Raw genomic sequence first — 115,343 nt, forward strand, 5'->3', positions numbered from 1 at the left:
CGCACCTATGGTGGTGGCTCAGTGGATCAACTGCCAGTATTACTTCTCCACCGTGGCGCCACAGATGTTCGGAGCGGGAACCAAGACCATCCACAACGTCGTCGGCGGCGTGGGCGTGCTCGCGGGACATGGCGGCGACCTTCAGCTAGGCCTGCCTCGGCAGTCACTCACCGATGGCGAATCGTTCGGCCATCAGGCCATGCGCCTGCTTACCGTCGTCCAGGCGCCGCTGGAGCGCATCGACATGCTGGTGGACCGTAACCCGATCCTGCAGCATCTTTTTGGAAACGACTGGGTCTGCCTCGCCGCCCGTGAACGCCCCGGCCAAGACTGGCAGCGGTGGACCCGAAGCGGATGGCGTAGCTGGGATGAAACCGCACCTGTAACCACCACTCAACTGACCAGGAGGTAATGCGATGCCACAAAACGGATTGACCAAGATGACCAAGATCGAAGTCGTCGTTGCCGGGGAGGACGCGCACGCGGTTCGATCGCAGTTCCAAGGCTGCGGCGCCACCGGTTTTACCAGCGTGTCCGGCGTCTCGGGGCTCGGTCATCACGGCTACCACCAAGGCCGGCTGCTGTTCAATCAACAGGCAACACTGGAGATGTTGATCACCGTCGTCCCGGACGCGAAATCCGAGGCGCTGATCGCCGGCCTCCGCCGCCTGCTGGACGACACACCTGGGGTCATGTTTGTGACAGACACCTACGTCAGCCGACCCGAGTACTTCAGCTAGAACCGCTACCAGGCAAGGAAGTCCACATGTCCAACCCGTCAGTCGCCTGGCGCCGTCTGCAGGCCGGCAATCACCAATTTCACTCCACGCCACGGTTGGCGCAGAACGTCGCGACGAGCGGCCACACGCCTGCCGCGGTGGTGTTCAGGTGCGCGGATGCCGACGCTGCGAGCGAGGTTGTCTTCGGTCAACGCGAGGGTTCGCTCGTTGAGATCAGCAACTGGGGGCATGTCATCGACACCGGCGTGTTGGCCACCGCCGAATACGCGGTTGAGAAACTCAAGACGCCGCTGATCGTCGTCCTTGGCCATCACCAGTGCGCCGCCATGCAGACCACCTTGGATGCCTGGGCCAACGTCAGGATCCCGCACGGAGCGGTTCGCGCGGTCGTCGAACAGGCGATATCGTCACTGGCTCGGCCGGATAGCGACATCGGCAGCCCCGAGGAGCTGGCGGCCGCGCACGTGGTGCAATCTGGCGTCTCGCTGTTGCAGAAGTCCCCGGCGCTGACCAAGGCAGTCGACCACGGAGATTCTGCGATCGTGTGCCTGGTCAGCGATGCCGACGGCCGGATTCGCGTCTGCGCCACCTTCGGCAATGTTGCGGACAGCACGCCACGACCCTTGGAATACGTCTAGCCGTCCGACTTTCTTCGAGCCGCCAAGCTTCGCGTCGGCGGCCGCCCATCGATCGAGCGCAACAGCTACACCGCCCAATGCTGCGGCGGCGCGCCCGCGCGCAACCATGGCATCAATGTCACGAATATTATTTCATGAGTCTTGACATAGGTCTTTTGTCTCGCGTAGTTTGTATCGCATGTATACGGCCCAACCATCGAGCACCATCAGAGAGGAAGCCACCATGTCCAACCCGTCAATCGCCTGGCAGCGTCTGCAAGCGGGCAACCAACATTTCCACGCCACATCGCGGTCGAGGCAGAAGGCGGCCACGAGGGACCAATCACCCCTCGCGGTGGTGTTCCGCTGCGCAGATGACCGCACAGCGAGCGAGGCGGTGTTCGGTCAAAGCTGGGGTTCGCTCATGGACATCAGCAACTGGGGACACGTCATCGACACGGGCGTACTGGCCACCGTCGAATATGCGGTCGACAAACTCAAGACTCCGCTGATCGTCATCCTCGGCCACGAGAACTCTTCGGCGATGGAGGCCTCGTTGGAGGCCTGGAACAACGTCAATATTCCGGAGGGAGCGACTCGCGCAGTCATCGAGCACGCCATGTTCTCGCTGGCGCGGCAGGACGCAAGCATCAGCAATGCCGACGAGCTGGCCGCCGCCCACACGGTGCACACCGGCGTCTCGCTCTTGCAAAAGTCGGCGGCGCTCGCCAAGGCCGTCGACAGCGGACAGTCGGCGATTGTGTGCCTGGTCCGGGATGCCGATGGCGGGCTTCGCGTTTGCGCGACCTTCGGCGACGTTGCGGAAAACGAGGCACCACTATTGGAGTGCGTGTAGTAGCCAAGCGCGCCAATGCACGAAACACCGGTGCCGGCCCGGCGGGAATCCCCGTCGGGCCGGCACCCGTTTCGCGTGCGGGCGACCAGCGATAGGAGAGCCGGCCCAATGAGTAGTTGCGACAACGATCTGGTTGACGATGTGGTTAACGACGATGTGGTTAACAGGGCCGGGCAACGCCCGAGGAACGGTAGCTATGCCGGGGCGGAAATCGCCATGGGGACCATGCACGGCAAAGAGCTCCAAGTGGCGCCAGCTTTCGCGGCGGAGCTCGGGGCTCGCGTCGTCGCGCCGGCCGGAATCAACACTGATCAATTCGGCACCTTCACCGGTGAAACGCCCAGGAAGCTGGCGCCGCGGGAAGCGGCAGCGGCGAAAGCCCGCCTCGCCATGCGAGTCGCCGCGGTGCCCTACGGCGTGGCCAGCGAAGCCAGCTACAACACGTGGTTTGGCATGTTGGCGATGCACGAAGAAATCTTGGTGTTCATCGACGACATCCGGGGGATCCAGGTCGTCGAGGGCGAGAACACCCCGGGCGCTCCCGGCGCGCCCATACTCGTCGGCGGTGGCGATGCGGCCGTCTGCGCGGCGCAAGGCTTCGGTTTTCCGCGCCAGGGGGCCGCAGTAAAGGCCAGCGTCAAGGAGCGGGTGCAAGTCTTCGGCAAAGGGATCACCGATGCCGCCACCCTGATCGAGGTCGTCAGTGCGGCGGCGGCCGCCGCCGACGACCACCAGGCCTGGGTCGAACCGGACCTACGAGCACATCACAACCCCAGCCGCCGCGATGTCCTGGCCGGTTTGGCGGGCCGACTGGCTCGCCGCCTGGCCACACCCTGCCCCGAATGCGGATGTCCCGGATACGGCAAGGTGGCGACCCGAGACGGGCTCCCGTGCCAGGGTTGCGGTGGGCCCACGAGTCTTATCGCCGCCGACGTTCATGGGTGTCCCGCCTGCCCCTATCACCACACCATTGCGCGTGTCGTGGCCCGCGCAGAGCCTCGCTACTGCCCACAGTGCAATCCCTAGAGGCAATACCTAGAGACAATCCGCAGCGCGTTGGGTAGCCCCTACGGTTGTCAAGCTAGTGACGCGTCGATGAACAATGTGGCGCGATCAAGACAACGCCGCGATAAGCTCTCCCACCGTGTGGCTGGCCTCGAGCGGATGACGAAGCCTGCCCTGCGGATTGAGCTCATATACATTGCGCCGACCGACCTTCGATTTGATGAGGTAGCCTTCGTCGGTCAGGTCGGTCAAGATCGCTTGTACCGAACGCTCCGTGATGCCGATTCGCAGTGACAACTCGCGCGTTGTCAGGGACTCACCGGTCGCCACGCACAACAACACCCGCGCGTGATTCGTCAAGAACGTCCACGTGCGCTCAGCAGCCTCGACGGGGGGCGGTGCGGCCGCCCTCCGGGTCTTGGCAACGGTCACCCCACCATCATATGCCATCAGGATTCACGTAAAAGGATTCTCTGGTCGATTAACCGGCCCAAAAATCCGCGCCGCGCGCTAGCCATCAGCCCATTGCCCAGCCGGGTCGGCCGGTCGCGCGGCCAGAAGCGGCCCCACAAGTGTCGGCTACTCAGCCCCGCCCAGTTAACCCAACCAGAAACGACTCCACCGCCCCGCGGTAGCGGCGTGGTGCTTCGTCATGAACCAGATGCCCGGCTTTCGGAACGTGCAAATAGCTTGCACGCCCTACAGTTTCACGCATCAGCTCCATCTGGCCGGCCGGTGTAACCGACTCGCCGGCCTCGATGAGTAGTGCCGGCGCCCGGACCGACCGCCACTGCGCCCAGTAGTCGCGAGTACCCCATTCAGCGGCGATCTCAATCCACCGCGCAGTATGGCCGTGCAACCGCCAACCGGTGGCGGTGCGATCGAAGGCCTCCAGAAAGTACTGGCCGGCGACCGGCCCAAACTCGGCGAATATTTCTTCAGCCGAGGCGAATTCGACAGGAAGAGCGTGCAGCCACGGCTCCCATGGGCCGGTCGTGCGTCCCCGAAAATCCGGCGCCATGTCCTCAACAACCAACGCCGAAACCAGCTCGGGACACTCGGCGGCCAGACACCACGAATGCAGGGCGCCCATCGAATGTCCGACCAGCCGCACCGGCGCCCGCAGCGTGGACACCGCCTCACGCAGATCCGCCACGAAGCGCTCGGTGCTAATCGGATACGGATCGTCAACGCCACGGCCGCGATGCCAGGGAGCGTCGTAGGTGTAGACGGTGCCCAGCTGGGTCAGCCACGGCAGTTGGCGCGACCACGTAGTGCCTCGGCCCATGAGGCCGTGCACCAGCACCAGCGGACCGCCCTGGCCGCCGCGGGGAGTCAACAATTCAGTGGGCATACGCCCAATTCTGCGGGCACGGTAGCCTAGCGACATGCCAGTGGTGAAGATCAACGCTATCGAAGTGCCCCCCGACGCTGGCCCAGAGCTGGAAAAGCGCTTCGCCCACCGCGCTCACGCGGTGGAGAACTCTCCAGGATTCCTCGGCTTTCAGCTGCTGCGCCCCATCAAGGGCGAAGACCGCTACTTCGTGGTGACGCACTGGGAGTCCGACGAAGCGTTCCAGGCCTGGGCGAACGGGCCCGCCATCGAAGCCCACGCCGGCCACCGCGCCAACCCGGTCGCGACCGGCGCGTCGTTGCTGGAGTTCGAAGTCGTGCTCGATGTTGCCGGGACGGGCCAAACTGGGTAGCGCACGCGTGCCCCAGCGCCGTCTGCTGGCCCTCAGCGCAACCGCTGCGCTCATCGCGGTAGCGGCATCGGGTTGCGGGTCCCCTCCTTCCCCGCAGGCGAACGCGGCGAACCCGGTCAGCCGGATCGACACCGCAACGCCTCCCGGTCTACGCGCCCAGCAGGCGATGGACATGCTCAACTCCGACTGGCCGATCGGCCCGGTCGGAGTTCGCACCCTGGCCGCACCCGACGAGGTCGATTCTGTCGAGACCACCATGGAAGAGCTCTGGTGGGATCGACCCTTTGAGCTCGACGCTGTAGACATCGGCGCTAGTGTGGCCACTCTGCACCTCGTCTCCTCGTTGGGCGCCCGCCACGACATCCGCATTCACACTGATGACGAGGGCCGAGTTGACCGGTTCAACGTCGAAACGCGGACTCCGTCGATTTCTTCGTGGCACGACGTGGACACCGTGTTGCGCAATACCGGTGCGCGCTACTCGTACCAAGTCGCCAAGGTCGACGACGGCCGTTGCGATCCGGTAGCGGGCACGAATACCGGTGAATCCCTGCCCCTAGCATCGATTTTCAAGTTGTATGTGCTGCACGCGCTCGCAACTGCGGTCAAGGAAGGAACGGCGTCCTGGGATGACCTGCTCACGGTCACCGAGAAGAGCAAAGTTGTCGGCTCCTCGGGCCTGGAACTTCCTCCCGGGGCACTGGTTTCGGTTCGTACGGCCGCCGAGAAGATGATCGCCACCAGCGACAACATGGCCACCGACCTGTTGATCGGGCGGCTGGGTAGGCACGCTATTGAAGAAGCTCTGGCTACGGCCGGGCATCATGATCCGAATAGCATGACACCCTTCCCCACGATGTACGAGCTGTTCTCCATCGGCTGGGGTAAGCCAGATGTGCGTGAGCAATGGAAGCATGCGACGCAGCAGGGCCGTGCCGAGATGCTGGAGCAAGCGAACAACACTGTTTACCAACCGGATCCGGAGCACGCCCACGCTCCGGCCTCGACCTACGGCGCGGAATGGTATGGCAGTGCTGAAGATATCTGCCGCGTTCACGCGGCCCTGCAGGCCGACGCGGTCGGCCCGGCCGCACCCGTCAGACAGATCCTCTCCGCTGTCGCCGGAATCCGCCTGGATCACCGCGTTTGGCCCTATATCGGCGCGAAAGCCGGCGGCCTCCCAGGTGACCTGACGTTTAGCTGGTATGCCGTCGACAATACGGAGCAGCCGTGGGTGGTCAGCTTTCAACTGAACTGGCCCCGCGACCATGGACCCACCGTCACCGGCTGGATGCTGCAAGTGGCAAAACAGGTGTTTGCGCTGATAGCACCGCGATAGATCACCTAGAGCCGCAGGGTCCAGCGGTGGCCCCGGAAGTGCATCACAGTGCGGCTCAAAGGTGTGATGTCGATGCGCCAGAACGACTTCGGTCCAACGTCAAGCGCCAGCAGGACCGCCGCGCGGATCACCGCCGGATGCGTCACCGCCACGGTCCGTGATGCGCTTTCCGACAGCGGGTCCAGCGACTCCAGCGACTCCAGCCATCCGGCTATCCGGTCGATCAGGTTCACGATCGACTCGCCGCCATGGGGTGCCTGGGCCGGGTCGCAAAGCCACACTCGCAGCTCCTCCGGAGGAACACCCTGGAGCGCTTGGCCCTGCCATCGGCCGCAGTCGAGGTCCGCCAACCGAGGCTCCGTCGTAGCCGCCAGTCCCAGCAGCTGCGCGGTCTGGCGTGCCCGCTGCTCTGGCCCGACCAGCTGCCGCGCCTGGCCACCTAAGTCTCGGAGCCCAAGGGCAGCGACGGCTTGCGCCTGCCGGTGGCCGGTGGCATTCAACGGTTCGTCCGCAGGAAAGCGCGGAGCTGCCATCGCGTCGGTCTGCGCGTGCGACACGAGGATCAGCCGGACGACGTCGGTCACGCCGCGATGCTCGCCGCCCGCCCCGCGTCGGCGCGCTCCCCCAGCAACCGACCGGTGAGCATCCCAAAAACCAGCCCAATAGTTGCCCACAGCACCGCCTGGGTCCCCAGTGAAACCAACCGGAAATCGTAGAGGACGTCGGCAGGGAAGCCTCGGTAGATGATTACCCCCGAAGCGTCGCGCAACGGTCCAGGTGTCTCGCTGACGGTCGGCAGCACAACCATAACCACCGCAATTACCGCGACATAGGCGCCGACGGCGGTCAGGCCGGCATTCCATGCACCGAGTCTCGCAGCGAGCCGGCCAGCCAACCACAGCGCGCCCAAGGCCAGCACCACCGACGCCAGCACCATCACCAGGTACCACACGGTGCGCGAACCAATCGAGTCCGCTCGACCGACCGCCGGCGGATTGGGCGGGTACTTCACGAAGGGCACCAGGTACACAACCGCAAATGCGCCGGCAGCGAGGCGGATCGACAAGGCCCGCGCTGTCACACCTTTGGTAGGCCCATAAACGCCATAGATGAGGCAGAAGGACACCGCGAACAACGCCCCAAGAGCAACGCCGAAAACCAGCACGCCAAAACCCAAACCGGCGTTTGCCTGGACGCCGCGAGAAAACAATTCGATGCCATGGTCGTGTACGCCTTGTGCGTGCGCGACTTCGGTACGACCGTCCTCAAACTCGATCGCGCGGCCAATCACGGGCTCGGCCACCAGGCGGGCGAAGACAAACGCCAGCATGGCACCCATCGCCCCGGCCAGCACCCCGCGCGCGATGAGACGCTTCTCCATGGCTGCGGCTTAGTGGCAGGGGAATCCGAGCAGATGCCGCGCGTCGTGGAAGAACTCGTGTACGTGCGTGTCGTTGCCGAACAGCGATACTGCGCCCTGATCGATCCCGACAATGTACAGCGCCAGCAGTGCCATGAAGGCGGTGGCCGCCAGCCACAGCGCGGCGCTTGCCGCCGACAGATCTACCGTTGCGACTTGTGCTATCTGGGAATTCGCCACAGTCCACTCCTTCTGGGGATCTCGCGTCCCGCTCGGATGCTGACGCCGGGCACCGGGTCTGACTTTCGACAGTGGCGCGACCGTTCTGGAGTTTCACCAGATTCCGTTACCCGTCACAACACCCGTCAGTGTAAACCGCCTGGTCTCGGCGGTCGACGGATAGACCGGTCGATGAAGAGACCCGTCGATGAAGAGACGTCGTCCGGCTGGCTAGGTCCCGGCCGGTCCGGGACCACCCGCACTGTGCGCCCCCGCCTGGGCCAGATCCGGCTCCGACGGCGGCTTCCGGGTTCCGGTGAAGGTGAAGACCGCGTCTTCGCCGGCACTCTCGCCATCCCAGTTGTCCACGTCGACGGTGACGACCTGTCCCGGCCCGACCTCCTCGAAGAGGATCTTCTCCGAAAGCTGATCCTCGATCTCGCGCTGGATAGTGCGCCGCAGCGGGCGAGCACCCAGCACCGGGTCGAAGCCGCGCTTGGCCAGCAATGACTTGGCACTGTCGGTCAGCTCCAACGCCATGTCCTTGCTCTTCAGCTGGGCGGCGACCCGGCCGATCATCAGATCCACCATCCGGATGATCTCGTCGCGAGTCAGCTGGTGGAAGACGATGATGTCGTCGATGCGGTTGAGGAACTCCGGGCGGAAGTGCTTCTTCAGCTCGTCATTGACCTTCTGCTTCATCCGCTCGTAGTCGTTCTCACCGCCACTTTGGGAGAAGCCCAGACCTACGGGCTTGGAAATGTCGGAGGTGCCGAGGTTGGACGTAAAGATCAACACGGTGTTCTTGAAGTCGACCGTGCGACCCTGTCCATCGGTGAGCCGGCCATCTTCGAGAACCTGCAACAGGCTGTTGTAGATCTCCTGATGCGCCTTCTCGATCTCGTCGAACAGCACCACCGAGAACGGCTTGCGCCGCACCTTCTCGGTCAGCTGGCCGCCCTCCTCATAGCCGACATACCCGGGCGGCGCGCCGAACAACCGGGACGCGGTGAACCGATCGTGGAACTCGCCCATGTCGATCTGAATCAGCGCGTCATCGTCGCCGAACAAGAAGTTCGCCAACGCTTTGGACAGTTCGGTCTTACCGACGCCGGAAGGGCCGGCGAAGATGAACGAACCCGACGGGCGTTTGGGGTCCTTCAGCCCGGCACGGGTACGACGGATGGCCTTCGAGACAGCCTTGACGGCGTCCTCCTGGCCGATAATCCGCTTGTGCAGCTCATCTTCCATACGCAACAGCCGCGTGGTCTCGGCCTCAGTGAGCTTGAACACCGGGATACCGGTCCAGTTACCCAGCACCTCGGCGATCTGCTCGTCGTCGACCTCCGCGACCACATCCAGATCGCCTGAGCGCCATTGCTTTTCGCGTTCTGCCCGCTGAGCGACCAGTTGCTTCTCACGATCGCGCAGGCTGGCTGCCTTCTCGAAGTCCTGGGCGTCGATCGCCGATTCCTTCTCCCGTCGGGCATCGGCGATCTTCTCGTCGAACTCGCGCAGGTCGGGCGGCGCCGTCATGCGGCGGATTCGCATCCGGGCACCGGCCTCGTCAATCAGGTCGATGGCCTTGTCGGGCAGGAACCTGTCGTTGATGTAGCGGTCGGCCAGGGTGGCGGCGGCCACCATCGCCGAATCGGTGATCGACACCCGGTGGTGGGCCTCATACCGGTCCCGCAGGCCCTTGAGGATCTCGATAGTGTGCTCGACCGTCGGCTCGCCCACCTGGACCGGCTGGAAGCGGCGCTCTAGCGCGGCGTCCTTCTCGATGTACTTCCGGTATTCGTCGAGCGTGGTCGCACCGATGGTCTGCAGTTCACCACGAGCCAGCTTGGGCTTGAGGATCGAGGCGGCGTCAATTGCTCCCTCGGCGGCACCTGCTCCGACCAGCGTGTGCAGCTCGTCAATAAACAGAATGATGTCACCGCGGGTGTTGATCTCCTTGAGCACCTTCTTCAGGCGTTCTTCGAAGTCGCCGCGGTATCTCGAACCGGCCACCAGCGAGCCCAGATCCAACGTGTAAAGCTGCTTGTCCTTGAGTGTCTCGGGAACCTCGCCATGCACGATGTCCTGCGCGAGCCCTTCGACCACGGCCGTCTTGCCCACGCCCGGCTCGCCGATCAACACCGGGTTGTTCTTGGTCCGCCGGGAGAGCACCTGCATCACCCGCTCGATTTCCTTCTCGCGGCCGATGACTGGGTCCAGCTTGCCTTCCATCGCGGCAGCCGTCAGATTGCGGCCGAACTGATCGAGCACCAGTGAGGTCGAGGGCGAGCCGGACTCTCCTCCCCTACCTCCAGTACCGGCTTCGGCCGTCTCTTTACCTTGATAGCCGGAGAGCAGCTGGATTACTTGCTGGCGCACCCGGGTCAGCTCGGCGCCCAGCTTGACCAGCACCTGGGCCGCTACGCCCTCGCCTTCGCGGATGAGGCCAAGCAGGATGTGCTCGGTGCCGATGTAGTTGTGGCCAAGCTGCAGCGCCTCGCGCAGGCTCAACTCGAGCACCTTCTTGGCGCGCGGCGTGAACGGGATGTGTCCCGACGGCGCCTGCTGGCCCTGTCCGATGATCTCTTCGACCTGGCTGCGGACACCCTCGAGCGAGATCCCCAGCGACTCCAGGGACTTGGCCGCCACACCTTCACCTTCGTGAATCAGACCCAGAAGAATGTGCTCGGTGCCGATGTAGTTGTGGTTGAGCATCCTGGCCTCTTCCTGCGCCAGGACGACGACCCTGCGGGCACGATCGGTAAATCGCTCGAACATCGGTGGCTACCTGCTCTCCCTTGCCTTCGGCACTGTGGTCGGCCCGGAACCCTTCCAGCTCGGACCATGCGTACCTGGTCTCCACTGTAATGGTCGCCCTGCCAGGGTTCCTAACCTCGCGGTGCCTCGCGGCTCCAGCCGTTAAGCCACACCCCAGTGTTGCGCACCGTGGTGAAACCCTGCTCAAGACGCTGTTCAAACAGCGGCAAATAGATAACGAGGAAAACCACCAAAACGTTTCCTGCACCAACTGGCGATCAGTTCGCCACCAGCGAAAACGAAAAGTACCGGCGCCCAGGCTTGCCTGGGCGCCGGTAGACGATTCCCTAGCTGGCCCCTAGGTGGCCGCGTGGAAAGCGTCGATGATGTCAGCCGGGATACGGCCACGCGTCGACACGTTGTGCCCATTGCGACGAGCCCATTCCCGGATCGCGGCGCTCTGCTCGCGATCAATCGCGCCGCGGCCACGGCCAGAGGCCGAACGCCCGCGCCGACGACCGCCGACCCGACGACCCGCTTCCACCCATTGCTTCAGGTCGCCGCGAAGTTTCGCGGCATTCTTGGTCGAAAGATCAATCTCATAGGTCACCCCGTCAAGCCCGAATTCGACCGTTTCGTCGGCGGCTCCCGCACCGTCGAAATCATCGACCAAGGTGACGGTCACTTTCTTCGCCATTGGCTTACCCTCGCGTTTCTTCCTGTGCAGTTCCTGTGCAGTACGGATATACTCCCCGCGCACCAATCTGCCACAGGAACGCACAATATTCAATCCAGACACAACACGCGCAGTTCAGTTGGAGTGAGGACGAACAATCGGGAACAAAACTGTCTCCCTAATCGACAGGCCAGTCAAAACCATCAACAAGCGATCGATGCCCATTCCGGTTCCGGTGCACGGTGGCATCCCGTACTCAAGAGCTACCAGAAAATCCTCGTCAAGGACCATCGCTTCGTCATCACCAGCAGCCGCAGCTCGGGCCTGATCAGCGAACCTATCTCGTTGCACGACAGGATCGGTCAATTCCGAGTATCCCGTGGCCAGTTCGACACCGTGCAGGTAGAGGTCCCACTTCTCGGTCACACCGCCGATGCTCCGGTGCTGACGGGTCAATGGCGTTGTCTCCACGGGAAAATCCTTCACAAAAGTGGGCGCGCTCAGACTCTGGCCCACCGTGTGCTCCCACAGTTCCTCGACAAGTTTGCCGTGACCTAGGACACGGTTTCCAGTAATCACTGTGTCTTTCTTCAGGCCTACATCTTTCTCGAGGCCGACATCTTTCTCCAGGCCGACGTCTTTCTCCAGGCCGAATCGATCGGCGATCTCCCGTAAGCGGCCGACCGACGTCTGCGGTGTGATCTCTTCGCCGAGCGCCGCCGACAGCGACGGGTACATTTGTATCGTGTCCCATTCTCCGTCGATGTCGTAGACACTGCCATCGGGCATCGGCAGTTGTCTGGTTCCGATCGCCTCGTCGGCTACCTCTTGAATAAGTTCCCGGGTGACACGTGCTGAATCGTCATACGTTCCGTAGGTCTGGTATGTCTCCAACATCGAGAATTCGGGGGAATGGGTGGAATCAGCACCTTCGTTTCGGAAGACGCGATTAACCTCGAAGACCTTGTCGAAACCACCGACGATGCAGCGCTTGAGGAACAGCTCCGGGGCAATCCGCAGGTAAAGATCGATGTCGAGGGCGTTCGAATGGGTGACGAACGGCCGAGCCGCCGCGCCACCGGCCAGTGTCTGCAGCATAGGGGTCTCGACCTCAAGAAACCCACGGCGCTCCAGCCCCGCCCGGATCGCGCGGATAACGGCAACCCGCCGGCGGGCAACCGATCGCGCTTGGGGGCGCACGATCAGGTCAACATAGCGTTGCCGCACCCGCGACTCTTCACTCATTTCCCTGTGGGCAACCGGCAGCGGTCGCAGCGCCTTGGCGGCGAGCCGCCAGGTGTCGGCCAGGACGGACAGCTCGCCTCGGCGTGAGCTGATGACCGTGCCGTGCACGTAGACGATGTCGCCCAGATCCACGTCGGCTTTCCACGCGTCAAGAGCACCCTGACCGACCTTGTCCAGGCTGATCATCACCTGCAGCTGGGCGCCATCACCGTCCTGAAGCGTCGCAAAGCACAATTTCCCCGAGTTGCGCGCGAACATCACCCGACCCGCGACGCCGACGACGTCATCGGTCGCCGAGTCGACGGGCAGGTCGGTGTGCGCGGCGCGCACTTCGGCCAGGGTGTGGGTGCGTTCGATCGCGACGGGGTATGGGTCGTCACCTGCTGCCAGCAAGCGAGCTCGCTTGTCGCGGCGGATCCGCAACTGCTCAGGAAGGTCAACTCCTGCTTCCTTGTCCGCGGCACTCACGACGTGCCAGCTTAAATGACCGTGCCCGCGCCCACACTGCGGCCACTGGTGCCGCGCCGGTCATCGCGCCACCTCTCGGCGGCCGCTGACGAACCGCGGGCAATCTCGCCGAGTAGCGCCTCAGCGTGCGGGCTTGAGCCGACCGCGCAGCGCGTCGCGGTTGCGTTCGAAGACGAGCCGCAGGCCGTTCAGGGTCAAGTGCTGGTCGTAGTGGTCGACAGTATGCAATTCGGGTAGCAGCAGCGGCGCGGTATGGCCGGTGGCCACGATCGCGACTTGATCACCGCGGTCGGCCGAGAAACCGTTCACGTCCTCGCGGATTCGGCCGACCAAGCCGTCGACTAGTCCAGCAAAGCCGAACACCGCACCCGCCTGCATACATTCGACCGTGTTCTTGCCGACCACTGACCGCGGCGTAGTCAGCTCGACACGGCGCAGTGCCGCGGAACGTGCCGCCGCCGCGTCCGAAGACACCTGAACCCCGGGCGCGATGGCGCCCCCGAGGAATTCACCCTTCGCCGACACCACATCGACGCAGATCGACGATCCGAAATCGACGACGATCGCCGCCTTTTTGAACCTGTGGTAGGCCGCCAAACAGTTCACGATCCGGTCCGCGCCCACTTCTTTCGGGTTGTCGACCAGCAGCGGGATCCCGGTGCGTACCCCTGGCTCGATCAGCACATGCGGTATCGACGGCCAGTACTGGCCGAGCATAATCCGCACCTCGTGCAGCACCGAGGGCACGGTGGACAGGGCCGCGGCCCCGGCGAGCCGGTCGGAATCGTCGCCGATCAGGCCGTCGATGATGAGCGCCAGTTCGTCAGCGGTCACTTCCGGTTCGGTGCGTATCCGCCACTGCTGCACGACCTTTGCATGATCTTTTGCTCCAGACAACAGGCCGACGACGGTGTGGGTGTTGCGAACGTCGATCGCCAGCAGCACGGCTACCCCACACCGATCCGCGGGTCAAGTAGTTCGCCCACCTCAGGTATATCGATAGCGGGCACAAAGGCAGGATCACTGCCCAGATCTACCTGTCTGTTCTGGCCGTCGACGAAAACGATCCGAGGCTGGTAGGCGCGTGCTTCGGCGTCCTCCATGGTGCCGTAGGCGATAAGAATCACCAGATCCCCCGGATGTACAAGATGCGCGGCAGCGCCATTGATTCCAATCACGCCGCTGCCAGGGTCACCGGCGATCGCATAGGTGACCAACCGCGCACCATTATCGATGTCGACGATGGTTACCTGTTCGCCTTCAAGGAGATCGGCGGCCTCCATCAGGTCTGCATCGATGGTCACCGAGCCGACATAGTGCAGATCTGCCTGCGTGACGGTGGCACGGTGGATTTTTGACTTCAACATCGTCCGTAACATCATTTCCTCCAAGGTGATTCGACGTATTCCGTCGAGTGATATCCGTCCACCCCGACGTGCCCGCTCATGAACCCGTCGGTGGCGGCGATAGTTCCTACCTGCAAAGCAACGTTGTCTAGCAGCCGGGTGGCGCCGAGCCGGGCGGCAACCAGCAGCCGGGCGGGTCCACTGGCTGGCGCCGGACCCAGCTCCGGGTCGCGGATCTCGAGATAATCGACCTCCAGCGCTGGCGCAGCGTCGAGAACTGTCCGCGCAGCACCCAGCGCGGCCATCACACCCGTCGGCGCCGCATGCGCCGCGGCCGCCAGCGCGGCCGAAAGCGCCGCCGCTGCATCCCGTTGGGCCGAGTCAAGGTAGCGGTTGCGCGAGGACATCGCCAGCCCGTCGGCTTCGCGAACGGTCGGCACTCCGATGACTTCGACATCGACGTTCAGGTCAGCGACCAGCTGCCGTATCAGCACCAACTGCTGGTAATCCTTCTCACCGAAGAACACCTGGTCTGGACGCACGATCTGCAACAGCTTCAGCACGACGGTCAGCACGCCCGCGAAATGGGTTGGCCGTGGGCCGCCCTCAAGTTCGGCTGCCAGCGCACCGGGTTGCACGGTGGTGCGCAAACCATTGGGATACATCGCCGCGGCCGTGGGCGCGAACACCATCTCGACACCTTCGTCGCGAGCCTGGGCCAGGTCGTCGTCGAGGTTGCGAGGATAGGCGTCGAGATCTTCCCCGGCGCCGAATTGCAGGGGGTTGACGAAGATCGATAACACCACAACCGAGCCGGGCACCCGTCTGGCCGCGCGTACCAGCCCAAGATGACCGTCGTGTAGCGCGCCCATGGTGGGCACCAACATCACTCGCCGACCGGTATGGCGCAGCGCCCGGCTGACGTCGGCGACATCCTTTGGCGCTAAGTACACGTTAAGTTCGCCGCGCCGAAATTCGGGCGGCCGGTACGCCGTCGTCGCGTTCATCTGGCCAGCACCTCGACGACATCCTCGGGGGCGTGTGCGCGCTGCGCGGTCCGCAGCGCGTTCACTCGATATGCCTGGGCCAGTTGCGGGTCAGCGTCCCCCAGAGCGGCCAAATGACCAGCGACCGCAGCAGCGTCACCACGGGCAACCGGGCCGGTCAGCGCACCCTGGCCACGCTGCAGGGTGTTCTCGAGCGCCGCCCGCGCCAACGGCCCCACGATGCGTTCGGCAATCCCGCCTGGCTGGCTATCCACGGCCTGCTGGCCGAGCAAAGGTTCCCCGTGCAAAGCTGACCGCAACGCCTCGAGAGCGTCGGCCAGAACCGTCACGACGTGGTTGCTCGCATGAGCTAACGCAGCGTGGTAGAGGATGCGGGCGTCCTCCCGTACGCGGAACGGCTCTCCGCCCATCTCCAGCACCAGCGACTGCGCGATCGCATACCCCACTTCATCAGCGGCGGTGATCCCGAAGCAGGTGTCCGGCAGACGGCTGATGTCCTCGTCAGAACCGGTAAATGTCATCGCCGGGTGGATTGCCAGCGGCGTGCAGCCCTGCCGCGCCAGCGGCGCGAGGATGCCGATCCCATTAGCGCCGGAGGTGTGCGCCACGATCGTTTCGGGACGCACTGCCGAGGTGGCCGCCAGCCCGGACACCAAGCTCGCCAGTTCGCTGTCGGTGACCGCCAACAACAGCAGCTCCGCCCCCGCGGCCACCTCGTGCGGTGGGAGCACCTGGGTATCGGGCAACCGGCGCTGCGCGCGCTGCAGCGACGCATGGGAGATCGCGCTGCACGCCACGACAACGTGGTCGGCGCGCTCCAGCGCAACCCCTAACGCGGTGCCTACCCGGCCAGCGGAGATGATTCCCACCTTGAGCCTGGCCGGGCGCAAACCGTCGAACTGCACCATCGCAGACGACCTCACATGTTTGTTCGTTCGTTCCAGTCCCTGGATGAGCTGCCCTCGGGTACCGGACGGTCACTAAGACTGTAGTCGATAGATGCGACGAGACCCAGTTCAGTCTTCACGCCGACGGCGCCGACCACCCCCGGATGGCTCGGCCTGTAGCCGCGCCATCAGGTCGGCAACCGACTGACCACCGGTTTGCGGCTCTTGCCCATGCGAGCCACTCGAGCTGTCCCCGTCATCGGGGGCCGGTTCGAGAGTGCGGTGCCTGGGTGCGGGCCCGGGAGGCGGCGCTGGGGCCAGTCGAGGCGGCAACGATTCCGGCGCGCCAGCCGGCGGTGGGACGCCCGGTGGTAGCGGTGACTCGTCGAAGCGGGCGCCCTCGACAACGCCTGGCCTCTGGGTATCGCCTGGGACACGGTCACTGCTGGGTCCATAGTCGCGTGCCTCCACCGAGTGGCGGGACCGCGACCGGCGACCCGGCTCGTCGGAGTGCTGCGCGACCTGCACATAAGCGAGCGAGGCCGCACCCTGGTCCTCGGGGCTGGAATGCCGCGCGCGCCGACGCCGACCCGATGGCGGCGCAGCCGGCGCGGCGTCAGCCGACGCCCAATGGCTGCCTGGGGTTCCCGGTGGCAGCCATTGCCCTTCTGCAGAGACCGGCTGCCATGGCGATCCTTCTGGCCGGGGCGGCGGCCGCTGGTGGCGAGGCGCGGCCAGCGAATCAGGTTCCGGGGGCGGCGGGGCCTCAGGTTGCGGCCGGCCCGGCTCGACAAGGCGCTCCCTCACGTGTGCGGGCTGGTTGGGCGGGGCGAGCGGTTCCTCGCTGCTGACGGGCGGCGCGACGTGGGACGGTGGTGCCCCTATCTGCTCCTCGCGGGATACCATCCCCAACGGCCCCACCGGCTCGGCTTGAGGGAACGGCGCCACTTCCGGCGCTACTTCCGGCCCTACATCTGGCCCCACTTCCGGAACATCGATAATGGCGACGTCGTCAGAGTGGTCGGGGACAGCGCCAGCGGGTTCCCGGCGCACCGACGCAACTCGATCGCTAGACACCCAATCGGCTGGTGGGCTCTCGCCGTTGCGTGCGCGATCAGTCAACGCGCGCGCGGTCGCCGCCTCGTTCTCCAGGGTTCCCAGCGCGGGACGATGCGTCAGGTCGGTATCGAACAGGATCTCCAGGCTGGTCCGCAGCGCGGTCAGTTCTGCCCGCAATGCCGCGACCTCGTCGGCGGCCTGGCCACGCAATTCGGAAGCCAGCTCGCGGCGCAGCTGCGATTCCACGCTCAGCTCGTACTCGCGCCGCGCCGAGATTTCGCGGTCCAGCTGAAGGTCGTAGACCAGCTTGAGATCATGCACGCGGGATCGGTCAGCGTCGGCCTGCCGGCGGTAGACCATCGACACGAATGCACCGGCGACCGCGGCCCAGAGCGCCAAAACCACGGCAAGCTTGAGAAGCTCCACCCGATTGGTGAAAACCAGTCCGGAACTGGCTCCAATCGCGAGAACCAGCAACGTCGTCAAGAGAACCCAACCCGGTCTCCGGCCGCCGCGCCGGACCCGGGCGCCGCGGGACAGGACGGTCATGGCCTGACTGTACCTGGGCGAAGTCGATCCGCGTGTCGCGCCGGTCCGGCGATTCTCCGCCAAGTCGTATGCGCGTAAGCAACGCGCTCGGAAGCCCCCTACCCGGGTCTTATACAGCATGTTTCTGGCGCAACGTTGCGGCCAGCAACGTCGCCGAAATGCAAGAGCTGCCCGGCTACGTCTTCCCCAGGGAGCGGTCGCATCGTCACCCGGCGTCCCAGCTTTCTGCGGCCTCGCCGTGCTCGGTGGGATCCTGGGGAGACTTACAGCAATGTTGCAACCACAGCGCGGCCACCACCAGAGCCAACGCGCAGACGGCCGCCACCACGGTGCCCGGGGTGTCCTCCGCGGCCACCCGCAGCCAGGACCTCCGTGGCAGGAAGTACACCAGCACGCCGATCCACCAACCCAATACCACAGAACCCACCCAGGCCGACGCCTTGGCAATCATCAGACTGCGGGCTACCGCGAGCGGGTGCAGCCAACCAGGCCCATCTCCGATCTCGCCATCGTTGATCTTGGCACGCACATGACGCCCCCACAGTGCCTCGGCGATCGCGACCCCGAGCAGCGACAAGCCGGTCCAGGCCGTGATCGGCGGAAACCACCGGTATAGCGCAACCACCAGCAGATAACCCGCAATCGCAGCCCCGACCACCCCGGCGGCCAGGTCACGCTTCCGAGTCGGTCCCATCATTCCTCGGGTCTGGGGTTGGACGTCGGTCTTCCATTCAGGCGCAACCGCAGCTCGGATGCCCGCACGCTTTCCCGATCGGACGGATCGACCTCGGCCAACAGCTGTGCGACGGATTGCGGGCACCCGCCGACCGTCAGCTCAGCAGCGGGGTCCACGGCCAGCCACGGGATCATCACGAACGCTCTGAGATGAGCTAGGGGGTGGGGCAGCGTCAAGTTGGGTTCGCGCACGATCATCTCAACGGGACCAGCCGCGGGCTCGCCGAGCCTGGGACCTCGTTTGCATGTAATCAGGTCGACGTCGAGACTGCGCGGGCCCCAGCGCGCGCCGCGCACGCGCCCCGCCGCACGCTCGAACGCTTGAGCCCGCCGTAGCCAGGCTCGCCCGTCACGGGCCGGGTCGTCGGCGATGAGCACCGCGTTGAGAAACGGTCCCTGCTCCACTCCCCCCCATGGGGCCGTCTCATAGATCGGAGATACCGCCACCAGGACATCCCGCAGACCGTCAACGACGGACTGCAGCCGCGCTAGCCGGTCACCCACGTTGGAGCCGATGGACAGAACCACCTGGGTCATACGGCGCCGCCTGCGGGAACTATTGAACCGCGACCGCCTCGCCGCGACCGGCGGACCACCACGGCGACGTCGGTGAACGTCTGGGGAATCGGAGCCTGCGGTTTGTGCACCACTACCTCCACGGCATGCACCCGCTGATCGTCCATGACATCGTCGGCGATCTCGGCGCCGACGGTCTCGATCAGATTCCGCGCGGGGCCTGAGACGATCTCGGCTGCCCGCGAGGCCAGCTGGGCGTAGTCATAGGTGTCGGCCAGATCGTCGCTCTTGGCCGCATCGGCCAGGTCAATCCACAGCGTCACATCGACGACAAACTCCTGCCCAGCGACTCTCTCGCCTTCGTAGACCCCGTGCCGGCCATGCACGGTTAGCCCACGCAACTCGATTCGGTCAGCCATCGCGTCAGTCCTTACCTCGACACCACGCTTCGACAACCTTGAGGGCATCGACCGATGCCCGCACATCATGCACACGCACGCCCCAGACGCCCTGCAGAGCAGCCAGGGCGGAGATCACTGCTGTAGCCGTCTCGCGGCCGTCAGGCGGTCGCGAGACGCCATCAGGTCCCGCCAGGAGTGCTCCGACAAAGCGTTTACGGGAGGCACCCAGCAATACTGGGATCCCGGTGGCGACCAGGTCCGGCAGGGCATGCAGCAGCTGCCAATTGTGGTTCGCCGATTTGGCGAATCCAAGCCCAGGATCGATCACCAGTTTGGCAGGGTCCACACCGGCGGCAACCGCGTCGTCGGCGCAGGCAAGCAGGTCGGCGCGCACTTCGGCCACGATGTCGTCGTAGTCCGGAACCCGATGGGGGTCGTCCGAGGAGGCCGACCGCCAGTGCATCAATACCCAACTCACCCCGGCTTCGGCCACCACGGCGGCCATCGCCGGATCGGCCCGTCCACCCGACACGTCGTTGACGACTGTGGCGCCACATTCCACCGCCGCCACCGCGACAGCAGCGTGCATGGTGTCTATGCTGACGGCGATACCCTGCGCGACCAGTTCTTTGACCACGGGTACGACCCGCGCGATCTCGACCCGAGGGTCAACCGGAGTGGCCCCGGGGCGCGTCGACTCACCCCCGACGTCGATGATTCCGGCGCCCTCGGCCGCTAATGCCAGTCCGTGCCGAACAGCATCGTCGGCATCCAGATAGCGCCCGCCATCGGAGAACGAATCTTCGGTGACGTTCAGAACCCCCATTACCCGCACAGGAGCTTGACTCACTTATGAAGCATCAGGTCGAGCGCTTCAGCTCGAGACGCGGCATTGGTCTTGAACTGACCACGGACCGCGGAGGTCGTGGTGGTAGCTCCAGGTTTGCGAACCCCACGCATCGCCATGCACAGGTGCTCGGCCTCGACCACGACGATGACCCCGCGCGGATCCAGCTTGGTCACCAAGGCGTCCGCGATCTGGCTGGTGAGCCGCTCCTGAACCTGGGGCCGCTTGGCATACAGGTCGACCAGCCGTGCGATCTTCGACAACCCGGTCACCCGACCGTCATCGCCGGGGATGTAGCCGACGTGAGCGACACCATGAAACGACACCAAGTGGTGCTCGCAGGTGGAGTACAACGGGATTTCCTTGACGACGACCAGCTCATCGTGTTCTTCGTCGAACATCGTGTTGAGAACCGAGTCGGGGTCCCGGTAGAGACCTGCGAACATCTCGCGGTATGCGCGTGCCACGCGGGCCGGTGTCTCACGCAGACCATCCCTATCCGGGTTTTCGCCGAGCGCATACAGCAGCTCACGGACGGCGGACTCGGCGCGTTGCTGGTCGAAAACCCGCGCAGGCGCGGGTGCAGTGCCCGAATCCATCCGCGTCATCGAATCCTCCGTTCGTCAGCTATGGGCCGGCGGATTGGATCGACTCACATCCCTGTCCTGTTGTTCGGAGCACTCGTCAGCGTCCCGTGTGAGTCGATCGGGCGCCGTGTAGGACGGGGAGGCCTGGCCCGGTTGTACCGGATAGCCTGGGGCCGGTTCCGGCCCATTCGGCGGCCGATTCGATGATTGCGGCGGCCAGCCGGGCGCGTGCCAGCCTGCCGGAGCACCGTAATCGGGCCGCGTGGCACCGTGCTGACGTTCAGCGGACCCATCCACGCCCGATCCACCATACGAACCGTTGGCGCCGTGCCCGGTGCGGTCGGTTTCCGCTTGCGCGGCCTCGGCGGCCTCCGTCGCGCGGGCGATAGCGGCCTTGAACGCCGGCTCGGGAACCGGCTGCGGCCAGGGCTCCCCGCGCTCGATCGCCAGCTCCCCGGGGGTCTTGATCGGCGGCTTGTCCGACGGGATACGGCCCCCGAAATCGTCGAACATGGTGAGCCGAGGCCGCTTTTCGACGTCGCCGAAGATCCCCTCCAACTCAGGCCGGTGCAGAGTTTCTTTTTCCAACAGCTCGCCGGCCAACGTGTCGAGCACGTCGCGGTATTCGGTGAGGATTTCCCACGCTTCGGTGTGTGCCGCCTCGATGAGCTTGCGGACCTCTTCGTCGATTTCGCGAGCGACCTCGTGAGAGTAATCCGCCTGCGTTCCCATGGTGCGGCCGAGGAACGGGTCACCGTGTTCGGAACCGTACTTAACCGCGCCGAGCTTGGAACTCATCCCAAATTCGGTGACCATCGCGCGCGCAATCTTGGTTGCCTGCTCGATGTCGGACACCGCGCCCGTTGTGGGCTCGCGAAACACCAGCTCTTCGGCGGCCCGTCCTCCCATCGCGAATACCAGCTGGGCAATCATCTCCGAGCGAGTCTTTAGTCCCTTGTCTTCTTCAGGCACTGCGACCGCATGCCCGCCGGTACGTCCACGAGCCAGGATCGTCACCTTGTAGATGGGCTCGATATCGGGCATGGCCCAAGCCGCCAGCGTGTGCCCGCCCTCGTGATAGGCGGTGATCTTCTTCTCGTGCTCGCTAATGACCCGGCCCTTGCGCCGTGGACCGCCAATTACCCGGTCCACCGCCTCCTCCAACGCGAGACCGGTGATCACGGTGCCGTTCTCCCGGGCGGTGAGTAGGGCGGCCTCGTTGATGACGTTGGCCAGGTCGGCGCCGGTCATGCCGACCGTCCGCTTGGCCAGGCCGTCGAGGTCGGCGTCGGGGCCTATCGGCTTGCCCTTGGAATGGACCCGCAGCACCGCGCGGCGACCCGCCAGGTCAGGGTTGGACACCGGGATCTGTCGATCGAAGCGGCCGGGCCGCAACAACGCCGGATCCAGGATGTCGGGCCTGTTGGTGGCAGCGATGAGGATGACGCCAGCGCGATCGCCGAAACCGTCCATCTCGACCAGCAGCTGATTGAGGGTCTGCTCTCGTTCGTCGTGACCACCGCCCAGCCCGGCACCGCGCTGGCGGCCGACAGCGTCGATCTCGTCGACGAAGATGATGCACGGGCTGTTCTGCTTGGCCTGCTCGAACAGGTCACGCACGCGCGAGGCACCGACCCCGACGAACATCTCAACGAAGTCGGATCCGGAGATCGTGAAGAAAGGAACTCCCGCCTCACCTGCGACGGCGCGGGCCAGGAGTGTCTTGCCCGTTCCCGGGGGGCCGTAGAGCAACACGCCTTTGGGGATCTTGGCGCCCAACGCTTGATATCGCGACGGGTTCTGCAGAAAGTCCTTGATCTCGTAGAGCTCCTCGACCGCCTCGTCGACGCCCGCCACGTCGGCGAAGGTGGTCTTGGGCATGTCCTTGGACAGCTGCTTGGCCCGGGACTTGCCGAAGCCGAAGCCCATCCGGGCACCGCCCTGCATACGCGAGAACATGACAAACAGACCCACGAGCAACAGCAGGGGCAGCAGGTAGACCAGCAACTCCCCCAGGACGCTGCCTTGATTGACGACGGTGCTGACCGCCGCGTTTTTAGCGGTCAAGGCGTTGAACAAATCGACGGCGTACCCGGTTGGGTACTTGGTGATGATCTTGTCGGAATCCCCGGTGTCGTTATTGCCCTTCTTGAGGGTCAGCCGCAGTTGTTGCTCGCGATCGTCGATCTGGGCGCTCTTGACGTTGTCGCTGTTGATCTGCGCCATCGCCACCGAGGTGTCCACGGGCTTGAAACCGCGGGTGTCGTCGCTGAAATGGAAAAACGACCAGCCCAGCACCACAACTACGGCTATCGCCGTGACGAGGCGAATCACGTTTCTTCGGTTCATCGATCATCGGCCGCGCCCGGCCACGTCCTTCCCGATACACGCATGTAGAAAAGTCCAGGTTACCGCCCGTGGCGATCGCCAGCTCCGGCCCGGGCAATTCGGGCCGGAGCGCAGCGGGTCGCCACCATCTCATCCCGTGGCGATCGCCAGCTCCGGCCCGGGCAATTCGGGCCGGAGCGCAGCGGGTCGCCACCATCTCATCCCGTGGCGATCGCCAGCTCCGGCCCGGGCAATTCGGGCCGGAGCGCAGCGGGTCGCCACCATCTCATCCCGTGGCGATCGCCAGCTCCGGCCCGGGCAATTCGGGCCGGAGCGCAGCGGGTCGCCACCATCTCATCCCGTGGCGATCGCCAGCTCCGGCCCGGGCAATTCGGGCCGGAGCGCAGCGGGTCGCCACCGTCTGCCCAAACAACGACCGGAGTTCCCGTTGTGATCCCAGCGGGAAAAATCCGCCCTGGACACCGAGCGTGACGCTATCGCAACGGCGGACACCGACGGTGACACTGGCGTCACACTCGAGAAACCGAGCAGCCCGGTTGTAAACAGCAACGAACCCTTCTCAGCCCGATGCCGTTGTGATTTGGTGAGACGATGCCTTCACATCTTTATGGGACTGAACGACTAGTTCACACCAACGGCGTGCAGCTACGAGTGATGGAGGCGGGCGAGCGCGGCGCACCTGTGCTGATTCTGGCTCACGGCTTTCCCGAACTGGCGTACTCGTGGCGCCACCAGATTCGGGTCCTCGCCGACGCGGGCTACCACGTGCTGGCTCCCGATCAACGCGGCTATGGCGGCTCATCTCGTCCCGACCAGATCGAGGCCTACGACATTCACGAGTTGACCGCCGACCTGGTGGGTCTGCTCGATGACGTCGGTGCCGAGCGGGCCGCCTGGGTTGGGCACGACTGGGGGGCCATCGTCGTATGGAATGCGCCACTGCTGCACCCCGATCGGGTCGCCGCGGTCGCGGCGCTGAGTGTCCCGCCTCTGCCTCGCGCCAAGATGCCACCGACACGGGCGCTACGGGCAACGTTCGGTGAGAATTTCTTCTACATGCTCTATTTTCAGCAGCCGGGTGTCGCCGACGCCGAGCTAGGCGGAGATCCCGCGCGCACGATGCGCCGGATGATCGGCGGTTTGCAGACACCCGACCAGGATGCCGCGATGCGGATGCTCGCCCCGGGCCCGGAGGGCTTCATTGATCGGCTGCCCGAACCGGAAGCTCTGCCGGCGTGGATCAGCCAAGAGGAACTCGACCACTACATCAGCGAATTCACCCGTACCGGCTTTACCGGCGGCCTGAATTGGTATCGCAACTTCGACCGCAATTGGGAAACAACCGCCGAAGTCGCCGATGCCACCATCTCGGTGCCGTCGCTGTTCGTTGCGGGCACCGCCGACCCGGTGCTGTCGTTCACGCGCACCGACCGCGCTTCGCAGGTGGTCAGCGGTCCGTACAGTCAGGTGATGATCGAGGGCGCTGGGCACTGGCTGCAACAGGAGCGGCCTGAGGAAGTGAACGCAACACTTCTCGAGTTCCTCAACGGAGTGCAGTGGTGATAGCTGCACCCCTGCGTTTCGGTATGTTCATCACACCGTTTCACCCCGTCGGCCAATCCCCAACGGTGGCTTTGGAATACGATATGGATCGCGTCGTTGCGCTCGATCGGCTGGGCTTCGACGAAGCCTGGTTCGGCGAGCACCACTCCGGCGGCTACGAACTGATCGCCTGCCCGGAGGTTTTTATCGCGGCGGCGGCGGAACGCACCAAACACATCCGGCTGGGGACTGGCGTGGTTTCCCTGCCCTATCACCATCCGCTGATGGTGGCCGACCGTTGGGTGCTACTCGACCATCTGACGCGCGGTCGGGTGATGTTCGGCACCGGACCCGGGGCGCTGCCGTCGGACGCCTACATGATGGGTATCGACCCGGTCGAGCAACGACGGATGATGCAGGAGTCCCTGGAAGCGATTCTGGCGCTTTTCCGCGCCGCGCCAGACGAGCGGATCGATCGCCACTCCGACTGGTTCACCCTGCGCGACGCGCAGTTGCATATCCGGCCCTACACCTGGCCGTATCCGGAAATCGCCACCGCGGCAATGATTTCGCCATCCGGTCCGCGGCTGGCCGGTTCTATGGGCACCTCGCTGCTGTCACTGTCAATGTCAGTGCCCGGCGGGTACGCGGCCTTGGAGAACACTTGGGAAGTCGTGCGTGAACAGGCCGACAAAGCGGGCCGCACAGAGCCGGACCGCACCGACTGGCGCGTGCTGAGCATCATGCACTTGTCGGACACCCGCGATGCGGCTGTTGACGATTGCATCTACGGGTTGCGGGATTTCGCCAACTACTTCGGTGCCGCAGGGTTCGTCCCGCTGTCCGAGAACATCGAAGGCGAACGGTCACCTCGCGAGTTCGTCGAAGAGTATGCAGCCAAGGGAAACTGCTGCATCGGTACACCTGACGATGCGATCGCTCACATCGAAGACCTGCTGGAGCGCTCCGGCGGGTTCGGGACGCTGTTGCTACTCGGCCACGACTGGGCGTCGCCGAAAGCGACATTCCACTCCTATGATCTGTTCGCCCGCAAAGTGATTCCCCACTTCAAGGGACAGCTGGACGCAGCGCGTTCTTCTCACGAATGGGCTAGCCGTAAACGTGATCAGTTGATCGGCCGGGCCGGTGAGGCCGTGGTGAAGGCCATTACCGAGCATGTGGCCGAGCACGACGCAGAGAGCAGCTGATGCGCGCCGCGGTGCTGCGCGACGGCCACATGGCCTACCGCGACGACGTTCCCGAACCCGTACCCGGACCGGGGCAGGTGCTGGTCGCTGTGCGAGCGTGCGGAATCTGCGGATCTGATCTGCATTTCGCGTCTCACGGCGCCGAGATGCTGGCGCTGACCGATCGAATGGCAGGTGACGGCGCGTTCGGCGGCCTAGCAGTTGATCTGAACCGCGACGTGTTTATGGGTCACGAGTTCGCCGCCGAAGTCGTCGAGGCGGGACCCGATACCGACACCTATGGCCCAGGAACGCCAGTGACGTCGATTCCGGTGTTGCTGTCCGCCAAAGGCGCCGAGCCGATTCTGTCCAGCAACCGCACCGTCGGCGGCTACGCCGAGCGGATGTTACTTTCTGCGCCGCTGCTGCTGCCGATCCCCAACGGCCTCGACGTCAAACATGCGGCGCTCACGGAGCCGATGGCGGTCGGGCTACATGCCGTGAACAAATCGAACATAGCCGCTGGGGAAGCTGCGCTGGTTCTTGGCTGCGGACCTATCGGCATTGCCATCGTGGCAGCCCTTCGGGCGCGTGGCATTGAAACTATTGTCGCAGTTGATTTTTCGCCAGCACGGCGCGAACTTGCCAGAATCATGGGAGCCCACGAGACGCTGGATCCACAGCAAGGCTCGCCATTCGATACCACCAAACAGGCCGTAGTATTCGAGGCGGTCGGGGTACCCGGGATCATTGACGACGTCTTGCTGCGGGCGCGGCCCGGTACCCGGTTGATCGTTGCCGGGGTGTGTATGCAAGCCGACACCGTGCACCCGTTCTTCGCGATCGCCAAAGAAATCAATGTGCAGTTCGTGCTGGCTTACACCCCCGACGAGTTCGCGGCCTCGCTCCACGCGATCGCCGAGGGTGACATCGACGTGACTCCGGTGATCACCGGGGAGGTTGACCTGGACGGGGTCGGCGCGGCCTTTGACGACCTCACCGACCCCGACCGGCATTGCAAGATTCTCGTTACGCCATAGGCGCCGGACTAAGCCCAGCTGGAGCCGACGGCGCTGTCGGTGCTCGCCATGTTGTTGCCGGCGGCTTGCACCTTCTGCCCGTGGGCGTTGGCCTGCTGGTAGATCACCGCGAAGTTACGACCCAACTGGGCGATGAACTCCTGGCACGCCACCGAACCGGCGCCGCCCCAAAAGTCACCAGCAGCCAGCACATCGCGAACGATGGCCTGGTGCTCGGCCTCCAACGATGCGGCCTGCGCGCGAATCAACGCGCCATGGGCGTCGACATCGCCGAACTGGTAATTGATGGTCATTGGTGTTGTCCTCCTGACTCGACGCTGGTGGGCTAGCTGCTAAGGACTTGTTGCGACGACTGCTCTTGCTGCTCGTAGTGATTCGCGTCGCGCACCAGACCGTCGCGCACCCCGTGAAGCATGTTCACGATGTTGCGGAAGGCCGTGTTCATCTGCGTCATGGTGTCCATCGACGTCGCCTCGGCCAGACCGCGCCATCCCGCACCCGAGATGTTCTGCGCGGATGCCCACATCCGGCGGGCCTCGTCCTCCACTGTCTGGGCGTGCACCTCAAAGCGGCCCGCCATGTCCCGCATCGCATGCGGGTCGGTCATAAAACGCGTTGTCACCGAAATCTCTCCCTAGAATCGTTAAAGTCGTTGTATCTGAGGGTTATTCACTGCTAGGTCGAGAGCATCTCCCCTTTCGGTCATGCGGCCCAGCCCTCACATGGATCGCCGCGCACATCCGGCGTCGGCGAACACATACGTCGTCCTATCCCGCCTGTCTGATGGACATCCGGGCGCGTTATCCCCCGGCCGGCGGCTGCGTGAGCACGCTGAACTTGAAGCCGTACCGAGGCGCCGCGAAGTTGTTGAACCCACGCGAGGCGCCACTGCCCATGATCGGCAACCCACCAAACGCGTGCGACGATTCACCAACAGCCGCAGCGGCCCCCAGGCCGTTGGTGGCCGACGTCAACACCGCCGGAGTCGCCGCCGCCGGGGCCGTACCCGCCCACGACGCCGGAACCGACAACCCGCCGACCGACGCCGCGTTACCCACGGCACCGGCAACCCCGCCCAGCCCCGTACTCGAAAGAGCAGCCGGAATCGCGGCCGGAGCCGCCACGGCGGCTTCTGCGGCGGCCTTGGCACCCTCCCCGGCCCACTTGGGCAGATTGTGGGCGAGCCCGAAATAGTCTTTCATCTGGGTAACCATGAGCCGCGCCGGACCAACCCATTGCCTGAACGCGTCGGCCATCGAGCTGCCGTCGAGTTCGGGTGAGCCGGTCAGACCGTGCACCACATCGCCAAGCAGGCCGTTGACAATGATCCCGTCACCGTTGGCGTTCCAGGTGTGTCCGCTCAGACCGAGCGCACCGGCGAGATCAGTAAGCCACGGCGGCTCATTGGTGAACCCGGCCAACCCCGACAGCGCCTTGGGGATGTCGGTGATGGCCTGCGCAGTCGCGGACGTGTTGACCGCCTGGGCCACTGACGCGGCCTGATTACCCAACGCGGACAGGTTAACCGTTGGCGCTGCCGGGTTGAACGGTGACAACTGCGCCGCGGCCGCAGACGCGCCGGCATACCCATACATCGCGGCGGCATCCTGAGCCCACATTTCGGCATATTCCGCCTCGGTGGCCGCGATCGCCGCGGTGTTCTGCCCAAGGAAATTCGTCGCCAGCAGCGCCATCAACAACGCTCGATTAGCCGCGATCTCCGGCGGCGGCACCGTCGCCGCGAACGCCGCCTCATAGGCACCCGCGGCCACCATCGCCTGCTCGGCGGCCTGCTCAGCCTGCCCGGCAGCATTGCCCAGCCACGCCACCTGCGGCGTCGCCGCAGCCGCCATCGCCGCCGCCGACGGACCCAACCACGATATGTCGGTCAAGCCCTCCACCAGCGCCCCGAACGACGACGCCGAGGTGCGCAGTTCAGCGGCCAGCCCGTCCCAGGCCGACGCCGCAGCCAGCATCGGACCCGAGCCCGGCCCCGAATACATCAACCCGGAGTTGACCTCCGGGGGCAACATCGCGAAATCCAACACGACTGGCCCCCTACGCGATCGTGGCCGCGTTGGCAGCCTCGGTGGCCGCATACGAACCAGCGCTGACACCCAACACCGTGGCCAACTGCTCCTGGACCGCTGCAGCTTGTGCACCAACGGCCTGATACAGCTCCCCATGCTGGGCGAACTGTGTGGCCGTCAACAACGACACCAAATCAGCGGCAGCAGGAAGCAGCCCGGTTGTCGGGCCTGCCGCAGCCGAATTTCCAGCACGCACCCCCGCGGTGATGGAGTGCAGTTCCCCAGCGGTCGCATCCAGCATCTCCGGCTGGGCGAATACGATCGACATTTGCTTTCCTCCCTGTCAAGACCTCGATAGCACTGAGCAACAAAGGCTTTCAGTGGCCCGATTGGCCACCCAACGAGCTCCCATCCACGTCAAGCGGACAATGTGTGATGACCGAATCTGTCTCTTATCCCCCGGCCGGCGGCTGCGTGAGCACGCTGAACTTGAAGCCGTACCGAGGCGCCGCGAAGTTGTTGAACCCACGCCCGGCGCCACTACCCATCATGGGCACCCCGCCAAACGCGTGTGACGATTCACCAACAGCCGCAGCGGCCCCCATACCATTGGTGGCCGACGCCAACACCGCCGGAGTCGCCGCCGCCGGGGCCGTACCGGCCCACGACACCGGAACCGACAACCCGCCGACAGACGCCGCGTTACCCACAGCACCGGCAACCCCGCCCAGCCCCGTACTCGAAAGAGCCGCAGCCGGAATCGCGGCCGGAGCCGCCACGGCGGCTTCTGCGGCGGCCTTGGCACCCTCCCCGGCCCACTTGGGCAGGTCGTGGGCGAGCCCGAAATAGTCCTTCATCTGGGTAACCATGAGCCGCGCAGGGGAAACCCATCTAGCGAAGGTGTCCGCCATCGAGCTGCCGTCGAGTTCGGGTGAGCCGGTCAGGCCGTGTACCACATCGCCAAGCAGGCCGTTGACGATAAACCCGTCCCCGGTCGCGTTCCAGGTGTGCCCGCTCAGACCGAGCGCACCGGCGAGATCAGTAAGCCACGGCGGCTCATTGGTGAAGCCAGCCAACCCCGACAGCGCCTTGGGGATGTCGGTGATGGCCTGTGCGGTCGCGGACGTGTTGACCGCCTGGGCCACCGACGCGGCCTGATTACCCAACGCGGCCAGGTCAACCGTCGGCGCTGCGGGGTTAAACGGTGACAACTGCGCCGCCGCCGCAGACTCACCCGCATATCCATACATCGCGGCGGCATCCTGAGCCCACATTTCGCCATATTCCGCCTCGGTGGCCGCGATCGCCGCGGTGTTCTGCCCAAGGAAGTTCGTCGATAGCAGCCCGGTCAACAACGCCCGATTAGCCGCGATCTCCGGCGGCGGCACCGTCGCCGCGAACGCCGCCTCATAGGCACCCGCGGCAGCGATCGCCTGCGCTGCGGCCTGCTCAGCCTGCCCGGCAGTATTGCCCAGCCACGCCACCTGCGGCATCGCCGCGGCAACCATCGCCGCCGCCGACGGACCCAACCAGGACGCGTCGGTCAAGCCCTCGACCAGCACCCCGTACAACGACGCCGAGGTGCGCAGTTCAGCGGCCAGCCCCTCCCAGGCCGACGCCGCTGCCAGCATCGGACCCGAGCCCGCGCCCGAATACATCAACCCGGAGTTGACCTCCGGGGGCAACATCGCGAAATCCAACACGACTGGCCCCCTACGCGATCGTGGCCGCGTTGGCAGCCTCGGTGGCCGCATACGAACCAGCGCTGACACCCAACACCGTGGCCAACTGCTCCTGGACCGCTGCAGCTTGTGCACCAACGGCCTGATAGAGCTCTCCATGCTGGGCGAACTGTGTGGCAGTCAGCAACGACACCAAGTCAGCGGCAGCAGGAAGCACCCCGGTTGTCGGGCCTGCCGCAGCCGAATTCCCAGCACGCACCCCCGCGGTGATGGAGTGCAGTTCCCCAGCGGTCGCATCCAGCATCTCCGGCTGGGCGAACACGATCGACATTTGCTTACCTCCCTGATAGCACCTCGATAGCACCTAGCAACACCCGGCTGTGGGTAGCGCGTCGGCCACCCACAAGCTCGCAGTCACACTAGGCCCCTATCAAGGAAACACACAGGAACCCTTACAACTGTTCACAGGAGAGTCGACAGTTGTACTCATTGTTATTTTTTTGGAAATCAAATGTCCTTGCCAAATACACTGGACTATGAGCTCGATTGGCGGTATAAGCCCCCTTTCGTGGATCTTCTCTACCGATTCAGCGTGATCTGAGATGGCAAAACGGCCGGTGCGGCGGTGGCACTGCGGGCAACAGGGCGCGTTGCGGCGCAAGACGAGCACGGCGCTCGTCGGCTAGCTATCGGGGCGCCTGGCCCAGGGCAATGCCCACCGAGAACCGCCGGCGGCACCGCCGCCTCGCACTGATCGCTCAAGGGCAACCAACTGTTTCTCTCTCAGGCCGCTCGGTTCACCGTCGCGGCAAAGGACGCCAAGGCGCCGCCGCGCTCCAGTCTGCGTAGGGGAAGGTAACGGGAGCTATCGAGGAGCGAACGACTTAGCAAACTCCGGTGAACCAGAGGTTGCACCCGATCGGATGGACGCCGTCAATGGCCGTCAATGGCCATCAATGGCCTTTGATGGCCACACCCGGCCTCCCCACGGCGTGCGCCTTCGCCGCACCGGCGCAGCCGACGTCCCCACCATCGGCGCCCGTTAGGGTTGAAACTCATGCCGACCAGAGCAAGAACCCGCGCGTATGGGCGCCGAATCATGGCAACGATGGCCGCAGGATTGGCCATGACGGCGTTGTCGGGGTGCGATTCGCACAGCTCCGAACCGCCGGCGGCCAAGCCGCGTCACGTCACCGTGCGTGGGTCAGGACAGGTTCAGGGCGTCCCCGACACCCTGACCGCCGACGTCGGCATCGAATTCATCGCGCCAGACGCCACCACCGCGATGAATCAGGCCAACGACCGCCAGCGCGCGGTGATCGATGCACTGGTCGGCGCTGGAATGGACCGCAAGGACATCCGCACTACCCGGGTGAGCCTGCAGCCGCAGTACGGCGATTCCGAGCCATCCGGAACCGCCACCATCACCAGCTACCGCGCCGACAACGCCCTGGAGATCAAGATTCACCCGCCCGATGCAGCATCGCGGCTGCTGGAGCTCATCGTTAGCACCGGAGGCGACGCTGCGCGGATCAGCTCCGTTAGCTACTCGATCGCTGACGACTCGAAACTGGTCACAGAGGCGAGGGCACGCGCTTTCGAGGACGCCAAGAGCCGCGCTGAGCAATACGCTCAGCTGTCTGGTCTGAGACTGGGCGACGTGCTTTCCATCTCGGAGGCGACCGGCGCCGCGCCCGCCGAGGGCGCTCCGGCGCCCCGGGCAATGACCGAAGTCCCGCTAGAACCCGGTCAGCAAGCGGTGGCTTTCTCTGTGAACGTGGTGTGGGAGTTGAACTAACGCCGCCTGGCGCTCACTCGTAGATCTTGGGGTCAAGAGTCCCGATGTACGACAGGTCGCGGTAGCGCTCGTCGTAGTCCAGGCCATAGCCCACGACGAAGTCGTTGGGGATGTCGAACCCCACGTAGGCAATTTCAGCATTGGCGCGTACCGCGTCGGGCTTGCGCAGCAGCGCGCACACGCGCAAAGAACGCGGATTCCGGCTCGTCAGATTCCGCGACAGCCACGAAAGCGTCAGGCCCGAGTCGACCACGTCCTCCACGATCAAGACGTCGCGACCGTGGATGTCGCGATCGAGATCTTTGAGGATGCGCACCACACCGGACGAGGATGTCGAGGATCCGTAGGAGCTCACCGCCATGAACTCGAACTGGGTCGGCAGCGGAATCGCCCGGGCCAAGTCCGTAACGAAGAGGACCGCGCCCTTTAAGACCGTGATCAACAGCAGATCTTGGCCGGTGTCGGCCGACAGCATCCGGTAATCGTTACCGATTTGCGCGCCGAGCTCGACGATGCGCGCTTGAATCTGCTCCGACGTGAGCAGGACCGACTTGATATCCCCCGGGTACAGCTCCGCTGCCGGTGCCGGGGTAATGGCCGAGGAGCTCTGGGTCACGTCCACAGCGTGCCACGCCACCGAGTGAACAACCAACGCCAGCCCCCCGATTCGCGCGCGCAGCTAGGCATCATCGGGTCACCGGCTGCGGTCGCAACGTCAGCGTGTCGTTGTGCCGGCCCGCGACCAACCGCTGGCGGCGCAATGTGGATCCGACCGCCACTCCGCCCTGACCATGCCAGGCGGTCACCAAAGTCTCCACACCTCGGATGTGCTTGTCAGTCAACCCGGTCGCGCCGCCGTCGAGCAGCCAGCCACGAATCACCCGACGCCGCACCGCGCCCGGCAGCACAATTAGCGCGGGCACGCTCAACCCGATCTCGGTCACCGCGCCGGGCAACGCTTGCGCGGCGATCGTGTCGAGCAGCTCGTTGTCTTCGTGCAACGCCGTCGCCGTACGCGCCAGCGCCTCCGCTACGCCCCCGCCCAACACGTTCTCCAACAACGGCAGTACCTCGTGGCGCAACCGAGTTCTGGTGAACCGCCGGTCGGTGTTGTGCGGATCCTGCCAGGCCGTCAAACCTAACTCCCGACAGGCGTCGTGCGTGACAGCGCGGCGCACACTAAGCAGCGGCCGGCACCACGGGTCATCGAACGGGCGCATGCCCGCGATCGATCGTGGCCCCGAACCACGGCCCAGCCCCAACAACACCGTCTCGGCTTGATCGTCGAGCGTGTGGGCCAACAACACCGGACCGTCCCGGTTCGCCTCCAGCGCGGCGTAGCGAACGGTGCGCGCCGCCGCCTCCAGGCCGCCTGGCGCACCCGATGAGCCGGCCGATGGGCAGCCAACCTCAACGCGAAGTACCTGTGTGCCAACACATCCCAATGAGATTGCTTGCGCCCGGGCAGTTTCGGCGACCGCGGCCGAGTCCGCCTGCAGACCATGGTCCACGATCAGGGCGGTGGTGGGTAGCAACCGGGCCGCTACGGCGGTGAGTGCCAGCGAATCCGGACCACCGGAGAGTGCCACACACCATCTCTCGCCGGTGTCGAGATACGCCCTGGCGAACCTCTCGGCAGCCGCTCGCAGCTGCGCTACAGCACTCTGTCGATCCATCGTTGCGGGTGTTCGATCTCGGTAGGCAGCGGCAGGGTCTGCGGACCCGACCAGATGGTGTTGAACCGCTGCATGCCAACACGGTCCACTACATGGTCGACGAATGCCTTGCCCCGGGTGTACTGGCTGAGTTTGGCGTCGAAACCCAGCAAAGCACGCAGCAGCCGTTGCAACGGCGGCTGCTTGCGATGCCGGCGCTCGTCAAAGCGTCGACGGATGGTGGCCACCGAGGGAACCACCATCGGCCCGACCGCGTCCATCACATGTTCAGCGTGACCCTCGAGCAACGTCCCAAGCACTAAGAGCTGGTCCAGGGCTTTGCGTTGGGGCTCGGATTGCAGCGCGCGCATCAGGCCCAAAATCCCCGACGGATGGACGTCGGAATCGTCCGTCGCGGCCGAATTATCCCTGCGGGTGCGGACGAACTCAGCCAGCCGGCCGACGACCTGCCCGAGGTCGTCGGCGGGCTCGCGAGTCAAAAGCCCGAGCGCTTCCGACATATAGGCAGACAACCAGGGGTTGGCGGTGAACTGGACCCGGTGAGTGACCTCATGCAGGCACACCCACATCCGGAAATCAGACGGTTCGACCCGCAGTTGGCGCTCGACGGCAATCACGTTCGGATACACCAGCAATAAACAGCCTTCGTCGGCGGCGCCGAACGGGTCGTACTGGCCGAGAATTCCCGACGCGACGAATGCCAGGACCGCGCCAGTTTGCGCGCCGGTCACCCGGCCGGTCAAAAACCCGCGCGGCGTCTCGCTCCCGTTCGTCATCGCCCGCATCGACTCAGCGGCGGCCTGGATCCACGCGGGCCGGTCGACGACACGGGCTGGCGGTACGACGCCGTCAGTGGTCAGACCAGTGACGTCACGTACCGGCGGTTCGGCCTTCTCGGCGGCCGTCATGAGTTCGTCGACTACGTGGCGGCGGGTGTACTCGGTGACGGGCGGGGCGGGGCGGGCCAACCACGCGCCCACGGAGGCTGCGAATCGCCAATCGACGGCATTTCCCAGAGTCAGCCCGGACGATCCGGTCACGACTCACACCCACAGAACCACAGCTTTGTGGCCAGGGCATCCATCGCGTTGCGACCATTTGGCCCAGCGTCGTTGGAGATGAACGCGAAGGTCAGCACCCGTCCGCTGCTGTCGGTCACCACCCCGGCGAGCGCGTTGACCGCGGTCAGCGAGCCGGTTTTGGCCCGCAACCATCCAGCCGGTCCCAGGTAGCTGGCCCGGTCGAGGAAGCGGTCGCCCAGGGTGCCACTGCCACCGGCGATCGGAAGCAGATCCAGCAATGGTCGCAGCGAAGGTTGGTCGGGTCCCGCCGCGGCCTGCAACGCACCGTCGAGGGTTCGCGCCGTCAACCGGTCGTCCACTGACAACCCGCTGGAGTCCATGAGTGCGGCACCCGTGGTGTCGACGTGCACGGTGTTCAACCGGCTGGTCACCGCGTCGACCGCGCCACTGAAGCTCCGGGGCCGGTTGATGGCCGCCGCCACCTCCCGGCCAATGCATTCGGCCAACACATTGTCGGAGGCATTCATCATCTGGGACAGCCGCTGAATCATTGGCGCTGACTGCACCACAGCGAGCTGCCGCGCGCCGGCCGGGGCGGTAGCGATCTTCACCGCCCGGGGATCTAAACCGAGAGCCTTGGCCAGCTCGCGCCCAGCGTCCAGCGCCGGGGTGCGCGACCGACTTGAGTTGACCGTCGTCGGCTGGATACGACCCGCATCGATCATCGCGGCCTCGATCGGGGCGATGTCACCGTTGTCGACGTCGTACGGATCCCAGCCTCGCGCCATCGTTGGGCCACTGAAGGCCGAGATGTCTACCTGCACCGCCGTGGGTGTCACGCCGCTGCGCTGGATTTGTTCGACGAGATCAGCGATGCGTGCCGCACCTCGGTACCACGTTTCCTGACCAGCCGGCGCGGCGGACAGCGTGGGATCCCCAGCACCGACGAGCACAACAGGCATTCGATCGTTGCGGCCGCCGGCAACCACACGCGTGCTGATCCTGGCCTGGCGGTCGAGTGTCAGCAACGCTGCGGCGGCGGTCAGGACCTTGTTGGTCGACGCGGGGACCATGGGCACGTCATCGAAGTGCCGCCAGAGCTCTTGCCCGGTCTTCGCATCGCTGATCCGCCCGCCCAGCATGCCCAGATTGGGATCGGCCGCCAGCGCGGCCAGCGCTGCTCCCACACCCGCGGCGCTAGGTGTCGGGGCCGTGTCAGCAACCGGGGTCACTCCCGGGCTGACCGTCGGTGGCCGCGGCGGCGGCACGGGTGCGTGCGCGCCAGCTCCATGACGACCGGTGGTGAAGAACGCGGCGGCTGCCACCACCGCGGCAACAAACGCCAGCACCGCCACCCCGACGATCAAGTGCGTGGTTCTCCGCCAGCGCGTCGGACCCATTGACTCTCCTGTCTTTCCTGCCCATTGTGCCCAACCAGCCAAGGGGGATCATCACGGCACCGCTCGACTAGGTTGAATTGTCGGGCTCCTTACCCGGGCCGTAGCCGGCCCGGTCACACGGTTCGGGTCGCCCGACTAGGTTCAATTGTCGGGCTCCCTACCCGGGCCGTAGCCGGCCCGGTCACACGGTTCGGGTCGCCCGACTAGGTTCAATTGTCGGGCTCCTTACCCGGGCCGTAGCCGGCCCGGTCACACGGTTCGGGTCGCCCGACTAGGTTCAATTGTCGGGCTCCTTGCCCGGGCCGTCCCGGCCCGGGCCGTCGCCCGACTAGGTTGAATTGTCGGGCTCCTTGCCCGGGCCGTCCCGGCCCGGGCCGTCGCCCGACTAGGGTGTAGCCCCGACACACCCACCCACCCCGCTACCTCTCCAGGCAACAAGGAGCTAACGCCGTGCAATTCGACGTGACCATCGAAATTCCGAAGGGCCAGCGCAACAAGTACGAGGTCGATCACGAAACCGGGCGGGTGAAACTGGATCGCTACCTCTACACCCCGATGGCTTACCCGACCGACTATGGCTTCATCGACGACACCCTCGGCGAGGACGGCGATCCGCTGGACGCGCTGGTCCTGTTGCCGCAGCCGTTGTTCCCGGGGGTGCTGGTGGAAGTGCGGCCGGTGGGAATGTTCCGGATGGTCGACGAGGCCGGCGGCGACGACAAGGTGCTGTGTGTCCCCGCGGGTGATCATCGATGGGATCACATCCAGGACATCGAGGATGTTCCGGACTTCGAACTAGACGCGATCAAGCACTTCTTCGTGCATTACAAGGACTTGGAGCCCGGAAAGTTCGTCAAGGCGGCCGACTGGGTCGGCCGCGCCGAAGCCGAGGCCGAGGTGAATCGCTCGATCGAGCGGTTCAAGACGAGCGCGCACTGATCGAATCCTGCGTCGGTTCTTCACCGGCCGGAACCGCCCTGGCGGCCCGCCGATTGCGCAGCATGCTCCAGCCCAGCGCCGCGCCGATGACCAGCATCCCCACCGAGGCGGTCACCACCTCCGGAACCTCGAGTCGGGGATCGATGGATAGCAGCATGATCAGAGCCAGCGCACCGATCGCCCAGTGCGCCCCATGTTCCAGGAACACGTAGCGGTCCAAAGTTTCCTGGCGGACCAGATAGATGGTGAGAGAGCGGACGAACACAGCGCCCACCACACCCAGGCCCAAAGCGATGATGATCGGATCCGACGTGATCGCAAAGGCTCCGGTGACCCCGTCGAAAGAGAAAGAGGCGTCGAGCACCTCCAGGTAGAGGAACAGCGTCAGTCCGGCCCTGCCGCTGGCCGGCACGAACCCTGGCTGCCCGCCCGCGATATCGGCGGGCCGGAATGTCCTGCTCAACCCATCGACGAACAGAAACGTCACCAGACCCACCAACCCGGCCGTCAGGACCGCTGCGCGTTCCTCGACCGAATGCGTCAACTGCGTGCCCACGACGACCAGTACGACGACGGCGACCACCACCGGCACCTGACCCAGGCGCCCGATGCGCGCGAACGGGGCCTCGACCCACTTGAGCCACTTGATTTCTCGGTCACGGAAGACGAACTCCAGAAACAGCATCAATAGGAACAACCCACCGAATGCGGCGATCTGCGGATGTGCCGCCATGATCAGCTTCTCGTAGCTCGGCGAGCCGTCCGGGAACTCCATCGCGCCATTGGGCGGCGGATGCAGCGCCAACACCATCGCGCGAACCGGGTCGAGGCCAGCGGTTACCCAAACGATCAGCAGCGGGAATAGCAGCCGCATCCCGAAGACCGCGATGAGAATGCCGATCGTCAGGAACATCGTCCGCCAGAACGAACTCATTCGTTTCAGCACCGCCGCGTTGATGATGGCGTTGTCAAACGACAGTGAGATCTCGAGGACAGCGAGTACCCCCAGCAAGAAAAGGGCGGTGAGCCCGCCGTGCCAATAGCCGAACGCAAGAGCCGCGACGGTTATCGCCAACGAGAAGCCGAAGACGCGAAGCGTTTTCATGGATCCTTCCGACAGCCACTCACAATATCGGCGTCCTGACAGCGGCCTCGCTGCCATGGCGCGCGGATCCGCCGGCCGGTGGCCCCGGGTTCCGTCGGAGGAACCGCCGACCGCGCTTACCCGCCTATCGTTGCCAGGGCGTGGCGGCCGGCGATGCGCTGAGTATTTTCAAACTGTGGCGATACATCGGGTCAGTGGGCCGAAAGTGTCGCCACAGTGACGGAGGTGGGTGGCTCGGCGTCCCCCATAGGTGCCACCGGCGCCTCTGGCGGCCCGGTCGCACGCGGCAGTGTCGCGCGCGTCGGCGCCGCTACCGTCCTGACTGCCATATGCGGCTACGCCGTGATCTATCTGGCCGCTCGCGACCTGGCACCCAGCGGTTTCTCCATATTCGGGGTGTTCTGGGGTGCGTTCGGCCTGGTCACGGGCGCGGCCAACGGCCTGCTACAGGAAACCACCCGCGAGGTCCGCGCGGCGCCGTACGTCGACGCCCTATCGCCCCCCGCCCGATCACGGACCCGTCCGCTACGGGTCGCCGGGCTTATCGGCCTCGCCGCAGCCATCGGAATCGCCGGTAGTGCACCGCTGTGGAGCGGACGAGTGTTCGTCGAAGCGCGCTGGCTATCGGTGGGCCTCCTCAGTTCTGGGCTCGCAGGGTTCTGCCTGCACGCCACCCTGCTGGGAATGCTGGCAGGCACGAACCGGTGGGCGCACTATGGGGCGCTGATGGTGACCGACGCCGTCATCCGAGTGAGCGTCGCCGTCGCTACCGTCGCGATCAGCTGGGGGTTGGTCGGGTTCTTGTGGGCTACCGTGGCGGGCGCGGTGGCCTGGCTGATCATGCTGGTCGTCTCACCCACGACGCGCACAGCGGCGCGCCTGATGACCCCTGGCAGTACCGCGACCTTCTTGAGGGGTGCAGGCCACTCGATCACAGCGGCAGGCGCCAGCGCAATTCTGGTGATGGGGTTCCCCGTGCTGCTGAAGCTGACCTCTGATGAGCTGGGCGCGCGGGGCGGCGTGATCATCCTGGCGGTGACATTGACGCGGGCGCCGCTGCTCGTGCCGCTGACGGCGATGCAAGGCAACCTCATTGCTCATTTCGTTGACGAACGCGCCGACCGGATTCGAGCACTCTCCGCTCCGGCGACGCTTATCGGCGGCATCGGCGCGGGCGGGGTTTTCGCGGCCGCCATGGTGGGCCCCTGGGTGCTGCGCGTCGCGTTCGGTGAGCAGTACCAGACCAGCGGGGCATTGCTGGGCTGGCTGACAGCGGCAGCCGTGTCGATCGCCATGCTGACGCTAACCGGCGCCGCCGCGGTAGCCGCGGCACTGCATCGGGCCTATTCACTGGGCTGGGTCGGCGCGACCGTCGCATCAGGTTTGTTGCTGCTGTTGCCGCTGCACCTGGAGACTCGCACGATCGTCGCGCTGTTGTGCGGTCCACTGGTAGGCATCGGCGTGCATCTGCTGGCATTGGGGCGCTCGGAACGCTCCAGACCCTCCCAACACACTGAGGGTGGCTGATCAGGCCGGCACCAGCGTGTACCTTGTGGGCTCAAATGGCCTTGAAACCGAGCGCAGCAACGAACCCTGAAGCACACTATCCAGACGTCTGGATCGTCATTCCCGCCTTCAACGAAGCCGCCGTCTTCGGTGACGTCGTCGCGGACGTGCGCTCGGTGTTCGATCACGTCGTCTGCGTGGATGACGGCAGCGCCGATGCCACCGGAGAAATCGCTCTGCGTGCCGGAGCCCACCTACTGCGTCATCCGGTGAACCTCGGCCAAGGCGCCGCTATTCAGACTGGCGTCGAATACGCCCGCCAGCAGCCCGGGGCCCGGATCTTCGCCACCTTCGACGCCGACGGCCAGCACCGTGTCAAAGACCTGGCCACCATGGTCGACCGGCTATCCGCGGGTGGCGTGGACATTGTGATCGGAACGCGGTTCGGCCGCCCCCCGGGCAAGGCTTCTGCCACCCGACCGCCGCTAGTGAAGCGCGTGGTGCTGCAGACGGCGGCGCTGCTGAGTCGACGCGGTCGCCGGCTGGGTCTGACCGATACCAACAACGGGCTGCGGGTTTTCAACAAGACGGTGGCCGACGGGCTCAACATCACCATGAACGGCATGAGCCACGCCACCGAGTTCATCATGCTGATCGACGAAAACCACTGGCGCGTGGCGGAAGAACCGGTCGAGGTGCTCTACACCGAGTATTCGAGGTCGAAAGGCCAGCCGATGCTCAACGGCGTCAACATCATTCTCGACGGGTTTCTGCGGGGAAGGATGGCGCGATGAATTGGATCCAGGTGCTGTTGATCGGGTCGATCATCGCGCTGCTGGTCTACCTGCTGCGGTCCCGACGAAGCCCGCGATCTCGGGCCTGGGTCAAGGTGGGCTACGTGCTCTTCGTGCTGGCCGGCGTCTACGCGGTACTGCGACCGGACGACACCACGGTGGTCGCGAACTGGTTCGGGGTGCGTCGTGGCACGGACTTGATGCTCTACGCGCTGGTGATGGCGTTCAGTTTCACCACGCTGAGCACCTACCTGCGGTTCAAGGATCTCGAAGTGCGCTACGCGCGACTCGCTCGCGCCATGGCAATCGAAGGCGCACAAACCCCAGAAGGGCACTAGGCAGTCCGTGCGTGGCGGAAGTAGTCCACCGTGCGACTCACGCCCTCCGGCAACTGAACCTGTGGGCGCCAGCCCAACACCCGCTCGGCCAGACCGATGTCGAGGCACGATCGCTTGAGATCACCCAAACGTGGCGGGTGAAATTCCGGGTCGTCCGGCCCCCCTACGGCGCTGGCGACCGCCGAGTGCAGTTGCCGATCCGAGGTCTCCACAGCGGTGCCGATGTTGAAACGCTGGCCGCCGCCCGCGTCGCCTGCCGCCTTCACGAAGGCATCCACCACATCGTCGATGAACACGTAATCACGGGTGTTGGAGCCGTCGCCGAAGACCTTGGTTGTCCGTCCCGATAAGAGCGCTTGGGCGAAGATCGCCACCACCCCGGCTTCACCGTGCGGGTCCTGGCGGGGGCCGTACACATTGGCGGGTGCGATGTGCGAGCAATCCAACCCATACAGGTGCCGAAAGGCATTCAGGTAGATCTCCCCGGCAACCTTGCCCGCGGCATAGGGCGACGCCGGGTCGGTGGGGGCAGTCTCGGGGGTCGGGTACACCGGCGGCGTGCCGTAGATCGATCCACCCGACGAGGTGTGCACGATCTTGCGCACACCCATGCGCCGGGCCGCCTCGGCCAGGCGCACCGTGCCGATCACGTTGACCGACGCGTCGAATTGCGGGTTGGCCACCGAGTGCCGCACGTCGATCTGGGCCGCCAGATGGAATACCACCTCGGGCCGATGCGCATCGAGAATGGCGTCTAAATCCGCGGTCACGATGTCGGCTTCGACGAAGACGTGCGCGGGGTTGTCGGCCAAGTGTTCGAGGTTGGTTGCACGTCCGGTCGCGAAATTATCTAGCCCAACGACCCGATGACCATCTGCCAGCAGCCTGTCCACCAGGGTCGACCCGATGAAACCGGCCGCGCCGGTAACCAGTGCGCGCACCGGCCCACCATACCGACCGGTAAGAAATAACCATGTCCACCGCCAGTACCAGGCTCCCCAATGTCGCCCTGGGAGCGACCGCGCTGATCATCGTGGCGCTGGCGGTCCGCGCCGTGCTGGCGTTCGGTGGCTACTTCTACTGGGACGATCTCATTCTTGTCGGGCGGGCGGGTACCGAAAACCTCCTGTCGCCGACGTACCTGTTCGACGACCACGATGGCCACGTGATGCCCGGTGCCTTCCTGTTGGCCGGGGCCATCATCCGAGCGGCACCGCTGGTTTGGATCGGACCCGCGATCAGCCTGGTGGTGTTGGCGCTGCTGGCGTCGCTGGCGCTGCTGCGGGCGCTGTACGTGATTCTGGGCTGGCGGCCGGTACTTCCGATCCCGTTGACGTTCGCCCTGTTCACGCCCTTGGTCGTGCCGGGGTTCGCCTGGTGGGCGGCCGCGCTGAACTCGCTGCCAATGTTGGCGGCGCTCGCGTGGGTGTGCGCCGACGCCATCTTGCTGGTGCGAACCGGCAACCAGCGCTATGCAGTGACCGGCCTGCTCGCCTACTTCGGCGGCCTGCTGTTCTTCGAGAAAGCCGCGGTGATCCCCTTCGTTGCCTTCGCTGTGTCGGCGTTGTCGGCCCACGTGCACGGCGACCGGGCCGCGATTCGGACCGTTTGGCGCGCGGGCGTGCGGCTGTGGACGGCGTCACTGGCCCTGACGGCCGGCTGGGTAGCCCTCTACGTTGCCGTGGTGAATCAACGCCGATGGAGCTCTGACCTGTCCATGACGGGCGATCTGCTGCGCCGCTCGATCACCCATGGTGTGGTGCCAGGCCTGGTGGGTGGACCATGGGCCTGGGCACGTTGGGCGCCGGCGTCCCCCTGGGCCACTCCCCCGCTGGTGCTGATGGTGATCGGGTGGCTGGCGTTGGCCGGTGCGCTGGCGGTCTCCCTGCTGCGCAAGCGCCGCATCGGACTGGTGTGGCTGACCGCGGCCGGCTACACCGTCGCGTGCCAAGTGCCGATTTATCTGATGCGCTCGTCGCGGTTCACTGCGCTCGAGCTGGCCCAAACGCTGCGATATTTTCCCGATCTCGTCGTCGTGCTGGCGCTGCTCATTGCCGTCGCGTTCACCGCGCCCAACCGGGATACCGCGCGTTGGTTGGATGCCTCGCGGTCGCGCACGGTGGTGACATGCGTGCTGGCGGTGTTGTTTGTGGCCAGCAGCCTCTATTCGACCGCGACGTTTCTGGTTAGCTGGCGCGACAACCCGGCGAAGCCCTATCTGCAGAATGCCCAGGCTGGACTAGCCGCCGCACACGCCTCCTCGAGCGCGCCGCTGTTGGACCAGGAAGTCGATCCACTAGTCCTGCAGCGGGTGGCCTGGCCGGAGAATCTGGCCAGCCACATGTTCGCACTGCTGCGCGATCGACCCGAATTCGACACGGCGACAACCCAATTACGGATGTTGGACAGCTCGGGTCGGTTGATCGATGCCGCAGTGACCTGGGTCCGGGCGATCGTGCCAGGGCCCACGGCGCAGTGCGGCTACTTCGCGCAACCCGACGAGCCGGCGCGCTTGATCCTCGACGGCCCACTGCTGCCGGCGGATTGGACGGTCGAACTCAACTACTTGGCCAACAGCGACGGCTCGATGACGCTGTCGCTGTCCGACGGGCCCCAGCGCAAAGTTTTGGTACACCCCGGACTCAACCGCATCTACGTACGGTTGCCGGGCGCAGGTGATGTGATCACCGTGCAAGCCAACACCGCCGCGCTGGCATTGTGCATCGCCGCCGGGCCGGTGGGATTCCTCGCGCCGGCCGAAACCCCACAAAACGGAGCCGCCTAGGAGAATCGAACTCCTGACCTATTCATTACGAGTGAATCGCTCTACCGACTGAGCTAAGGCGGCGTTACCCTGGGCGCCCTCGCGCCGGGCGGCACGAGTCTACGGCAGCGGGCGTGCCCACCCAAGTTGGCGCGGCCAGAGTACCGGCCGGGTCATCGGTGCAGTTCCTCGCCGATGGTGGCGATCATGGCGTCGACGGCGAACTTGGGTTTGACGTTGATCGCCAGCGCTTCGCGGCATTCAAGCACCGCCTCGATGCAGCGCAGCAACCGATCGGGCGTGGCATGCGCCGCCAACGCAGCCGCCCGGTCGGCCATGTCCGGGTGGTTGGCCCGCATCGCGCCCGCACCAAGCGCGACCAGCAGTGCATCCCGGAAGTAGGTCGCCAGATCGATTAAGGCGCGGTCCAACGCATCGCGCGAGGCGCGGGTCTGGCGCGACTTCTGGCGTCGTTCCAGGTCCTTGATAGCACCGGTGACACCGCGGAGCGCCGCACCCGTGCCTTTGCCGGTCCCGCCAGCTCCCAGAGCCAGCCGCAGCTCTTCTGTCTCGGTCTCCGCGCGCTGCGCCGTCAGCGCGACCGCCTCGGCCTCGGCAGCGACCACCAGCTCCTCGGCGGCAGCGTAGGCGCGCGCGGGCTTAACGGCGTCGCGCACCAACCCCAGCGCCTGCTCGCGTCGGTCCCGGGCCTCCTGATCGGTGGAAAGCCGGCGCGCCCGTCCGACATGGCCACCACTGACCGATGCTGCCCAGTTCGCGGTGTCGGGTTCCAGCCCGTCGCTATCGATCAGCACCCGGGCGATGGCCTCCGTAGACGGGGTCACCAACGCCACGTGCCGGCATCGGGATCGCAGCGTGACCGCGATGTCGTCGGGATCTATCGACGGCGCGCAGAGCAGGAACACCGTCGACGGTGGCGGCTCCTCGATCACTTTGAGCAACGCATTCGCGGCGCCTTCGGTCAGTCGATCGGCGTCCTCGATCACCACGATCTGCCAATGCCCGGTGGTCGGCCGGCGCGAGGCGATTTGCACGATGGACCGCATCTCGTCCACACCGATTGACAGACCTTCGGGAATGACCCGGCGTACGTCGGCGTGGGTGCCCGCCATCGTGGTGGTGCAAGCCCGACAGCGCCCACACCCGGGTTCCCCGTCAGATGTGCATTGCAGAGCGGCTGCGAAGCACACTGCGGCGACCGAGCGCCCGGACCCGGGCGGACCTGTGAGCAACCAGGCATGTGTCATAGTCCCGTTGCCCAGCGCGGTGTGAGGCGATTCACCACGAGCGGCCTCAGCTGCCGCGAGCAGCTCTGCCACCACCACCTGCTGGCCCACCAGCCGCGTAAACACCCCGGTCATCACGGGCAACAGTAGCTACCGCGAGCGACAGATACCGATCGGCAGCCGTTTCGCGACAATTCCGTGATCTTTGAGGATTTTTCGCCATCTTGAGCGAGCTGCCGAGGCGCTCGCAGGTTTCCGACGAGTCCCCGTCGCCGGATACGGTGGGCTAGTGACAACCCCGGCAGCAACACTGCCCGGACGGATCAACGCGTTCGTCCGGTGGGTTGTGCGCACCCCGTGGCCGCTGTTCTCGCTGAGCATGCTGCAGGCCGACATCATTGGCGGGCTGTTCGTGCTCGGCTTCTTGCGCTATGGCCTGCCGCCCGAGGACCGCATCCAGCTGCAAGATTTGCCACCTGCCAACCTGGCGATTTTCCTCGCGTCGGTGGCCGCCTTGTTCCTGGCCGGGTTCGTCGTGAACCTGAAGCTGCTGGTGCCGGTTTTCCGCTGGCAGCGACGCGACAATCTGCTTGCCGAGGCTGATCCCGCCGCCACCGAACTGGCACGAAGCCGCGCGCTACGCATGCCGTTCTACCGCACCATGATCAGCCTGACGTCCTGGGCCATCGGCGGCGCGGTCTTCATCCTTGCCAGCTGGTCGGTGACCAGGCAGGTGGCGATCGTCGTCGTCGTCGCCACCGGGCTGGGAGCGACCGCGACGGCGATCATCGGCTACCTACAATCTGAGCGAGTATTGCGGCCGGTGGCCGTCGCCGCCCTGCGCAACGGTGTACCGGAGAACGCTAAGGCGCCCGGCGTGATCTTGCGGCTCATGCTGATGTGGGCGCCGTCTACGGGTGTGCCGCTGTTGACGATCGTGCTGGCCGTTATGGCCGACAAGATCGCCCTCCTGCATGCCCCGCCGGAGACGTTGTTCAATCCCATCCTGTTGTTGGCGTTGGCAGCGTTGGTCATCGGATGGATCAGCACCCTGTTGGTGGCCATGTCGATCGCCGACCCGTTGCGCCAGCTGCGCTGGGCGCTCAGCGAGGTACAGCGCGGCAATTACAACGCCCATATGCAGATCTACGACGCCAGCGAACTAGGCCTGCTGCAGGCGGGGTTCAACGACATGGTGCGAGATCTGTCCGAGCGGCAGCGCCTGCGTGATCTGTTCGGTCGCTACGTCGGTGAGGACGTGGCTCGTCGGGCACTCGAGCGCGGCACCGAGTTGGGCGGGCGAGAGCGCGACGTTGCGGTGCTGTTTGTGGACCTGGTCGGCTCCACGCGGCTGGCTGCGACGCGACCGCCGGCCGAGGTGGTCGGGTTGCTCAACGAGTTCTTCCGCGTGGTGGTCAACACGGTCAACCGGAACGGCGGGTTCGTGAACAAATTCCAGGGCGACGCCGCGCTGGCAATCTTCGGCGCGCCGATCGAACACCCCGACGGTGCCGGTGCCGCGCTGATGGCCGCGCGTGAGCTACATGACGACCTTCTCGCGGTGCTGGGTTCGTCGGAGTTCGGCATCGGTGTGTCGGCCGGGAGAGCCATCGCCGGACACATCGGAGCCCAAGCCCGCTTCGAGTACACGGTCATCGGAGATCCGGTCAATGAGGCCGCCCGGCTGACCGAGCTGGCCAAACTCGAGGAAGGCCACGTGTTGGCGTCGGCGATCGCCGTCAGCGCCGCACTCGACACCGAAGCGTTGTGCTGGGACGTTGGCGAGCTGGTCGAGCTGCGCGGGCGCGCAGCGCCCACCCAGTTGGCGCGGCCGCTGAATTTGGCTGTGCCCGAGGAAACTTCCAGCGACGCCGAGCAAATTCCCGGCGAGGTGCGCGGCTAGCTGCGCTTGGCGGTTTTCGTCGCTCTCTTTGTCGCTGTCTTGCGGGTCGTCTTTCTCGCGGGCCGCTTCGCCGGACCCCGGGCGCGTCGGTCCGCCAGCAGTTCGGCGGCGCGCTCATCGGTGATCGACGCCACGTCGTCACCCTTACGGAGGCTGGCGTTGGTCTCACCGTCGGTAACGTAGGGCCCAAATCGGCCGTCCTTGATGATCATCGGCTTGCCCGACGCTGGATCAGTCCCCAATTCTCGCAGCGGCGGCGCCGAAACCCTCTGTCGACCAGAACGTTTCGGCTCAGCGTAAATGCGCAAAGCTTCGTCGAGGGTGATGGCGAATATCTGATCTTCGGTGGCCAGCGATCGAGAATCGGTGCCGCGCTTCAAATATGGCCCGTAACGTCCGTTTTGCGCGGTGATCTCCTCACCCGAAGCAGGGTCCACACCGACTACCCGGGGCAGCGACAACAGTTTCAGCGCGTCTTCGAGCGTGACCGTCTGCAAGTCCATGCTGCGCAGCAGCGAACCGGTCCGGGGCTTGGCGCCTTTGGAAACGGGGGCCTTCTTACCCTTCTTGGTCCCCGCGTCATCGCCGCCGGAATCGGCAGGAGGCTCCGGCAGAATCTCGGTCACGTACGGTCCGTAGCGGCCATCTTTGGCGACGATCTCGTGGCCGGTTTCCGGGTCCACGCCCAGCACACGTCCCTCTTGCGGCGTGGCGAACAGCTCTTCGGCCACGTCCAATGTCAGCTCATCGGGGGTAAGCGTGCCGTTGAGGTTTGCCCGCTGCGGAGTGGGCTGACCGTCGTCGCCGGACACAAGGCGTTCCAGGTAGGGCCCGTTCTTGCCCACCCGAACGTAGATCGGGCGACCCTCGGCGTCGTCGAATAGCCTGATGGAATTCACCTCTCGAGCGTCTATGCCCTCGAGATTGATGCCGACGAGCTTCTTGAGACCGCCGGAGCGGGCTACCGAATCGGGGACCCCGTGCTCACCGCCAAAGTAAAAGTTGCTGAGCCAGTCGGTGCGTCGCGAGTGGCCCGCCGCGATCTCATCGAGCTCGTCTTCCATCGCGGCGGTGAAGTTGTAGTCGACAAGGCGACCAAAATGCTGCTCTAGCAGACCGATGACGGCGAACGCCACCCAGGACGGCACCAAGGCGCTGCCCTTCTTGTACACATAGCCGCGGTCTTGAATGGTCTTGATGATCGAGGAGTAGGTCGACGGACGGCCGATACCCAACTCCTCGAGCGCCTTGACCAATGAGGCCTCGGTGTATCGCGCCGGCGGGTTGGTGGCGTGCCCGTCCGGTGCCAACTCAATAGCGGCTAGTCGCTGACCCGGCGTCAGATGGGGCAGCCGTCGCTCCGCGTCGTCGGCCTCGCCGCCGGCCAGTTCGTCCACGGTTTCCACGTAGGCCTTCAGGAAGCCGGGGAACGTCAGGGTGCGCCCGCTTGCCGAGAAGACGACTTCCTGTTCGGTTTCCTGTTGTGCCCCCTGGTCTTGCACCGTCCCGGCGATCCGCAGGCTCAGCGTCGTTCCCCGCGCGTCGGCCATCTGGGAAGCCACCGTACGCTGCCAGACGAGCTCGTAGAGCCGGAAGTCGTCACCGTCAAGTTCGCGGCGCACCGCGTCCGGGGTGGCAAACGTCTCGCCGGCAGGCCGGATGGCTTCGTGCGCCTCCTGAGCGTTCTTCACCTTGCGCGTGTATTGGCGAGGAGAGGGGGCGACGAACTCGTCGCCATAAAGCTGACGCGCTTGGGTCCTCGCGGCATTGATCGCCGACTCCGACAATGTTGTCGAGTCGGTCCGCATATACGTGATGTAGCCGTTTTCGTACAGCCGCTGAGCGATGCTCATCGTCCGCTCAGCGGAGAACCGCAGCTTTCGGCTGGCCTCCTGCTGCAGCGTCGATGTCATGAACGGCGGATAGGGACGCCGCGTGTAGGGCTTCTCCTCCGCCGATGCAACGGACAGCTGGGCACCGCGCAGTCCAGCCGCCAATCTGCTCGCAGCGGCCTCGTCGAGCACGACGACCTCATTGGCCTTGCGCAGCATGCCCTGTGAGTCGAAGTCGCGACCGGTAGCTACGCGCAGGCCATCAACGCTCGTCAACCGGGCGGCGAAGGTCGGTGGCGCCGCATCCGGATCAGAGACGGTGGCATCGAGCGTGGCCAGGATGTCCCAGTAGCTGGCGCTCCGGAACGCCATCCGGTCACGTTCGCGCTGCACTACGATTCGGGTGGCCACCGACTGGACCCGACCCGCCGACAACTTCGGCGCGACCTTCTTCCACAACACCGGGCTGACCTCGTAGCCATAGAGCCGGTCCAGGATGCGGCGGGTCTCCTGCGCGTCGACGAGGTCGATGTCCAGGTCGCGTGGATGCTCGGCGGCGGCGCGGATCGCCGGCTCGGTGATCTCGTGAAACACCATCCGCTTGACCGGAATGCGGGGTTTCAGGGTCTGCAGTAGATGCCAGGCGATGGCCTCACCCTCACGGTCGCCATCAGTGGCGAGATAGAGCTCGTCGGCGTCTTTAAGTAGCCCCTTCAGCTCGCTGACAGTGCTCTTCTTCTCGGGGCTGATGATGTAGAGCGGTTCGAAGTCGGCGTCGACGTTGACCCCGAGCCGAGCCCACGACTCGGACTTGTACTTCGCGGGCACGTCGGCCGCAGCGCGCGGCAGGTCGCGAATATGGCCCCGGGACGACTCGACGATGTAGCCGGACCCCAGGTAGCCCGCAAGTTTGCGCGCTTTAGTGGGCGACTCGACGATCACAAGTCGACGCGCAACGCCATTTCCGCCGCTGCGACGCGCCGCACTGGTCTTTGGCTCAGCCAACTGCGCTTACGCTCCATCTCCTCTGGCGGCCCCCCAGCGGAACCGCCCCGCAGGAAGAATGACAGGTCGGCCCCTGAAAGTCAGGGCAATTCCGGTGAAATTCCGAGTACGCCACCGTACCGCTCGCCTGCGGGCACCTGCCAATTTCGCACCCTTGGGCGGGCTTCGCAAACCGGTTACCCGAAATGCATGCCCACCTGAGCCACTAAACCCGATTGCCCGGCTCGGCCGGCAAGCGGGTCACCTGCCCAACCTCGCACGCCCAGATGGACCCACCCCTGGCCTCTCACGCCCCACTGGTTAGGTCCTGGTCGCCGGGCTAAACCTTGGGCCAGTAGGCCACCGCCTCGGCGCTGTCGGGAGGCTCCCCGACGTTCTCTACCAGCCGCGATAGCCTGCGCCGGCCGCTGACACGCAGCGCTGGCCGGCCACCGCGCGTGCCGATCAAGGTGGGCGCAATCCCGACCCGCATCAGTGCGGAAGCCAACGGCGAATGGGTGTCGGGAGCATGCGGATCGAGGCCCAAGAGATAACGGTCGGCTTCCGGACTGCCCGCTGCCAACGTCCATGCCCGGAGCTCCCGAGGCCCGGGAAGCCACCTCGGGGGCACCATCTTGACCGCCCCCCGCGTCCAGGCGGTGGCGATGCTGCACAGCATCGGGTCGACAGCCGTCCTCACCAGGGGGGTGTCTTCGTCCGTTCGGGCAATCTCGGGTTCCAGACCGGCTTCCTGGATCATGTCGGCCAGCGCCGTGGCACGCCAGAGGTGATCCACCACGACCGACAACCTGGCGCCGCTGCCCACCACGACGATTTGGCCGGATGCGGCCAGCACCCCGGACAGATCCTCGACCGCGGGCGGCACGGATTCCGCGGCGAAGAAGGAAAGCTGGCTCACGCCACTGACAGTAGGCCAGCAAGTCAACCCGCGGCTTGAGGTCTCCGGCGCGGCGGGCCACCCGGCCGCGGACATCCGGGCATGTGACAGCTAGGTAGCGGGGGGTACCCGGCAGGCACCCGGCGTGGCTGCACCTGCCTTCGACAACGACAAGACAACGATAACCCCCCAGGCCGAACCCGCTAGGCGGGACGGCACCGGGGGGTTTCGTCGGGGTCTGCTCGGTTAAACGGAACGGACTCCGGTGGCCTGGGGACCCTTAGGGCTGTGGCCGATCTCGAACTCGACCTTTTGGTTTTCTTCAAGGGTGCGGAAGCCCGTTCCCTGGATCTCCGTGTAGTGGACAAACACATCCGCGGAACCATCCTCGGGGGCGATGAAGCCGAACCCCTTTTCCGCGTTGAACCACTTCACAGTTCCCTGTGGCATTTCTTGATCTTTCCTTTTCTTCTGGGTGCGGTGCACCGCCTTTCGGTGCCCCGGGCCAGCTGCGACCGCCATACCTCGCTGAGTCGCCGGAACTTCACCCGACCGATAACCTCGCAGGAACCGCGGCCACAACGTCGATCCTGCGAAAGTTTGACACGAACACAGAAGCTGCGACCGCAATCAGTCAACCATGTTCGTCGCGTCGGCGACAGCCTCTTACAGTGGCCGGATTTGTGGAGGGTGCTCACATGGCGAGTTTCGGCAGCCAACTGCTTGCCGCGGCGCTCGCCGGTATCCCGGCAGGCGAGCAGCCGTTAACCCACGTTGCCGAGCTGCCTCCACCGCCCGGCCGAACGAGCAGCTAGCAGGATTGGGCCGACGGCGATAGTCCCGACGAGTTGCGCCGCTTTGTCCGCGAAAGCTGCAGATGGTCGCACTCCAACCCGACATGGACTACCTGTCGATACTGCGCACTACTAGCGCCGCGTTGTCGGCTCGAATGTGGCGATACGGCGACTGCTGCTCTGACGTACCACCGCCCGAAGTACCACCGCATGAAGGAACGAGCCGGTGTCGCGAACTGGCGCTTTGCGCGATGAATCCGCGTTGTCGTCTCCCGCCGTGCGGCGCACTCTTCATCGCGGTACCTTGATGCGTCGGCGTTGGGTACGGGCGCTAGCCGGCGACGTGGTCGCCTACTGATCTGGGGGGGTCGGATGTCGTTCGTGAGCACGGTACCCGCGGTATTGACCTCAGCGGCAACGGATTTGGCTGGTTTGGGGTCGGCCCTACGTGCCGTCAACGCGGGCATGCTGGCCTCGACAACGCAGATCGCCGCCGCCGCCGAGGATGAGGTCTCAGCGGCGATCGCGGTGTTCTTCTCCGGGCACGGACAGGACTATCAGGCGGTCAGCGCACATACGGCCGCGTTTCACCAGCGTTTTGTGCAGGCATTGACCTCCGGTGCAGGTCTGTATGCCAGCGCGGAGGCCGACGGCGCGGCGGCGATGGCCAGCCCGGCGCAGTCTGTGGGACAGGACCTGCTGTCAGCGGTCAACGCACAAAGTTTGGCGCTGACGGCGCGCCCGGTGATTGGCAACGGCGCCGACGGAGCGTCGGGGACGGGTGCCAATGGGGCGCCGGGCGGGTGGTTGCTCGGTGACGGCGGGAGAGGCGGATCGGGAGCGGCGGGCATGCCTGGCGGCACCGGCGGGGCTGCCGGGTTGCTCGGCAACGGCGGAGCCGGCGGCGCCGGTGGAGCCTCCACCACCGGAAATGGCGGGTCCGGCGGCAATGGCGGGGCCGGTGGCTGGTTATGGGGCACTGGCGGAGCCGGCGGATCCGGGGCCGCTGGAGGGAACGGCGGGAACGGCGGGAGTGCCTTTCTCATCGGCAACGGCGGTGCTGGCGGTGCCGGCCTCGCTGGAACTAGCGGCGCCGCCGGTACCGCGAGCGGAGATAGCGGCACTGCGGGCACCGCTGGCGGGGCCGGCGGTAATGGCGGCAACGCTGGGCTGCTGTTCGGCAACGGCGGCGCGGGCGGCAACGGCGGCAACGGTGGTAGCGGCGGCAACGGCGCCAACGGCACCAACGGCACCACCGGCGACGTCGGCGCCCAGGCCGGCGATTCCGGCACTGACGGGGGAACGGGCGGTGATGGCGGTGCCGGTGGCGATGGCGGGGCTGGCGGGGCAGGCGGCGCCGCCGGCACGAGTGGCCTGTTCGGCGGTACCGCCGGAAACGATGGACTTGATGGCAACGGTGGGGCCGCCGGCAACGGCGGCAACGGCGGCAACGGCGGCAACGGCGGCGACGGCGGAGCCGGCGCCCCCGGCCAGGACACTGATGACATGGCCAGCGGCGCCGGAGGCAGCGGCGGCAACGGCGGTGATGGCGGGTCTGGCGGCGTGGGCGGCACGGGCGGCGACGGCGCCGTCGCCGGAAGTGACGGAAACGACGGGTTGGGCGGCAACGGCGGCAACGGCGGGTCCGGCGGCGAGGGCGCCGACGAAAGCAATCTCTTTGACACGACCGGCGGCAATGGCGGCAACGGCGGTAACGGCGGTTCCGGCGCGGCCGGCGGAACGGGCGGCATAGGGGGCGCGGGCGGCGACGGCGGCAGCGACGGCGGCACCGTCGGCGAGAGTGCCGACGGTGGCACGGGCGGTACTGGTGGTAATGGCGGGTCCGGTGTGTCCGGCAACGGAGGCGACGGCGGCGCGGGCGGCGCGGGCGGCGCCGGCGGCGGCACTGACCAAGGCGTCGTCACCGAAGGCGCCAACGGCGGCGCAGGCGGCCGAGGCGGCGACGGCGGCGCCAGCGTCTCCGGCGACGGCGGCACCGGTGGCGCAGGCGGCGCAGGCGGTCAAGGCGGCGCCAACGACGGCAACGTCACCTTTGATGCCAACGGCGGCACCGGCGGCCAAGGCGGCGACGGCGGCGCCAGCGACTCCGGCGACGGCGGCACCGGCGGCCAAGGCGGCGCAGGCGGCCAAGGCGGCGGTACCAACGACGGTATCGTCACCGACGACGCCGACGGCGGCGCAGGCGGCCAAGGCGGCAAAGGCGGCGCCAGCGACTCCGGTGATGGCGGCGACGGCGGCGCGGGCGGCGCCGGCGGTCAGGGTGGCGGCACCAGCGGCGGTGCCGTCGACTTCGACGCCGATGGCGGCAAGGGCGGCGCGGGCGGCGAAGGCGGAGCCAGCGACTCCGGTGACGGCGGCACCGGCGGCGCGGGCGGCACTGGCGGTCAAGGTGGCGGCACTGACGGCGGTGCCGTCGGATTCGACGCCAACGGCGGCGACGGCGGCGACGGCGGCGACGGCGGTGCCAGTACCGATGAGTTTGGCGGGGACGGCGGCAACGGTGGAAATGGCGGCGCCGCCGGGACTAGTCAGAGCAGCACCAGTGACGACGGCGACGGCCAGAGCGGCACCGGCGGTACCGGCGGCACCGGCGGTACTGGCGGGTCCGGAGACGGAGCGGACGGCTCGGACGGAGATCCCGGCTGAGAGTTCGTCGCATCCTTGCCTACGTTGGACTGACGTAACCGCCGATGATGTCAAGTCCACAGACCATTAAGGCTTCTCGTATCGGCCGAGGTTAGTGGTTCCTTGCAACTCCCTACCAGTAGCGTGGCCCCGCGCCCGGTTACGAAGGCCAAGAGCGGCACACAACGTCGATCCTGCAAAGGTTCGACACGAACCCACAAGCTGTGACCGCAATCAGTCAACATTGTTTATCGGCTGGAACGTTTATCGGTCGGTCGCGTCGGCGACAGCCTCGTGGAGTGGCCGGATCTGTGGAGGGTGCTCACATGGTGAGTTTCGGCAGCCAGCTGCTTGCCGCGGCGCTCGCCGGTACCCCGGAGGGCGAGCGTCCGCTACGCCACGTTGCCGAGCTGCCACCGCGACCCGGCCGAGCGAGCAGTTGGCCGGAGTGGGCCGAGCCAGACGTGATTCGGGCGTTTGCCGATCGCGGTATCAGCTCACCCTGGTCGCACCAGCGCGATGCGGCTGAATTGGCGCACACGGGCATTCACGTAGTCGTGAGCACCGGTACGGCGTCAGGGAAATCGCTGGCCTATCAACTTCCCGTGCTCAACGCGCTGGCAACCGATCCCCGAGCGCGAGCACTGTATTTGTCCCCGACGAAAGCACTCGGGCACGACCAATTGCGCGCCGCCCATAGGCTGGCCGCCGCCGTTCCCCGGCTCGCCGATGTCGCGCCCACGGCATACGACGGCGACAGTCCCGACGAGGTGCGCCGCTTTGCCCGAGAACGCTCCAGGTGGTTGTTCTCCAACCCCGACATGGTCCATCTGTCGATATTGCGCAACCATGCGCGCTGGGCTGTCCTCTTGCGGAATCTTCGCTTCCTGGTCGTCGACGAATGTCATTACTACCGTGGCGTTTTCGGCTCGAATGTCGCGATGGTGCTGCGGCGGCTGCTGCGCCTGTGCGCCCGATACTCGGCTGCACCGACGGTAATCTTTGCCAGCGCCACGACCGCGTCACCGGGTGCTACTGCAACCGAACTCATCGGTTGTCCAGTAGCCGAAGTCACCGACGACGGCTCGCCACAGGGTGCGCGCACGGTGGCGTTGTGGGAGCCCGCATTGCGAACGGATCTGACCGGCGAAAACGGCGCCCCGGTGCGACGTTCCGCGGGCGCGGAGGCGGCGCGAGTGATGGCCGATCTGATTGTCGAGGGCGCGCAAACACTGACGTTTGTTCGGTCGCGTCGTGGTGCGGAACTCACGGCCCTGGGCGCCCGGGCGCGGCTGAATGACATCGCACCCACGGTGGCGGACCTCGTGGCGTCGTATCGGGCCGGTTATCTGGCCGAGGACCGCAGCACCCTGGAGCGCGCCCTGGCCCAGGGCCAGCTGCGCGGGCTGGCCACCACCAACGCGTTGGAGCTGGGGGTGGACATCGCTGGACTGGACGCGGTGGTGCTTGCCGGGTTTCCCGGGACGGTCGCCTCCTTTTGGCAGCAAGCTGGCCGATCGGGCCGACGCGGCCAGGGCGCGCTGGTGGTGTTGATCGCGCGGGACGATCCTCTGGACACGTACCTGGTTCACCACCCTGCCGCGCTGTTAGAAAAGCCAGTCGAGCGCGCCGTCATCGATCCCGCCAACCCCTATCTCATGGCGCCTCAGTTGCTCTGTGCGGCGACCGAACAGCCGATGAGCGACGTCGAGGTTCGATCCTGGGACGCTGTGGAGGTATCACAGGACCTTGTCGAGGAAGGGCTGCTGCGACGACGCGGCGGCCACTACTTTCCCGCACCCGGGGTATTACCGCATGCCAGTGTGGACATCCGGGGTGCTATCGGCGGCCAGATCATGATCGTGGAGGGCGACACCGGTCGACTGTTGGGCAGCGTCGGGGTCGGCCAAGCTCCGGCGTCGATTCACCCAGGCGCGGTATACCTGCACCAGGGCGAGAGCTACGTGGTTGACTCGCTCGATACCGACGCGCAGATCGCGATGGTGCGCGCCGAAGATCCCGGGTATGCGACGTTCGCGCGCGAGGTCACCGACATCGCGGTCACGGGAACAGGCGAGACGGTGGCGTTCGGGCCGATCACCCTGGGCTTGGTTCCGGTGACTGTCACCAACCATGTGGTCGGTTATCTGCGCCGGCGGCTTTCCGGCGAGGTGATCGATTTCGTCGAACTCGATTTGCCCGAACACGTTTTACCGACGATCGCCGTCATGTACACCGCCACTGCGGAAGCATTGGGCCGCAGCGGTATCGACACTGCGCGGATTCCCGGGGCGCTACACGCCGCAGAGCACGCCGCCATCGGCCTGCTGCCGCTGGTGGCCAGCTGCGACCGCGGTGACATCGGCGGCATGTCCACTGCGATCGGACCCGACGGGCTCCCCAGTGTCTTTGTCTACGACGGCTATCCGGGCGGGGCGGGATTCGCCGAACGCGGCTTCCGGCAGGCCCGGACCTGGTTGGGCGCCACGGCTGACGCCATTGAGGCCTGCGACTGCCCAGCCGGATGTCCATCGTGCGTGCAGTCCCCCAAGTGCGGCAGCGGCAACGATCCCTTGGACAAGGCCGGCGCGGTGGGGGTGCTGCGGCTGGTGCTGGCCGAGCTGGGCGATCAACCGGTGCTAACGCATTCCGCGGCCCAGGGCCAGAACAAACATTAGAAGCTTCCAGAACCCCGGATTCCTTCTCCCAAAAACGATACGGTCCTTCTTCCCGACCACATCGACGGGTGATCGGACACCTCGTCGGGTGGGTTCTATTCAATGGTGAGGTGGCGCATGTCGTTTGTAGTGGTGGTACCGGAGGGGGTGGGGTCGGCGGCCACGCACTTAGCCGGCGTGGGGTCGGCGCTCAGCACCGCCGATGCGGCGGCAGCCGCCCAGACGACGGCGGTACTTGCCGCCGCCGAGGATGAGGTTTCGGCGGCGATCGCGGCGCTGTTTTCGGCCCACGGCCAGGCCTATCAGGCTGCCAGCGCGCAGGCGGCGGGGTTTCACGCCCAGTTCGTGCAGGCCTTGACCGCTGGTGCGGGGGCCTATGCCGGCGCGGAGGCGGCTAGCGCCGCGCCGCTGGACGGGTTGCTCGGCGTGCTCAATGCGCAAAGTGTGGCGCTGACGGGGCGCCCGTTGATCGGCAACGGCGCCAATGGGGCTCCGGGGACTGGGGCCAACGGGGCGCCGGGGGGCTGGCTGCTCGGTGATGGTGGGGCCGGCGGGTCGGGGGCGGCGGGAATGGCCGGTGGCACCGGCGGGGCGGCCGGGTTGTTTGGTGCCGGCGGTGCCGGTGGCGCCGGGGGCAGTTCCACGGTCGATGCCGGTGGGGCCGGAGGTGCCGGTGGGGCCGGGGGCTGGCTGTGGGGAACCGGCGGGGCCGGCGGCGCGGGCGGGCTCAGCGACTCCGTCAGTGGGGCCGGCGGTATCGGCGGGGTCGGCGGGGCCGGTGGGCTGTTCGGTGCCGGCGGGGTCGGCGGGGCCGGTGGGTTCAGCGGTGGTGGTACTGGCGGTGCCGGCGGTGCCGGCGGGACCGGCGGGCTGCTGGCCGGGTTGGTCGGCGCCGGCGGAGGTGACGGCGGATCGGGCGGACTTGGGCTCACCGGGGGTGCCGGTGGGGCGGGCGGCGTCGGCGGGCTGGTGGCCGGGCCGGGCGGTGCCGGCGGGACCGGCGGATTCGGAGGAGGCAACCTAGGCGGTGCCGGCGGGGCCGGCGGAAACGCCGGGCTGCTATTCGGGGCCGGCGGTGCCGGCGGGACCGGCGGGTCGGGGGGAGTCGGGAGTGCCGGTGGGGCGGGCGGCAACGCTGGGTTGCTGTTGTCTAGCGGCGGGGCCGGCGGCGCCGGCGGAACCGGCTTTGACGGTAGCAGCGGAGCCGGCGGGACCGGCGGCGATGCAGGCTGGCTCGGCTTCGGCGGGATCGGCGGCGCCGGCGGTGGCGCCCCCGACGCTACCGGGGGTGCCGGCGGGGCCGGCGGCACCGGCGGACTGCTGTTCGGTAGCGGCGGGGCCGGCGGCGCCGGCGGGGAAGGCGCCATCACCGGCGGTGACGGCGGCGTCGGTGGCAACGCAGTGCTGATCGGCAACGGCGGCAATGCAGGCCTTGGCGGCACCGGTCCCACTACTGGCGCTACCGGTGTCGGCGGGATCGGCGGATTGCTGCTGGGCCTCGACGGCTTCAACGCCCCGGCGAGCACATCAGCGCTGCACACCTTGCAGCAACAGGCACTGGCCACAATCAACGCACCCATCCAAGACCTGACCGGGCGCCCGCTGATTGGCAACGGCACGCCCGGGCCAGCCGGCAGCGCGGCCAACGGTAGCCCGGGTGGGTGGCTGCTTGGCGATGGTGGGGCCGGCGGGTCTGGCGACGCGGCCTCGGGTCAGGCAGGCGGGGACGGTGGGGCCGCCGGGCTGTGGGGCGCCGGCGGCACCGGCGGGAGCGGCGGGAGCTCACCCGTCGGCGGCGGGGCCGGCGGGATTGCTGGGGCCGGTGGCTGGCTGTTCGGTGACGGCGGGATCGGCGGGGCCGGCGGGTTCAGCATCGGCGGCGCTGGTGGGGCTGGTGGGGCCGGCGGTGCCGGTGGGCTGTGGAGCGCCGGCGGGTCTGGCGGCGTCGGCGGCGGCAGCGCCTTCGCCGGCGGCGGGATCGGCGGGGCCGGAGGTACCGGCGGGCTGCTGGCCGGGTTGGTCGGCGCCGGCGGCGGGGACGGCGGAACGGGTGGAGCCAACTTCATCGGCGGGCTCGGTGGGGCTGGCGGTGCTGGCGGTGACGCCGGCCTGCTCGGTGGTCCCGGTGGCGCGGGCGGGGACGGCGGATTCGGCAGAACGGACGGAGGGTCGGGCGGGGCCGGCGGCAACGCCGGGCTGCTGCTCGGTGGCGGCGGCGTTGGCGGGGACGGTGGATTCGGGCCGCAGGACAGCGGCGGGGACGGCGGGGCCGGCGGCGACGCCGGGCTGCTGCTCGGGGCCGGCGGGGCCGGCGGGGCCGGCGGAATCGGAGACGTCGCCGGTGGGGACGGCGGGGCCGGCGGCAACGCCGGCTGGGTTGGCTTCGGCGGAGCGGGCGGCACCGGCGGAATTGGCTTTGACGGTGGCGGGGGCGCCGGCGGAAACGGCGGCAGCGGCGGGCAGCTATGGGGCAGCGGCGGCGCCGGCGGCGAAGGCGGCGAAGGCAACGCCGGCGGCGTCGGCGCGGGCGACGGCGGGGCCGGTGGCATCGGCGGAAACGCCGGGCTGATCGGCAACGGCGGCAACGGCGGCAACGGCGGCACCGGCGACACCACCGGCAGCCCGGGCACCGGCGGCGCCGGCGGCCTGCTGCTGGGCCAAAACGGGCTCAATGGGTTGTCGTAGCCGAAACTCGGCACCGCGGTGGCGATACGTCGGATGCGGTGGATCGATCGCCTCGCTGCGGTCGCCTGCGCGCAGCCCCCAGCTAGTTGGCTTGGCTAGCGCGCTGACGTCGAGCCCCAATCCAGCTGACCGCGGGTCAACATCCCCCGGCCCGCGGTTCAGGCAATCGGTACAACAGGTACTCACCGCCTGACCTAGTTGCGCTGCAACAAAACTCCCCGCTGCCACTGCCGGCACCCCGCCGTCTCGGTCCCGCGGTTGCCGGCCGTAAACTGCGCACATGAGCCACGACTGGCTGCTCGTGGAGACGCTGGGGGATGAACCGGCCGTGGTGGCACAGGGGTGCCAGCTCAAGAACCTCGTCCCGGTTGCCAAGTTCCTGCGCCGTAGCCCCTACCTGTCCGCGGTCCAGACCGCGATCGCCGAGACACTGCAGACCGGCAAGAGCCTGACCAGCATCACCCCCAAGAGCGACCGCGTCATCCGCACCGAACCGGTGGTAATGCTGGACGGCCGCATGCACGGCGTCCACGTGTGGACCGGCCCAGCCGACGCGGACCCGCCCGAGCGGCCGACGCCGGGTGCACTCAAATGGGACCTCACCCGTGGCGTGGCTACCGACACCGCAGAGTCACTCGCGAATAGCGGCAAGAATCCCCAGATCGAGCTCGCCTACGGCAGAGCCTTCGCCGACGACCTGCCGGCACGCCAACTCAATCCGAACGAAACCAAGGTGCTGGCCATGGCCGTTAAGGCGCAACCAGGCCAAAAACTCTGCAGCACATGGGACCTCCATGATTGGGAGGGACACCCGATCCGGATCGGCTTCGTCGCCCGCACGAGGCTCGAACCGGAATCGGATGGCCGCGATCATCTGGTCGCACGGGCGATGAACTGGCGCTGCGAAATCAAAGACGGAACGCCCACAGTCGACGATCTAGCCCAACGCGTCCTCAACGGGTTGGCACAGGCCGGAGTCCACCGGGCGCTGGTAGACCTCAGCAATTGGACACTGCTGAAATGGCTCGATGACCCCTGCACCTTCTACGACTGGCGGCCCAGCGAGACAAATGGACCGCGCGTGCATCCCGACGATCAGCACGTGATCGCGGCCATGACAGCGGAATTCGCGAACGGGTCAGCCAGCCGCGTGCTGCGACTTCCCGGACACCACACCGATTGGGTGCCGGTACACGTCACACTGAGCCGAATCGAACTGGAACCAGATACCTTCGCCGGCCTTGTCTCATTGCGGTTGCCCACCGACGAAGAATTGACCGAAGCCGGGCTACCGAAAGCCGCCGACCAACCAACCTGAAAACCGGGCTTACCTCAACCGACCACCGGCAGCCGCCGCTTAGCCGCCATCGACAACCGCTGCTGGCCCAGTTCCGGCCACGCCTGAACCGCACAAAACGGTGCACACTGATCCTGCGATGCGCGAGTACCCACATGCACGCAGCACTGCATCAGCCGCTCCTCGATCATCGTCGACATGTCCATGAACGGTTTGACGGTGAGCCGGACCACACGCTCGCCCAGCAGCCGCCTGAGCTGCCGGCGCCTCCCAGGTAGGGCGCTGGACGCCAAGGTCAGCAGGGTGGCGATGCCCAGGTCGCAATTCTCACAGATCAGACGCCACACGTCGGACATGCGCGGGTGCGACAACGAAGCTTGTTCCGACAGCAATCCCATTAGCGATTCGCGCACTGCCAGCTGCAACTCGCTAGGGATGTCGCTGTCGACGATCCGGTTGGCGATCAGGCCCAGCTGATCTTTGAGGTTGTCATGGCCGATCAATGCCACCAATGAGCGCCACCGCCCGCCGTCGTCGCGGAGCAGATACCCCACCGAACAACAGTGCGGGTGCGAGCATGGCAATGCGGTCAGATCCCGCCACGTAACCAGACCGTCGGTCTGGGGCCCCAACCGCTTGAGCACACCGGTGTGCGTCAGCCGGTCCGCCGGGTCGATGAATCCTGAACGTCCGGAACCAAACTGAGGCTGAACGCACACCCCGCCCACGAAGGGCGTCTGAAGGGCAAGCCGAACGACATCGCCGATCTCGTGGTCATTGACACCCAGTGCAGCCGTCATGACCAGTGTGGTGAAGACTTCGCGATCAGAAAGCCGCAGCAATGCATCGTGTTTGATCCGACGAAGGTCGCCGCCGCGGTGGTATCGGTGAGCGGCTAACGACAACCCGTCATATTGCAGGTACACCTCCACGCGCTGCCGATGCTTGCTCAGCAAGTCCACCAGATCATCATCGTGGGCAATTCGTACACCATTGGTGTTCAATAAGATTCGGGTAACCGGTCGCGCGCTCAGTGCTGCCAATAACTCCGGCAGCTGTGGGTGCAGGCTCGGTTCGCCACCGCTGAGCATCACCACATCAAGGTGGCCGTTCTCCCGCTCCAGACGCTGATCGACGTTAGCGAGCACATCGTCGATCGCGACGACGTTGCGTAGCTCCGGCGAAGAGTCCGTAAAGCAGGTCGGGCAACGTAGGTTGCAGGTATCCGCGATATCTTCCAAAAGGATGCAGGTGTGCTGTGTCTGCATCTGGGGCATACCGCGCAGATACGCCTGAGGGACGGGATCAAAGTTCTCCGGAACATCCGGAATGTGCGCCTTCGTCGGCGCCGTCCATTCCTCGAGATAAGCAAGGATTTCCGGATCTTCGTCGTAGAGAGTACGCACGAGTCCGTGCTCGGGGCAGCCACGCACCAACCAAACCCGCCCGTCACGCTCGGCCAGCCAGCCACTCAGCCGTGTCACGCGATGCAGTGCCCGTGCAGGCTGTTCGGCGTGGCAGTGGGGGCAAAATGCATTGACGTAGCGATGGATACGATCACCCCGCAGTCCCATGCCCGTCATAGGACGACCCCATACATGGTGGGGTTCACACCGGTGCAAAAGCCGGCGGTGACAATCGACGTCAGTGCCCAGCCGATCATTAATCCGAGGCCGATACCCCTCGCCCACGGATTTCGAAGTGCCACCAGCACGCCGCCAGCGCCAAATGCGATGAACCCAAGTGCAATCGCCCCGATGACTATCGCCACATTGGACTCCATTGCCTCGGCAAGTCCCAACAACACCATCAACGCGACAAGCAGATTGATCCCAAAGTAGATGAATGCACCGACGACCGCCGCCACCGCGAGTTCTCCGCTGGACTTGCGTGGCCGTGGATTCACATAGGGGTTCGGCTGGTCGGGGTTGTACGGATACCCCGGCGGCGGCCAACCGGGAGGGCGCCATCCCTCCGGGGGCACGTCGGGAGGCGGGTTCGTCACGTCAGCACTTCCCGCCGATTCAGCAACGAGTCGTAGTAGCCATGCCGATGACCGTAACCGAGCCGGACCGCTAGGAGCGCAAACGACGGCAGCAGAAACCATTGCGGCCGCGTCAAACCCAGCCACACCGTTTCGTTGGCGCGGACAAACTCGACCAAGAATCGGAACACCGCATACCCCGCGACATAGAGGACGAATAACTCGCCGGGTCGCGACACGCGGTCTCGCAGCCACAGCAGAACAACGAAGGCGACCAGCTGAAACCCGATCTCGTAAAGAAACGACGGATGCATCGCCACGCCCGCAATGCAGCCTGGGCATTGCGGCGTCGCAGCCGGGGCGTGGACTCCCCATGGCAGGCCTGTCGGCCGGCCGGGCGCTTCGGTGAGATGGCAGCCGATGCGACCGACCGCCATGCCCAACGCAACGGCCGGGGCGAACAGATCGCCGGTCTTGCCCGTGTAGCCACCGATCCGCTTGGCGATCAGCACGCCGAGATAGGCACCCACCAAGCCGCCCAGGATGCTGCGGGAACCAAATTCCCAGGCCTGCAACAAGGTCGGGTTCAACCGCATGTTGACATGTTCGGCCCACCCCGACAGCCTCATGCCGATCGCGCCGCCGACGAGAGCGCCCGCCACGGCTACCACCGACTGGTCGTTCACCGCACCGCGGCGGCGCGCCTCGCGACTGAAGACAATCGTGGCGACCAGCACGCCCAGCCCCACGAACATGCCATGCACCGGCAGGACTAGCGGACCGATCCGCCACTGCGGAACCACCCCGACAGCCTATACGTCTGGCAAGCAAAGCCATCCCGTCCGCACCAGGGGCCATGCGGGTGCGCCGCTGCCACCATCGCTGATGGTTGCCGGTATCAAGCCGTGTCGGGCGGCACCCAGCACTCGCTCACGCTGCCGCTGGTGCGCGGTCGGTCGGCCGTGCTGGCATAGACGGGCCGAACAAACCCAGGACACGTTGTCGCGGTGGCTGCTCGGGACCGGCCCGCGCGGTCGCCCGCGCGATACCGGCAAACGCAACGGCGACGTCCGCCGTGACGACAACATCGAGGTCGTCCACACCACACCGGACATCACCGACGCGCATCTCACGAGCAACACGCTCCGCGCGGGCGCAGGCCGCCGCAACGCCAGCCGGTAGTCGTGCCGCGCCAGCCAGGGCAGCCAGATCTGCCGCCGCTTGTGCGCGGTGACGCGCCACCATCACCGAGCCGAGGTAGGCAACCACACCCGTGCTCACCAGCAAAACCACCACCATCGCCGCCGCGACGACCGTAGCCGAGCCGCGGTCATCGTTACTCAGCGGCCGAGACTGCCTTGGCCCCAATATCCAACGTCGGCAACAGGTGGGAATGTGCGGTGACCGTGGCGACGAGGAACTCGCCGTCACGGTACACCTGGACCCGTGCCGCAGGCGGCGCGATCCGACGCGCGACCTCGACCGCCAAACGTTCGTTCCCGCGGGCGGCCAACCGAGCGGCCTCACGGGCCGCGTCGATACAGCGGATCTGCATTGACGCCGCGCTGATGCCAGCCAGACACAGCAGCAGGACCGTGACCAACGTCGCGATTGCCAAGGCGGCCTCGACGGTGCTCGAGCCGGCACTTGATGCTAGACCTTGGTGCTGAGCGCGCGGCCGATGATGCGGTTCAAGGCCGACACGATCGAATCTCCGGTGACGACCGAGTAGAGGATTGCGCCGAAGGCTGCCGCCGCGATTGTCCCGATGGCGTACTCCACGGTGGACATCCCCGAGTCGTCGGCGACCAGCAACGTCATCCGCGCCGCGAGTGCGCGAAACATGTTGATCATCAATGCATCCTCTCCGTTGGGGTGTTTGCTGTGCGGTCACATCAGGCCCGACTGCGCGACGTCGCCGGCCAGGCCAACCACCACCGGGACTAGGCCCAGGCACACGAACGCCGGCAAAAAGCACAATCCCAGCGGACCCGCTATCAACACGCCGGCTCGTTCGGCGGTTGCGGCGGCGGCGTGTGCGGCCTCATCGCGCGACCGGGCGGCCAGTTCGACGACACCGTCCGCTAGTGCCGCACCTGAGGATGCCGAACGGCGCGCCAACCGCAAGAATGCTTCGACCTGCGGATCGAGCGCGCCAGTCGGAAGATCGGGCGGCGACCAGGCAACGTTGGGGTCGGCACCCAAGGCCAGCAAGTCGGCAGCCCGGCGCAACACGCCCGCCAACTGTGGGGACGCGGATCGGACGGCCGCGGCCGCGGCCGTCGATACCGCCATTCCTGCCGCCAGACAGACGGCCAACACATCCAGACTCGATGCCACCGCCAACGGATCCCGCCCGCCCCCCGGCCCGTGCACCTGCCCGCCCCGCATTCGCTGCACGCGCCGAGCTATTCCGGCGCGTGCCCGCACCTCCGATGGGCCGGCACTCACCCACACAGCTATGGCCAGCAGTACCGCCGCCGCGCTCACCTGCGACCGCCCCGTAGACTCAAGATGCCGGCCAATCGGTAATCCGGTCCGACCACAACAGCCCAGCGCACGCCAGGGTAATTCCGGCCACCAGCAACCATCCGCCCGCAGACCCGCTCAGCAGGAAGCTCACCGGCCGGGCCCCAATGAGCTGCCCGAGCAGCACCCCGAGCACCGGCAAGCCCGCCAATACAGTCGCACTGGCCCGCGCTCCGGCCATCCCCGATGCCATCCGCGCCGAAAACCTCTGCCGCTCAGCAATATCACGTTGCGCAGCCCGCATGACGGTAGCTATGGCCAAGCCATGATCATTGGCCAGCTGCCAGCTCACCGCTAGGCGCTCCCAGTACCCGGGAAGCGCCGAGTCTCGGGCGATCGACCGCAGGCCCGCGGCAACGTCGGCACCCAATCTTGCGCGCGCCGCGACCGCGCCAAAGGCGGCAGAAACGGGGCCACTGGCCTCGTCCGCAGCAACGCTGAACGCCCGCACCGGATGGGCACCGGCGCGCAGCTCGCCGACCAGCGATTCGAGGCCCGCTTCGAGCGCCCGCGTCTCCCTACAGCTTCGTTGGCCGCGACGGCGGCGCCGGTAGCGCAGGCTCGCGGTTGCGCCCACCACCGCGGCGGCGACGACGGTCGTTGGCGGCACCACGATGGCCACGCCGGCACTGACGCATCCGGCGATGCAGCCGAGCCATCCGCTGTTGATCAACCGGACTCGCCCACGCCCGGAGTCCTTCCGTACGAGCCGGTGTCGTGGCGCTGAGGGCACGAGAAGCACGGCGATCGCCAGTATCAGGGCAGCGGGCGCCGGCCCGGTCATCTCGATACCCGACCGCTCAACAAGCCGCGCAGGGCGGCGGCGTCGGCGGTCAGGCCGCGGTCCGCATGCCACGCAGTCACGGCTTCAACCTGCCCGGTGTCGGATTGGCGCAGGAGGGCAATCTCACTGAGCCTGCGGCGACCGATCCGGTCTCGCCCAACGTGGAGCAGTACTCGGACGGCCGCGGCGAGCTGGCTATGCAAGGCTCCCCGGTCGAGGCCGCCGAGTGCCCCCAACGCTTCCAGGCGGGCCGGTACCTCGCCCGGGCTGTTCGCGTGCACCGTGCCCGCGCCGCCCTCATGGCCGGTATTCAGCGCAGCAAGCAAATCCACCGCTTCGGCGCCGCGAACCTCGCCGACCACAATGCGGTCGGGCCGCATCCGCAACGCCTGTCGGACAAGTTCGCGCACAGTGACCTCGCCAACACCTTCGACGTTCGCACACCGGGCGACTAGCTTGACCAGATGCGGATGACGCGGTGCTAGCTCGGCGGCGTCCTCGACGCAAACGATCCGCTCACCGGGCGAAACCGCACCCAACATCGCCGCCAACAGCGTGGTCTTGCCGGCCCCAGTCCCACCGCACACGAGAAAGGCCAGCCGAGCGGCGATGATGTCGGCAACCATCGCAGCGGCCGTGGGGTCGACAGCCCCAACGGCGGTCAGCGCGGCCAGATCCTGTGTAGCCGGACGAAGCACCCGCAACGACAAACACGTGCCTCCAACCGCCAACGGTGGCAACACCGCATGCAACCGCACCGCGAAGCCTCTCGCACCGATTCCCGTCAACTGCCCGTCCACCCACGGTTGCGCGTCGTCAAGACGGCGTCCCGCCGCCAACGCCAGGCGTTGCGCCAGTCGCCGCACCGCCGCCTCGTCGGCAAAACGAACTTCACTGCGCCGCAAACCGTTTCCATCGTCGACCCACACCGAGTCGGGTGCGATGACCAAGACGTCGGTCGTGCCGTCGGCGCGCAGCAGCGGTTCGAGGATGCCGGCACCGGTCAGTTCGGTCTGCAAGACCCGAAGATTGGCCAACACCTCGGTGTCGCCGAGTACCCCACCGGACTCGGCACGAATTGCCGCCGCCACAATGCTGGGGCGCAGCGGGGCAGGTTCGGCGGCCAGCCGTTCGCGGACGCGCTCGATCAGCGAGCCCGTCACGCTGCCCTACCACCTGCCGCTGCGTCCCTACCCGAACCCTGGTGCGGCAACACGCCAAGCACCCGGCGGGCCGCCGCTGCCAACGCGGACCGGCGTCGCAACCGAAGACCACCGTGTTCGAGCTGCTCAGCTACCCTCGGCTGCACCCGCACCGATGCCAACAAGGGCACACCGATGGTGTCGGCAAATTCCGCCGCCCGCAATCCCCCAGGCGCCGGGCCCCGCACCACCAACCCGAGGTTGGGGTTGATCGCGGCCAGCGCTGGTGCGAGAGTCGCGGTGGCGGCGCACGCCCGCACATCGCATGAGCTCACCAGCACCACAAGATCGGCGGCGTCCAACGCGGCTTGGGTGGCATCCGTCAGACAACGCGGAAGGTCACCGACCACCGTCACTCCGCCCCGGCGGCCGGCATCGATCACAGCCTCTACCGGTGCGGCCTCCGGCTCGTAGCCACTCCGGCTTCCTGAGAGCACGCTGATCCCCCGGTGGCGCGGAAGGGCGTCGCGCACGGCCGGCCAGTTGAGTCGCCCACCCTGCACAGCCAAGTCAGGCCAGCGCAGACCCGGTGTGCTCTCGCCCCCCAACAGCAGATCGATTCCGCCGCCCCACGGATCGAGGTCCACCAGCAACGCGTCGCCGGCGGCTAGCGCCAATGCCGACGCGAACATGGAAGCCCCTGCACCACCACGGCCCCCGATGACCGCCAGGACCTCCCCGCGGTTTCCGTCCCCGGGGGCCGCCTCGGTGGCCTCGGCGAGCTCGCGGATCAGTTCACGTTCTTGGTCGGGCATCGTCAGCACGTTCTGCGCACCCACACAGATGGCGGCGATCCAGGTATTCGTCACGGGTTCGGTGGCAGTGAGGACGGTGACGCGGGCCCTTCGCGGCAAGCCCAGCTGCCCACACCGATCGGCAGCCGCCTGGTCGAGCACCACGCATGCCGCGCCCGACCAAATCCTTCTACCTACCGAATTACCCGTGCCCGCATACACAACCCGCACCCCGACGGCGGCGGCGACCCGGTCCAATTCGTCGCGCAATTGCGGATCAGTCACCATCGCCAGCACGCCGAATGCCGACTGGCTGGAACGCGACGGGCCGCGAAACGTGTGGCGAAATGGCTCGCGAAGAGGGCCGCGCAACAGGGAGGTCACGCGTACAACGTGCGGGACGGTGCCGATCGGGCGCTAGTCCGGGAACCCGGTTTGTCGGGATTGGGTGGAGGGAATGCCAACTGTGCACAACCACACCGGTGGACGCTCGCAGCGTCCTGGACATTCCCATCTCGCGGCCATCTAGCGCGACCCTGGCGAACTTTGCTAAACACACTAACGAACGTGACCAGGCGCCCAACAAGACGAAGTGCCCCACAAAAGGGACGACCCCCGCCAGGGGGGGAGGAGGCGAGGGTCGTCGTGCATCAGCCCCGGGGGGTCGGACTGATACACCCTCGGCAATAGGCCGAGTAATGCTTACTATACACATGACAGTGCGTATTGACGCAAGTGCCGACCGCAATCCGACCGCAATTGAAAACACCGCTTGAGCCCCGCAAATAGCGGCGCATGGTCGACCACACGGGTAATCGACTGACCATTCCGGGGCCAAGGTCGCGGCCTCCTCCGCGTGCCCGCCTATGCTGGATCGGTGACCGTCTCCGACTCGGCCGCGCAGCAAACCGCACCGCGAGGCAGACCAGCCACCGCTCCCAGCGCCCGCACAGCCGCTTTCTTCGACCTTGACAAGACGATCATCGCCAAGTCCAGCACGCTGGCGTTCAGCAAACCCTTTTTCGCTCAGGGATTGCTCAACCGCCGCGCTGTATTGAAGTCCAGCTATGCGCAGTTCATCTTTATGCTTTCCGGCGCTGACCACGACCAGATGGACCGGATGCGCACCCACATGACCAACATGTGTACCGGCTGGGACGTTGCCCAAGTGCAGTCGATCGTCAACGAAACACTCCACGACATCGTGACTCCGCTGGTCTTCGCCGAAGCCGCTGATCTCATCGCCGGTCACAAGCTGTGTGGCCGCGACGTTGTGGTGGTCTCGGCTTCCGGCGCGGAAATCGTTGGCCCGATCGCACGCGCGCTGGGCGCTACCCATGCGATGGCGACACGGATGGTCGTCGAGGACGGCAAGTACACGGGCGAGGTCGCGTTCTACTGCTACGGCGAAGGCAAGGTCCAGGCGATCCGCGAGCTTGCTACCTGCGAGGGCTACCCACTGGAACACTGCTACGCCTATTCCGATTCGATCACCGACCTGCCGATGCTCGAAGCCGTCGGGCACCCCTCGGTCGTCAACCCCGATCGCGGGTTGCGCAAGGAAGCCATCGAACGCGGTTGGCCGGTCTTGTCGTTCTCACGACCGGTATCCCTTCGCGACCGTATTCCGGCACCGTCGGGTGCAGCCATCGCCACGACCGCCGCGGTCGGGGTCAGCGCCCTCGCAGCCGGCGCGGTCACCTATTCGCTGCTGCGCCGATTCGCGTTCTAGCCCCGGCGACGATACGAGCCACGAAGAGGCTCGAGGAGGAGCGGGGCCATCGGGCACGCCCCGGCGACCCAACCCCTCGATGCGGTCTCCGATACACGCAATCCGAAGCGGCTTCGAGCCTTTCGCAGAATTAGGCCTTGCTGTGTTGAGGGTCTCGTAGTAGAAAGGAACCACGGAAGCTCGGCAAGGCCTAGGTCGATCCGGAAGAGAAGGTTCGGTCTCCCAACCCGGGCACCCAGCACGGTTCCCGGCACCCACGCCGAGTCATAGCCGCGATAATGGCAGAAGTGTTGCGGGCCTGCGTAACTGCGAAGATTGAATGTGTCGACGGCCCTTTGGGTGGGGCTGCAGCAGAAGACTTCGCAGGATCGCCGAGGCCACCCACGCAACCCACAGATGCACGCTTGGTAACCGAGAACCGTGTTGGCGGGCGGCGATTCGAATTCTTCGGTCGCCGCCCGCTTTACATTTTCTCAGGCTGATCCTCAGTCCGGAGCATTGTTCCGAGCCACTGTTCTCCAACCCGACCTCGCGGGCCGTTCTGGCCTCGAGCAGGCGCTGGTCACCGGATCATTGGTCACCCGGCCGTGCGCTCTGCATCGCATCGGCAATCGCCAATGCCTCCTGTGCACCGTTCTGCATCGCCCGGCAACACAGTACGAGCCAGCGCGCTAGACCCTCAGGCGTACCTCCGCCGAATCGATGGGCCGCGTCGTGATAGTCGGTGGGTTGGCGCATCCAACTCACCTCGGGCACCCCTAGTCCATGAGGGTCCAGCCCTGTTGCGATAGTCAACAGCCGCGACACCGCGCGCGCTACAACGCCATCAGCACTGCCAAAGGGCTTTAGTGTCAACAGCTCTCCGTGCGCAGCCGCGGCAACCACCGGTGCGGACGCCCGCGTGCGACCGGTCACCATATCCACAAGCAGCTCCAACCGCGGGCCGACCTCGCCACCACCGCGTGGGCGGCCGAGCCGATCGTCGTCGACATGATCAGCGGCGGCCAGCATGTGCAGGCGAGCCAGCGCCTGCAACGGCGCCCGCTGCCACACCGCGACTAGGGAACCCGTGCCACCCTCCAACGCTTGCGCCACGCGCAGAGCGCCCCCGAATACCGGGTCGGTCGCGACCCGGTATTCGGGGGCGTCCGGGGCCGACTCCAACTGGTTGTTGTGTCGATCGTCGAATCCCGACAGACCGCCGTCGAGCACCGACGAGGCCCGCGCCGCCCGCAACGAAGCCTCGGCGGCGGTCGCGGGCCAGCCCCGGAGGTTTGCCGGGTGCCGGTGCGCCCGGCTCAGCGCGTCGCGCGCGCGGTCGCTGGCGGCGGCAACGCCAGGGAGCTCCATCAGCAACGCGAGCGGATCGGCCGTCACAGGTTCCCAACCTATCGGGGACCGGCCTGCGCACCTGGGATGGCCTCCAGCAGCTGACGAGTGTATTCATGACCGGGACGGGTGAACACCACGTCGGTAGCCGCGTGCTCTACTACCCGACCGGAGCGCATCACGAGAACATCGTCAGCGATCTGTCGGATCACCGCCAGATCATGGCTGATGAACAGATACGTTAGGCCCAGGCTCGCCTGCAGGTCGGCCAATAGGGCCAGGATCTGCGCCTGTACCAGGACGTCGAGAGCCGAGACCGCCTCGTCGCACACCAACACCTCGGGCCGTAGCGCCAACGCTCGGGCGATGGCGACCCGCTGCCGCTGACCACCCGACAGTTCACGAGGCAGCCGGCCGAGGACCGATGACGGGAGCGCCACCTGATCGAGTAGCTCCCGCACCGCCTGTTTGCGCTGCGCGCGGTCACCGACCCGGTGTATCCGCAGCGGTTCTTCGATAGTGCGAAACACCGAGTACATGGGATCGAGGCTGCTATAGGGATTCTGGAACACTGGCTGCACCCGACGGCGAAAGGCGAACGCCCGGTCCCGATTTAGCGCCCCGACGTTGGTGCCCGGCACCGGCAATCCATCGAAGGTGACCGTGCCTGAGGTCGGCTGAAGCAGCCCGAGAACCATGCGGGCCAACGTCGACTTGCCCGAACCTGACTCACCGACAATCGCCAGAGTGCTTGCCCGCGGTAGCCGAAAGGACACCCGGTCGACCGCGTGAAACTCCGCCCGGCGCCACGGTGCGCCGTGAGACTCCCGGTAAACTTTGGTCAGCTCGGATGCGACGATAATGTCATCGACCTCAGTCGCCGCATGAGTCCCGACGCGCGCCGCTCTGGTGTTGCACGCAGTCAACGACGGAGCCGCAGCAACCAGCCGCCGGGTGTACCCGTGCCGCGGTTCGTGCAAAATTTCCTGTGCTGCACCGGATTCCACCACCATCCCACGGTGCACCACGACGACGGACTCGGCTCGTTCGGCCGCCAGCGCCAGATCATGCGTGATCAGCAGCAACGCGGTGCCCAGTTCGCCGGTGAGCCGCCCAAGATGGTCGAGGACCTGGCGCTGTACGGTGACATCCAGGGCTGACGTCGGCTCATCGGCAATCAGCAGTTGAGGCCTGCCCGCCAGGCCAATAGCGATCAACGCGCGCTGGCACATGCCGCCCGACAGCTGATGCGGGTACCGCCCGGCTTGCCTTTCCGGATTCGGTATGCCGGCTTCGGCCAGCAATTCCAGCACGCGTCGTCGCGCTTGGCTACCATCGGTGTTGGCCCGCAACGCCTCCCGGACTTGAAAGCCGACCTTCCACACCGGGTTGAGGTTGGTCATCGGGTCTTGGGGTACATAGCCGATGTCGCGGCCCCTGATCGAGCGCAGGAGCTTCCGGTCAGCCCTGCGGTCGAATGAGGTGATGTCGCGGCCGTCAAACACAATGCGTCCGGAGGTAATTCGTCCGCCAGTCGGAAGGAGCCCGAGAATAGCAGCAGCCGTAGTGGATTTACCAGATCCCGATTCACCGACTACGGCGACCGTTTGACCACGCAAGACCGTTAGATCCACGCCGCGAACGGCGGGGGCAGCGGCGCCGAATCTGACTTCCAGGCCCTCGACCGACAACAGCGGCGATCCGGTGCGGTTGAAATGGCACCGCTCCTCCTCATCGCTTCGCTCTGCATCGTCGCCGGTGCTGTTGAAATGGCACCGCTCCTCCTCATCGCTTCGCTCTGCATCGTCGCCGGTGCGGTTGAAATGGCACCGCTCCTCCTCATCGCTTCGCTCTGCATCGTCGCCGGTGCGGTTGAAATGGCACCGCTCCTCCTCATCGCTTCGCTCTACATCGTCGCCGGTGCGGTTCACATGGCACTGCTCCTGCGCGTGGATCCCGCCCCTACGGGCACCGTCGCTAGTCATGCACGCCACGCTCGTGACGCGGGATCGAGAGCATCGCGCAGGGCATCGCCCATCATCATGAAGGCCAACACCGTAATCGCCAGTGCACCGGCCGGATAGAACAGGATTGGCGAGCCCGACCGCAGTCGGGTCTGGTCGACGCTGATGTCCCCGCCCCAAGACACCACCGACGTCGGCAATCCGACTCCTAGGTACGACAACGTCGCCTCGGTAACGATGAAGATGCCCAAGGCAAGGGTAGCCACGGCAATTACCGGGCCAATCGCGTTGGGCAGCGCATGCCGCAGAAGAATCTGAAACCTCGATAAGCCCAGCGCTTTAGCCGCGAGGACATAATCGCTATTGCGAACCTCGAGCACCGCACCACGCGCGATTCTGGCGACTTGTGGCCAGCCGAACAAGGCAAGGATTGCGACCACGGTCCACACCGTACGTCGCTGCATGACTTGCATGAGGACGATGGCGGCCAAGAGCAACGGTAGCCCGAAGAACACGTCGGTGACACGGGAGACCACCGCATCGACCCAACCGCCGTAGAAGCCGGCGAGCGCGCCCAACGAACCGCCGACGATAAACACGGCGAGGGTGGCCCCCAACCCGACCGTGACTGAAGCTCGCGCGCCGTAAATGGTTCGCGCATAGATATCATGGCCCTGCAGGTCGGTGCCGAACCAGTGCGCAGCCGACGGAGGAAGCAGACTATCGCTGGGATCGGCATAGGTCGGATCGGTCCCGGTGAACCATCCGGGAAACGCCGCGACAATCAGAATCAACCCGACCAGCACGGCCGCGGCGACGAACTTCGGACGCCGCCGCAACGCCCGCCAAGTGTCGAGCCAGAAACCATGGCGGACCGGAACGTGCTCAGCCATAACGGATCCGTGGATCTAGCGCGGCATACAGCAGATCCACCAGCAGATTGGTGATCAGGTAGATCAGCACCAACACCGTCACGATCGACACCACCGTCGGCGCCTCCTGCCTAGTGACCGCTTGATAGAGCACACCGCCAACGCCGTGGATGTTGAAGATCCCTTCTGTCACCATGGCGCCACCCATCAGCGCCCCCAGGTCGGCGCCGAGGAAGGTCACCACCGGGATCAGCGAGTTGCGAAGAATGTGGACTGTCACCACCCTGGGCCGTGACAACCCTTTGGCGGTGGCCGTGCGGACGTAGTCCGCGTATGCATTGGCGGCGACCGCAGAACGGGTTAGCCGTACCACATACGCGAAGGACACCGCCCCCAGGACAATCCCGGGCAGGAGTAGCCGAGCGAACGTCGCCCGCTCGCCCACCGTAACCGGCGCGATTCCCAGCCGGACCCCGAATACGAACTGCGCCAGGAACCCCAGCACGAAAATGGGTATCGCGACGATGATGAGGCCGGTGACCAGCACCGCGGAATCGAAGATCCCGCCCTGCCGCAGGCCAGCGATCACACCGAATCCGATCCCCAGTACTGCCTCCACAGCCAGTGCGATCAATGCCAGCCGAATGGTGACCGGAAACGCATGCGCCAGAACGGCGCCAACCGGCAACCCGGAATAGGCGCGGCCCAAGTCGCCATGCAGGATTCCCCCCAGGTAACGCAGGTACTGAACGATGAACGGATCGTCGAGGTGGTAGCGCGCACGCAGCTGCGCCGCCACGGCCGGGGTCAGCGGGCGGTCTCCCGCGATCGCCGCTACCGGATCACCGGGCAGCAGGAAGACCATGCCATAGATCAGCAGCGTGGCACCGAGGAAAACCGGCACCATCACGGCGATCCGGCGTGTCACATACCAGCCCATCTCAGTCCTTGGCGATGTTCTCGTAGTCGGGAAGACCGTTCCACGTCACCTCGACATTGCCAACCGCCGACGACCAGCCGACCACGCTGATGTAGTCCCAGAGCGGTACTATCGGCATGTCGTGCAAGAGGATTCGTTGCGCGTCGTTCGCACGAACGTCCGCTTCGCGCAGGGTGGGCGCCGCCTCTGCGGCCGCCAGCGCGGCGTCGAACGCCGGGTTGGAGTAGCCCACGTCATTGGATCCCGCGCCCGTGGCAAACAGCGGAGCGAGGAATTCGATCAGGGACGGATAGTCACCCTGCCACCCAGCGCGGAACGCGCTGTCGATGGTGCGGTTGGTGATCTGGGTGCGGAATCCTGCGAAGGTGGGCTGCGGCGCACCGACCGCGTCGATGCCCAGAACATTCTTGATGTTGTTGGCCACCGCGTCCACCCACTCGCGGTGACCACTATCAGCGTTGTAGGCGATCGCGTACCGGCCACTCCAGGGCGAGATGGAATCGGCCTGCGCCCAGAGCCGACGGGCTCGTTCCGGGTCATATCTAAGCACCTCGGTGCCCGGCAGGTCCGGGTCGAAGCCCGGGAGCGAGCGGGCAGTGAAATCTCCGGCCGGGCTGCGAGTTCCGACGAAGATCTGCTGGCAGATTTGCGCTCTGTTAATGGAAGCCGAGAGCGCCTGCCGGCGCAACCGGCCCTCCTCGCCACCGAAATGTGCTAGCCGTAGCGGGGTGTCGAGCGCTTGATTAATCGCCGCCGGCCCGCGAGCGGAGTTTGCACCGAGATCGCGCTCGTAGACCGTCAACGCACTGGGTGGAATCGTGTCCAGGACATCGAGATTGCCTGACAACAAGTCGGCGTACGCGGTGTCCAGATTGGCGTAGAACTCAAACCTCAAGCCCTTGTTGTGCGGCTTGCGATTGCCGTGGTACTCAGGGTTGGGCACCAGGTCGATCTTGACATTGTGTTCCCAGGCCGGCCCGTCCGAGTCGTCGGCGAGTTTGTACGGGCCGTTGCCAATCGGAGCGCGCCCAAACGCGGCCATGTCCCGAAACGCCGCGGCCGGCAACGGATAGAACGAACTATGGCCCAGCCGCAACGTGAAGTCGATAGTGGGCGCCTTGAGCAGCACGGTGAACTCGAGGTCACTGACAACACGTAATCCGGACATGGTGGTCGGCTGACCCTCGCGCGGGGGGCCGGCGACCTCGTCGAATCCCTCGATTGGACTGAAAAAGTGCTGCTGCAGTTGCGCATTCGCACTCAGTGCCCCATAGTTCCACGCGTCGACGAACGAGTGAGCCGTCACCGGCGAGCCATCGCTGAACTTCCACCCCGGCTTGAGAATGATCCGGTAGCGAACGTTATCGGTGGTTTCGATGGCCTGGGCGACCTCCAGCGACGGTTCTCCCCTCGCGTCATAGGACATCAGGCCGGCGAACAGCCGATCAATGATCCGCCCGCCATTGCTGTCATTAGTGCCGGTCGGAATCAAGGGGTTCGGCGGCTCCCCACCATTGACAACTACTACCTCAGGGCTAAGGATCCCGCCCCCGCACCCGACCACCGACGCCAACCCCAATAATCCGGCAGCAAGAACGGCCAGCGTGGCCCACATCCGGAGCATGACAGCGACCCTACTGCGCCTAGTACCAACGCTGCCGGATCCAGACGGCGCCGGCCCTCGACGGCGCGCCGGTCCCACCTGCCTAGAATCCCCCAATGACCGCCACCTTCCTCGCAGCACCCGACGCCGTCTTTCGGACCGGGTATTTGGTCGCTGCGCTCGGCGTTCCCACGGTGGGATGGATCCTCCTGATCGTCGGGCTCAAGCAGCGCTCTCGTGGCCGTCCGCAACCTGGCGCCCGCTCCACCAACCACCCTGCGTCGCCGCCGGAGAAATCGGCTGGTACCCGACTGATTCTCGTGGGGGCGGTGCTCATGGCGTTGGGTGTGCTGGCGATCATCGCGCGGCTGGCCACCGCGGATCCGGCGCCGTCCGAGGGGTCTCTGGGCAGAGAGTGGAGCAAACGACCACACGTCCTCGCTTCGACCACGTGCGGGCTTGCCACTAACGGTGAGCCCCGAGCCCCGAGCCCCGCAGCGAGAGTGCTCACCGGTCGGCGGCTCGGTGCTGATTGACCCGCACTAGGCTCGTCTAGCGACCGGACGCCCAGCTACCGACTATGGACTCGCCTTAGCGAGGCGCAGCAGAGGAGAAACCAGTGACCCAGACGGCTCCCGAGAGCCCGTCCTCGTATCCGCCACCTGCGGAATTCGTCCAGCAAGCCAATGCTCGCGCCGAGCTCTACCGCGAAGCGCAGGAGGATCGGATGGCTTTCTGGGCCGAGAGGGCACGTCGGCTGTCCTGGGCGACGCCGTTCACCCAGGTGCTTGATTGGTCGGAAGCACCATTCGCCAAGTGGTTCGTCGGCGGCAAGCTCAACATCGCCTACAACTGCGTGGACCGCCATGTCGAAGCCGGAAATGGGGACCGCGTCGCCATCCATTGGGAAGGCGAGCCTGTCGGCGACAGTCGCACGTTGACCTATTCCGAATTGCGAGCCGAGGTATCCAAGGCGGCCAATGCACTGACCAACCTCGGCCTGGTGGCCGGCGACCGCGTCGCGATCTACCTGCCGTTGATCCCTGAGGCGATCATCGCGATGCTGGCCTGCGCGCGGCTGGGAATCATGCACAGCGTGGTTTTTGCCGGTTTCACCGCGACAGCACTGCACGCCCGCATCGTCGACGCCCAAGCCAAGCTGCTGATAACCAGCGACGGTCAGTTCCGCCGGGGCAGTCCGGCGCCGCTCAAGGACGCCGCCGATGAGGCAGTCGGCGAGCCGGACAGTCCGGTCGAGCATGTACTGGTCGTGCGGCGCACCGGAATCGACGTGTCTTGGGACGACGACCGCGACCTGTGGTGGCACGACGTCGTCGACTCAGCGTCAGCCGAACACACCCCCGAGCCGTTCGACGCCGAGCACCCGCTGTTCCTGCTGTACACGTCGGGCACCACCGGCAAGCCGAAGGGAATCGTCCACACCAGCGGTGGCTATCTGACGCAGTGCTGCTACACGGTGCACACCGTGTTCGACGTCAAACCGGAGACTGACGTGTTCTGGTGCACCGCGGACATCGGCTGGGTGACCGGCCATACGTACGGCGTCTACGGCCCGCTGTCCAACGGGATCACCGAGGTTCTCTACGAGGGCACTCCCAACGCACCCGACGAGCACCGCCATTTCCAGATCATCGAAAAGTACGGTGTCACAATCTATTACACCGCCCCTACGCTGATTCGCATGTTCATGAAGTGGGGCCGAGATATTCCCGACGCCCACGACCTGTCGAGCCTGCGGTTGCTGGGCTCGGTCGGCGAGCCGATCAACCCACAGGCGTGGCGCTGGTACCGCGACGTCATCGGCGCGGGTCACACCCCGATTGTGGACACCTGGTGGCAGACCGAGACCGGCTCGGCGATGATCTCGCCACTGCCCGGAGTTACCGCCACCAAACCCGGTTCGGCAATGACGCCGCTGCCGGGGATCTCGGCCAAGATCGTTGACGACCATGGCGATCCCCTGGAACCGGACACCGAAGGCGGCACGCACACCACGGGATATTTGGTGCTGGATCAGCCATGGCCATCGATGCTGCGGGGCATCTGGGGTGACCCGGCCCGCTACCACTACGCCTACTGGTCAAAATTCGCAGACAGAGGATATTACTTCGCCGGCGATGGCGCCCGCCTCGACGCCGACGGCGCCATCTGGGTGCTGGGTCGTATCGACGACGTGATGAACGTGTCAGGGCACCGGATTTCCACGGCCGAGGTGGAATCGGCGCTCGTGGGTCACGAGGCAGTGGCCGAGGCGGCGGTCGTTGGGGTCACTGATGAGACCACCACGCAAGCCATCTGCGCGTTCGTCGTACTCCGCGCCGACTACACCGCGCACGACGGCACGAGCACGGAGCTTCGTGCCGAAGTTGCTCGGGTGATCTCGCCGATCGCCAGGCCGCGCGAGGTCCATGTGGTTCCCGAACTACCCAAGACTCGCAGCGGCAAGATCATGCGCAGACTGCTCCGTGACGTCGCCGAAAACCGCGAGCTCGGTGACACCTCGACGCTGCTCGACCCAGGAGTGTTCGACGCGATCCGGGCCGCGAAGTAGTGCGACGGTCTTGAGGGCGCAACGCATTACATCGCAACGCATTACATTGAGCCGGCTCACGCCGGTACTGGCACAAACCCGGCCCCCGGCCGGTCTTTCTCGTTGATGTCGGCCAAGGCCGCATTGATCGACACCACCACCGCCGGGGTATGCAACGGGATGTATTTGGTGATGCAACTAGGCAAGTCATCGCTGAAAGCGCCGTGGATCATCCCGACCAACAGGTTGTTGACAGTCACCGGCGCCCCGGAGTCGCCAGGGCCGCCGCAGACCTGCATGACGATGGTGCCGGGGTCTTGGCCCGGACCCCAGGTGACGCCGCACGAGTTGCCGGTCGTACGTCCCTGTTTGCAGGCGATCTGGCCGAAAGTTGGATCCGGCCCGATGCCGTTGATGACAAAGCCGTCGTAGTTGGCCACCGGGGTCACCTTGGCCGGATCGAACCTGATTACGGCGTAGTCGAGGTTGTCGTTACCAGCAACCATCACGCCCAGCGGCCCGGCGCTTTCGGCGCTCTCTGAGGCGACTTCGGCCCCTGGTCCCCCGCAGTGTGCGGACGTGAAACCAATCATCTCGCCGGACCTGTCGGTGCCGATCGCGGTTAAAGTGCACATCGTTTCCCCGTCAATGACGATGGGCGCACCCCCACCCATGACGACCTTAGGGTCGGCGGCCGCGCTAGGCACCGGGAGGCACACCAGGGCAAACAGCGCGGCCACGATTGCCGAGGCAAAGTATCGGTGTGCCATCCGCAAAGCAAGACTCCCGTCAAGATTGGCACGACGCCGCTGGGTGGTTGCGCCAGTCTAGTCGGCCGGGCCGCCCCAGCCCCACGTTAGCGCGGCCAGGAGGCGGTGTCGTCGCAGTGCCGTCTTGATTCCCTTCTTAATCAAGGGAATCGACACCTTGACTCGGTTCATGAGCGGTGGCGACCGCGCGCAGGCGATGCGATTGTCGAGGCGAGGGTCGGCCCCATTACCAGGAGTCTCAGATTCGCAGAATTTGGGCGACCCGACATGCCCGCTCCTCCTGCGAAAGATCCACCGCATCCCCTAAAATCGGCACTAGTCGTCACCGAACGGTTGGACATGAGTAAAGGACACATCGGCGGAATCCTGGTAACTGCGGTCATCGCGACTTCAGCATTGTTTGGTGTACCTCTCCCGTCCGCATTTGCCGAACCTTGCCCGGACTCCGAGGTGGTGTTTGCCCGCGGAACCGGTGAGCCTCCGGGGATGGGCGAAATCGGACAGGCGTTCGTCGACAAACTGCGCTCACGCGTTGGCGGGTCCGTCGGCTCTTACGCGGTCAACTACCCTGCGAGCGACGATTGGCCGACGGGCGTCGACGGCATTAGAGACGCCGGCGCTCATGTCGTCTCCATGGCGGAGCAATGCCCCGACACCAAAATGGTGCTCGGTGGATACTCGCAAGGCGCCGCGGTAATGGGTTTCGTCACGTCCGATGCGGTACCCATGGGTATCGACCCGGCGACCGTACCGAGACCGCTGCAGCCCGAGGTGGCCGACCACGTCGCCGCAGTCGTCTTATTCGGAGCACCAAATGCCCGGGCGATGAACTTCCTCCACGAGCCGCCGGTCGTCGTCGGCCCGCTGTATGCGGACAAGACCATCCAGCTATGCGTTCCCAATGACGCAGTCTGCTCTGACGGACTGGATTTCGCTCTGCACACCGCGCTTGCGTACGTCAATGGCGTGGTTGACCAGGGGGTGGACTTCGCCGCGGGTCGCCTCTAGCTGCGACGACAGCTACGCGACGACCGTTGCGACGCGCCGAGCCGAGGCACTTGCGGGCTGAGCCTTGGCTATCGGTCCCACATCATCGATTGGGGCAACGGTTGCTCGGCGCGGGACTCTGGTGACCGTGCGCCGGGCGGACGCCGCCTGATCGGTGTTCGGTCTCTGTGTGGTGTTCGGCTGCCCTCGTTCGGTACCGCACCACATGGCAACATGAACCGCGACGACAGCGAAGAGGCTTGGCGACGACGCGGGCAGACTGGGGCCCACGAAGGAGCCAGGTAATCGAACCGGAGAGGAACGCTCTGTGAGCAAGGCTGATCGCAACAGCGGTGTGCCCAGCACCCTGACCACCATTCCGTTGGCCGACCCACACGCCAGGCCCGCTGATCCGTCGATTGGTGACCTGATCAAAGATGCGACAACTCAGGTGTCGACACTGGTGCGGGCCGAAGTCGAACTGGCTCGCGCCGAGATCACTCGCGACGTCAAAAAGGGTTTGACCGGCAGCATCTTCTTCATCGCCGCGCTGGTGGTCTTGTTCTACTCCACCTTCTTTTTCTTCTTTTTCCTCGCCGAGCTGCTCGACACGTGGATATGGCGGTGGGTGGCATTCCTGATCGTGTTCGCCGTGATGGTCATGGTCACCGCGGTGCTGGCCTTATTGGGCTTCTTGAAGGTCCGCCGGATCCGCGGACCGCAGCAAACCATCGAGTCAGTCAAAGAGGCGCGCAGCGCATTCACCCCTGGCCATGACAAGGCCGCCGACGGAGCTCACAAGTCCATCACGTCGGCCGGCACCCCTCCCGCCGATCCCTCAGGCTGGTAAATGGCAGCACCAGACCCGTCGATGACCCGCATTGCCGGGCCATGGCGCCATCTGGACGTGCACGCCAACGGCATCCGGTTCCACGTTGTCGAAGCAATACCGGATGCCCACGGCGCGGCTAACCCCCCCAACCAGCCTTCTGCCGAGCCCACCACCACGCGGCCTTTGGTAATCCTGCTGCACGGCTTTGCTTCATTCTGGTGGTCTTGGCGGCACCAGCTGCGCGGACTGACCGGTGTGCGACTGGTCGCGGTCGACCTGCGGGGCTATGGCGGCAGCGACAAACCGCCTCGCGGATACGATGGCTGGACGCTGGCCGGCGATACCGCCGGACTCATCCGCGCCCTAGGGCATTCCTCGGCCACACTGGTCGGCCACGCCGAAGGCGGCCTGGCCTGTTGGACCACGGCGCTGCTGCATTCGCGCTTGGTACGCGCCATCGCGCTGATCAGTTCACCGCACCCCGCGGCACTACGGCGATCGACCCTGACGCGCCGCGATCAGGGCCGCGCACTGCTGCCGGCGTTGCTGCGCTACCAGCTACCGATCTGGCCAGAGCGTCTGCTAACCCGGCACAACGCAGCCGAGATCGCCCGGCTCGTCCGTGACCGAAGCTGCGCTAAATGGATTGCTTCCGAAGACTTCTCGCACTCGATCGAGCATCTCCGGCAGGCCATTCAGATTCCGGCGGCCGCACACTCCGCACTCGAGTACCAGCGCTGGGCGGTGCGCAGCCAGCTACGCGACGAGGGCCGGCGGTTCATGAAGTCCATGGACCAACGCCCCGGCATCCCCATATTGCACCTACGTGGCGATGCCGACCCGTATGTATTGGCCGACCCGGTCGAGCGTACGCAGCGGTATGCGCCGCACGGCCGCTACATATCTATTGCCGGTGCGGGGCATTTCAGCCACGAAGAGGCCCCGGACGAAGTGAACCGCCATCTGACGCGGTTTCTTGAACAGGTGCACGGACAGCGGCTCAGCTGACGCACGCCCCGGTGCCCACCGGTTGCGTCTCGCCGATATTGGACAATTGACTGGCCACCTCGCCGGCCGTCAGCGCGAAGCCCGTCTCGGCATCGTCAACGGCCGCGCCGAACACCACACCAAGCACCTGACCGTTGACATCGATGAGCGGCCCGCCCGAATCACCCTGCTCCACATTGGCCCTGATGGTGTACACGTCGCGGGTTACCGGTCGCGGATCCCGATAGATGTCGGGACCGCTGAGTCTGATGGTCTCGCGAATTCTGGCCGGTGTAGCGGTGAAATTGCCGCCACCGGGATAGCCCATCACCACCACGTCGGCACCGGTTCTCGCCGGCTCCGGCGCGAAGATCAGCGGCGGTGGCGGCAGGTTCGGGACGGCCAGGATCGCTATGTCGACCGACGGGTCATAGGACACCACCGTGGCCTCAAACGGCTGGCCGCTCGCATACACCGAGACGCTGTTGGATCCGGCGACCACGTGCGCGTTGGTCATCACGCGGTCGGGCGAGATGACGAAACCGGTGCCCTCCAGGACTTTCTGGCAACTGGGTGCCAGGCTGCGGATCTTGACAACGCTTGGTTCGGTTGCAGTCACCATCGGACTGTTGGCCAGGGTGGGGTCTGGCGAGGCGACCGGAATCACCGGGGTGCGACTGAATGGCTCCAAGACATCGGGCAGTCCCGAGGTGTTCAGCAACGCTGAGAGCCGGTTGGGCACCGTCTGGAGCCAGGGCGGCGCCAGCTCGTTGACCTGGCCAAGCACCCGTGAACCCCGAACCGCGGCAGCCAGCTCGGGCTGGTCTTTGGACTGAGTCAGCGGTGTCGCCAATAGCCAGGCGGCAGTCAGCACGACCACCACCTGCACCCCGACCCCGATCACCGAGTCGATCGCGCGTATTGGCCGGTAGCGGATCGCGCCCCGGACAGCCCGTCCCAGCACTACACCGGCAACCTCACCAACGACGACCAGGGCCAGGATCAGAAACAGGGCGGCAAAGAGTTTGGCCCGTGGAGCATCGATGTGCGTGACGATGTGCGGCGCCAGCAGCACGCCGGCGATTGCCCCCAGCAGCACCCCACCGAACGACAACATGGAACCCAGAGCGCCCGAACGCCAACCGGAGATCGCCGCGATGAAGGCGACCGCCAGGACAGCGATGTCCAGCCACTGCGACGGGGTCATGGAGTTCATCGCTGCGCACCGCTCTCGCCCACCTGCTCCATCGCGTCGTCCAATTCGCGAACGTCGCTGGTGTCCCAGGGCTGCGCCCAGCCGGCGACATCGAGCACCGCGGAAATCACCTGACCGGTGAATCCCCATACCAACATCTGGTTCAGCAGGAACGCTGGCCCGGCCCATCGGCGGCTCAGGGTGCGGCGGTACACCGCGAGCCGGTTCTCCGGGTTGATAAAGGCGCGTACGGGAACGCGCGCGACCACCGCTGTTTCGGCCTCGTTGACGACAGACACCGGACCGGGATCAGGTGAGTACGCAAGCACAGGGACCACGTGGAAGCGCGACGGCGCTATGAAAGTTCGTTCCATGGTGGCCAGCGGATGCAGTCTGGACAGGTCGATCCCGGTCTCTTCGTTCGCCTCGCGCATAGCGGTGGCCACTGGCCCACCATCAGTTGGGTCGGAGGCGCCACCGGGGAAAGCGGCTTGGCCGGCGTGATGTCGCAACGTCGAGGCCCGGACGGTGAGCAATAAATCAGCATCGTCTGGGACACCGCCGCCCGGAGGCCCCGACTGCGGACCCGAAAACAGCACCAGAACAGCGGCGTCGCGCCGGTCTCGGCGCACCGACGCTGCCGATGACACTGCCGTCGCGGCAGTCACCATTGCCAGCACATCAGCGGGCAGCCGACGCCGGTACGCGTCAGGGATCTGACCGATGTTGTCGACCAAGGGGCGCAGCCACGACGGGCACAGGTCTGGGGTCAAGGAAACCGCCACACTCATCGGCGCCTCCTTGTCGGGCCTTTTGAGTCCACCTGCCCAGTCTGGTATCGAGCGGCCGGGCACGCACCCATCACGCCTCGCCCCCGACTGCAGCCGCGATCTCGTCGGCACTACTGAAAGCCCGCGGCAAGATCTGGGCAACGCTACCGTCTGCCCGCAGAACCACCGTCGCGGGCATCACGTTTGCGACCCGAAGTGCTGCGGCCACCCTACGGCGCCCATCCTGCAGCGTCGGCAGCTGAACGCCGAGTTCTGCCAACCGTAACAGCGCGGCCGCCTCGTTCTCGTCCTGATGCACCGTCACTACCATCACCGCGGGACCCACCCGTTGTTGATATTGAGCCATAGCGGGAAGTTCCGCGATGCACGGCGTACACCAATACGCCCACAAATTGATTACCACCCGCCGGCCGGCTAAAGCACGGGCAACGTGAACGGCCGAACCGTCGGCGGCGCATTCCACCACCACACCACGGAGCGCCGCGGGACCCGGACCGTCGCCCGCACCGGGACATGGCGGCAGGCCAGCACGCTGTCGCGGCCCGGCCAGGGCCTGCGGGGTGTCGGCATCACGATGTTCGCGGTCGACAGGTGTCGTAGTTCGAGCGCCGGGTGCCGAATCGTCGCCCAGCTGACCCACCAGCGCCGCTGTCAGCGCGGCGGCCATCACCAGAATCGCGATAGTCCAGCGCGTCTTGCCGCTCACCGTCTCGTCCCAGGTCGACGCGAACATGCAGCTGGCGTCACTGTGCGCCTCCAGCGTGAGCCCAGCTCCACGTTCGCGCTACTCCAATGTCACAGACCTGCCATCGCCAGCAGGTGCTCGGTTTCCGGGCCCTGGACCAGCGGCGCGGCCAGCAGCGGTTCGGTGGGACCAAGCCCAAAGGAAGGGCAGTCTTTGGCAAGCACGCAGACACCGCATGCCGGTTTACGTGCATGGCACACCCGCCGACCGTGGAAGATCACTCGGTGGCTCAGTAGCGTCCACTCCTTCCTCTCGATCAATTCGCCCACCGCGTGCTCCACCTTGACCGGGTCCTTTTCGGTGGTCCAGCGCCACCGGCGCACCAGGCGACCGAAGTGCGTGTCGACGGTGATTCCCGGAACGCCGAATGCGTTCCCGAGGATGACGTTGGCGGTCTTACGTCCCACCCCGGGCAAGGTGACCAGCTCTTCAATCGTGGCCGGCACCTCGGAATTGAACCGTTCGACAAGGGCTTGCCCGAGACCGATAAGCGAGGCCGCTTTGTTGCGATAGAAACCCGTGGGACGGACAAGGCCCTCAAGTTCCGTGCGATCGGCTTGGGCGTAGTCCAGAGCCGTGCGGTAGCGGGCGAACAAGGCTGGCGTCGTCAGGTTCACCCGTTTGTCGGTGCTCTGTGCCGAAAGAATGGTGGCCACCGCCAACTCGAGCGGCGACGTGAAGTCAAGTTCGCAGTATACATGCGGAAATGCCTGTGCCAGAGTGCGATTCATCCGGCGCGCGCGTCGCACCAAGCCGGTTCGGGTCTCCGCGGACCAGCGCGGTGCGACCTCGGCACCGTCAGTGGCCGACTTGGACTTAGAGCGCCCGGACGACTTTGCCGCTGTCACCTACGACAGAGTACTGATTTCGTGATCTCACTGAGACCTGGTGTTGATCCATGGCAATGTTTACTCTCCTTGTGTCATGGTTGCTGGTGGCCTGCGTTCCTGGGCTGCTGATTCTGGCGACGCTCGGACTGGGGCGTTTGGAGCGGATGCTTACCAGGGACACCGTCGCGCCCACCGCCGTCGCCGCCCTTCCCGATCAGGCTGAAGCCGTCGACGTGCACACCATCGCGCGGGAAGGGATGCCCGAGGCACTCGAGTATCTGCACAGCCGCCAAGCCCAGCGACTCACCCAGTCCACGCCGCCGAGTTCACCGCCTCGGCCCGGCCACGTCCGGGGATATGAAGCAGAGGCGCAACTGGCCACCGACCTCGCTGGACTCGCCGGTACCAGCCTGCCGACGCGGCTCCACCGACACTCCCGGGCCAATCCGGAGTTTGGGGCGAATCGACACGTGAATCGTGTGTAGCGTTGGCACGTCGAGTCGATTGGCCTATCTTTAGACTCGTCATTGGCAAGCAGTTGGTCTGCCAGTATCACTTCGTTGGAAAGCTGAAGAGGCAACGTGGACGAGATCCTGGCGAGGGCAGGAATCTTCCAAGGGGTTGAGCCGAGCGCGGTCGCCGCCCTGACCAGGCAACTGCAGCCGGTCGATTTTCCCCGCGGACACACGGTTTTTGCTGAAGGTGAGCCCGGCGATCGGCTCTACATCATCGTCGCGGGCAAGGTCAAGATCGGTCGTCGCTCGGCGGACGGCCGGGAAAACCTGCTCACCATCATGGGCCCGTCGGACATGTTCGGCGAGTTATCGATCTTCGACCCAGGGCCGCGAACATCCAGCGCAACGACGATTACCGAGGTGCGCGCGGTGTCAATGGACCGCGAAGCGCTTCGGGCATGGATCGCCGATCGTCCGGAAATCGCCGAGCAACTGCTGCGGGTACTCGCGCGCCGGTTGCGGCGCACCAACAACAACTTGGCCGACCTGATCTTCACCGACGTACCCGGCCGGGTAGCCAAGCAACTGCTGCAACTCGCCCAGCGTTTCGGCACCCAAGAAGGTGGCGCAATGCGGGTCACCCATGACCTGACTCAAGAAGAGATCGCCCAGCTCGTAGGGGCTTCCCGGGAGACAGTGAACAAGGCGCTGGCCGATTTCGCTCACCGCGGCTGGATTCGCCTCGAGGGCAAGAGCGTACTGATCTCCGACTCCGAGAGGCTGGCCCGCCGAGCGAGGTAGCCCGACGACGATGCGGCCCGCATAGCGGGGCGAGGAGGAGTTGGGCAATTCGGCCTAAGCGCGCGCGGAGCGCGGGCGCAACCGAGCGAGCATCCAACCCCGAGCGAGGTAGCCCGACGACGATGCGGCCCGCATAGCGGGGCGAGGAGGAGTTGGGCAATTCGGCCTAAGCGCGCGCGGAGCGCGGGCGCAACCGAGCGAGCATCCAACCCCGAGCGAGGTAGTGCCCGGGGAGGTCCCGGACAACCAGACCAGGCGTACTGAGAGTCCAGCGCCGAGATTGCCGTCAGGGCTGTGGTTGCTCAACGGATCACGACCGTGGCGGCAATCTGGCCGTCAATCTCGGCGCAGATAGTCCAGTTGGGCCTGCACAGACCATTCGGCCGTGTCCCACAGCCTCTCGTCGACGTCGACGTAGACATGTTCGACGACTTGGCGGACGGTGGCATGATCGCCTAGATCGCGCAGCGCTGCGCGCACCTGCTCTAGGCGCTCGTTGCGGTGCGCGAGGTACCCCGAAGCGACGGCCTCCATGTCGGCCAGTTCCGGCCCGTGCCCAGGCAGCACCATGCGCTTTCCGAGGCCACGCAGCCGTTTCAGGGATTCCAAGTAGTCGGCTAGGCAGCCATCCTCTTTGTCGATGACCGTGGTGCCGCGGCCAAGCACGGTGTCCGCGGTCAGAACGGCGCCGCCTACCACAAAAGAAAGCGAGTCAGCGGTGTGGCCAGGGGTGGCCAACACCGTGATCGTCACCCCGGCGGCATCGATCACCTCGCGGTCGCTCAGCGTCACTGCGCTGCCGCGCAGGAACTGCGGATCCGCGGCGCGTACTGACGCTCCGGTCCTCTCGACGAGTTTGTCGACACCGGCGCTGTGATCGACGTGACGGTGGCTGATCAGCACCAGCGCTATCCGGCCCAGCGCTGCAATCCGGGCAATGTGCTCGTCGTCGTCGGGCCCTGGATCGACCACAACGAACTCGTCACTGCCAGGACCGCGTAGCACCCAGGTGTTGGTGCCTTCCAGTGTGAGCAATCCGGGGTTTTCAGCCAACAGGACGGACGCGGTGTCGGTGACCGCCCGCAACTTGCCGTATGCCGGGTGCGTCAACGCCACGTCAGTCTCGGTCACGACCCCTGACCGACCTCCACAATGAGCTCTACTTCCACCGGAGCGTCCAGCGGTAGCTCCGCGACGCCGACCGCGGAACGCGCATGGGAGCCGCAATCGCCGAACACGTCGGCCAGCAGGTCAGAGGCCCCGTTGACCACGCTGGGCTGACCGTGGAAACCAGGCGCGGAGGCGACGAACCCCACCACCTTGACCACCTGGCTCACCGCGTCGAGACCTACCAGTCCATCCACTGCTGCCAGCGCGTTGAGTGCGCAGATACGTGCCATCGCTTTGCCCTCTTCCGGGCTAACGTCGGCGCCGACCTTGCCGGTCCGGATTAGCTTTCCCGCTTCGAGGGGCAGTTGGCCGGCGGTGTAGACCAGATTGCCGGTACGAACCGCGGGAACATAGGCCGCTAGTGGCGCTGCGACTTGCGGAAGCACAACGCCGATTTGCCCAAGCCGCGCCTTCCACGAGGAACCAGCAGTCACGGGGCGACGACCTCCTACTTCGGGCGCTTAAGGTAGGCAACGTGCTGCTCGCCGGTGGGCCCGGGCAGCACCGCCACCAGCTCCCATCCATCGGCGCCCCACTGATCGAGGATCTGTTTGGTGGCGTGCGTCAGCAACGGAACCGTGGCGTATTCCCATGTGGTGGGTTGGGTCATGACGTGAGCTTATCCGTCGACGCTGACCAGTTCCGATCAGCCCGGCGCCGAGCAGCAGCCAACGGTGGCGGTAAGGCGCCGGTTCTCGAAGGTCGTCACATCGCTCGGGCTAGCATGCGATTGTGGCGAACACATCTAGCGGCGGTACCGCCGTCGGCTGGCCATCGCGGCTCTCGAAGGCCCGCCTCCATTTCGTGACGGGCAAAGGCGGCACCGGAAAATCGACGATCGCGGCCGCGCTTGCGCTGACCCTGGCAGCGGGGGGCCGCAAAGTCCTTCTGGTCGAAGTCGAGGGGCGCCAGGGGATCGCGCAACTATTCGATGTCCCGCCCCTGCCCTACCAGGAGCTCAAAATTGCCACCGCCGAGCGCGGAGGCCAGGTCAACGCCCTGGCTATCGACATCGAGGCCGCCTTCTTGGAATACCTCGACATGTTCTACAACCTGGGCATTGCCGGCCGGGCGATGCGTCGCATCGGCGCCATCGAGTTCGCCACGACGATCGCTCCCGGTCTGCGTGACGTGCTACTGACCGGCAAGATCAAAGAGGCAGTGGTGCGCGTCGACAAGAACAGGCTGCCGGTCTACGACGCCATAGTTGTCGACGCACCGCCAACTGGCCGCATAGCGCATTTTCTCGACGTCACCAAGGCCGTGTCCGATCTGGCTAAGGGTGGGCCGGTGCACGCCCAAAGCGAAGGCGTCGTGAAGTTGCTCCACTCCGATCAGACCGCGATTCATTTGGTGACGCTGCTGGAAGCCCTACCCGTCCAAGAAACGCTGGAAGCCATCGAAGAGCTCGCCCAGCTCGAACTGCCGATCGGCAGCGTGATTGTGAACAGGAACATCCCGGCCTATCTGGCGCCTGAAGACCTGGCGAAGGCCGCCGAGGGCGACGTAGACGCAGACTCGGTACGGGCCGGCTTGGCGATGGCCGGTATCAAGCTCACCGACTCCGAATTCGCCGGCCTGCTGACGGAAACCATCCACCATGCAACCCGCATCGCCGCACGCGCCGAGACTGCACAAGAACTGGACGCCTTGCGGGTACCGCGACTGGAATTACCGACGATCTCCGACGGCGTCGACCTCGGCAGCCTCTACGAGCTGTCGGAATCGCTTGCACACCAGGGAGTTCGATGAGTAGCAAACCGGAAACCCTTGATATGGGTTCGATCCTGGCCGACACATCCAACCGTGTCGTGGTGTGCTGCGGCGCCGGCGGTGTCGGCAAGACCACGACCGCCGCAGCTATGGCATTGCGTGCTGCTGAATATGGCCGCACTGTAGTGGTTTTGACCATCGACCCGGCCAAGCGACTGGCACAAGCATTGGGGGTCAACGACCTTGGCAATTCACCGCAACGCGTACCACTGGCGCCCGAGGCGCGCGGCGAGCTACACGCGATGATGCTCGACATGCGCCGCACGTTCGATGAGATGGTGATCCAATACTCCGGATCGGAACGGGCGCAAGCAATTCTGGACAACCAGTTTTACCAGACCGTCGCCACATCGCTTGCAGGAACCCAGGAATACATGGCCATGGAGAAGCTGGGCCAGCTGCTCGCCCAAGACCGCTGGGATCTAGTGGTGGTGGACACTCCGCCATCGCGCAACGCTCTGGATTTCTTGGACGCGCCCAAAAGATTGGGCAGCTTCATGGATAGCCGGCTATGGCGGCTGCTGCTCGCGCCCGGGCGGGGCATCGGGCGACTGGTCACCGGCGCGATGGGACTAGCCATGAAGGCGCTGTCCACCGTGCTCGGCTCCAAGATGCTGGGCGATGCGGCGGCGTTCGTGCAATCGCTGGACGCCACTTTCGGCGGCTTCCGGGAGAAGGCTGATCGGACCTACGCGCTGTTGAAACGGCGCGGCACTCAGTTCGTCGTAGTGTCGGCAGCCGAACCGGACGCACTGCGCGAGGCGGCCTTCTTCGTCGACCGACTGTCCCAAGAGAACATGCCTCTCGCAGGGCTCGTCTTGAACCGCACCCACCCGACGTTGTGCTCATTGCCGATCGAGCGGGCGATCGACGCTACCGAGACATTGGAGGCCGACACCACCGACTCGGAGGCCGCGTCGCTGACGGCGGCCGTGCTCCGGATCCATGCCGACCGTGGGCAGACCGCCAAACGGGAGGTCCGGCTGCTGTCCCGCTTCACTGGCGCCAACCCCCACGTGCCGGTCATCGGGGTGCCGTCGCTTCCGTTCGACGTGTCCGACCTGGATGCGTTGCGCGCACTCGCCGACCAGATCACTTCGGTTGGCGACGATGCGGGCCGGATCGCGGCCCGCTGAGCAGCCGACCCACCTAACCTCGTTGGCGACGATGCGGGCCGACTAGCGGCCCGCTGAGCAGCCGACCCATCTGATCCCCGTCGGCGACGATGCGGTCCGACTAGCGGCCCGCTGAGCAGCCGACCCATCTAACCCGGTCGGCGAAGATCAAACTGGCGATGAACAGCGAGAACAGCTATCGAAATGCAACCAAAAGCAATACGTACGAGAGCACATTAATCCGCCGGCCGATTCTCAGATCGCCGGCACGGAGCTGGCCAGAGCTAGCCAGTAGTACCGGTACGACGCTTGCGCTTCTCCAGGTAGTCAGCCCAGGAGACCACTTCTGGGTGCTGCTTGAGCAACGCCCGACGCTGGCGCTCGGTCATCCCGCCCCAAACGCCGAACTCAACCTTGTTGTCCAAAGCGTCTGCCGCGCATTCCTTCATCACCGGGCAGTGGCGGCAGATCACTGCGGCCTTACGCTGGGCAGCTCCACGCACAAAGAGGTCGTCGGGGTCCGTTGTCCGGCACAACGCCTTGGATACCCACGCTATCCGCTCTTCCGCGTCCACACTGCTGAGAACGTTCTGCGCAGCCATAAGGTTCGGCCTTCGCGCACCGGGTCGTGTATCTGACACGAGCTGATCCCTTCCTCCCGGCCGCGCCCTGCGACCGCCCTCTTACGGCAACAGCCGATGCTGTGAGCTACGCCTCACTATGCGCATCAGTGTTATCCGAATCCCACTGTGTGTATAAGTTAGGTGTTCGAGTGCCGATCGCGCAACAGTCCGATAACGATTTTTTTGGGACGGGCGTGCCGTCTTGCGGCGATCGGCCGGGGGAAATGGGTCGCGCCGGTCCCGTTTTGTGCTCCTGACCAGTAACGCAGTCACAAGCTTCGGCCATGTCTGGCGCCCTGTGGAAAACCGCCCGGGAAAACATAAGTTTTTGGACAGAGCCGCGAAGGGGCGTGGCTGGCGGTCGCTACTGTAGTACGCATGCCCGAGCGCCCCCCGGCCGGTATCACGGTTCTCAAGCTAGCCGGGTGCTGCCTGCTCGCCGGAGTGGTCGCTACCGCGTTGATGTTCCCGTTCGCGGGTGGGCTCGGTCTGATGTCCAATCGTGCTTCTGAGGTCGTCGCCAATGGCTCGGCTCAGCTCCTCGAGGGAGAAGTGCCAGCGGTCTCGACGATGGTCGATGCGAATGGCAACACCATCGCGTGGCTCTACTCGCAGCGCCGGTTTGAAGTCCCGTCGGACAAGATCGCCAACACCATGAAGTTGGCGATCGTCTCGATCGAAGACAAGCGATTCGCTGAACACAACGGAGTCGACTGGAAGGGAACTCTGACCGGCCTGGCCGGCTACGCATCCGGCGACCTCGATACCCGCGGCGGATCGACCATCGAGCAGCAGTACGTAAAGAACTACCAGCTCCTGGTGACAGCCCGGACCGACGCCGAGAAGCGCGCGGCCGTCGAAACCACCCCCGCACGCAAGCTGCGGGAGATCCGGATGGCACTGACGCTGGACAAGACCTTCACCAAGTCCGAGATCCTGACCCGCTATCTGAACTTAGTGTCTTTCGGCAACAACTCCTTCGGCGTTCAGGACGCGGCGCAGACCTACTTCGGCATCAACGCCTCCGACCTGAATTGGCAGCAAGCAGCGCTGCTGGCGGGGATGGTGCAGTCGACCAGCACACTCAACCCCTACACCAACCCGGACGGCGCGTTGGAGCGACGGAACGTGGTCTTGGACACCATGATCGAAAACCTGCCTGGGGACGCCGAGGCGCTGCGGGCCGCCAAGGCCGAGCCGCTGGGAGTATTGCCGCAGCCCAACGAGTTGCCCCGCGGCTGCATCGCCGCAGGTGACCGCGCTTTCTTCTGCGACTACGTCCAGGAGTACCTCTCACGCGCGGGGATCAGCAAGGACCAGCTAGCCAAGGGCGGCTACCTGATCCGCACCACCCTGAACCCAGACGTCCAGGCACCGGTCAAGGCGGCCATTGACAAATTCGCGAGCCCAAACCTCAACGGCATCGCCAGCGTCATGAGCGTGATCGAGCCGGGTAAGGATGCGCACCGGGTACTGGCCATGGCCAGCAACCGCACCTATGGCTTGGACATCGAGGCCGGCGAAACCATGCGACCGCAGCCGTTCTCGCTGGTAGGCGACGGCGCCGGGTCCATCTTCAAGATTTTCACCACGGCCGCCGCATTGGACATGGGGCTGGGCATCAACGCGCGCCTCGACGTGCCACCCCGGTTCCAAGCCAAAGGCCTGGGAAGCGGCGGGGCCAAAGGGTGCCCCAGAGCAACCTGGTGTGTGGTGAACGCCGGAAAGTACCGTGGCTCGATGAGCGTGACCGACGCGCTCGCGACCTCACCTAACACCGCGTTCGCCAAGCTGATCTCGCAGGTCGGGGTGGGACCCACGGTGGACATGGCCATCAAGCTGGGCCTGAGGTCGTATGCGAATCCCGGGACAGCTCGAGACTACAACCCCGACAGCAATGAGAGCCTGGCCGACTTCGTCAAGCGACAGAACCTCGGCTCGTTCACCCTCGGTCCCATTGAGCTCAACGCGCTGGAATTGTCGAACGTTGCGGCCACCCTGGCCTCCGGCGGCGTCTGGTGTCCGCCGAACCCCATCGACACTCTGTTCGACCGCAACGGCAACGAGGTCGCCGTCACCACCGAGACCTGTGATCAGGTCGTGCCTTCGGGGCTCGCGAACACCCTCGCCAACGCAATGAGCAAGGACGCCGTGGGCGGCGGCACAGCGTCGGGTTCGGCTGGTGCTGCGGGTTGGAGCTTGCCGATGTCGGGCAAGACCGGCACCACCGAGGCGCACCGATCTTCGGGCTTCGTGGGCTTCACCAACCACTACGCAGCGGCGAACTACATCTACGACGACTCCAGCTCGCCCCGCGATATATGCTCCGGTCCCCTACGGCATTGCGGGTCGGGGAACCTATACGGCGGCAACGAACCGGCCCGGACGTGGTTCACCGCGATGAAACCGATCGCCGACATGTTCGGTGAAGTGCGCCTACCGCCAAAAGATCCGCGTTATGTCGACGGCTCACCCGCATCCCGGGTGCCCAGCGTGGTGGGGCTCGATGTGAGCGCGGCGCGCCAGCGCCTGAGGGACGCGGGTTTCCAGGTCGCCGACCAACCCAACGCGGTCAATAGCACCGCCAAGTACGGCGAAGTAGTCGGCACGTCGCCCGGTGGCTCAACTATTCCGGGCTCGATCGTCACGATCCAGATCAGCAACGGCATCCCGCCACCACCGCCGCCGCCTCCCGAGGGTGGTGGGCCGCCGCCCCCAGTGGGATCACAGGTAGTGGAGATTCCCGGCTTGCCGCCGATCACTATTCCACTGCTGGCACCGCCGCCGCCTCCACCTCCGCCATAGGTGGGCCATAGGTGGTAGGCCTGGGCGATTGCTCATGTGCCGTGCGACACATGAGCATTCCGACCCCAGCCGGCAGTAAGCTGCCTGCATGCCTGCTGCTCAACAACCGACTGCCCGGCTGCGTCCCGGGCCGCTGCGCGGTCCGCATCGTCGGGCCGTGCCCAGTCTGATACGCACGGGCGCCGCGGCGCTTGGCGCCACGATTGCCGGGATCGGCTACGCCGCACTGGTTGAGCGCAACGCGTTCGTTCTGCGTGAGGTAACCATGCCGGTTTTGACGCCGGGCTCAACACCGCTGCGGGTGCTCCACCTCAGCGATATTCATATGCTGCCGAACCAGCGCCGTAAGCAGGCCTGGTTGCGCGAGCTCGCCAGCTGTGAGCCGGACCTGGTCGTCAATACCGGGGACAACTTGGCGCATCCCAAGGCGGTACCCGCGGTCATCCAGACCCTGGGTGATCTGCTGTCCCGACCGGGTGTCTTCGTTTTTGGCAGCAATGACTACTTTGGGCCGCGCCTCAAGAACCCGATGAACTATCTCACCAACCCCGACCACCGCGTTCGCGGCGAGCCACTGCCCTGGCAGGACCTGCGCGCGGCGTTCAGCGAGCGCGGCTGGCTCGATCTGACGCATACCCGCCGCGAATTCGAGGTGGCGGGCCTACACATCGCCGCCGCCGGCGTTGACGACCCGCACATCGACCGGGACCGATACGAGACGATCGCCGGCCCCGCCAGCCCGGCCGCGAACCTGCGCCTGGGACTGACTCACTCGCCGGAGCCGCGGGTGCTGGATCGCTTTGCCGCCGATGGCTACCAGCTGGTGATGGCCGGCCACACCCACGGCGGGCAACTGTGCCTGCCGTTCTACGGCGCTCTCGTGACCAACTGCGGCCTGGACCGCTCCCGCGCAAAGGGCGCGTCCCAATGGGGCGAGAACATGCGGTTGCACGTCTCAGCCGGGATCGGCACCTCGCCGTTTGCGCCGGTGCGATTCTGCTGCCGGCCTGATGCGACTCTGTTGACATTGATCGCCACACCGATGGGTGACCGAGAGCCCAGCCGCGATCTAGGCCGTTCACAGCCGGCCGCGTCGGTTCGTTGAACGATGCGACCCGTGTCGCGATCCGCAGCCAGTCTCGAACCTGGACGGACAACGCGATACGGCTGATCGAGGCCGACGCCCGCCGCAGCGCTGACACCCATCTGCTGCGCTACCCACTACCGTCGGCCTGGGGCCACCGCCTCGGGGCCAATGGCCCCAAAGTTCATGTCGAGCTGTACCTCAAGGACGAGACGACCCACATCACCGGCAGCCTCAAACACCGATTGGCGCGCTCGTTGTTCCTGTATGCGCTGTGCAACGGCTGGATCGGCGAAGCCACCACGGTGGTTGAGGCGTCGTCGGGTTCGACGGCGGTGTCTGAGGCCTATTTCGCGGCCTTGCTGAATCTGCCATTCATCGCGGTGATGCCCGCCGCCACCAGCGCGTCCAAGATTGCGCTGATCGAATCACAAGGTGGCCGTTGCCATTTCGTGGACAAATCCAGCCAGGTTTACGACGAAGCACAGCGCGTTGCGCAACAAACCGGCGGCCACTACCTCGATCAGTTCACCAATGCGGAGCGGGCAACCGACTGGCGCGGAAACAACAACATCGCCGAGTCGATCTACATGCAGATGCAGGAGGAGGCTCACCCCATTCCGGATTGGATCGTTGTGGGTGCAGGTACCGGCGGAACCAGCGCGACGATCGGCCGATACATCCGATACCGACGGCACGCGACGGGGCTGTGCGTGGTCGACCCCGAGAACTCCGCGTTCTTTCCCGCATACGCAGAAGACCGCCATGACATCGTCATTTCCGCGTCGTCCCGCATCGAAGGCATCGGCCGGCCGCGGGTTGAGCCGTCTTTTCTGCCCGGCGTGGTCGACCGCATGATCTCGGTACCCGACGCGGCGTCGATCGCCGCCGCTCGTCATGTCAGCACCGTCTTGGGACGCCGCGTAGGTCCGTCGACGGGCACCAACATGTGGGGAGCTTTCAGCCTCCTCGCTGAAATGGTCGCCGAAGGGCGCAGCGGTTCGGTGGTCACTCTGTTGGCCGATAGCGGGGACCGCTACGCCGACACCTACTTCAACGACGATTGGGTCAATGCGCAGGGCCTCGATCCCACAGGCCCCGCTGAGCAACTCGTCGAGTTCGAGCGCAACTGCCGCTGGACTTGACCCGCGCCGTTTCGCCAGCCGACGGGCCGGTGCGATAGGCTGTCGTGGCTTCAGGCGGGGTGTGGCGCAGCTTGGTAGCGCGCTTCGTTCGGGACGAAGAGGCCGTGGGTTCGAATCCCGCCACCCCGACTCGTGTGTTCGCAGGTAAGAGGCCCTGAGCAGTGGTACCCGTCGGGGTCTTTTTCTGTCTCAGTCCGCAGTTGGTCCGCAGTATGTTCGAGAGCGGCCTGACGAGCCTTATCCAATGCGGCTGAAACATTTTCCAGGTCGTCCGGGAAGAGGTCGGCATAGGTGTCCATCGTCAGCACCGCAGATTGATGCCCGAGCATCGTCTGTACAGCCTTCGGGTTCGCTCCTCCACTGATCGCGAGTGAAGCGGCAGTGCGCCTTAGGTCATGCGGAGTGACCTTCGGGAATCCAGAAACACGGGCTACCAATCGGTGCACTGCAGGCGCAAATGCTCTGGGTCGGAAAGTCGAAACGCGGAGTACGCCGCCGGCGGGGGCGGTGAACACCGAGTCCTTGCGAGACTTCCCCACCATCATCGATGCCAGTTTGTCGGCGAGGAACCGAGGAAACGGCACCGACCTACGCTCGTGCGATTTTGGAGTTGACCACACCAGTCGCCCCTTGACCTCGGCGACCGCTTCGCAAACGTTCACCCGTCGGCGCGGCATGTCGAAGGACTCAACTCGTAGCGCCGCCATCTCACCCCACCTCAACCCGGTGTAGGCAAGAAACCGGACTACCGACGCGTACTGACCCAACGAGAGTGCAAGCTGTTCCACCTGGTCGTGAGTGAGATAGCCGCGCGCGCGGCTCTGGCGACGAGGAGTCTTGATTCCTGCGCATGGATTACGCGTAATTCGCTTGTCCTCGACCGCCAGTGCTAAGACCTGCCGTAGGACGCTAAGCGCGTTTTCCACCGTGGCGGCACCAGCGCCCGCGGCATGCATATCGTGAACCCATGTGCGCACTGCGGAGGTCTGCACATCTGCAACCGCAACATCCGCCCACCGATGTTGCACGTGAGACGGGCGACAAACTCTAAGCGCGTAGTTGCGGTTCAACGTTCAGAACACCAGAAGAAGTAGCCGACCGGCGAATAGGGCGCTTCGCGGGTCGTGTCAATATCCCGTTGTCTCCTTTCGGCTGCCTGGCCGTTGACTGTGAAACGCAGTGAGCACCTCGTCCCGCCTACCGTCCCAATAAAACGACTCTTCCGTGGCAGCTAGTGCTGCCGAGGTTGCCGCGCACTCTTCGGTGGCAGCGGTGTATCGATCTTTGCTCGACTGGGCGTCGGTATCGCCGGATTCCCCGTGCCATTTGTAGTGGACGAACGCATTTCGGAGGTCGGCGATGCGTTGGATTGATGCCGCCAGCTCGGCATCCATTGCCGGAATACCCGCCACTTCCCAGAGGGCTGTAATCTTCGCTTTCTGGTTGCGGACTTCCTTTAGCAGTGTGAGCGTACTCTTACTGGAAATGCCTTTTCGTTCAAGCCCGCGTGAGATGATCGCGTTGATACTGTGCTCAATCCATGTTGCATACAGGATCAACGCAATCTCGTGGAGGCCCGCGGTCGCATGAAGGCGTGCTTTTTCCAGCAGACTGTCGCGATGGTCTATCGCAAACAAGAATTCGAATTGGTCGGGCGAATCGCCCTCGGGCGGCGCTGCTATTTCGCATACCCGGGCGCGGAAGTCGGCAAGTATTCCTTCAACCTGTCGGTCACCAATGGGAATATTGCCGCTCTCGACTTCCGCGACAAATACGGCCTCAGCGATGTCGCGCGCAAGGTCGGCGTCGACGTGTGGAGTCTGCTCGTCAGCGGGAATCATTCCTGAAATCTTAGTCAGCTGCCCGCATCGCCGTTGATGGTCGACGGCGATGTGGTCGAGTTCCGGTTCAACGTATGGGCGTCCACCTCGCCCACGAGCGGGCAAGTCTTCCAGGCTGTTATCGGCTGCCAGTGGCTGCTTCGAACGTTTCCCAATCCCGGCGCTGGTCCGCAATCAGTCCGCAGTGGCGTCGTTCCCGCTCTTGCTTCACCAACGGAGTAAACCGTCTGACCTGGCACTTCAAATGTTTCCAACGCCATCCTCATCGCCAAACCCGCTGGTAGTGTCGTTCGGGACGAAGAGGCCGTGGGTTCGAATCCCCCCACCCCGACTCGCGCCGTCGCAGGCCAAAGACTCTGAATGGGCCCCCTAGGCCAGGACCGTAGTCAACGTCAGGCCGTAGCTGGACCGCTGCCGACTCCAGAGCCGGCATGCCGGCCTCGTCCCAAGCGCCTCGATACCATTGCGAGCGTTGCGGGGCCGATCTCGACAGAGTTCATCGGGACATCGCGGCAGAGGCTTCGGTAAGGCTCTTTCCTCTGGTTTCGGGGGCCAGCCACTGCGACAGCGCCGCCCCGGTGGCAGCGATCCCCGCGGCGATTCCCATGGTGATCGCCGTGCCCAGGTTTGCCATCGACCACGGCAGCAGAAACGTCCCGAGTGCGGCCCCAATTCGGCTGAAGGCCGCGGCGAACCCCATGCCGATCGCGCGGACCTCGGTGGGAAACACTTCTGCGGTATAGATGTTGGTCAACCCACCACATATCGCGGTGGCGAACGAAAACGCCAGGTACAGGGCCAGCACGATGATCGGCGGCGCACCCGCCCATAGTCCAATAGCTGCCAGAAATACCGCGCACAGCCATTGCGTCGACACAACGAGCGGACGCCGCCCAATCTTGTCGATCAACAAGACCATGACCACCACCCCAGCCACAGAGAGTGCAAATCCCCACCCCGCCAAGCCGCCGCCGAGCCCGTAGCCAGCCAAGACGCTGTCTGCGAAAGTGGCGATCGCGAAGTACGGCGTGACCGCGCAGAACCAAAAACCGGACGTGAACAGGGTGGTAAGCCGATAGTCGGGCGAAAATAGCATCCTGAAAGTGCCCGTGCGGGTGTGCTCATGCTCAACGTCGGCGATCTCTGCCAGCGTGTAGCGACGCGCAATGCTCAGCGCTTGCTGGTGACGGCCCTGACTCCACAACCATCGCGGCGACTCGGGCAACTTGATCGAAACGATGAACAGCGGTACCGCGATCACGGTGCTCGCTGCCAAAATGGCTTGCCAACTGAACCCGGCCCGGACGAGGACGTAGCCCACCAGAAAGGCAGCCATAAAACCGGCGTACCAAGTGACCAACGTCAAGCCCAACAACCGGCCACGCACTGCAGCCGGTGCAAACTCCGACATCAAGGGCGAACCCATCGCGTACTGAATACCGATCGCGATACCGATCAACAGCCGGGCGACTACCAGCTGCACAGGCGAGTCGACGAACAACTGCACACCCGAGAGGATCACGAACAAGCCCATGTCGACCATCAATACGGGCTTGCGACCGAACTTGTCTGCGGCCCAGCCGCCCAGTGGGGCACCGACAAAGATGGCCAGCAACGGGGCGGCTGCGATGAGTCCCAACCACAACGACGACAGGCCCAAATCGTCACTCATCTTCTGAGTCACCGGGCCGATGATCCCGAGGATGTAGCCATCGAGGAACGTCGCAGCGGTAAGGACAACAACCAGCCGCCTCATAACACGCCACCAAACCGGCACCGACACGGACGTTTCACTCCGACCGCCTGTGTGTCCGGCATCGCCCGCACCCAAACTCCTGACCCAACTGTGTGAAGGAACTGCTCAAAGTGTGGTTGACACTGTGAGCTAACCCCCGGTTTGGTTACTCTGCCGGCGTGGCCACACCTTCGATGGTGTCAAATTCGTTACGAGAAACTCGCCAAGGACTCTTTGTCGGCCGATGGCCGTGCGGCAACGTCCTGGTTTAGGGGGACCCCTTCACGTGCGGGGCACGTACATCATGACTGCCACGCCCAGCAGGCAGATCGCTGCGCCAATGGCATCCCACCGGTCAGGCCGATACCCATCCAAGGCCATGCCCCACAACAATGATCCGGCAACGAATATCCCGCCATAAGCGGCCAGGATGCGGCCGAAGTGGGCATCGGGTTGCAGCGTCGCGACAAACCCATAAGCACCCAGGGCCACAACCCCGAGCCCGGCCCACATCCAACCGCGGTGTTCGCGCACACCCTGCCAGACCAACCATGCACCGCCGATCTCGAACAGCGCCGCCACGACGAACAAGGCCATCGACCTGCCCACGGTCATGACGGCTCCCCCGAGATGGCGAACAGCTCGTGCACGGTCTCTTGGGCGTGATCCGGCGCGGTGAGCGTCATCACCACCGTGGTGGCTTCAAACCGCAGTGTGAAGGACAAGAATCCGCAGCAGGTCTGCTCGGCGACGACCAACGAAGCCAACGCCGAAGCGCGATCCAACGGCGCTACGACCTCGACACCACCGTCAACGCGCAGCCGCGGACAGCCGCGCAAGACGTGCTGCCATTGTGCGACGCGGTCGCGATAGCTGGGACTGTCCAACGTGCAATCCATCGCCTGCCGCACGGGGGTGGCTCCTACCCCCGGTAGGAAATCGCGCTGTTCGCTCAGGAACGTACAACCCGGATCGCACCGCTCGTCTCGATCAGGCAGCTCGTCCAGGCGCGAGCGCGCCGCGGCCAGCTGATCCCGCAGCAACTGCAGCTCAGTGATCGCGGCATCGGCCTCGCCGATTCGATCGTCGAGCGCGGGCCGCAGTCGCCCTTTGACCGAGGCACACGCGTCCGACTCCCAGACCGCCAGCAGATCGGCGATCGATGACAGTGACAGCCGCAACCGCTTGGCGGCCTCGATGAACATTAGCCGCTGCTGGGCGTGATCGCCATAGAGCCGATAGCCCGCCGAGCTTCGCGTTGCCGGCAGCAGACCGACACTCTCGTAATACCTCAGCGTCGAGGCCGGTACGCCGGACCGCCTGGCCATCTCCGAAATCCGCAGCACTCCCACACTACGACGGTAAACCTTCAAGGTGACTTGAAGGTCAAGTCCGCGATCCCATGCCCGTCTCGGCCGACAGCCAGTTGGTCAGCACCTGGCATGCCAAATCCAGGTTACCCATTTGACAATGCCGGTCGGCCTGTTCGCTTTTGGTGAAAGTTCGTACCGCTACCGAGCGCGCGGCGGTCAGGGCGGCGGCCTGTGCCCGCGTGAGTACCGGCGGCTGGAATGCATCGTGCTCGCCGCTCATGAGCAACACGTCCTGGGTAACGTTCTCGCTGCCAAGATGTTCGGCATTCATGCCGAGAAACCAGTCGACGACGTCCATCGGATCGTCGCGGCCAATGTTGTATAGCGCCTGATCGACAACGAATCGTAAGGTCGGCACCAAGCGCGCCCGAACGCGGACACTGGCGCGCATAAAGTGCCTTCGGCGCAGCATCGCGCGAGTTGCGGACCGCAGGGCCGGCGGAACGCGGTGGAGCCAGTCATACACCGGTGGCCATGCCACCACGCGGTCGATCCGCGACTCGCGGCCCGCGGCCCGCAGCGCCCAGTAGCCGCCCATGGAAAGACCGACCAAACTTGCCTTCTTGTGTCCGAAATGGTCCAGCACCGCCCGAACCGGCTTTTCCCAATCGTGGTCAAACGTGAGCCCACCGAGCCGGCGGGCTCCGCCCTGGCCGGGGCCCTCGAACGCGATGACGTCGAAACCGGCAGCGGCAACGCGCTGCCAGATCGCGAAGAACTCCTCGATCAGGGAATCAAAGCCTCCGTGCAATAGCACCACGCCACGCCGCGGCTCCGCAGCCGAGTGCAGATACGTTGGCAGCGAACTATTTTCGTACGGGATGTCCAAGCGGCTGACGTTCGCGTCGGCGAATGCGGCGTCGAACAGCTGCCGGTAGCGCACATAGCGGTCAATCTTCTCCGGGGACCCGTGTGGGGTGAAGAACTCGGCCAACCGCAAGTAGCTCGTGGCATTCGTCAACCGCCCCTCGCGCTCAGCTCGACGCGAGAGGACCTCGAACGTGTCGGGACAGTCACGCAGAGTCCGGATCGACCGTGCGGCCGTTACGAGCTCACCGCGGTCGCTGTATCCCAACGCGTGCGCGCGGTTTAGTTGATAGTTGATGAACGGTCGTCGATGGAACTCGAAGAAACCCACCGGCAAGACCGCCAGTTCTCGCGCAGACACGGCGCCCAGACTAAAGGCGAACTCGAAGGACGGCTATCGCAGGGGACGAAACCGCACCCTGGTCCCGTGCCGGGGGGCCAGCATGATCGAACGCCGCACGATCCTTTCAGGGAACTCGTCGACCGCGCTGAACTCCCCTTCGCGCAGCAGCACGTGCAACACAGTGATCAACTCCCGCATGGAAAAGCTGGCGCCCAAGCAACGTTTGACGCCGCCCCCGAAAGGAACCCACCCATAGGTTTGCGGTCGGGTACCTAAGAATCGCTCGGGCCGGAACTCGTGTGGCCGCTCGTATGTCTGCTCGTCGCGATTGATAGCGATGATGTGGACGACGATTCGGGTGCCGGCGTCGACACAGTAGCCACCGATGGGAAACGGTTTCGCTGCCACGCGGGCCGTAAGGGGCGCCGGTGGCCGCACCCGCAAGGTCTCGTTGATCACCGCCGTCGTGAAAGCTTCGTCGCCGCTATTGGCTTCGCCCTGCACCCGTCGCAGCGCATCGGGATGATGCAGCAGAAGATCGAAGGCCCACGCTAACGTGGTCGCCGTGGTTTCGTGACCCGCCAGCATCAACGTTATCAGATCGTCGCGAATCTCGTTGTCCGACAGTTTCTCTCCGTCTTCCCCACGAGCACACATGAGCAACGCCAAGATATCGAGTTGCTCGTCCAGGCGCGGGTCCTTTCTCCGCTGCGCGATCAGTGGCAGCACAATCTCGTTGATCTCCCGGTTGGCGCGGGCCCGACCTGGCCACACCCGCAACGCACCGGCGCGCCGCAATGCGTACCGCACGGTCAATTGCTCTGAGACACCCAGGTTTAGGAGTCGTTCGAATGGCCGGCCCAATCGCCGCGCCTCTTCGGGATCTTCGACGCCGAAGATGATCTTTACGATCACATCCAGCATCAAAGACCTTGCCGCTGTGAGCATCTCAAACGAGCGGTCAACGGGCCAGTCGCGCATCGCCGCGCGGGTGGCATTCTCGATCACCGGCACATACCGGCTCAACGCAGCGCCGTGTAGGGGCGGTGTCAGGAGCTTGCGTCGCCGTAGATGCTCCGGCTCCTCTTGTACGAACATCGATCCGGACCCATATATCGCTGCCGCTGGTCCCACGCCCTCTCCCCCGAGCAGGACATCTGTTGGCGCGGTGAAGACTTCCTTGGCCAGCACCGAATCGGACACGATCGCGACGTCACCCAGACTGAGAATGGGCATGGTCATAATCGGCCCGTAGCGACGGATCAATCGCAGCATGCGACGCTCGCCGCCCACGAGGTAAGCCGCCGCGTACGCCGCGGCACAGGCGCTCCGAAGCCCGCGCGGAGCCGGCAGACCGGGTGGGCGGCTCAAGGCATTCGGCGCGATCTTCCGTTCGGAACCGGATGCGCCCACGCTGACGACCGAAGCACGGCCGGTGTAGGAGGTCAAGATGCGTTGACCGCGTCAACCTCCTTTTCTTGCGATGCCGGTGTGCTATGCGTCTCCCACCAGCCGGGGCAGCGCGTGTCTGATGATCTTGCCGGTGGCCGTGCGCGGGATCGCGGGAACCGTGAGCCACCGGCTAGGCAGCACCAGCGGGCTGAAGTGCGTGGCGAGGTGCTGTGAGTACGTCGCTGGCTTGATCGTCGAAGAAACGACGACAGCCGCAACAATGGTCTCGCCGCGGAGCTGATCGGCCACCGCGACGCAGGCCGCGTCCTCAACCCCCGGTACATCGCGGATTCGGCTCTCGAGCTCTTCCAGCGAGATGGTTACACCCATGACCACGGCGACGTTCTTGCTTCTTCCGGTGACGACGTGCACCGGCGCATCGAGTCCGGGCATGAGGGTGCTGACTCCTAGATCACCCGTGTGTAGCCAGCCGTGCTCGAATGCCGCGAGCGTGGCGTCGGGATTGTCGACGTACTCGAGCATGACGTTGTGACCGCGCACGCAGATCTCGCCCTGCTCGTCAAGATCGGTCTTCGTACCGTCGGGGCGAAGCACGGCGACCTCGTTTCCGAACAGCGCCGCGCCGATCGCCGGCACCGGGACTTCAAGGACGGCATGCCGGTACATGTCGGATGACAGGTCTGTCGGCATCGTCGTGGAGAAGTTGACCGCTTCCGTGAGTCCGTAGCCCTGGATCACCGGAATCGCGAAACGCTCCCACACCGCCTGCGCTGTTCGAGCCGTGAGCGGAGCCGCGGCCGAAACGAAGTACCGCAACCGCGGCGAACGGATGTCGAGGTCGGAGAGCACTAGCAAGTCAAGCGCGGTGGGAACAATGCTGACGAGGTCCGGCTGAGTCGTCGTGATCGAGTGATGCAGCAGGTCCGGGCGCGGACCTTGAACCAGCACGGTCTCACTGCCGGACCACAGCGTGGCAAAGATCGAGAAATTGAGGCCGTTGACGTGGTGGATCGGGAGGCAGCCGAGGATGCGCACTCCAGGTCCGAGCCCGTGATGCCGCGTCACGGCTTCCGCGTTGATCGCAGCGGCGTACCGGGACTGCGCGACGACTTTCGACGCCGCCGTTGAACCCGAGGTGCCGAAATAGAGTGCGGGGCCGCGGTACGCCGACTCGATCGTCGGCGGGGGATTGTCGGGCAAGTCGCAGGCATCCGGGACGTCGAGAGCGCCGAGCGTCGACGCGGCCGGCGTCGGGTCGGCGCCGTGCACTCCGGCGATAGGAAACGCCGACAGCAACGCCTTGAGGCGCTCAGGGCGCTCTTCGGGATCGACCATAAACGCGATCGCGCCGGCGCGGAGCACACCGAGAATGCAAAGGACAGAACGGGTGTCGTTGCGGGGCAGCACCGCCACCACGACTCCGGGACCGACATCATGCTCCGAGGCGAGCCACGACGCCATGCGCGCGCTTTGTGCGTACACCTGCGCAAAACTCAGCGTGTGGACAGTGCCGTCGGGTGTAATCGTCGTCAAGCACGGCGCATCCGGTCGGCGAACTGACCACTGCCCGAGGCGCTCGACAACGTCCAGCGGGTCGACGAGCGACTCATCGAACGCGCGACGGTGGTAGTGATGGGCTCGCTGGAACAACAGTTCAATACCCTCGTCGCCGCGACGTGTTCCTGTCTGGCCCGTCACAGCGACAACCGCCTAACCCAGCTAACCCATGGGCAGGAGCCGCATGGACGATCAGCTCAGAATACCGTCCGCGGTCCCAAGCGTCTGAGCCGAATCCGGGACGCGGTGACCGCCGACGAAGCGCTCTGCGAGTGAGATGCGTGCTGCTTACCCTTTGTCGACAATTAGTGATGACGGAGTAGGTACGCCGAGCGGTAGCCATTCGGGGCGCTTGCCGTGCTATAGGGCGTGCCAATTGCTGCAACATGTCATGACCATTTAGAGTATGATGGTGAGTTATGACGACTAACCCGTTTGACAATGAAGACGGCCGATTTGTTGTATTGGTAAACGACGAGGGTCAGCACTCGCTGTGGCCTGCTTTCGCTGAATTTCCTCAAGGATGGCAAAAAGCATTCGGTGAGGATAGCCGTTCGGCATGCCTTGAGTTCGTCGAGCAGAATTGGACCGACATGCGTCCTCAGACCCTGCGTGAATCCATGGACAACGGCTAACTGCCGCACCGCTTCAGCGGCTTCGCTAGGCCCGAGCCGGCAGTTGATTGACGGTTCGGTCAGAGCAATCCGAGCTGTTTTAGGTCTGTCATATATTTGATGATGACCGCCGGCGAGACGTGTGGAATTTCGGTTCTTGAGCCAAGTTTACTTCGTTTTAGAGCGGCCCTGAAACGGCTGTTGGAAATAGCGCATTCACTTGGTGGCTTTACGGGCCGTTCCCAGTTATGTAGCAAAGGCAAGAGGGTGTTCTGACGTTGTCGATCTGGCAAGTCCAAGATCGCGGCTCTGAACCTCCGCAACCAATCGTCATAGTCGTCGATGCGATTAATGGGATAACCCGCGTCAATAAGCCAGTCAACGTATTCGTCGAGGCCGATTCCCTTGTCGTGGGAGTTCACCAGGTGGTAGGTGGCGAAACCCCCGCGGGGCCGGCTCCCGATATCCGCAATTGATTCGGCAACGAATCCCACGGGCAACCCGTCGAAACGCGCACGCTGTCGGTTGCCACCCGCGTCGCGCTCATAAAATGAGCCTGGCGCGATGCCGGTGGCGGCCACGCTCAGCATCAGGCGAGTGAACCAGTCCGCCAAGTTGAGCTGGCCGCGATATGCGGTGTCGGCCAGGATCATTCCGCAACGCAACACCGAGACCGGCAGACCGCATGTGTCGTGCGCGGCACGCAGGAGCACCTCGCTGGCCCATTTGCTGTTGACATAACCACTGTCGTCGACTGAGCGCACCGGGCTAACGACGCGGACGTCAGCATCCTCGTTGAATGCAGCGGACGAATTCTGGTCGCTCACACTGATCGTTGACACGTAGCTGAACGGCTTGCGTCTGGAGGTCAGAGCGAGGCGGATCAGTTCGGCGGTGCCGACAACGTTCGCGCCGAACAGGTCCCCATACGGGTATACGTGGTTCACCTCCGCGGCGGCGTCCACGATCACATCGACACTGTCCGCCAGCCGCTGCCAGGTCTGTTCGTCGACCCCCAGACGGGTTGCGCTCTTGTCTGCGGCGAGCGCTTCAATACTCCCGCCGCCGCTAAGGGAACGGTAATGCTGCGATAGTCGCTGGTCGCCGTCGTCAAAGGTGGCGTCGAGGCGGCGACGCGCGTGGTCGTCGCTGTCGGCTCGCACGAGGCATATCAGCGTGCCGTTTACTGGTGATAGCCGTTCCAGTAAAGCCAGTGCTAGGTAACGTCCGAGGAAACCGGTGGCTCCGGTTAGCAGCACGGTTCGGATCTCGGTGCTTGGCCCTGGCACCGTTTGCGCGGCCGTAAGCGTCGCGGTGTCGAGGAACTTCTCGAGTTTGAGGTCACTGGCGCGCAGTTCGGTGGCTTCGGTGGCTTTGAGGCCGTGGACGTTGCGCAACGTGCGATCGATGGCGGCTGGTTGGCGTTGTTGGGAAATGCATTCGGCTAACTCGGCCACCGTGGGGGCGTCGAAGACCACCCGCACGCCGACCTCCACCCCGATACTGGCCCGGATCCGGGCCACCAGCCGTGTCGCGGTCAGGGAATGCCCACCCAACTGGAAAAAGTTGTCATCGATACCGACTTGGGTCAGCCCCAACACCTCGGCGAACAACCCCACCAGCTGGCGCTCGCGCTCATCACGCGGCTCCCGATAGGCCGCCGTAGACACGAACTGCGGGGCGGGCAGTGCTCGACGATCCAGTTTCCCGTTCGGCGTCAACGGCAACCCATCAACCACCATCACCACCGCCGGCACCATGTAGGACGGCAACCCCTCACCAACCCACCGCCGCAACTGCGCACCCAGGTCCCCCTCGCCAGCGTGATCGGCTGGCGCGCTGTCGCTGGCCACCACATAGCCCACCAGCTGGTGATCGCCACTGACCGCACCCGCACTATCGGTGCTGGTTGCAGTGCTGTGGACAGTCACCACCGCCTGGGCAACACCCGGGTGGGAGGCCAATACTGCTTCGACTTCGCCGGGTTCGATACGGAAACCGCGGATCTTGACTTGCTCATCAGCACGACCAACGAACTCCAATACCCCGGCGCGGTTCCAGCGCACCAGATCACCACTGCGATACATCCGCGAGCCCCGGGGCCCGAACGGGCAGGCCACAAACCGCTCCGCGGTCAACGCCGACCGGCCCCGATACCCCCGCCCCACCTGCGCACCACCGATATACAACTCCCCGACCACCCCCGCCGGCACCGCAGACAACCCCGCATCAAGCACGAACACATCGACAGTGCCCAACGGCCCACCGATAGGCGAAGCACCGGGAGCGGGGTACGGGCCAGTCAGCTCGAGCTGGGTGGCAGACACCGTGGTTTCGGTGGGCCCGTACATGTTGATCAACCGCGGTGCATGCCTACGCTGCCCGGGATACCAGCCCTGCAGCCGGGAGGTATCCAACGCCTCCCCGCCCAAGATCACCATCCGCAATGCACTGTCGGCGTCCCGGGGGGACTCGGCGGCCATCACCTCTTGAAAGGCTGACGGGGTTTGAGCCAGCACGGTGATGCTCTTGTCGACAACGAATTGCCAGAGTTCCCGCGGTGATCGTGCCGTCGCCGTCGGCACGGCCACCACCCGAGCACCATGCACCAGCGCCCCCAGGACCTCCCAGCCCGAGACATCGAACGCCGGGGAATGGCACCAGGCCCACACATCCCGCTCGGCACCGCCATAGCAGCGGTCCAGACCGGCGAACAACGCCACCACATTGCGGTGCGTGATGGCCACCGGTTTGGGTGTGCCCGTGGACCCGGAGGTGTAGATGACATAGGCCAGGTTGTCCGGGCTGGGCCGGCGCCGGGGCACAAAACGCCCACCGCCGGTCGGGTCGGCGGACTCAGTGTCAGCGCTCGACGTCAGAGTCGCGTCAGAATTGACCACCAGGACCGCGGTGCCGGTGTCAGGCAGGGTCGCGGCGGTGGCGGTGTCGGTGATCAGCACCCGCGCACCAGCATCGGCGAGGATGGTGGTGTTACGGCTGCTGGGATAGCTCGGATCGATCGGCAGATACGCCGCACCGGTCTTCAGGATCGCCAGCAACGCGGTAGCCAGTGCCGCCCCCCGCGGCAACACCACCGCCACCACGGTTTCCGGGCCGACGCCATACCCGCCAGCCAACTCATCTGCCAGCCGGTCAGCGCGGGCATCAAGCTGGCCATAAGTCAGCGCGAGCTGCTCGTCTTCGACGGCGATGGCCTGCGGGCTACGGCGCACCTGCGCAGCGACCAACTCCTCCAGGGTGGCCTCGCCCACCGGCTCAGCTGAGCCCCGGCCCTGGCTGACCAACACCTCACGCTGAGCCGCGGTGGTGATCTCAACCGCCGAGACCACCCGCCCCGGATCAGCAATGACCGCCCGCAACGTCGTCAGGTACTGCTCGATGAAGGCCGCGATCGTGTCAGGATCGAACAAATCGGTGGCGTACTCGATCGACCCAGACCAGGGCTGCGGTTGCTCGGGAGTGCTGGGCACATCAACCAGAGCCATGGACAAGTCGAGTCTGGCGGTGCCGGTATGCGCAGGCAACAACTCGGTATCGAGTCCGGGCAGATCCAAACTCGGCCAGGGATTGTTCTGCAACGCAAACAACACCTGAAACAGCGGGTGATGCGCCGCCGAGCGGGCCGGGCTAAGCGACTCCACCAACCGCTCGAACGGGGCGTCCTGGTGCTCATAGGCCCCCAACGCCTTATCGCGCACCTGATCAACAAGCTGAGCAAAGGTCGGGTTACCCGCCACATCGACACGCAACACCCACGTATTGACGAAAAACCCGACCAACGCATCCAACGCCGCATCGGTACGCCCAGCGATCGGCCCCCCAATGCTGAGGTCATCACCGGCACCCAACTTATGCAGCACCACCGCCAACGCGGCCTGCAACACCATCGACGCGGTAGCACCGCTGCGCCGCGCATACCCCTCAACATCAGCACGCAGCGCGGGGTCGATGCTGAACGCCACCGTGTCACCGGCAAACGACTGCCGCGCCGGGCGAGGCCGATCCCACGGCAACACCATCTGCTCGGGCGCCCCCGCCAACGCCTCCCGCCAATAACCAACCTGCTGGGATAGCACACTGTCGGGGTCATCCTCATCACCGAGCAGCTCCTGCTGCCACAACGCGTAATCGGCGTACTGCACCGCCAGCGCAGACCACTCCGGGGCGTGGCCGGCACACCGCGCCCCATACGCGCGCGCCAGATCCCCCAGCAACGGCGCCATCGACGCCCCATCGGTGGCGATGTGATGAATCACCACCACCAACACCTGCTCACTAGCGCTGCGGCGCAGCAGCTCCACCCGCACCGGGACCTCCCCGGCCAAATCAAACCGATACCCCACCGCATCAGCCACCGCGGCGTCGAGCGCCGCGCCATCGGATACCGCACGCACCACCAGTGGCGCATCAACATCCGCACACGCCACAATCTGTTGATACGGCACCCCATCGACCTCGGGAAACACCGTGCGCAGGCTCTCATGACGAGCGATCACATCACCCACAGCCGCCCGCAACGCCGCCACATCCACATCCCCCACCAACCGCAACACCAACGGAATGTTGTACGTCGCCGAGGGACCCTCAAACTTGTGCAAAAACCACAACCGCCGCTGCGCATACGACAACGCCACCCGCACCGGACGCACCCGCGACCCCAACACCGGACGCACCGACCCCCCACCATGAGCCCCGATCCAAGCAGCCAACCCGGCCACCGTGGGGGCGTCGAAGACCACCCGCACGCCGACCTCCACCCCGATACTGGCCCGGATCCGGGCCACCAGCCGCGTCGCGGTCAGGGAATGCCCACCCAACTGGAAAAAGTTGTCGTCGATACCGACTTGGGTCAGCCCCAACACCTCGGCGAACAACCCCACCAGCTGACCCTCGCGCTCATCACGCGGCTCCCGATAGGCCGCCGTAGACACGAACTGCGGGGCGGGCAGTGCTCGACGATCCAGTTTCCCGTTCGGCGTCAACGGCAACCCATCAACCACCATCACCACCGCCGGCACCATGTAGGACGGCAACCCCTCACCAACCCACCGCCGCAACTGCGCACCCAGGTCCCCCTCGCCAGCGTGATCGGCTGGCGCGCTGTCGCTGGCCACCACATAGCCCACCAGCTGGTGATCGCCACTGACCGCACCCGCACTATCGGTGCTGGTTGCAGTGCTGTGGACAGTCACCACCGCCTGGGCAACACCCGGGTGGGAGGCCAATACTGCTTCGACTTCGCCGGGTTCGATACGGAAACCGCGGATCTTGACTTGCTCATCAGCACGACCAACGAACTCCAATACCCCGGCGCGGTTCCAGCGCACCAGATCACCACTGCGATACATCCGCGAGCCCCGGGGCCCGAACGGGCAGGCCACAAACCGCTCCGCGGTCAACGCCGACCGGCCCCGATACCCCCGCCCCACCTGCGCACCACCGATATACAACTCCCCGACCACCCCCGCCGGCACCGCAGACAACCCCGCATCAAGCACGAACACATCGACAGTGCCCAACGGCCCACCGATAGGCGAAGCACCGGGAGCGGGGTATGGGCCAGTCAGCTCGAGATGGGTGGCATGCACCGTTTCGGTGGGCCCGTACATGTTGATCAACCGCGGTGCATGCCTACGCTGCCCGGGATACCAGCCCTGCAGCCGGGAGGTATCCAACGCCTCCCCAGCGAACACCACCATCCGCAAAGCACTGTCGGCGTCGCCGGGCCGTTGGGACTCGGCGCCCATCAACTCATAAAACGCTGACGGGGTCTGACCCAGCACGGTGATGCTCTTGTCGACAACGAATTGCCAGAGTTCTCGCGGTGATCGTGCCGTCGCCGTCGGCACGGCCACCACCCGAGCACCACACAGCAACGCGCCCCACAATTCCCAGCCCGAGACATCGAACGCCGGGGAATGGCACCAGGCCCACACATCCCGCTCGGCACCGCCATAGCAGCCATCCAGACCGGCGAACAACGCCACCACATTGCGGTGCGTGATGGCCACCGGTTTGGGTGTGCCCGTGGACCCGGAGGTGTAGATGACATAGGCCAGGTTGTCCGGGCTGGGCCGGCGCCGGGGCACAAAACGCCCACCGCCGGTCGGGTCGGCGGACTCAGTGTCAGCGCTCGACGTCAGAGTCGCGTCAGAATTGACCACCAGGACCGCGGTGCCGGTGTCAGGCAGGGTCGCGGCGGTGGCGGTGTCGGTGATCAGCACCCGCGCACCAGCATCGGCGAGGATGGTGGTGTTACGGCTGCTGGGATAGCTCGGATCGATCGGCAGATACGCCGCACCGGTCTTCAGGATCGCCAGCAACGCGGTAGCCAGTGCCGCCCCCCGCGGCAACACCACCGCCACCACGGTTTCCGGGCCGACGCCATACCCGCCAGCCAACTCATCTGCCAGCCGGTCAGCGCGGGCATCAAGCTGGCCATAAGTCAGCGCGAGCTGCTCGTCTTCGACGGCGATGGCCTGCGGGCTACGGCGCACCTGCGCAGCGACCAACTCCTCCAGGGTGGCCTCGCCCACCGGCTCAGCTGAGCCCCGGCCCTGGCTGACCAACACCTCACGCTGAGCCGCGGTGGTGATCTCAACCGCCGAGACCACCCGCCCCGGATCAGCAATGACCGCCCGCAACGTCGTCAGGTACTGCTCGATGAAGGCCGCGATCGTGTCAGGATCGAACAAATCGGTGGCGTACTCGATCGACCCAGACCAGGGCTGCGGTTGCTCGGGAGTGCTGGGCACATCAACCAGTTCGATGAACAAGTCGAACTTCGCGGTGCCGGTATGCGCAGGCAACAACTCGGTATCGAGTCCGGGCAGATCCAAACTCGGCCAGGGATTGTTCTGCAACGCAAACAACACCTGAAACAGCGGGTGATGCGCCGCCGAGCGGGCCGGGCTAAGCGACTCCACCAACCGCTCGAACGGGGCGTCCTGGTGCTCATAGGCCCCCAACGCCTTATCGCGCACCTGATCAACAAGCTGAGCAAAGGTCGGGTTACCCGCCACATCGACACGCAACACCCACGTATTGACGAAAAACCCGACCAACGCATCCAACGCCGCATCCGTACGCCCAGCGATCGGCCCCCCAATGCTGAGGTCATCACCGGCACCCAACTTATGCAGCACCACCGCCAACGCGGCCTGCAACACCATCGACGCGGTAGCACCGCTGCGCCGCGCATACCCCTCAACATCAGCGCGCAGCGCGGGGTCGATGCTGAACGCCACCGTGTCACCGGCAAACGACTGCCGCGCCGGGCGAGGCCGATCCCACGGCAACACCATCTGCTCGGGCGCCCCCGCCAACGCCTCCCGCCAATAACCAACCTGCTGGGATAGCACACTGTCGGGGTCATCCTCATCACCGAGCAGCTCCTGCTGCCACAACGCGTAATCGGCGTACTGCACCGCCAGCGCAGACCACTCCGGGGCGTGGCCGGCACACCGCGCCCCATACGCGCGCGCCAGATCCCCCAGCAACGGCGCCATCGACGCCCCATCGGTGGCGATGTGATGAATCACCACCACCAACACCTGCTCACTAGCGCTGCGGCGCAGCAGCTCCACCCGCACCGGGACCTCCCCGGCCAAATCAAACCGATACCCCACCGCATCAGCCACCGCGGCGTCGAGCGCCGCGCCATCGGATACCGCACGCACCACCAGTGGCGCATCAACATCCGCACACGCCACAATCTGTTGATACGGCACCCCATCGACCTCGGGAAACACCGTGCGCAGGCTCTCATGACGAGCGATCACATCACCCACAGCCGCCCGCAACGCCGCCACATCCACATCCCCCACCAACCGCAACACCAACGGAATGTTGTACGTCGCCGAGGGACCCTCAAACTTGTGCAAAAACCACAACCGCCGCTGCGCATACGACAACGCCACCCGCACCGGACGCACCCGCGACCCCAACACCGGACGCACCGACCCCCCACCATGAGCCCCGATCCAAGCAGCCAACCCGGCCACCGTGGGGGCGTCGAAGACCACCCGCACGCCGACCTCCACCCCGACACTGGCCCGGATCCGGGCCACCAGCCGCGTCGCGGTCAGGGAATGCCCACCCAACTGGAAAAAGTTGTCGTCGATACCGACTTGGGTCAGCCCCAACACCTCGGCGAACAACCCCACCAGCTGACCCTCGCGCTCATCACGCGGCTCCCGATAGGCCGCCGTAGACACGAACTGCGGGGCGGGCAGTGCTCGACGATCCAG

The 115,343-nt window shown here is 65.4% G+C and carries 102 protein-coding genes, 2 tRNA genes and 2 pseudogenes (2 of these 106 running past the window's edge); 37 read left to right on the forward strand and 69 right to left on the reverse strand.

Annotated features, from left to right (window positions below):
* The 5 genes from F6B93_RS20685 to F6B93_RS20705 all read left to right on the forward strand — a co-directional run.
* On the forward strand, positions 1-412 hold the 3' portion of the coding sequence (locus tag F6B93_RS20685) for a DUF2309 domain-containing protein (RefSeq protein ID WP_246540890.1). The gene continues 2,168 nt to the left of window position 1, outside the view; 412 of the gene's 2,580 nt are visible here — the last part of the coding sequence; its start codon lies beyond the left edge, outside the window; it ends in the stop codon at positions 410-412.
* Positions 413-416: 4 nt separating this feature from the next.
* Positions 417-740, forward strand: coding sequence for a P-II family nitrogen regulator (locus F6B93_RS20690; protein ID WP_211696752.1), 324 nt, complete (start codon positions 417-419; stop codon positions 738-740).
* Positions 741-766: 26 nt separating this feature from the next.
* Positions 767-1,378: a carbonic anhydrase gene (locus F6B93_RS20695; protein WP_211696753.1), complete on the forward strand. Its 612-nt coding sequence runs from the start codon at positions 767-769 to the stop codon at positions 1,376-1,378.
* A 223-nt stretch (positions 1,379-1,601) separates the two neighbouring features.
* Positions 1,602-2,213 carry a carbonic anhydrase gene (locus F6B93_RS20700; protein ID WP_211696754.1) on the forward strand — a complete coding sequence of 204 codons (612 nt, stop codon included), beginning with the start codon at positions 1,602-1,604 and terminating at the stop codon, positions 2,211-2,213.
* 108 nt (positions 2,214-2,321) lie between these two features.
* Complete coding sequence (locus F6B93_RS20705; RefSeq protein WP_211696755.1) at positions 2,322-3,239, forward strand: DUF6671 family protein; 918 nt, start codon at positions 2,322-2,324, stop codon at positions 3,237-3,239.
* An 87-nt stretch (positions 3,240-3,326) separates the two neighbouring features.
* Here the strand turns inward: F6B93_RS20705 and F6B93_RS20710 are convergent, their stop codons facing one another.
* Positions 3,327-3,650, reverse strand: coding sequence for a helix-turn-helix transcriptional regulator (locus F6B93_RS20710; protein WP_211696756.1), 324 nt, complete (start codon positions 3,648-3,650; stop codon positions 3,327-3,329).
* 151 nt (positions 3,651-3,801) lie between these two features.
* A complete protein-coding gene (locus F6B93_RS20715) occupies positions 3,802-4,581 on the reverse strand; it encodes an alpha/beta fold hydrolase (RefSeq protein WP_211699640.1) in 780 nt (259 codons plus the stop codon).
* A 25-nt stretch (positions 4,582-4,606) separates the two neighbouring features.
* On the opposite strand from F6B93_RS20715, the gene mhuD reads away from it, so the two are divergent.
* Together mhuD and F6B93_RS20725 are read left to right on the forward strand one after the other, a co-directional pair.
* A complete protein-coding gene (gene mhuD, locus F6B93_RS20720) occupies positions 4,607-4,924 on the forward strand; it encodes a mycobilin-forming heme oxygenase MhuD (protein ID WP_211696757.1) in 318 nt (105 codons plus the stop codon).
* Positions 4,896-6,263 (forward strand): serine hydrolase, encoded by a 1,368-nt coding sequence (locus F6B93_RS20725; RefSeq protein WP_211696758.1) that lies wholly within the window; start codon positions 4,896-4,898, stop codon positions 6,261-6,263. Before mhuD ends, F6B93_RS20725 begins: the two co-directional genes overlap by 29 nt.
* Before the next feature lie 5 nt (positions 6,264-6,268).
* Here F6B93_RS20725 and F6B93_RS20730 read toward each other — a convergent pair whose 3' ends face one another.
* The 17 genes from F6B93_RS20730 to ftsH all read right to left on the reverse strand — a co-directional run bounded on the left by F6B93_RS20730 (position 6,269) and on the right by ftsH (position 23,271).
* Positions 6,269-6,847 (reverse strand): histidine phosphatase family protein, encoded by a 579-nt coding sequence (locus F6B93_RS20730; protein WP_211696759.1) that lies wholly within the window; start codon positions 6,845-6,847, stop codon positions 6,269-6,271.
* Entirely contained in the window at positions 6,844-7,644 is an 801-nt protein-coding gene (locus F6B93_RS20735) for a CbtA family protein (protein ID WP_211696760.1), read from the reverse strand. The genes F6B93_RS20730 and F6B93_RS20735 overlap by 4 nt, the downstream gene beginning before the upstream one ends.
* Before the next feature lie 9 nt (positions 7,645-7,653).
* The gene (locus F6B93_RS20740; protein WP_211696761.1) at positions 7,654-7,863 is read right to left on the reverse strand and encodes a CbtB domain-containing protein; all 210 of its coding nucleotides are present in this window, start codon (positions 7,861-7,863) and stop codon (positions 7,654-7,656) included.
* Positions 7,864-8,073: 210 nt separating this feature from the next.
* On the reverse strand, positions 8,074-10,620 hold the full coding sequence (gene clpC1 / locus F6B93_RS20745; protein ID WP_211696762.1) for an ATP-dependent protease ATP-binding subunit ClpC: 2,547 nt from the start codon (positions 10,618-10,620) through the stop codon (positions 8,074-8,076).
* Between the two features lie 337 nt (positions 10,621-10,957).
* On the reverse strand, positions 10,958-11,296 hold the full coding sequence (lsr2, locus tag F6B93_RS20750) for a histone-like nucleoid-structuring protein Lsr2 (protein WP_211699641.1): 339 nt from the start codon (positions 11,294-11,296) through the stop codon (positions 10,958-10,960).
* 114 nt (positions 11,297-11,410) lie between these two features.
* Positions 11,411-12,988 (reverse strand): lysine--tRNA ligase, encoded by a 1,578-nt coding sequence (gene lysS, locus F6B93_RS20755; RefSeq protein ID WP_211696763.1) that lies wholly within the window; start codon positions 12,986-12,988, stop codon positions 11,411-11,413.
* Between the two features lie 120 nt (positions 12,989-13,108).
* Entirely contained in the window at positions 13,109-13,933 is an 825-nt protein-coding gene (locus F6B93_RS20760; protein ID WP_211696764.1) for a type III pantothenate kinase, read from the reverse strand.
* Between the two features lie 2 nt (positions 13,934-13,935).
* Positions 13,936-14,367: an aspartate 1-decarboxylase gene (gene panD / locus F6B93_RS20765; protein ID WP_211699642.1), complete on the reverse strand. Its 432-nt coding sequence runs from the start codon at positions 14,365-14,367 to the stop codon at positions 13,936-13,938.
* The gene (gene panC / locus F6B93_RS20770; RefSeq protein WP_211696765.1) at positions 14,367-15,341 is read right to left on the reverse strand and encodes a pantoate--beta-alanine ligase; all 975 of its coding nucleotides are present in this window, start codon (positions 15,339-15,341) and stop codon (positions 14,367-14,369) included. Before panC ends, panD begins: the two co-directional genes overlap by 1 nt.
* Positions 15,338-16,249, reverse strand: coding sequence for a Rossmann-like and DUF2520 domain-containing protein (locus tag F6B93_RS20775; protein ID WP_211696766.1), 912 nt, complete (start codon positions 16,247-16,249; stop codon positions 15,338-15,340). Before F6B93_RS20775 ends, panC begins: the two co-directional genes overlap by 4 nt.
* A gap of 108 nt (positions 16,250-16,357) precedes the next feature.
* A complete protein-coding gene (locus F6B93_RS20780) occupies positions 16,358-17,836 on the reverse strand; it encodes a DUF6779 domain-containing protein (RefSeq protein WP_211696767.1) in 1,479 nt (492 codons plus the stop codon).
* Between the two features lie 205 nt (positions 17,837-18,041).
* Complete coding sequence (locus F6B93_RS20785; RefSeq protein WP_211699643.1) at positions 18,042-18,530, reverse strand: DUF3180 domain-containing protein; 489 nt, start codon at positions 18,528-18,530, stop codon at positions 18,042-18,044.
* Positions 18,530-19,108, reverse strand: coding sequence for a 2-amino-4-hydroxy-6-hydroxymethyldihydropteridine diphosphokinase (gene folK / locus F6B93_RS20790; protein ID WP_211696768.1), 579 nt, complete (start codon positions 19,106-19,108; stop codon positions 18,530-18,532). Before folK ends, F6B93_RS20785 begins: the two co-directional genes overlap by 1 nt.
* The gene (folB, locus tag F6B93_RS20795; protein WP_211696769.1) at positions 19,105-19,506 is read right to left on the reverse strand and encodes a dihydroneopterin aldolase; all 402 of its coding nucleotides are present in this window, start codon (positions 19,504-19,506) and stop codon (positions 19,105-19,107) included. Before folB ends, folK begins: the two co-directional genes overlap by 4 nt.
* A gap of 4 nt (positions 19,507-19,510) precedes the next feature.
* Positions 19,511-20,338, reverse strand: coding sequence for a dihydropteroate synthase (gene folP, locus F6B93_RS20800; protein WP_211696770.1), 828 nt, complete (start codon positions 20,336-20,338; stop codon positions 19,511-19,513).
* Positions 20,335-20,943 carry a GTP cyclohydrolase I FolE gene (gene folE, locus F6B93_RS20805; protein WP_211696771.1) on the reverse strand — a complete coding sequence of 203 codons (609 nt, stop codon included), beginning with the start codon at positions 20,941-20,943 and terminating at the stop codon, positions 20,335-20,337. Before folE ends, folP begins: the two co-directional genes overlap by 4 nt.
* A gap of 15 nt (positions 20,944-20,958) precedes the next feature.
* A complete protein-coding gene (gene ftsH / locus F6B93_RS20810; protein ID WP_211696772.1) occupies positions 20,959-23,271 on the reverse strand; it encodes an ATP-dependent zinc metalloprotease FtsH in 2,313 nt (770 codons plus the stop codon).
* A 591-nt stretch (positions 23,272-23,862) separates the two neighbouring features.
* On the opposite strand from ftsH, the gene F6B93_RS20815 reads away from it, so the two are divergent.
* From F6B93_RS20815 to F6B93_RS20825, 3 genes are read left to right on the forward strand one after another with little or no spacing between them, the layout of a single operon-like run.
* The gene (locus F6B93_RS20815) at positions 23,863-24,834 is read left to right on the forward strand and encodes an alpha/beta fold hydrolase (protein WP_211696773.1); all 972 of its coding nucleotides are present in this window, start codon (positions 23,863-23,865) and stop codon (positions 24,832-24,834) included.
* The gene (locus tag F6B93_RS20820) at positions 24,834-26,021 is read left to right on the forward strand and encodes an LLM class flavin-dependent oxidoreductase (protein WP_211699644.1); all 1,188 of its coding nucleotides are present in this window, start codon (positions 24,834-24,836) and stop codon (positions 26,019-26,021) included. The genes F6B93_RS20815 and F6B93_RS20820 overlap by 1 nt, the downstream gene beginning before the upstream one ends.
* Positions 26,021-27,040: a zinc-binding dehydrogenase gene (locus F6B93_RS20825; protein ID WP_211696774.1), complete on the forward strand. Its 1,020-nt coding sequence runs from the start codon at positions 26,021-26,023 to the stop codon at positions 27,038-27,040. The genes F6B93_RS20820 and F6B93_RS20825 overlap by 1 nt, the downstream gene beginning before the upstream one ends.
* A gap of 8 nt (positions 27,041-27,048) precedes the next feature.
* Here F6B93_RS20825 and F6B93_RS20830 read toward each other — a convergent pair whose 3' ends face one another.
* From F6B93_RS20830 to F6B93_RS20855, 6 genes are all read right to left on the reverse strand, one after another.
* Positions 27,049-27,333 (reverse strand): WXG100 family type VII secretion target, encoded by a 285-nt coding sequence (locus F6B93_RS20830; protein ID WP_211696241.1) that lies wholly within the window; start codon positions 27,331-27,333, stop codon positions 27,049-27,051.
* 32 nt (positions 27,334-27,365) lie between these two features.
* Positions 27,366-27,662 (reverse strand): WXG100 family type VII secretion target, encoded by a 297-nt coding sequence (locus tag F6B93_RS20835; RefSeq protein WP_211696775.1) that lies wholly within the window; start codon positions 27,660-27,662, stop codon positions 27,366-27,368.
* 178 nt (positions 27,663-27,840) lie between these two features.
* A complete protein-coding gene (locus F6B93_RS20840; protein ID WP_211696776.1) occupies positions 27,841-29,088 on the reverse strand; it encodes a PPE family protein in 1,248 nt (415 codons plus the stop codon).
* Between the two features lie 10 nt (positions 29,089-29,098).
* Positions 29,099-29,398: a PE family protein gene (locus tag F6B93_RS20845; protein ID WP_211696777.1), complete on the reverse strand. Its 300-nt coding sequence runs from the start codon at positions 29,396-29,398 to the stop codon at positions 29,099-29,101.
* Positions 29,399-29,522: 124 nt separating this feature from the next.
* A complete protein-coding gene (locus tag F6B93_RS20850) occupies positions 29,523-30,773 on the reverse strand; it encodes a PPE family protein (RefSeq protein WP_211696778.1) in 1,251 nt (416 codons plus the stop codon).
* Positions 30,774-30,783: 10 nt separating this feature from the next.
* Positions 30,784-31,083: a PE family protein gene (locus tag F6B93_RS20855; RefSeq protein WP_211696779.1), complete on the reverse strand. Its 300-nt coding sequence runs from the start codon at positions 31,081-31,083 to the stop codon at positions 30,784-30,786.
* 768 nt (positions 31,084-31,851) lie between these two features.
* On the opposite strand from F6B93_RS20855, the gene F6B93_RS20860 reads away from it, so the two are divergent.
* The gene (locus F6B93_RS20860; RefSeq protein ID WP_246541171.1) at positions 31,852-32,550 is read left to right on the forward strand and encodes an SIMPL domain-containing protein; all 699 of its coding nucleotides are present in this window, start codon (positions 31,852-31,854) and stop codon (positions 32,548-32,550) included.
* Between the two features lie 13 nt (positions 32,551-32,563).
* Here F6B93_RS20860 and hpt read toward each other — a convergent pair whose 3' ends face one another.
* From hpt to dacB, 4 genes are all read right to left on the reverse strand, one after another.
* The gene (hpt, locus tag F6B93_RS20865; protein WP_211696781.1) at positions 32,564-33,172 is read right to left on the reverse strand and encodes a hypoxanthine phosphoribosyltransferase; all 609 of its coding nucleotides are present in this window, start codon (positions 33,170-33,172) and stop codon (positions 32,564-32,566) included.
* Between the two features lie 64 nt (positions 33,173-33,236).
* Entirely contained in the window at positions 33,237-34,226 is a 990-nt protein-coding gene (gene tilS, locus F6B93_RS20870; protein WP_211696782.1) for a tRNA lysidine(34) synthetase TilS, read from the reverse strand.
* Positions 34,205-35,266 carry a zinc-dependent metalloprotease gene (locus tag F6B93_RS20875; RefSeq protein ID WP_211696783.1) on the reverse strand — a complete coding sequence of 354 codons (1,062 nt, stop codon included), beginning with the start codon at positions 35,264-35,266 and terminating at the stop codon, positions 34,205-34,207. Before F6B93_RS20875 ends, tilS begins: the two co-directional genes overlap by 22 nt.
* Entirely contained in the window at positions 35,263-36,648 is a 1,386-nt protein-coding gene (gene dacB, locus F6B93_RS20880; RefSeq protein ID WP_211696784.1) for a D-alanyl-D-alanine carboxypeptidase/D-alanyl-D-alanine endopeptidase, read from the reverse strand. Before dacB ends, F6B93_RS20875 begins: the two co-directional genes overlap by 4 nt.
* 450 nt (positions 36,649-37,098) lie before the next feature.
* On the opposite strand from dacB, the gene F6B93_RS20885 reads away from it, so the two are divergent.
* Positions 37,099-37,587: an inorganic diphosphatase gene (locus tag F6B93_RS20885; RefSeq protein WP_211696785.1), complete on the forward strand. Its 489-nt coding sequence runs from the start codon at positions 37,099-37,101 to the stop codon at positions 37,585-37,587.
* On the opposite strand, the gene F6B93_RS20890 is transcribed toward F6B93_RS20885, so the two are convergent.
* Positions 37,568-38,692, reverse strand: a complete 1,125-nt coding sequence (locus F6B93_RS20890) for a DUF475 domain-containing protein (RefSeq protein ID WP_211696786.1) — start codon at positions 38,690-38,692, stop codon at positions 37,568-37,570. The two genes, F6B93_RS20885 and F6B93_RS20890, sit on opposite strands and share 20 nt — an antisense overlap.
* 216 nt (positions 38,693-38,908) lie before the next feature.
* Here F6B93_RS20890 and F6B93_RS20895 point away from each other — a divergent pair, with 216 nt between their 5' ends.
* The 3 genes from F6B93_RS20895 to F6B93_RS20905 are packed head-to-tail and all read left to right on the forward strand — an operon-like array spanning position 38,909 to position 41,330.
* The gene (locus tag F6B93_RS20895) at positions 38,909-40,219 is read left to right on the forward strand and encodes a polysaccharide biosynthesis protein (protein ID WP_211696787.1); all 1,311 of its coding nucleotides are present in this window, start codon (positions 38,909-38,911) and stop codon (positions 40,217-40,219) included.
* A gap of 35 nt (positions 40,220-40,254) precedes the next feature.
* Positions 40,255-40,992: a glycosyltransferase family 2 protein gene (locus tag F6B93_RS20900; RefSeq protein WP_211696788.1), complete on the forward strand. Its 738-nt coding sequence runs from the start codon at positions 40,255-40,257 to the stop codon at positions 40,990-40,992.
* Positions 40,989-41,330 (forward strand): DUF2304 domain-containing protein, encoded by a 342-nt coding sequence (locus F6B93_RS20905; protein ID WP_211696789.1) that lies wholly within the window; start codon positions 40,989-40,991, stop codon positions 41,328-41,330. The genes F6B93_RS20900 and F6B93_RS20905 overlap by 4 nt, the downstream gene beginning before the upstream one ends.
* Here the strand turns inward: F6B93_RS20905 and F6B93_RS20910 are convergent.
* A complete protein-coding gene (locus tag F6B93_RS20910; RefSeq protein WP_211696790.1) occupies positions 41,327-42,271 on the reverse strand; it encodes an NAD-dependent epimerase/dehydratase family protein in 945 nt (314 codons plus the stop codon). The genes F6B93_RS20905 and F6B93_RS20910 overlap by 4 nt on opposite strands.
* Before the next feature lie 32 nt (positions 42,272-42,303).
* Here F6B93_RS20910 and F6B93_RS20915 point away from each other — a divergent pair, with 32 nt between their 5' ends.
* Complete coding sequence (locus tag F6B93_RS20915; protein WP_211696791.1) at positions 42,304-44,115, forward strand: hypothetical protein; 1,812 nt, start codon at positions 42,304-42,306, stop codon at positions 44,113-44,115.
* Here F6B93_RS20915 and F6B93_RS20920 read toward each other — a convergent pair.
* Positions 44,106-44,178: transfer RNA gene (locus F6B93_RS20920), tRNA-Thr, on the reverse strand. The genes F6B93_RS20915 and F6B93_RS20920 overlap by 10 nt on opposite strands.
* Before the next feature lie 89 nt (positions 44,179-44,267).
* Positions 44,268-45,476 (reverse strand): DNA polymerase III subunit delta', encoded by a 1,209-nt coding sequence (locus F6B93_RS20925; RefSeq protein WP_211696792.1) that lies wholly within the window; start codon positions 45,474-45,476, stop codon positions 44,268-44,270.
* Positions 45,477-45,552: 76 nt separating this feature from the next.
* On the opposite strand from F6B93_RS20925, the gene F6B93_RS20930 reads away from it, so the two are divergent.
* Entirely contained in the window at positions 45,553-47,244 is a 1,692-nt protein-coding gene (locus tag F6B93_RS20930) for an adenylate/guanylate cyclase domain-containing protein (RefSeq protein WP_211699645.1), read from the forward strand.
* Here the strand turns inward: F6B93_RS20930 and topA are convergent.
* From topA to cspA, 3 genes are all read right to left on the reverse strand, one after another.
* Entirely contained in the window at positions 47,241-50,081 is a 2,841-nt protein-coding gene (topA, locus tag F6B93_RS20935) for a type I DNA topoisomerase (RefSeq protein WP_211696793.1), read from the reverse strand. The genes F6B93_RS20930 and topA overlap by 4 nt on opposite strands.
* Positions 50,082-50,400: 319 nt before the next feature.
* Positions 50,401-50,979, reverse strand: a complete 579-nt coding sequence (locus tag F6B93_RS20940; RefSeq protein ID WP_211696794.1) for a hypothetical protein — start codon at positions 50,977-50,979, stop codon at positions 50,401-50,403.
* A gap of 225 nt (positions 50,980-51,204) precedes the next feature.
* Positions 51,205-51,408, reverse strand: a complete 204-nt coding sequence (gene cspA, locus F6B93_RS20945) for a cold shock protein CspA (protein ID WP_036363014.1) — start codon at positions 51,406-51,408, stop codon at positions 51,205-51,207.
* Positions 51,409-51,978: 570 nt separating this feature from the next.
* Here cspA and F6B93_RS23520 point away from each other — a divergent pair.
* From F6B93_RS23520 to F6B93_RS20965, 5 genes are all read left to right on the forward strand, one after another.
* Positions 51,979-52,110 (forward strand): hypothetical protein, encoded by a 132-nt coding sequence (locus F6B93_RS23520; protein ID WP_281426114.1) that lies wholly within the window; start codon positions 51,979-51,981, stop codon positions 52,108-52,110.
* 14 nt (positions 52,111-52,124) lie between these two features.
* Positions 52,125-54,419 (forward strand): PE family protein, encoded by a 2,295-nt coding sequence (locus tag F6B93_RS20950; RefSeq protein ID WP_211696795.1) that lies wholly within the window; start codon positions 52,125-52,127, stop codon positions 54,417-54,419.
* Positions 54,420-54,724: 305 nt separating this feature from the next.
* Positions 54,725-57,076, forward strand: a complete 2,352-nt coding sequence (locus tag F6B93_RS20955) for a DEAD/DEAH box helicase (protein WP_211699646.1) — start codon at positions 54,725-54,727, stop codon at positions 57,074-57,076.
* A gap of 117 nt (positions 57,077-57,193) precedes the next feature.
* Positions 57,194-59,761, forward strand: coding sequence for a PE family protein (locus F6B93_RS20960; protein WP_211696796.1), 2,568 nt, complete (start codon positions 57,194-57,196; stop codon positions 59,759-59,761).
* A 280-nt stretch (positions 59,762-60,041) separates the two neighbouring features.
* The gene (locus F6B93_RS20965; RefSeq protein ID WP_211696797.1) at positions 60,042-61,079 is read left to right on the forward strand and encodes a PAS domain-containing protein; all 1,038 of its coding nucleotides are present in this window, start codon (positions 60,042-60,044) and stop codon (positions 61,077-61,079) included.
* Positions 61,080-61,093: 14 nt separating this feature from the next.
* Here F6B93_RS20965 and F6B93_RS20970 read toward each other — a convergent pair whose 3' ends face one another.
* From F6B93_RS20970 to ssd, 10 genes and pseudogenes are all read right to left on the reverse strand, one after another.
* Positions 61,094-62,632 carry a radical SAM protein gene (locus tag F6B93_RS20970; protein WP_211699647.1) on the reverse strand — a complete coding sequence of 513 codons (1,539 nt, stop codon included), beginning with the start codon at positions 62,630-62,632 and terminating at the stop codon, positions 61,094-61,096.
* A gap of 5 nt (positions 62,633-62,637) precedes the next feature.
* Positions 62,638-63,063: a hypothetical protein gene (locus tag F6B93_RS23255; RefSeq protein ID WP_246540891.1), complete on the reverse strand. Its 426-nt coding sequence runs from the start codon at positions 63,061-63,063 to the stop codon at positions 62,638-62,640.
* Positions 63,060-63,845, reverse strand: coding sequence for a prolipoprotein diacylglyceryl transferase (locus tag F6B93_RS20980; protein WP_211696798.1), 786 nt, complete (start codon positions 63,843-63,845; stop codon positions 63,060-63,062). Before F6B93_RS20980 ends, F6B93_RS23255 begins: the two co-directional genes overlap by 4 nt.
* 127 nt (positions 63,846-63,972) lie before the next feature.
* Positions 63,973-64,473: an Rv3654c family TadE-like protein gene (locus tag F6B93_RS20985; protein WP_425518477.1), complete on the reverse strand. Its 501-nt coding sequence runs from the start codon at positions 64,471-64,473 to the stop codon at positions 63,973-63,975.
* Positions 64,379-64,672 (reverse strand): annotated as a pseudogene (locus F6B93_RS20990) (TadE family type IV pilus minor pilin); the annotation flags it as partial. The pseudogene F6B93_RS20990 and the gene F6B93_RS20985, both read right to left, overlap by 95 nt.
* 23 nt (positions 64,673-64,695) lie before the next feature.
* The gene (locus F6B93_RS20995) at positions 64,696-64,896 is read right to left on the reverse strand and encodes a DUF4244 domain-containing protein (protein ID WP_211696801.1); all 201 of its coding nucleotides are present in this window, start codon (positions 64,894-64,896) and stop codon (positions 64,696-64,698) included.
* A 36-nt stretch (positions 64,897-64,932) separates the two neighbouring features.
* Entirely contained in the window at positions 64,933-65,532 is a 600-nt protein-coding gene (locus F6B93_RS21000; protein ID WP_211696802.1) for a type II secretion system F family protein, read from the reverse strand.
* Positions 65,533-65,551: 19 nt separating this feature from the next.
* Positions 65,552-66,355, reverse strand: coding sequence for a type II secretion system F family protein (locus tag F6B93_RS21005; RefSeq protein WP_211696803.1), 804 nt, complete (start codon positions 66,353-66,355; stop codon positions 65,552-65,554).
* On the reverse strand, positions 66,352-67,518 hold the full coding sequence (locus F6B93_RS21010) for a TadA family conjugal transfer-associated ATPase (RefSeq protein WP_211696804.1): 1,167 nt from the start codon (positions 67,516-67,518) through the stop codon (positions 66,352-66,354). Before F6B93_RS21010 ends, F6B93_RS21005 begins: the two co-directional genes overlap by 4 nt.
* A complete protein-coding gene (gene ssd, locus F6B93_RS21015) occupies positions 67,515-68,579 on the reverse strand; it encodes a septum site-determining protein Ssd (RefSeq protein WP_211699649.1) in 1,065 nt (354 codons plus the stop codon). Before ssd ends, F6B93_RS21010 begins: the two co-directional genes overlap by 4 nt.
* Positions 68,580-69,168: 589 nt before the next feature.
* Here ssd and F6B93_RS21020 point away from each other — a divergent pair.
* Positions 69,169-70,023 carry an HAD-IB family hydrolase gene (locus F6B93_RS21020; RefSeq protein ID WP_211696805.1) on the forward strand — a complete coding sequence of 285 codons (855 nt, stop codon included), beginning with the start codon at positions 69,169-69,171 and terminating at the stop codon, positions 70,021-70,023.
* 570 nt (positions 70,024-70,593) lie between these two features.
* Here F6B93_RS21020 and F6B93_RS21025 read toward each other — a convergent pair.
* The 5 genes from F6B93_RS21025 to F6B93_RS21045 are packed head-to-tail and all read right to left on the reverse strand — an operon-like array spanning position 70,594 to position 76,752.
* Positions 70,594-71,400 (reverse strand): oxidoreductase, encoded by an 807-nt coding sequence (locus F6B93_RS21025; protein WP_211696806.1) that lies wholly within the window; start codon positions 71,398-71,400, stop codon positions 70,594-70,596.
* A gap of 11 nt (positions 71,401-71,411) precedes the next feature.
* The gene (locus F6B93_RS21030; protein ID WP_425518478.1) at positions 71,412-73,337 is read right to left on the reverse strand and encodes a dipeptide ABC transporter ATP-binding protein; all 1,926 of its coding nucleotides are present in this window, start codon (positions 73,335-73,337) and stop codon (positions 71,412-71,414) included.
* Positions 73,334-74,209 (reverse strand): ABC transporter permease, encoded by an 876-nt coding sequence (locus F6B93_RS21035; RefSeq protein WP_211696807.1) that lies wholly within the window; start codon positions 74,207-74,209, stop codon positions 73,334-73,336. Before F6B93_RS21035 ends, F6B93_RS21030 begins: the two co-directional genes overlap by 4 nt.
* Positions 74,202-75,128, reverse strand: coding sequence for an ABC transporter permease (locus tag F6B93_RS21040; protein WP_211696808.1), 927 nt, complete (start codon positions 75,126-75,128; stop codon positions 74,202-74,204). The genes F6B93_RS21035 and F6B93_RS21040 overlap by 8 nt, the downstream gene beginning before the upstream one ends.
* A 1-nt stretch (position 75,129) precedes the next feature.
* Complete coding sequence (locus F6B93_RS21045) at positions 75,130-76,752, reverse strand: peptide ABC transporter substrate-binding protein (RefSeq protein ID WP_211696809.1); 1,623 nt, start codon at positions 76,750-76,752, stop codon at positions 75,130-75,132.
* Positions 76,753-76,847: 95 nt separating this feature from the next.
* Between F6B93_RS21045 and F6B93_RS21050 the strand changes: the two genes are divergently transcribed.
* Together F6B93_RS21050 and acs are read left to right on the forward strand one after the other, a co-directional pair.
* Positions 76,848-77,267, forward strand: coding sequence for a hypothetical protein (locus F6B93_RS21050; protein ID WP_211696810.1), 420 nt, complete (start codon positions 76,848-76,850; stop codon positions 77,265-77,267).
* A gap of 83 nt (positions 77,268-77,350) precedes the next feature.
* Entirely contained in the window at positions 77,351-79,303 is a 1,953-nt protein-coding gene (gene acs, locus F6B93_RS21055) for an acetate--CoA ligase (protein WP_211696811.1), read from the forward strand.
* Positions 79,304-79,359: 56 nt separating this feature from the next.
* On the opposite strand, the gene F6B93_RS21060 is transcribed toward acs, so the two are convergent.
* Positions 79,360-80,058 carry a S1 family peptidase gene (locus tag F6B93_RS21060; RefSeq protein ID WP_211696812.1) on the reverse strand — a complete coding sequence of 233 codons (699 nt, stop codon included), beginning with the start codon at positions 80,056-80,058 and terminating at the stop codon, positions 79,360-79,362.
* A 333-nt stretch (positions 80,059-80,391) separates the two neighbouring features.
* On the opposite strand from F6B93_RS21060, the gene F6B93_RS21065 reads away from it, so the two are divergent.
* The 3 genes from F6B93_RS21065 to F6B93_RS21075 all read left to right on the forward strand — a co-directional run bounded on the left by F6B93_RS21065 (position 80,392) and on the right by F6B93_RS21075 (position 82,879).
* Positions 80,392-81,060, forward strand: a complete 669-nt coding sequence (locus tag F6B93_RS21065; protein ID WP_211696813.1) for a cutinase family protein — start codon at positions 80,392-80,394, stop codon at positions 81,058-81,060.
* A 307-nt stretch (positions 81,061-81,367) separates the two neighbouring features.
* Positions 81,368-81,889 (forward strand): phage holin family protein, encoded by a 522-nt coding sequence (locus F6B93_RS21070; protein WP_211696814.1) that lies wholly within the window; start codon positions 81,368-81,370, stop codon positions 81,887-81,889.
* Positions 81,890-82,879, forward strand: a complete 990-nt coding sequence (locus F6B93_RS21075; RefSeq protein WP_211696815.1) for an alpha/beta fold hydrolase — start codon at positions 81,890-81,892, stop codon at positions 82,877-82,879.
* Here the strand turns inward: F6B93_RS21075 and marP are convergent.
* The 4 genes from marP to nth all read right to left on the reverse strand — a co-directional run bounded on the left by marP (position 82,872) and on the right by nth (position 86,320).
* Positions 82,872-84,065, reverse strand: coding sequence for an acid resistance serine protease MarP (marP, locus tag F6B93_RS21080; RefSeq protein ID WP_211699651.1), 1,194 nt, complete (start codon positions 84,063-84,065; stop codon positions 82,872-82,874). The genes F6B93_RS21075 and marP overlap by 8 nt on opposite strands.
* Before the next feature lie 5 nt (positions 84,066-84,070).
* Positions 84,071-84,844, reverse strand: a complete 774-nt coding sequence (locus tag F6B93_RS21085; protein ID WP_211696816.1) for an NUDIX hydrolase — start codon at positions 84,842-84,844, stop codon at positions 84,071-84,073.
* A gap of 70 nt (positions 84,845-84,914) precedes the next feature.
* Positions 84,915-85,577, reverse strand: a complete 663-nt coding sequence (locus F6B93_RS21090) for a TlpA family protein disulfide reductase (RefSeq protein WP_211696817.1) — start codon at positions 85,575-85,577, stop codon at positions 84,915-84,917.
* 62 nt (positions 85,578-85,639) lie between these two features.
* Positions 85,640-86,320, reverse strand: coding sequence for an endonuclease III (gene nth / locus F6B93_RS21095; protein ID WP_211699652.1), 681 nt, complete (start codon positions 86,318-86,320; stop codon positions 85,640-85,642).
* Between the two features lie 173 nt (positions 86,321-86,493).
* Here nth and F6B93_RS21100 point away from each other — a divergent pair, with 173 nt between their 5' ends.
* Both F6B93_RS21100 and crp read left to right on the forward strand, forming a co-directional pair.
* Positions 86,494-86,904 carry a hypothetical protein gene (locus tag F6B93_RS21100; protein WP_211699653.1) on the forward strand — a complete coding sequence of 137 codons (411 nt, stop codon included), beginning with the start codon at positions 86,494-86,496 and terminating at the stop codon, positions 86,902-86,904.
* Positions 86,905-87,000: 96 nt separating this feature from the next.
* Positions 87,001-87,675 carry a cAMP-activated global transcriptional regulator CRP gene (gene crp / locus F6B93_RS21105; protein WP_211696818.1) on the forward strand — a complete coding sequence of 225 codons (675 nt, stop codon included), beginning with the start codon at positions 87,001-87,003 and terminating at the stop codon, positions 87,673-87,675.
* Between the two features lie 336 nt (positions 87,676-88,011).
* Here the strand turns inward: crp and F6B93_RS21110 are convergent, their stop codons facing one another.
* The 3 genes from F6B93_RS21110 to sp36 are packed head-to-tail and all read right to left on the reverse strand — an operon-like array spanning position 88,012 to position 89,455.
* Positions 88,012-88,806, reverse strand: a complete 795-nt coding sequence (locus F6B93_RS21110) for an MBL fold metallo-hydrolase (RefSeq protein WP_211696819.1) — start codon at positions 88,804-88,806, stop codon at positions 88,012-88,014.
* Positions 88,803-89,279 (reverse strand): RidA family protein, encoded by a 477-nt coding sequence (locus F6B93_RS21115; protein WP_211696820.1) that lies wholly within the window; start codon positions 89,277-89,279, stop codon positions 88,803-88,805. The genes F6B93_RS21110 and F6B93_RS21115 overlap by 4 nt, the downstream gene beginning before the upstream one ends.
* Before the next feature lie 14 nt (positions 89,280-89,293).
* Complete coding sequence (sp36, locus tag F6B93_RS21120) at positions 89,294-89,455, reverse strand: Sp36 family protein (RefSeq protein WP_011741883.1); 162 nt, start codon at positions 89,453-89,455, stop codon at positions 89,294-89,296.
* 119 nt (positions 89,456-89,574) lie between these two features.
* Here sp36 and bagA point away from each other — a divergent pair, with 119 nt between their 5' ends.
* Positions 89,575-90,597, forward strand: a complete 1,023-nt coding sequence (gene bagA, locus F6B93_RS21125; RefSeq protein ID WP_211699654.1) for an ATPase BagA — start codon at positions 89,575-89,577, stop codon at positions 90,595-90,597.
* Positions 90,594-91,754: an ATPase BagB gene (gene bagB, locus F6B93_RS21130; protein ID WP_211696821.1), complete on the forward strand. Its 1,161-nt coding sequence runs from the start codon at positions 90,594-90,596 to the stop codon at positions 91,752-91,754. Before bagA ends, bagB begins: the two co-directional genes overlap by 4 nt.
* 263 nt (positions 91,755-92,017) lie before the next feature.
* On the opposite strand, the gene F6B93_RS21135 is transcribed toward bagB, so the two are convergent.
* Positions 92,018-92,374, reverse strand: coding sequence for a WhiB family transcriptional regulator (locus F6B93_RS21135; RefSeq protein WP_211696822.1), 357 nt, complete (start codon positions 92,372-92,374; stop codon positions 92,018-92,020).
* A gap of 360 nt (positions 92,375-92,734) precedes the next feature.
* Here F6B93_RS21135 and ponA2 point away from each other — a divergent pair, with 360 nt between their 5' ends.
* The 4 genes from ponA2 (at position 92,735) to F6B93_RS21155 (ending at position 97,519) form a co-directional block, all read left to right on the forward strand.
* A complete protein-coding gene (ponA2, locus tag F6B93_RS21140) occupies positions 92,735-95,161 on the forward strand; it encodes a transglycosylase/D,D-transpeptidase PonA2 (protein WP_211696823.1) in 2,427 nt (808 codons plus the stop codon).
* Between the two features lie 88 nt (positions 95,162-95,249).
* On the forward strand, positions 95,250-96,266 hold the full coding sequence (locus F6B93_RS21145) for a metallophosphoesterase (RefSeq protein WP_246540895.1): 1,017 nt from the start codon (positions 95,250-95,252) through the stop codon (positions 96,264-96,266).
* Complete coding sequence (gene cds1 / locus F6B93_RS21150) at positions 96,263-97,390, forward strand: L-cysteine desulfhydrase Cds1 (RefSeq protein WP_211696825.1); 1,128 nt, start codon at positions 96,263-96,265, stop codon at positions 97,388-97,390. The genes F6B93_RS21145 and cds1 overlap by 4 nt, the downstream gene beginning before the upstream one ends.
* A gap of 55 nt (positions 97,391-97,445) precedes the next feature.
* Positions 97,446-97,519: transfer RNA gene (locus F6B93_RS21155), tRNA-Pro, on the forward strand.
* A gap of 161 nt (positions 97,520-97,680) precedes the next feature.
* Here the strand turns inward: F6B93_RS21155 and F6B93_RS21160 are convergent.
* The 8 genes and pseudogenes from F6B93_RS21160 to F6B93_RS21195 form a co-directional block, all read right to left on the reverse strand.
* A pseudogene (locus tag F6B93_RS21160) lies at positions 97,681-98,346 on the reverse strand (tyrosine-type recombinase/integrase); the annotation flags it as partial.
* 171 nt (positions 98,347-98,517) lie between these two features.
* The gene (locus F6B93_RS21165; RefSeq protein ID WP_211696826.1) at positions 98,518-99,231 is read right to left on the reverse strand and encodes a hypothetical protein; all 714 of its coding nucleotides are present in this window, start codon (positions 99,229-99,231) and stop codon (positions 98,518-98,520) included.
* A 496-nt stretch (positions 99,232-99,727) separates the two neighbouring features.
* On the reverse strand, positions 99,728-100,987 hold the full coding sequence (locus tag F6B93_RS21170; RefSeq protein WP_211696827.1) for an MFS transporter: 1,260 nt from the start codon (positions 100,985-100,987) through the stop codon (positions 99,728-99,730).
* A 261-nt stretch (positions 100,988-101,248) separates the two neighbouring features.
* Entirely contained in the window at positions 101,249-101,581 is a 333-nt protein-coding gene (locus F6B93_RS21175) for a YnfA family protein (RefSeq protein ID WP_211696828.1), read from the reverse strand.
* Positions 101,578-102,318: a MerR family transcriptional regulator gene (locus F6B93_RS21180; RefSeq protein WP_211696829.1), complete on the reverse strand. Its 741-nt coding sequence runs from the start codon at positions 102,316-102,318 to the stop codon at positions 101,578-101,580. Before F6B93_RS21180 ends, F6B93_RS21175 begins: the two co-directional genes overlap by 4 nt.
* A 34-nt stretch (positions 102,319-102,352) precedes the next feature.
* On the reverse strand, positions 102,353-103,507 hold the full coding sequence (locus F6B93_RS21185; protein WP_211696830.1) for an alpha/beta hydrolase family protein: 1,155 nt from the start codon (positions 103,505-103,507) through the stop codon (positions 102,353-102,355).
* A 33-nt stretch (positions 103,508-103,540) separates the two neighbouring features.
* Positions 103,541-104,941, reverse strand: a complete 1,401-nt coding sequence (locus tag F6B93_RS21190; RefSeq protein WP_211699655.1) for a cytochrome P450 — start codon at positions 104,939-104,941, stop codon at positions 103,541-103,543.
* Positions 104,942-104,983: 42 nt separating this feature from the next.
* Complete coding sequence (locus F6B93_RS21195) at positions 104,984-106,600, reverse strand: class I adenylate-forming enzyme family protein (RefSeq protein ID WP_211696831.1); 1,617 nt, start codon at positions 106,598-106,600, stop codon at positions 104,984-104,986.
* 278 nt (positions 106,601-106,878) lie between these two features.
* On the opposite strand from F6B93_RS21195, the gene F6B93_RS21200 reads away from it, so the two are divergent.
* Positions 106,879-107,094, forward strand: a complete 216-nt coding sequence (locus tag F6B93_RS21200; protein WP_211696832.1) for an MbtH family protein — start codon at positions 106,879-106,881, stop codon at positions 107,092-107,094.
* Between the two features lie 59 nt (positions 107,095-107,153).
* Here the strand turns inward: F6B93_RS21200 and F6B93_RS21205 are convergent, their stop codons facing one another.
* Positions 107,154-115,343: the 3' portion of a non-ribosomal peptide synthetase gene (locus F6B93_RS21205; protein WP_211696833.1), read on the reverse strand. The gene runs 3,240 nt beyond the window's last position; 8,190 of the gene's 11,430 nt are visible here — the last part of the coding sequence; its start codon lies beyond the right edge, outside the window; its stop codon occupies positions 107,154-107,156.

Source organism: Mycobacterium spongiae (genome assembly GCF_018278905.1).
In the GTDB taxonomy this organism is placed as follows: domain Bacteria; phylum Actinomycetota; class Actinomycetes; order Mycobacteriales; family Mycobacteriaceae; genus Mycobacterium; species Mycobacterium spongiae.

Excerpts from the sequence above, each read along its gene's own strand:
- F6B93_RS20690 (WP_211696752.1), top strand. The coding sequence starts at position 417 with ATGCCACAAAACGGATTGACCAAGATGACCAAGATCGAAGTCGTCGTT.
- F6B93_RS20695 (WP_211696753.1), top strand. The coding sequence starts at position 767 with ATGTCCAACCCGTCAGTCGCCTGGCGCCGTCTGCAGGCCGGCAATCAC.
- F6B93_RS20700 (WP_211696754.1), top strand. The coding sequence starts at position 1,602 with ATGTCCAACCCGTCAATCGCCTGGCAGCGTCTGCAAGCGGGCAACCAA.
- F6B93_RS20705 (WP_211696755.1), top strand. The coding sequence starts at position 2,322 with ATGAGTAGTTGCGACAACGATCTGGTTGACGATGTGGTTAACGACGAT.
- mhuD (WP_211696757.1), top strand. The coding sequence starts at position 4,607 with ATGCCAGTGGTGAAGATCAACGCTATCGAAGTGCCCCCCGACGCTGGC.
- F6B93_RS20725 (WP_211696758.1), top strand. The coding sequence starts at position 4,896 with ATGTTGCCGGGACGGGCCAAACTGGGTAGCGCACGCGTGCCCCAGCGC.
- F6B93_RS20735 (WP_211696760.1), bottom strand. The coding sequence starts at position 7,644 with ATGGAGAAGCGTCTCATCGCGCGCGGGGTGCTGGCCGGGGCGATGGGT.
- clpC1 (WP_211696762.1), bottom strand. The coding sequence starts at position 10,620 with ATGTTCGAGCGATTTACCGATCGTGCCCGCAGGGTCGTCGTCCTGGCG.
- lsr2 (WP_211699641.1), bottom strand. The coding sequence starts at position 11,296 with ATGGCGAAGAAAGTGACCGTCACCTTGGTCGATGATTTCGACGGTGCG.
- panD (WP_211699642.1), bottom strand. The coding sequence starts at position 14,367 with ATGTTACGGACGATGTTGAAGTCAAAAATCCACCGTGCCACCGTCACG.
- panC (WP_211696765.1), bottom strand. The coding sequence starts at position 15,341 with ATGAACGCGACGACGGCGTACCGGCCGCCCGAATTTCGGCGCGGCGAA.
- F6B93_RS20775 (WP_211696766.1), bottom strand. The coding sequence starts at position 16,249 with ATGGTGCAGTTCGACGGTTTGCGCCCGGCCAGGCTCAAGGTGGGAATC.
- F6B93_RS20780 (WP_211696767.1), bottom strand. The coding sequence starts at position 17,836 with ATGACCGTCCTGTCCCGCGGCGCCCGGGTCCGGCGCGGCGGCCGGAGA.
- F6B93_RS20785 (WP_211699643.1), bottom strand. The coding sequence starts at position 18,530 with ATGGGACCGACTCGGAAGCGTGACCTGGCCGCCGGGGTGGTCGGGGCT.
- folK (WP_211696768.1), bottom strand. The coding sequence starts at position 19,108 with ATGACCCAGGTGGTTCTGTCCATCGGCTCCAACGTGGGTGACCGGCTA.
- folB (WP_211696769.1), bottom strand. The coding sequence starts at position 19,506 with ATGGCTGACCGAATCGAGTTGCGTGGGCTAACCGTGCATGGCCGGCAC.
- folE (WP_211696771.1), bottom strand. The coding sequence starts at position 20,943 with ATGACGCGGATGGATTCGGGCACTGCACCCGCGCCTGCGCGGGTTTTC.
- ftsH (WP_211696772.1), bottom strand. The coding sequence starts at position 23,271 with ATGAACCGAAGAAACGTGATTCGCCTCGTCACGGCGATAGCCGTAGTT.
- F6B93_RS20815 (WP_211696773.1), top strand. The coding sequence starts at position 23,863 with ATGCCTTCACATCTTTATGGGACTGAACGACTAGTTCACACCAACGGC.
- F6B93_RS20825 (WP_211696774.1), top strand. The coding sequence starts at position 26,021 with ATGCGCGCCGCGGTGCTGCGCGACGGCCACATGGCCTACCGCGACGAC.
- F6B93_RS20830 (WP_211696241.1), bottom strand. The coding sequence starts at position 27,333 with ATGACCATCAATTACCAGTTCGGCGATGTCGACGCCCATGGCGCGTTG.
- F6B93_RS20845 (WP_211696777.1), bottom strand. The coding sequence starts at position 29,398 with ATGTCGATCGTATTCGCCCAGCCGGAGATGCTGGATGCGACCGCTGGG.
- F6B93_RS20855 (WP_211696779.1), bottom strand. The coding sequence starts at position 31,083 with ATGTCGATCGTGTTCGCCCAGCCGGAGATGCTGGATGCGACCGCTGGG.
- F6B93_RS20860 (WP_246541171.1), top strand. The coding sequence starts at position 31,852 with ATGGCAACGATGGCCGCAGGATTGGCCATGACGGCGTTGTCGGGGTGC.
- tilS (WP_211696782.1), bottom strand. The coding sequence starts at position 34,226 with ATGGATCGACAGAGTGCTGTAGCGCAGCTGCGAGCGGCTGCCGAGAGG.
- dacB (WP_211696784.1), bottom strand. The coding sequence starts at position 36,648 with ATGGGTCCGACGCGCTGGCGGAGAACCACGCACTTGATCGTCGGGGTG.
- F6B93_RS20890 (WP_211696786.1), bottom strand. The coding sequence starts at position 38,692 with ATGAAAACGCTTCGCGTCTTCGGCTTCTCGTTGGCGATAACCGTCGCG.
- F6B93_RS20900 (WP_211696788.1), top strand. The coding sequence starts at position 40,255 with ATGGCCTTGAAACCGAGCGCAGCAACGAACCCTGAAGCACACTATCCA.
- F6B93_RS20905 (WP_211696789.1), top strand. The coding sequence starts at position 40,989 with ATGAATTGGATCCAGGTGCTGTTGATCGGGTCGATCATCGCGCTGCTG.
- F6B93_RS20915 (WP_211696791.1), top strand. The coding sequence starts at position 42,304 with ATGTCCACCGCCAGTACCAGGCTCCCCAATGTCGCCCTGGGAGCGACC.
- F6B93_RS20925 (WP_211696792.1), bottom strand. The coding sequence starts at position 45,476 with ATGACCGGGGTGTTTACGCGGCTGGTGGGCCAGCAGGTGGTGGTGGCA.
- cspA (WP_036363014.1), bottom strand. The coding sequence starts at position 51,408 with ATGCCACAGGGAACTGTGAAGTGGTTCAACGCGGAAAAGGGGTTCGGC.
- F6B93_RS20950 (WP_211696795.1), top strand. The coding sequence starts at position 52,125 with ATGTCGTTCGTGAGCACGGTACCCGCGGTATTGACCTCAGCGGCAACG.
- F6B93_RS20955 (WP_211699646.1), top strand. The coding sequence starts at position 54,725 with ATGGTGAGTTTCGGCAGCCAGCTGCTTGCCGCGGCGCTCGCCGGTACC.
- F6B93_RS20960 (WP_211696796.1), top strand. The coding sequence starts at position 57,194 with ATGTCGTTTGTAGTGGTGGTACCGGAGGGGGTGGGGTCGGCGGCCACG.
- F6B93_RS20965 (WP_211696797.1), top strand. The coding sequence starts at position 60,042 with ATGAGCCACGACTGGCTGCTCGTGGAGACGCTGGGGGATGAACCGGCC.
- F6B93_RS20970 (WP_211699647.1), bottom strand. The coding sequence starts at position 62,632 with ATGGGACTGCGGGGTGATCGTATCCATCGCTACGTCAATGCATTTTGC.
- F6B93_RS20995 (WP_211696801.1), bottom strand. The coding sequence starts at position 64,896 with ATGATCAACATGTTTCGCGCACTCGCGGCGCGGATGACGTTGCTGGTC.
- F6B93_RS21005 (WP_211696803.1), bottom strand. The coding sequence starts at position 66,355 with ATGACCGGGCCGGCGCCCGCTGCCCTGATACTGGCGATCGCCGTGCTT.
- ssd (WP_211699649.1), bottom strand. The coding sequence starts at position 68,579 with ATGGTGACTGATCCGCAATTGCGCGACGAATTGGACCGGGTCGCCGCC.
- F6B93_RS21030 (WP_425518478.1), bottom strand. The coding sequence starts at position 73,337 with ATGACTAGCGACGGTGCCCGTAGGGGCGGGATCCACGCGCAGGAGCAG.
- F6B93_RS21035 (WP_211696807.1), bottom strand. The coding sequence starts at position 74,209 with ATGGCTGAGCACGTTCCGGTCCGCCATGGTTTCTGGCTCGACACTTGG.
- F6B93_RS21040 (WP_211696808.1), bottom strand. The coding sequence starts at position 75,128 with ATGGGCTGGTATGTGACACGCCGGATCGCCGTGATGGTGCCGGTTTTC.
- F6B93_RS21045 (WP_211696809.1), bottom strand. The coding sequence starts at position 76,752 with ATGCTCCGGATGTGGGCCACGCTGGCCGTTCTTGCTGCCGGATTATTG.
- F6B93_RS21050 (WP_211696810.1), top strand. The coding sequence starts at position 76,848 with ATGACCGCCACCTTCCTCGCAGCACCCGACGCCGTCTTTCGGACCGGG.
- F6B93_RS21065 (WP_211696813.1), top strand. The coding sequence starts at position 80,392 with ATGAGTAAAGGACACATCGGCGGAATCCTGGTAACTGCGGTCATCGCG.
- F6B93_RS21075 (WP_211696815.1), top strand. The coding sequence starts at position 81,890 with ATGGCAGCACCAGACCCGTCGATGACCCGCATTGCCGGGCCATGGCGC.
- marP (WP_211699651.1), bottom strand. The coding sequence starts at position 84,065 with ATGACCCCGTCGCAGTGGCTGGACATCGCTGTCCTGGCGGTCGCCTTC.
- F6B93_RS21085 (WP_211696816.1), bottom strand. The coding sequence starts at position 84,844 with ATGAGTGTGGCGGTTTCCTTGACCCCAGACCTGTGCCCGTCGTGGCTG.
- F6B93_RS21090 (WP_211696817.1), bottom strand. The coding sequence starts at position 85,577 with ATGTTCGCGTCGACCTGGGACGAGACGGTGAGCGGCAAGACGCGCTGG.
- nth (WP_211699652.1), bottom strand. The coding sequence starts at position 86,320 with ATGAATCGCACTCTGGCACAGGCATTTCCGCATGTATACTGCGAACTT.
- F6B93_RS21100 (WP_211699653.1), top strand. The coding sequence starts at position 86,494 with ATGTTTACTCTCCTTGTGTCATGGTTGCTGGTGGCCTGCGTTCCTGGG.
- sp36 (WP_011741883.1), bottom strand. The coding sequence starts at position 89,455 with ATGACCCAACCCACCACATGGGAATACGCCACGGTTCCGTTGCTGACG.
- bagB (WP_211696821.1), top strand. The coding sequence starts at position 90,594 with ATGAGTAGCAAACCGGAAACCCTTGATATGGGTTCGATCCTGGCCGAC.
- ponA2 (WP_211696823.1), top strand. The coding sequence starts at position 92,735 with ATGCCCGAGCGCCCCCCGGCCGGTATCACGGTTCTCAAGCTAGCCGGG.
- F6B93_RS21145 (WP_246540895.1), top strand. The coding sequence starts at position 95,250 with ATGCCTGCTGCTCAACAACCGACTGCCCGGCTGCGTCCCGGGCCGCTG.
- F6B93_RS21165 (WP_211696826.1), bottom strand. The coding sequence starts at position 99,231 with ATGATTCCCGCTGACGAGCAGACTCCACACGTCGACGCCGACCTTGCG.
- F6B93_RS21170 (WP_211696827.1), bottom strand. The coding sequence starts at position 100,987 with ATGAGGCGGCTGGTTGTTGTCCTTACCGCTGCGACGTTCCTCGATGGC.
- F6B93_RS21175 (WP_211696828.1), bottom strand. The coding sequence starts at position 101,581 with ATGACCGTGGGCAGGTCGATGGCCTTGTTCGTCGTGGCGGCGCTGTTC.
- F6B93_RS21200 (WP_211696832.1), top strand. The coding sequence starts at position 106,879 with ATGACGACTAACCCGTTTGACAATGAAGACGGCCGATTTGTTGTATTG.